This window comes from Streptomyces sp. NBC_00057, assembly GCF_045041165.1.
Taxonomy (GTDB): Bacteria; Actinomycetota; Actinomycetes; order Streptomycetales; family Streptomycetaceae; genus Streptomyces.
This window is the reverse complement of sequence record NZ_CP108256.1, coordinates 7,162,403-7,275,283: the sequence shown is the minus strand read 5'-3', so window position 1 is coordinate 7,275,283 and position 112,881 is coordinate 7,162,403. Positions and strand designations below refer to the sequence as shown.

103 protein-coding genes, 1 tRNA gene and 13 pseudogenes (2 of these 117 only partly in view) are annotated in these 112,881 nt (G+C 69.5%); 45 read left to right on the top strand and 72 right to left on the bottom strand.

The features are described from left to right. The 13 genes from OG953_RS34260 to OG953_RS34200 form a co-directional block, all read right to left on the bottom strand. A protein-coding gene (locus OG953_RS34260) for a hydantoinase/oxoprolinase family protein (RefSeq protein ID WP_405689111.1) crosses the window boundary here: on the bottom strand, positions 1–435 show its 5' portion. The gene continues 162 nt to the left of window position 1, outside the view; only the first 435 of its 597 coding nucleotides appear in the window; the start codon lies at positions 433–435; its stop codon lies beyond the left edge, outside the window. A 242-nt stretch (positions 436–677) separates the two neighbouring features. Beyond that, positions 678–3,512 (bottom strand): DEAD/DEAH box helicase, encoded by a 2,835-nt coding sequence (locus OG953_RS34255; protein ID WP_405689110.1) that lies wholly within the window; start codon positions 3,510–3,512, stop codon positions 678–680. A gap of 44 nt (positions 3,513–3,556) precedes the next feature. Then, positions 3,557–4,465: a diacylglycerol kinase gene (locus tag OG953_RS34250; protein ID WP_405689109.1), complete on the bottom strand. Its 909-nt coding sequence runs from the start codon at positions 4,463–4,465 to the stop codon at positions 3,557–3,559. An 18-nt stretch (positions 4,466–4,483) separates the two neighbouring features. Then, entirely contained in the window at positions 4,484–5,434 is a 951-nt protein-coding gene (gene tatC, locus OG953_RS34245; protein WP_405689108.1) for a twin-arginine translocase subunit TatC, read from the bottom strand. 62 nt (positions 5,435–5,496) lie between these two features. Further along, complete coding sequence (tatA, locus tag OG953_RS34240) at positions 5,497–5,787, bottom strand: Sec-independent protein translocase subunit TatA (RefSeq protein WP_351795054.1); 291 nt, start codon at positions 5,785–5,787, stop codon at positions 5,497–5,499. 262 nt (positions 5,788–6,049) lie between these two features. Further along, complete coding sequence (locus OG953_RS34235; protein WP_259933213.1) at positions 6,050–6,247, bottom strand: hypothetical protein; 198 nt, start codon at positions 6,245–6,247, stop codon at positions 6,050–6,052. 35 nt (positions 6,248–6,282) lie between these two features. Further along, on the bottom strand, positions 6,283–6,552 hold the full coding sequence (locus tag OG953_RS34230; RefSeq protein ID WP_405689106.1) for a hypothetical protein: 270 nt from the start codon (positions 6,550–6,552) through the stop codon (positions 6,283–6,285). Positions 6,553–6,571: 19 nt separating this feature from the next. Next, on the bottom strand, positions 6,572–7,528 hold the full coding sequence (locus OG953_RS34225; protein WP_351262375.1) for a WYL domain-containing protein: 957 nt from the start codon (positions 7,526–7,528) through the stop codon (positions 6,572–6,574). Between the two features lie 14 nt (positions 7,529–7,542). Further along, positions 7,543–8,496, bottom strand: coding sequence for a helix-turn-helix transcriptional regulator (locus OG953_RS34220; RefSeq protein ID WP_405689105.1), 954 nt, complete (start codon positions 8,494–8,496; stop codon positions 7,543–7,545). Between the two features lie 113 nt (positions 8,497–8,609). Then, complete coding sequence (locus tag OG953_RS34215; protein WP_405689104.1) at positions 8,610–8,984, bottom strand: FKBP-type peptidyl-prolyl cis-trans isomerase; 375 nt, start codon at positions 8,982–8,984, stop codon at positions 8,610–8,612. A 43-nt stretch (positions 8,985–9,027) separates the two neighbouring features. Beyond that, positions 9,028–9,981 carry an FKBP-type peptidyl-prolyl cis-trans isomerase gene (locus OG953_RS34210; RefSeq protein WP_405689102.1) on the bottom strand — a complete coding sequence of 318 codons (954 nt, stop codon included), beginning with the start codon at positions 9,979–9,981 and terminating at the stop codon, positions 9,028–9,030. Between the two features lie 127 nt (positions 9,982–10,108). After that, a complete protein-coding gene (pafA, locus tag OG953_RS34205) occupies positions 10,109–11,470 on the bottom strand; it encodes a Pup--protein ligase (RefSeq protein ID WP_093894153.1) in 1,362 nt (453 codons plus the stop codon). A gap of 9 nt (positions 11,471–11,479) precedes the next feature. Further along, positions 11,480–12,739, bottom strand: coding sequence for an MFS transporter (locus OG953_RS34200; protein ID WP_405689100.1), 1,260 nt, complete (start codon positions 12,737–12,739; stop codon positions 11,480–11,482). Positions 12,740–12,873: 134 nt separating this feature from the next. Here OG953_RS34200 and OG953_RS34195 point away from each other — a divergent pair, with 134 nt between their 5' ends. Further along, on the top strand, positions 12,874–13,920 hold the full coding sequence (locus OG953_RS34195) for a LacI family DNA-binding transcriptional regulator (protein WP_405689099.1): 1,047 nt from the start codon (positions 12,874–12,876) through the stop codon (positions 13,918–13,920). Positions 13,921–13,972: 52 nt separating this feature from the next. Here the strand turns inward: OG953_RS34195 and prcA are convergent, their stop codons facing one another. The 6 genes and pseudogenes from prcA to arc form a co-directional block, all read right to left on the bottom strand. Continuing rightward, positions 13,973–14,800, bottom strand: coding sequence for a proteasome subunit alpha (gene prcA, locus OG953_RS34190; RefSeq protein ID WP_405689098.1), 828 nt, complete (start codon positions 14,798–14,800; stop codon positions 13,973–13,975). A 58-nt stretch (positions 14,801–14,858) separates the two neighbouring features. Next, on the bottom strand, positions 14,859–15,704 hold the full coding sequence (prcB, locus tag OG953_RS34185) for a proteasome subunit beta (protein ID WP_405689097.1): 846 nt from the start codon (positions 15,702–15,704) through the stop codon (positions 14,859–14,861). Continuing rightward, positions 15,656–15,843: pseudogene (locus OG953_RS34180) on the bottom strand (endonuclease domain-containing protein); the annotation flags it as partial. The pseudogene OG953_RS34180 and the gene prcB, both read right to left, overlap by 49 nt. 100 nt (positions 15,844–15,943) lie before the next feature. After that, positions 15,944–16,162, bottom strand: coding sequence for a ubiquitin-like protein Pup (locus OG953_RS34175; protein ID WP_016325855.1), 219 nt, complete (start codon positions 16,160–16,162; stop codon positions 15,944–15,946). 120 nt (positions 16,163–16,282) lie between these two features. Beyond that, positions 16,283–17,794 carry a depupylase/deamidase Dop gene (gene dop, locus OG953_RS34170; RefSeq protein WP_405689096.1) on the bottom strand — a complete coding sequence of 504 codons (1,512 nt, stop codon included), beginning with the start codon at positions 17,792–17,794 and terminating at the stop codon, positions 16,283–16,285. A gap of 236 nt (positions 17,795–18,030) precedes the next feature. Next, positions 18,031–19,797, bottom strand: a complete 1,767-nt coding sequence (gene arc, locus OG953_RS34165; protein ID WP_401993666.1) for a proteasome ATPase — start codon at positions 19,795–19,797, stop codon at positions 18,031–18,033. Between the two features lie 241 nt (positions 19,798–20,038). Here arc and OG953_RS34160 point away from each other — a divergent pair, with 241 nt between their 5' ends. Then, entirely contained in the window at positions 20,039–20,350 is a 312-nt protein-coding gene (locus OG953_RS34160) for a ferredoxin (protein ID WP_351262394.1), read from the top strand. A 39-nt stretch (positions 20,351–20,389) separates the two neighbouring features. Here the strand turns inward: OG953_RS34160 and OG953_RS34155 are convergent, their stop codons facing one another. From OG953_RS34155 to OG953_RS34145, 3 genes are all read right to left on the bottom strand, one after another. Beyond that, positions 20,390–20,968 (bottom strand): hypothetical protein, encoded by a 579-nt coding sequence (locus OG953_RS34155; protein WP_405689095.1) that lies wholly within the window; start codon positions 20,966–20,968, stop codon positions 20,390–20,392. Positions 20,969–21,197: 229 nt separating this feature from the next. Beyond that, the gene (locus OG953_RS34150; RefSeq protein WP_093541283.1) at positions 21,198–22,103 is read right to left on the bottom strand and encodes a tRNA (adenine-N1)-methyltransferase; all 906 of its coding nucleotides are present in this window, start codon (positions 22,101–22,103) and stop codon (positions 21,198–21,200) included. Between the two features lie 50 nt (positions 22,104–22,153). Further along, positions 22,154–23,404: a site-2 protease family protein gene (locus OG953_RS34145; RefSeq protein ID WP_405692217.1), complete on the bottom strand. Its 1,251-nt coding sequence runs from the start codon at positions 23,402–23,404 to the stop codon at positions 22,154–22,156. Between the two features lie 171 nt (positions 23,405–23,575). Between OG953_RS34145 and OG953_RS34140 the strand changes: the two genes are divergently transcribed. Continuing rightward, positions 23,576–24,421 (top strand): RecB family exonuclease, encoded by an 846-nt coding sequence (locus OG953_RS34140; protein ID WP_404119520.1) that lies wholly within the window; start codon positions 23,576–23,578, stop codon positions 24,419–24,421. A 9-nt stretch (positions 24,422–24,430) separates the two neighbouring features. Next, entirely contained in the window at positions 24,431–25,102 is a 672-nt protein-coding gene (locus tag OG953_RS34135; protein ID WP_093894144.1) for a response regulator transcription factor, read from the top strand. A gap of 79 nt (positions 25,103–25,181) precedes the next feature. Here the strand turns inward: OG953_RS34135 and OG953_RS34130 are convergent, their stop codons facing one another. From OG953_RS34130 to metH, 3 genes are all read right to left on the bottom strand, one after another. Beyond that, positions 25,182–26,783, bottom strand: coding sequence for an ABC transporter substrate-binding protein (locus tag OG953_RS34130; protein WP_405689094.1), 1,602 nt, complete (start codon positions 26,781–26,783; stop codon positions 25,182–25,184). A gap of 366 nt (positions 26,784–27,149) precedes the next feature. Then, on the bottom strand, positions 27,150–27,851 hold the full coding sequence (locus OG953_RS34125) for an HAD family hydrolase (RefSeq protein ID WP_405689093.1): 702 nt from the start codon (positions 27,849–27,851) through the stop codon (positions 27,150–27,152). Between the two features lie 120 nt (positions 27,852–27,971). Further along, the gene (gene metH, locus OG953_RS34120; RefSeq protein ID WP_405689092.1) at positions 27,972–31,484 is read right to left on the bottom strand and encodes a methionine synthase; all 3,513 of its coding nucleotides are present in this window, start codon (positions 31,482–31,484) and stop codon (positions 27,972–27,974) included. A gap of 239 nt (positions 31,485–31,723) precedes the next feature. On the opposite strand from metH, the gene OG953_RS34115 reads away from it, so the two are divergent. The 6 genes and pseudogenes from OG953_RS34115 to OG953_RS34090 all read left to right on the top strand — a co-directional run bounded on the left by OG953_RS34115 (position 31,724) and on the right by OG953_RS34090 (position 38,577). Further along, positions 31,724–32,488 carry an IclR family transcriptional regulator gene (locus OG953_RS34115; protein ID WP_405689091.1) on the top strand — a complete coding sequence of 255 codons (765 nt, stop codon included), beginning with the start codon at positions 31,724–31,726 and terminating at the stop codon, positions 32,486–32,488. Positions 32,489–32,737: 249 nt separating this feature from the next. Continuing rightward, positions 32,738–33,529 (top strand): MIP/aquaporin family protein, encoded by a 792-nt coding sequence (locus OG953_RS34110; protein ID WP_405689090.1) that lies wholly within the window; start codon positions 32,738–32,740, stop codon positions 33,527–33,529. 56 nt (positions 33,530–33,585) lie between these two features. Continuing rightward, a complete protein-coding gene (gene glpK / locus OG953_RS34105) occupies positions 33,586–35,121 on the top strand; it encodes a glycerol kinase GlpK (protein WP_405689088.1) in 1,536 nt (511 codons plus the stop codon). Between the two features lie 5 nt (positions 35,122–35,126). Further along, entirely contained in the window at positions 35,127–36,737 is a 1,611-nt protein-coding gene (locus tag OG953_RS34100) for an FAD-dependent oxidoreductase (RefSeq protein ID WP_405689087.1), read from the top strand. A gap of 111 nt (positions 36,738–36,848) precedes the next feature. Then, a pseudogene (locus tag OG953_RS34095) lies at positions 36,849–37,763 on the top strand (LLM class flavin-dependent oxidoreductase). Between the two features lie 142 nt (positions 37,764–37,905). Beyond that, positions 37,906–38,577, top strand: coding sequence for a FadR/GntR family transcriptional regulator (locus OG953_RS34090; RefSeq protein ID WP_389800575.1), 672 nt, complete (start codon positions 37,906–37,908; stop codon positions 38,575–38,577). A gap of 96 nt (positions 38,578–38,673) precedes the next feature. Here the strand turns inward: OG953_RS34090 and OG953_RS34085 are convergent, their stop codons facing one another. From OG953_RS34085 to OG953_RS34065, 5 genes are all read right to left on the bottom strand, one after another. After that, a complete protein-coding gene (locus OG953_RS34085) occupies positions 38,674–39,726 on the bottom strand; it encodes an ABC transporter permease (RefSeq protein ID WP_405689085.1) in 1,053 nt (350 codons plus the stop codon). Next, the gene (locus OG953_RS34080; RefSeq protein WP_405689084.1) at positions 39,723–41,243 is read right to left on the bottom strand and encodes a sugar ABC transporter ATP-binding protein; all 1,521 of its coding nucleotides are present in this window, start codon (positions 41,241–41,243) and stop codon (positions 39,723–39,725) included. Before OG953_RS34080 ends, OG953_RS34085 begins: the two co-directional genes overlap by 4 nt. Before the next feature lie 133 nt (positions 41,244–41,376). Beyond that, on the bottom strand, positions 41,377–42,417 hold the full coding sequence (locus tag OG953_RS34075; RefSeq protein ID WP_405689082.1) for a sugar ABC transporter substrate-binding protein: 1,041 nt from the start codon (positions 42,415–42,417) through the stop codon (positions 41,377–41,379). A gap of 146 nt (positions 42,418–42,563) precedes the next feature. Next, entirely contained in the window at positions 42,564–43,343 is a 780-nt protein-coding gene (locus tag OG953_RS34070) for an SDR family NAD(P)-dependent oxidoreductase (protein ID WP_405689080.1), read from the bottom strand. Then, a complete protein-coding gene (locus OG953_RS34065) occupies positions 43,340–44,689 on the bottom strand; it encodes an L-fuconate dehydratase (RefSeq protein ID WP_405689078.1) in 1,350 nt (449 codons plus the stop codon). Before OG953_RS34065 ends, OG953_RS34070 begins: the two co-directional genes overlap by 4 nt. A 256-nt stretch (positions 44,690–44,945) precedes the next feature. Between OG953_RS34065 and OG953_RS34060 the strand changes: the two genes are divergently transcribed. Further along, positions 44,946–46,025 carry a PAC2 family protein gene (locus tag OG953_RS34060; protein WP_405689077.1) on the top strand — a complete coding sequence of 360 codons (1,080 nt, stop codon included), beginning with the start codon at positions 44,946–44,948 and terminating at the stop codon, positions 46,023–46,025. Between the two features lie 91 nt (positions 46,026–46,116). Here the strand turns inward: OG953_RS34060 and OG953_RS34055 are convergent. The 5 genes and pseudogenes from OG953_RS34055 to OG953_RS34035 form a co-directional block, all read right to left on the bottom strand. Continuing rightward, positions 46,117–46,415, bottom strand: a pseudogene (locus OG953_RS34055) (hypothetical protein); the annotation flags it as partial. 125 nt (positions 46,416–46,540) lie between these two features. Further along, a complete protein-coding gene (gene mshC / locus OG953_RS34050) occupies positions 46,541–47,770 on the bottom strand; it encodes a cysteine--1-D-myo-inosityl 2-amino-2-deoxy-alpha-D-glucopyranoside ligase (protein WP_405689076.1) in 1,230 nt (409 codons plus the stop codon). Positions 47,771–47,922: 152 nt separating this feature from the next. Continuing rightward, positions 47,923–48,777: an SCO1664 family protein gene (locus tag OG953_RS34045; protein ID WP_405689074.1), complete on the bottom strand. Its 855-nt coding sequence runs from the start codon at positions 48,775–48,777 to the stop codon at positions 47,923–47,925. Next, entirely contained in the window at positions 48,741–49,331 is a 591-nt protein-coding gene (locus OG953_RS34040; protein ID WP_072484378.1) for a DUF3090 domain-containing protein, read from the bottom strand. Before OG953_RS34040 ends, OG953_RS34045 begins: the two co-directional genes overlap by 37 nt. Positions 49,332–49,436: 105 nt before the next feature. Then, complete coding sequence (locus tag OG953_RS34035) at positions 49,437–50,159, bottom strand: histidine phosphatase family protein (protein ID WP_405689073.1); 723 nt, start codon at positions 50,157–50,159, stop codon at positions 49,437–49,439. A gap of 59 nt (positions 50,160–50,218) precedes the next feature. Here OG953_RS34035 and corA point away from each other — a divergent pair, with 59 nt between their 5' ends. Beyond that, entirely contained in the window at positions 50,219–51,214 is a 996-nt protein-coding gene (gene corA / locus OG953_RS34030) for a magnesium/cobalt transporter CorA (protein WP_405689071.1), read from the top strand. A gap of 25 nt (positions 51,215–51,239) precedes the next feature. Here corA and OG953_RS34025 read toward each other — a convergent pair whose 3' ends face one another. Both OG953_RS34025 and OG953_RS34020 read right to left on the bottom strand, forming a co-directional pair. Next, complete coding sequence (locus tag OG953_RS34025; protein ID WP_405689069.1) at positions 51,240–52,028, bottom strand: ferritin-like domain-containing protein; 789 nt, start codon at positions 52,026–52,028, stop codon at positions 51,240–51,242. A gap of 300 nt (positions 52,029–52,328) precedes the next feature. Continuing rightward, positions 52,329–53,378 carry an LLM class F420-dependent oxidoreductase gene (locus tag OG953_RS34020; protein WP_405689067.1) on the bottom strand — a complete coding sequence of 350 codons (1,050 nt, stop codon included), beginning with the start codon at positions 53,376–53,378 and terminating at the stop codon, positions 52,329–52,331. A gap of 140 nt (positions 53,379–53,518) precedes the next feature. Between OG953_RS34020 and OG953_RS34015 the strand changes: the two genes are divergently transcribed. Next, positions 53,519–54,502: an aldo/keto reductase gene (locus tag OG953_RS34015; RefSeq protein ID WP_405689065.1), complete on the top strand. Its 984-nt coding sequence runs from the start codon at positions 53,519–53,521 to the stop codon at positions 54,500–54,502. After that, positions 54,499–56,847, top strand: coding sequence for a helix-hairpin-helix domain-containing protein (locus OG953_RS34010; protein WP_405689063.1), 2,349 nt, complete (start codon positions 54,499–54,501; stop codon positions 56,845–56,847). Before OG953_RS34015 ends, OG953_RS34010 begins: the two co-directional genes overlap by 4 nt. A gap of 63 nt (positions 56,848–56,910) precedes the next feature. Here OG953_RS34010 and OG953_RS34005 read toward each other — a convergent pair whose 3' ends face one another. Beyond that, positions 56,911–57,570: a hypothetical protein gene (locus tag OG953_RS34005; RefSeq protein WP_405689062.1), complete on the bottom strand. Its 660-nt coding sequence runs from the start codon at positions 57,568–57,570 to the stop codon at positions 56,911–56,913. A gap of 47 nt (positions 57,571–57,617) precedes the next feature. Between OG953_RS34005 and OG953_RS34000 the strand changes: the two genes are divergently transcribed. Further along, positions 57,618–57,806, top strand: coding sequence for a DUF5703 family protein (locus tag OG953_RS34000; RefSeq protein WP_030918345.1), 189 nt, complete (start codon positions 57,618–57,620; stop codon positions 57,804–57,806). A gap of 67 nt (positions 57,807–57,873) precedes the next feature. Here the strand turns inward: OG953_RS34000 and OG953_RS33995 are convergent, their stop codons facing one another. The 3 genes from OG953_RS33995 to OG953_RS33985 all read right to left on the bottom strand — a co-directional run bounded on the left by OG953_RS33995 (position 57,874) and on the right by OG953_RS33985 (position 60,476). Beyond that, complete coding sequence (locus OG953_RS33995; protein ID WP_405689061.1) at positions 57,874–58,614, bottom strand: chaplin; 741 nt, start codon at positions 58,612–58,614, stop codon at positions 57,874–57,876. A 138-nt stretch (positions 58,615–58,752) separates the two neighbouring features. Then, on the bottom strand, positions 58,753–58,986 hold the full coding sequence (chpH, locus tag OG953_RS33990; protein WP_405689060.1) for a chaplin ChpH: 234 nt from the start codon (positions 58,984–58,986) through the stop codon (positions 58,753–58,755). A gap of 164 nt (positions 58,987–59,150) precedes the next feature. Next, positions 59,151–60,476 (bottom strand): M20/M25/M40 family metallo-hydrolase, encoded by a 1,326-nt coding sequence (locus tag OG953_RS33985; RefSeq protein WP_405689059.1) that lies wholly within the window; start codon positions 60,474–60,476, stop codon positions 59,151–59,153. Positions 60,477–60,659: 183 nt separating this feature from the next. Here OG953_RS33985 and OG953_RS33980 point away from each other — a divergent pair. From OG953_RS33980 to OG953_RS33960, 5 genes and pseudogenes are all read left to right on the top strand, one after another. After that, a tRNA-Leu gene (locus tag OG953_RS33980) sits at positions 60,660–60,744 on the top strand. 367 nt (positions 60,745–61,111) lie between these two features. Continuing rightward, positions 61,112–61,327 (top strand): annotated as a pseudogene (locus tag OG953_RS33975) (hypothetical protein); the annotation flags it as partial. A gap of 128 nt (positions 61,328–61,455) precedes the next feature. Beyond that, positions 61,456–62,523 (top strand): hypothetical protein, encoded by a 1,068-nt coding sequence (locus OG953_RS33970; RefSeq protein ID WP_405689058.1) that lies wholly within the window; start codon positions 61,456–61,458, stop codon positions 62,521–62,523. Then, on the top strand, positions 62,520–63,764 hold the full coding sequence (locus OG953_RS33965) for a hypothetical protein (protein WP_405689057.1): 1,245 nt from the start codon (positions 62,520–62,522) through the stop codon (positions 63,762–63,764). Before OG953_RS33970 ends, OG953_RS33965 begins: the two co-directional genes overlap by 4 nt. Before the next feature lie 116 nt (positions 63,765–63,880). Beyond that, complete coding sequence (locus OG953_RS33960) at positions 63,881–64,834, top strand: pseudouridine synthase (RefSeq protein WP_405689055.1); 954 nt, start codon at positions 63,881–63,883, stop codon at positions 64,832–64,834. Here OG953_RS33960 and OG953_RS33955 read toward each other — a convergent pair. Together OG953_RS33955 and OG953_RS33950 are read right to left on the bottom strand one after the other, a co-directional pair. Beyond that, positions 64,828–65,457, bottom strand: a complete 630-nt coding sequence (locus OG953_RS33955; RefSeq protein ID WP_405689054.1) for an MBL fold metallo-hydrolase — start codon at positions 65,455–65,457, stop codon at positions 64,828–64,830. The genes OG953_RS33960 and OG953_RS33955 overlap by 7 nt on opposite strands. After that, positions 65,457–66,542: an S-(hydroxymethyl)mycothiol dehydrogenase gene (locus tag OG953_RS33950; protein ID WP_405689053.1), complete on the bottom strand. Its 1,086-nt coding sequence runs from the start codon at positions 66,540–66,542 to the stop codon at positions 65,457–65,459. The genes OG953_RS33955 and OG953_RS33950 overlap by 1 nt, the downstream gene beginning before the upstream one ends. A 592-nt stretch (positions 66,543–67,134) precedes the next feature. Here OG953_RS33950 and OG953_RS33945 point away from each other — a divergent pair. After that, positions 67,135–67,869 carry a dienelactone hydrolase family protein gene (locus OG953_RS33945; RefSeq protein WP_405689052.1) on the top strand — a complete coding sequence of 245 codons (735 nt, stop codon included), beginning with the start codon at positions 67,135–67,137 and terminating at the stop codon, positions 67,867–67,869. A gap of 439 nt (positions 67,870–68,308) precedes the next feature. On the opposite strand, the pseudogene OG953_RS33940 reads toward OG953_RS33945, so the two are convergent. Then, positions 68,309–68,537: pseudogene (locus OG953_RS33940) on the bottom strand (amidohydrolase family protein); the annotation flags it as partial. A gap of 196 nt (positions 68,538–68,733) precedes the next feature. Here OG953_RS33940 and OG953_RS33935 point away from each other — a divergent pair. After that, a complete protein-coding gene (locus OG953_RS33935; protein WP_405689051.1) occupies positions 68,734–69,456 on the top strand; it encodes a TetR/AcrR family transcriptional regulator in 723 nt (240 codons plus the stop codon). A 53-nt stretch (positions 69,457–69,509) separates the two neighbouring features. On the opposite strand, the gene OG953_RS33930 is transcribed toward OG953_RS33935, so the two are convergent. After that, complete coding sequence (locus OG953_RS33930; RefSeq protein ID WP_189276251.1) at positions 69,510–70,211, bottom strand: FadR/GntR family transcriptional regulator; 702 nt, start codon at positions 70,209–70,211, stop codon at positions 69,510–69,512. A 144-nt stretch (positions 70,212–70,355) separates the two neighbouring features. Between OG953_RS33930 and OG953_RS33925 the strand changes: the two genes are divergently transcribed. After that, positions 70,356–70,865 carry a gluconokinase gene (locus OG953_RS33925; protein WP_405689050.1) on the top strand — a complete coding sequence of 170 codons (510 nt, stop codon included), beginning with the start codon at positions 70,356–70,358 and terminating at the stop codon, positions 70,863–70,865. 11 nt (positions 70,866–70,876) lie between these two features. Next, positions 70,877–72,274, top strand: coding sequence for a GntP family permease (locus tag OG953_RS33920; protein WP_405689049.1), 1,398 nt, complete (start codon positions 70,877–70,879; stop codon positions 72,272–72,274). Here the strand turns inward: OG953_RS33920 and OG953_RS33915 are convergent. Together OG953_RS33915 and OG953_RS33910 are read right to left on the bottom strand one after the other, a co-directional pair. Further along, positions 72,271–72,945, bottom strand: a complete 675-nt coding sequence (locus OG953_RS33915; RefSeq protein ID WP_405689048.1) for a cytochrome b/b6 domain-containing protein — start codon at positions 72,943–72,945, stop codon at positions 72,271–72,273. The two genes, OG953_RS33920 and OG953_RS33915, sit on opposite strands and share 4 nt — an antisense overlap. Then, positions 72,887–73,552, bottom strand: a complete 666-nt coding sequence (locus OG953_RS33910; protein WP_405692215.1) for a molybdopterin-dependent oxidoreductase — start codon at positions 73,550–73,552, stop codon at positions 72,887–72,889. Before OG953_RS33910 ends, OG953_RS33915 begins: the two co-directional genes overlap by 59 nt. A 216-nt stretch (positions 73,553–73,768) precedes the next feature. Here OG953_RS33910 and OG953_RS33905 point away from each other — a divergent pair, with 216 nt between their 5' ends. Further along, positions 73,769–74,218, top strand: a complete 450-nt coding sequence (locus OG953_RS33905) for an ASCH domain-containing protein (RefSeq protein WP_405689047.1) — start codon at positions 73,769–73,771, stop codon at positions 74,216–74,218. A gap of 513 nt (positions 74,219–74,731) precedes the next feature. Here the strand turns inward: OG953_RS33905 and OG953_RS33900 are convergent. Further along, a complete protein-coding gene (locus OG953_RS33900; RefSeq protein ID WP_405689046.1) occupies positions 74,732–76,387 on the bottom strand; it encodes an FAD-binding dehydrogenase in 1,656 nt (551 codons plus the stop codon). A 204-nt stretch (positions 76,388–76,591) separates the two neighbouring features. On the opposite strand from OG953_RS33900, the gene OG953_RS33895 reads away from it, so the two are divergent. The 6 genes from OG953_RS33895 to OG953_RS33870 all read left to right on the top strand — a co-directional run bounded on the left by OG953_RS33895 (position 76,592) and on the right by OG953_RS33870 (position 80,282). Then, on the top strand, positions 76,592–77,485 hold the full coding sequence (locus OG953_RS33895; RefSeq protein WP_405689045.1) for a DMT family transporter: 894 nt from the start codon (positions 76,592–76,594) through the stop codon (positions 77,483–77,485). A 71-nt stretch (positions 77,486–77,556) separates the two neighbouring features. Further along, positions 77,557–78,186: a TetR/AcrR family transcriptional regulator gene (locus OG953_RS33890; RefSeq protein ID WP_405689044.1), complete on the top strand. Its 630-nt coding sequence runs from the start codon at positions 77,557–77,559 to the stop codon at positions 78,184–78,186. Positions 78,187–78,215: 29 nt separating this feature from the next. Further along, positions 78,216–78,989, top strand: coding sequence for a glucose 1-dehydrogenase (locus OG953_RS33885; protein WP_405689043.1), 774 nt, complete (start codon positions 78,216–78,218; stop codon positions 78,987–78,989). 33 nt (positions 78,990–79,022) lie between these two features. Continuing rightward, positions 79,023–79,544 (top strand): NUDIX domain-containing protein, encoded by a 522-nt coding sequence (locus tag OG953_RS33880; RefSeq protein ID WP_405689041.1) that lies wholly within the window; start codon positions 79,023–79,025, stop codon positions 79,542–79,544. 34 nt (positions 79,545–79,578) lie between these two features. Continuing rightward, on the top strand, positions 79,579–79,974 hold the full coding sequence (locus OG953_RS33875; RefSeq protein ID WP_405689040.1) for a YidH family protein: 396 nt from the start codon (positions 79,579–79,581) through the stop codon (positions 79,972–79,974). Continuing rightward, positions 79,971–80,282: a DUF202 domain-containing protein gene (locus OG953_RS33870; RefSeq protein WP_405689039.1), complete on the top strand. Its 312-nt coding sequence runs from the start codon at positions 79,971–79,973 to the stop codon at positions 80,280–80,282. Before OG953_RS33875 ends, OG953_RS33870 begins: the two co-directional genes overlap by 4 nt. Positions 80,283–80,300: 18 nt before the next feature. Here OG953_RS33870 and OG953_RS33865 read toward each other — a convergent pair. Continuing rightward, positions 80,301–80,658, bottom strand: a pseudogene (locus OG953_RS33865) (zinc-binding dehydrogenase); the annotation flags it as partial. Next, positions 80,654–81,943: a glucarate dehydratase family protein gene (locus OG953_RS33860; protein WP_405689038.1), complete on the bottom strand. Its 1,290-nt coding sequence runs from the start codon at positions 81,941–81,943 to the stop codon at positions 80,654–80,656. The gene OG953_RS33860 and the pseudogene OG953_RS33865, both read right to left, overlap by 5 nt. Positions 81,944–82,095: 152 nt before the next feature. On the opposite strand from OG953_RS33860, the gene OG953_RS33855 reads away from it, so the two are divergent. Further along, positions 82,096–83,118, top strand: coding sequence for a phosphotransferase family protein (locus OG953_RS33855; protein WP_405689037.1), 1,023 nt, complete (start codon positions 82,096–82,098; stop codon positions 83,116–83,118). A 6-nt stretch (positions 83,119–83,124) separates the two neighbouring features. Continuing rightward, positions 83,125–84,351: an acyl-CoA dehydrogenase family protein gene (locus OG953_RS33850; RefSeq protein ID WP_405689036.1), complete on the top strand. Its 1,227-nt coding sequence runs from the start codon at positions 83,125–83,127 to the stop codon at positions 84,349–84,351. Positions 84,352–84,408: 57 nt separating this feature from the next. On the opposite strand, the gene OG953_RS33845 is transcribed toward OG953_RS33850, so the two are convergent. Further along, positions 84,409–88,257 carry a HEAT repeat domain-containing protein gene (locus tag OG953_RS33845; protein ID WP_405689035.1) on the bottom strand — a complete coding sequence of 1,283 codons (3,849 nt, stop codon included), beginning with the start codon at positions 88,255–88,257 and terminating at the stop codon, positions 84,409–84,411. Between the two features lie 52 nt (positions 88,258–88,309). After that, a complete protein-coding gene (locus OG953_RS33840; protein WP_405689034.1) occupies positions 88,310–88,474 on the bottom strand; it encodes a hypothetical protein in 165 nt (54 codons plus the stop codon). 72 nt (positions 88,475–88,546) lie between these two features. On the opposite strand from OG953_RS33840, the pseudogene OG953_RS33835 reads away from it, so the two are divergent. Further along, positions 88,547–89,181: pseudogene (locus OG953_RS33835) on the top strand (Tn3 family transposase); the annotation flags it as partial. 10 nt (positions 89,182–89,191) lie between these two features. On the opposite strand, the gene OG953_RS33830 reads toward OG953_RS33835, so the two are convergent. Then, the gene (locus OG953_RS33830; protein WP_405689033.1) at positions 89,192–90,160 is read right to left on the bottom strand and encodes a LysR family transcriptional regulator; all 969 of its coding nucleotides are present in this window, start codon (positions 90,158–90,160) and stop codon (positions 89,192–89,194) included. A 138-nt stretch (positions 90,161–90,298) separates the two neighbouring features. Between OG953_RS33830 and OG953_RS33825 the strand changes: the two genes are divergently transcribed. The 4 genes from OG953_RS33825 to OG953_RS33810 all read left to right on the top strand — a co-directional run bounded on the left by OG953_RS33825 (position 90,299) and on the right by OG953_RS33810 (position 93,300). After that, complete coding sequence (locus OG953_RS33825) at positions 90,299–91,549, top strand: MFS transporter (RefSeq protein WP_405689032.1); 1,251 nt, start codon at positions 90,299–90,301, stop codon at positions 91,547–91,549. A 221-nt stretch (positions 91,550–91,770) separates the two neighbouring features. Then, positions 91,771–92,370 (top strand): cysteine hydrolase family protein, encoded by a 600-nt coding sequence (locus OG953_RS33820; RefSeq protein ID WP_405689031.1) that lies wholly within the window; start codon positions 91,771–91,773, stop codon positions 92,368–92,370. 227 nt (positions 92,371–92,597) lie between these two features. After that, entirely contained in the window at positions 92,598–93,020 is a 423-nt protein-coding gene (locus OG953_RS33815; protein WP_405689030.1) for a hypothetical protein, read from the top strand. After that, positions 92,908–93,300 carry a LysR substrate-binding domain-containing protein gene (locus tag OG953_RS33810; protein WP_405692214.1) on the top strand — a complete coding sequence of 131 codons (393 nt, stop codon included), beginning with the start codon at positions 92,908–92,910 and terminating at the stop codon, positions 93,298–93,300. The genes OG953_RS33815 and OG953_RS33810 overlap by 113 nt, the downstream gene beginning before the upstream one ends. Here OG953_RS33810 and OG953_RS33805 read toward each other — a convergent pair. The 4 genes and pseudogenes from OG953_RS33805 to OG953_RS33790 all read right to left on the bottom strand — a co-directional run bounded on the left by OG953_RS33805 (position 93,239) and on the right by OG953_RS33790 (position 95,097). Beyond that, a complete protein-coding gene (locus OG953_RS33805; protein WP_405689029.1) occupies positions 93,239–93,832 on the bottom strand; it encodes a TetR/AcrR family transcriptional regulator in 594 nt (197 codons plus the stop codon). The genes OG953_RS33810 and OG953_RS33805 overlap by 62 nt on opposite strands. A gap of 54 nt (positions 93,833–93,886) precedes the next feature. Next, positions 93,887–94,012 carry an AMP-binding enzyme gene (locus OG953_RS33800; protein ID WP_405692213.1) on the bottom strand — a complete coding sequence of 42 codons (126 nt, stop codon included), beginning with the start codon at positions 94,010–94,012 and terminating at the stop codon, positions 93,887–93,889. Positions 94,013–94,018: 6 nt separating this feature from the next. Then, a pseudogene (locus OG953_RS33795) lies at positions 94,019–94,336 on the bottom strand (AMP-binding protein); the annotation flags it as partial. Further along, positions 94,333–95,097, bottom strand: coding sequence for an SDR family oxidoreductase (locus tag OG953_RS33790; RefSeq protein WP_405689028.1), 765 nt, complete (start codon positions 95,095–95,097; stop codon positions 94,333–94,335). The gene OG953_RS33790 and the pseudogene OG953_RS33795, both read right to left, overlap by 4 nt. Before the next feature lie 185 nt (positions 95,098–95,282). Between OG953_RS33790 and OG953_RS33785 the strand changes: the two genes are divergently transcribed. Next, a complete protein-coding gene (locus OG953_RS33785; RefSeq protein ID WP_405689027.1) occupies positions 95,283–96,548 on the top strand; it encodes an exo-beta-N-acetylmuramidase NamZ domain-containing protein in 1,266 nt (421 codons plus the stop codon). An 81-nt stretch (positions 96,549–96,629) separates the two neighbouring features. On the opposite strand, the pseudogene OG953_RS33780 reads toward OG953_RS33785, so the two are convergent. After that, positions 96,630–96,839: pseudogene (locus OG953_RS33780) on the bottom strand (hypothetical protein); the annotation flags it as partial. A 191-nt stretch (positions 96,840–97,030) separates the two neighbouring features. On the opposite strand from OG953_RS33780, the gene OG953_RS33775 reads away from it, so the two are divergent. Further along, a complete protein-coding gene (locus OG953_RS33775; RefSeq protein WP_405689026.1) occupies positions 97,031–97,642 on the top strand; it encodes a hypothetical protein in 612 nt (203 codons plus the stop codon). A 58-nt stretch (positions 97,643–97,700) separates the two neighbouring features. Here OG953_RS33775 and soxR read toward each other — a convergent pair whose 3' ends face one another. Beyond that, positions 97,701–98,174 (bottom strand): redox-sensitive transcriptional activator SoxR, encoded by a 474-nt coding sequence (soxR, locus tag OG953_RS33770; RefSeq protein WP_266362746.1) that lies wholly within the window; start codon positions 98,172–98,174, stop codon positions 97,701–97,703. A gap of 134 nt (positions 98,175–98,308) precedes the next feature. Between soxR and OG953_RS33765 the strand changes: the two genes are divergently transcribed. After that, entirely contained in the window at positions 98,309–98,770 is a 462-nt protein-coding gene (locus OG953_RS33765) for a MaoC family dehydratase (protein ID WP_405689025.1), read from the top strand. A 36-nt stretch (positions 98,771–98,806) separates the two neighbouring features. Here OG953_RS33765 and OG953_RS33760 read toward each other — a convergent pair whose 3' ends face one another. From OG953_RS33760 to OG953_RS33750, 3 genes are all read right to left on the bottom strand, one after another. After that, complete coding sequence (locus tag OG953_RS33760; RefSeq protein WP_405689024.1) at positions 98,807–99,430, bottom strand: TetR/AcrR family transcriptional regulator; 624 nt, start codon at positions 99,428–99,430, stop codon at positions 98,807–98,809. A gap of 82 nt (positions 99,431–99,512) precedes the next feature. Next, positions 99,513–99,803, bottom strand: a complete 291-nt coding sequence (locus OG953_RS33755; protein WP_405689023.1) for a YiaA/YiaB family inner membrane protein — start codon at positions 99,801–99,803, stop codon at positions 99,513–99,515. A gap of 91 nt (positions 99,804–99,894) precedes the next feature. Continuing rightward, positions 99,895–101,046 carry an acyl-CoA dehydrogenase family protein gene (locus tag OG953_RS33750; protein ID WP_405689022.1) on the bottom strand — a complete coding sequence of 384 codons (1,152 nt, stop codon included), beginning with the start codon at positions 101,044–101,046 and terminating at the stop codon, positions 99,895–99,897. 65 nt (positions 101,047–101,111) lie between these two features. On the opposite strand from OG953_RS33750, the gene OG953_RS33745 reads away from it, so the two are divergent. Both OG953_RS33745 and OG953_RS33740 read left to right on the top strand, forming a co-directional pair. Beyond that, the gene (locus OG953_RS33745) at positions 101,112–101,786 is read left to right on the top strand and encodes a TetR/AcrR family transcriptional regulator (protein ID WP_405689021.1); all 675 of its coding nucleotides are present in this window, start codon (positions 101,112–101,114) and stop codon (positions 101,784–101,786) included. 18 nt (positions 101,787–101,804) lie between these two features. Then, a pseudogene (locus OG953_RS33740) lies at positions 101,805–101,924 on the top strand (polyphosphate kinase 2); the annotation flags it as partial. Positions 101,925–101,928: 4 nt separating this feature from the next. Here the strand turns inward: OG953_RS33740 and OG953_RS33735 are convergent. From OG953_RS33735 to OG953_RS33720, 4 genes are read right to left on the bottom strand one after another with little or no spacing between them, the layout of a single operon-like run. Beyond that, on the bottom strand, positions 101,929–103,011 hold the full coding sequence (locus OG953_RS33735; RefSeq protein WP_405689020.1) for a Zn-dependent alcohol dehydrogenase: 1,083 nt from the start codon (positions 103,009–103,011) through the stop codon (positions 101,929–101,931). A 51-nt stretch (positions 103,012–103,062) separates the two neighbouring features. Then, complete coding sequence (locus OG953_RS33730; protein WP_405689019.1) at positions 103,063–104,451, bottom strand: aldehyde dehydrogenase family protein; 1,389 nt, start codon at positions 104,449–104,451, stop codon at positions 103,063–103,065. Positions 104,452–104,469: 18 nt separating this feature from the next. Further along, a complete protein-coding gene (locus OG953_RS33725; RefSeq protein WP_405689017.1) occupies positions 104,470–105,891 on the bottom strand; it encodes a zinc ribbon domain-containing protein in 1,422 nt (473 codons plus the stop codon). Next, positions 105,888–106,496 carry an IS607 family transposase gene (locus tag OG953_RS33720; RefSeq protein ID WP_405689015.1) on the bottom strand — a complete coding sequence of 203 codons (609 nt, stop codon included), beginning with the start codon at positions 106,494–106,496 and terminating at the stop codon, positions 105,888–105,890. The genes OG953_RS33725 and OG953_RS33720 overlap by 4 nt, the downstream gene beginning before the upstream one ends. A 327-nt stretch (positions 106,497–106,823) precedes the next feature. Between OG953_RS33720 and OG953_RS33715 the strand changes: the two are divergent. After that, a pseudogene (locus OG953_RS33715) lies at positions 106,824–107,264 on the top strand (transposase); the annotation flags it as partial. Between the two features lie 27 nt (positions 107,265–107,291). On the opposite strand, the gene OG953_RS33710 reads toward OG953_RS33715, so the two are convergent. Further along, positions 107,292–107,954 carry a M15 family metallopeptidase gene (locus OG953_RS33710; protein WP_405689013.1) on the bottom strand — a complete coding sequence of 221 codons (663 nt, stop codon included), beginning with the start codon at positions 107,952–107,954 and terminating at the stop codon, positions 107,292–107,294. Positions 107,955–108,272: 318 nt separating this feature from the next. Between OG953_RS33710 and OG953_RS33705 the strand changes: the two genes are divergently transcribed. Next, positions 108,273–108,491 carry a hypothetical protein gene (locus tag OG953_RS33705; RefSeq protein ID WP_405689012.1) on the top strand — a complete coding sequence of 73 codons (219 nt, stop codon included), beginning with the start codon at positions 108,273–108,275 and terminating at the stop codon, positions 108,489–108,491. Positions 108,492–108,514: 23 nt separating this feature from the next. On the opposite strand, the gene OG953_RS33700 is transcribed toward OG953_RS33705, so the two are convergent. From OG953_RS33700 to OG953_RS33680, 5 genes and pseudogenes are all read right to left on the bottom strand, one after another. After that, the gene (locus tag OG953_RS33700; RefSeq protein WP_405689011.1) at positions 108,515–110,401 is read right to left on the bottom strand and encodes an ABC transporter ATP-binding protein; all 1,887 of its coding nucleotides are present in this window, start codon (positions 110,399–110,401) and stop codon (positions 108,515–108,517) included. 39 nt (positions 110,402–110,440) lie between these two features. Next, positions 110,441–110,554, bottom strand: a pseudogene (locus OG953_RS33695) (sugar ABC transporter ATP-binding protein); the annotation flags it as partial. 83 nt (positions 110,555–110,637) lie between these two features. Next, positions 110,638–112,071 carry a CitMHS family transporter gene (locus OG953_RS33690; protein WP_405689009.1) on the bottom strand — a complete coding sequence of 478 codons (1,434 nt, stop codon included), beginning with the start codon at positions 112,069–112,071 and terminating at the stop codon, positions 110,638–110,640. Between the two features lie 222 nt (positions 112,072–112,293). After that, positions 112,294–112,695 (bottom strand): annotated as a pseudogene (locus OG953_RS33685) (molybdopterin oxidoreductase family protein); the annotation flags it as partial. Between the two features lie 33 nt (positions 112,696–112,728). After that, positions 112,729–112,881: the 3' portion of a TetR family transcriptional regulator gene (locus OG953_RS33680; protein WP_405689008.1), read on the bottom strand. 468 nt of this gene lie beyond the right edge of the window; only the last 153 of its 621 coding nucleotides appear in the window; its start codon lies off the right edge, out of view; the stop codon is at positions 112,729–112,731.

Below are 112,881 nucleotides of genomic sequence, written 5' to 3'. Positions count from 1 at the left end.
CTCGCGCGGGAAGCCGCCCGCCAGTACGCCGACGTCCGCGGTGGTGCCGCCGACGTCGACAACCGCGCAGTCGCCGAGACCGGACAGGAACGCGGCGCCGCGCATCGAGTTGGTGGGCCCGGAGGCGAAGGTCGCCACCGGGTAGGCGCGGGCCAAGTCCACGTCCATCAGGGTGCCGTCGTTCTGCGAAAGGAAGAACGGGGCGGTCAGCGAGACCTCGGCGAGCGACTTGGCGAACGACTCCACGATCGCGGTCGCCAGGTCGCGCAGGGCCGCGTTGATGATCGTGGCGTTCTCGCGGGCGAGCTGTCCGATCCGGCCCAGTTCGCGGGAGAGCGAGAAGTGGACGCCCGGGCCCAGCTCCGCGCCGAGGATCTCGGCGGCCCGGCGCTCGTCCTCCTCGGCGACCGGTGAGAACCCGGACGAGATGGCCACCGAGGTCAGCCCGCGCGGCGCTCGTGGCCCCGCAGGACCAGGCCGCCCGACTGGCCGCCCGCGGCCGGGCGCTCGCGCTGCCCGTCGACGGCCGGCACATCGCGCTGCGGGTGGAGGCCGGCGGCCTCGACGCCACGAACCGGCCGAAGGCACTGGACGCGGTGATGTCCCAGGCGCTGACCCTGCTCCGGACTTGGGACGGGCCGACGGCGCACCACCCCGCACCCTGCACCCCGCAAACCTCACCCCACAGAGCTGTAAGCCACAACCCCCCGCAACACCGCCTCCACCGCCTTACGCGCACTCCGCGCCACAGAGCTACCGTCCCGCGGAGCCGCAGCCGCAATCTGCCCCAGCACATCGATCACCTGCTTGCACCACCGCACGAAGTCCCCCGCCGGCATCTCCGCCTCGCGCAGCACCTCGTCCAGCGTCCGCCCCGACGCCCACATGTAGACCGCCCAGGCAAACCCCAGGTCGGGTTCACGCTGCCCGACCCCCTCCGCCTGGTTGATCTTGAATTCCTCCTCCAGGGCATCGAGCCGACCCCAGATCCGGACCATCTCGCCCATCGCGGTCTTCGCGGGCCCCGACGGCAGCTTCGGCGCCACCGCGTCATCGGCCTGCCGCGCCTCGTACACCAACGCCGAGACGCACGCCGCGAGTTCGGCAGGGTTCAGGCCCTCCCACACCCCGGCCCGCAGGCATTCGCTCGCCAGCAGATCCAGCTCGCCGTAGAGCCGCGCAAGCCGCCGCCCGTGTTCGGTGACCTCATTGCCCCGCAGATAGTCGAGCTCGGTGAGCAGCGCGACGATCCGGTCGAAGGTGCGGGCGATCGTGTTCGTCCGCCCCTCGATCCGCCGCTCCAGCTGCCTGGTGTCGCGCTGCAGCCGGTGATACCGCTCGGCCCATCGCGCATGGTCCTCACGCTCGTCGCACCCGTGGCAGGGGTGCGCGCGCAACTCCGCCCGGTAGCGGGCGATCTCCCGGTCGTCGGCTGCGGCGGACCGCCCCTTGCGGTGCCGTTCCGGCACTATGTGCCCGGCCTTGGTCCGCAGCGCGGAGGCCAGATCGCGCCGCGACTGCGGCGAGCGCGGGTTGAACGACTTCGGCACCCGCATCCGCTCCACGGCCTCCACCGGAACGGGGAAGTCGATCGAGGCGAGCCTCTTCACCTGCCGCTCGGCGGTCAGCACCAACGGCCGCGGCCCGTCGTGGTATTCGAGCCCGCGGTGCCCGTACCCATTGGTCCGTCCAGCGGGCAGCCCCGGGTCGAGGACCAGTGCAAGTCCGGCGAACTTGCCGGTGGGAACATGGATGACATCGCCGGGCTTGAGCTTCTCCAGGGACACCGCGGCCGCGGCCTGCCGCTGCGACGCGCCCTGCTTGGCGAGCTCCGTCTCCCGGTCCTTGAGTTCGCGGCGCAGTCGCGCGTACTCCTCGAAGTCACCGAGGTGGCAGGTCATGCCCTCCCGGTAGCCCTCCAGCCCTTCTTCGTTCCGCTGGACCTGCCGGGAGATCCCGACCACCGACCGGTCTGCCTGGAACTGTGCGAAGGAGGTCTCCAGCAGCTCGCGCGAGCGGTGCCGCCCGAACTGCTGCACCAAGTTCACGGCCATGTTGTACGAGGGCCGGAAGCTGGACCGCAGCGGATACGTACGCGTACCCGCGAGTCCGGCCAGCGCCCCCGGGTCCATGCCGCGCTGCCACAGCACCACCGCATGGCCTTCGACGTCGATCCCACGCCGTCCGGCCCGCCCGGTCAGCTGGGTGTACTCGCCCGGGGTGATGTCGGCGTGCTGTTCGCCGTTCCACTTGACGAGCTTCTCCAACACGACCGAGCGTGCGGGCATGTTGATGCCGAGGGCGAGGGTCTCCGTCGCGAAGACTGCCTTGACGAGCCCTCGTACGAAGAGTTCCTCGACGACTTCCTTGAACGTGGGCAGCATGCCGGCGTGGTGCGCGGCGATGCCTCGCTCCAGCCCTTCGAGCCACTCGTAGTAGCCCAGGACATGGAGGTCCTCGCCGGGGATGGATGAGGTCCGCTCCTCGACGATCTCGCGGACCAGGCGGCGCTTGTCCTCGTCGTTGAGCCGCAGTCCGGCGTGCAGACACTGCTGTACGGCGGCCTCGCAGCCGGCCCGGCTGAAGATGAACGTGATGGCGGGGAGCAGCCCTTCGGCGTCCAGCCGGTCGATGACCTCGGGCCTGGCCGGGGTCCAGATCCGGCTGCGCTGGCGCCGCTCGCGCTCACGGTCCGCCTCGCGGACCATCTTGCCGCGGCGGCGTTCACGCGGGTTGTACGCCCGCTGGTTCTCCATCCGGACGAGCCGGACCAGATCGGGGTTGACCTCGCGGCGTCCGGCGCCGCGGCCGCCGTGGTCGGTCTCCTCCTCGAAGAGGTCGTACATCCGGCGGCCTGCCAGCACGTGCTGCCAGAGCGGCACGGGGCGGTGCTCGGAGACGATGACCCGGGTGTCCCCGCGGACGGTGTCCAGCCAGTCACCGAACTCCTCGGCGTTGGACACGGTCGCCGACAGTGACACCAAGGTCACGGAGTCCGGGAGGTGAATGATCACTTCCTCCCAGACGGCGCCCCGGAAGCGGTCGGAGAGGTAATGCACCTCGTCCATCACCACATAGCCGAGGCCGCGCAGCGCCTGCGATCCCGCATACAGCATGTTCCGCAGCACTTCGGTGGTCATGACGACCACCGGGGCATCGCCATTGACGCTGTTGTCACCGGTCAGCAGGCCCACCTTGTCCGGTCCGTAGCGCTTGACCAGATCGGCGAACTTCTGGTTGGACAGGGCCTTGATCGGGGTGGTGTAGAAGCACTTGCGGCCCTGTTCGAGGGCGAGGTGCACGGCGAACTCGCCGACGATGGTCTTGCCCGAGCCGGTCGGGGCTGCGACGAGCACCCCCTTGCCGGCCTCCAGTGCCTGGCAGGCCTCGATCTGGTAGGGGTCCAGATCGAACTCGTACATCTCGCGGAAGGGCGCGAGTGCGGTGGCCAGCTCGGCGGCACGGATCCGAGAAGCCTGGTATCGCTCAGCTGGTGAGAGGTCCTCTGTCATCTTGCATACGAGCCTACCCGCCACCTCCGACAGTGACGCGATCTTTAAATCCCTGTGGGAGAACCCGGCGCGAGCACTCTCACCGCACCCGGTACACAGGTCGCGGTGAGCGGCAGCGCCCCGAGCTGTTCACCGTCCGCGTACGCGGTGACACCGGCTGCGGCCAGCTCGATCGAGGAAACCCTGTGCACGGTGACCTCGGGGTGGCTGAGGTGCGTTCCCTTGTAGACGCGGGGGAAGACCTTCAGCAGGGTGGTGCGGCTGCAGTCCCCGACGACGGTCACGTCGAAGAGCCCGTCGTCCATGACGGCGTCCGCGCAGATCCGCATACCTCCGCCGTACGTCGATCCGTTGCCGACGGCGATGAGCGTCGCCTCGATCTCCCGGACCGGTCCGCCGTCCAGCCTGATGCGGTACGGGATGGGTTTGAACGCGGCGAGTTCGGCGAGGATCGCGAGGTCGTACTTGAACCGTCCGCCGACCCAGCGCATCCGGTTGCCGCGGTCGTTGACCCGGGAGTCGAAGCCGGAGGCCAGCACGGATCCGAACCACCGCTCACCGACCCGTCCGAGGTCGATCTCGCGGACGGTAACGCCCTTGAGCGCCTCGGCGGCCAACTGTCCGGCAGCGGCCGGATCCCGTATCGGCGTCCCGAGCGCGCGGGCGAAGTCGTTCCCGGTGCCCACGGCGACAACCCCGAGCGGGGTCGTCGTCCCGGCAACGGCCTGCAGGGCGAGGGACATCATGCCGTCCCCGCCCACCGCTATCAGCGCACCGGTCCCGCCCGCGACGGCCTCGCGGGCCCGCCGCAAAGCATCGTCGGCGTCCACGCCGAGAACCGTGCGTACGGAGAATCCGGCGTCCCGCAACGCGGAAGCGGCCGGCTGCGCGGCGTGCGCGCCCCGGCCGCGTCCTGCGGTGGGATTGACGAAAAGGGTGATCTCGCTGGTCACCCGGGGGACCTTACAAGGTCAGGTGATGTCGTCGTAACCGTTGACCCGGTCAAGGTCCCCGCTCGCCTGTGCGGGCAACGACCGGCCGGACGGGACCGGTTCGATCTCACCGATGTCCTCGGGGGTGAGGTCCAGCTCCGACGCCTCGTCGTCGGCGGGTCCCGCCGCCGCGAGCTGTGCCTTGCGGCGGTCGTTGAGCAGCGAGATCGCCGTGGCCACGAAGTAGAGCACCCAGATCGGTCCGGCGAGCGCCACCATCGTCAGCGGGTCGGTACTGGGAGTGGCCAGCGCGGCGAAGACCGTGATGCCCATGATCATGCCCCGCCACCAGCCGAGCATCCGCTTACCGGTGACGATCCCGCCGAAGTTCAGCATGACGAGCAGCAGGGGCAGCTCGAAGGAGAGCCCGAAGACCACCACCATGCGCGTGATCAGATCCAGCAGATCGTCCAGCGGCAGCTGGTTGTCGAGCCCGCCCGGCGAGAATTCCAGAAGCACCCGCGCCATCGTGGGCAGGGTCTTGTACGCGAAGAAGCCACCGGCGAGGAAGAGCGGGAATCCCGTGCCCACAAAGGCGAGCGAGTACTTTTTCTCGTGCTTGTGCAGCCCCGGGGCGACAAACGCCCACAACTGGTAGAGCCAGATCGGCGAAGAAAGGACGACACCCGCCATCAAGGACACCTTGAGGGCCAGGGTGAACGGGGTGAGCAGACCGTTCAGGACGATACGCGCGCACGTACCGTCCTCCTTCTTCGCGAGTTCGGCGAAGCTGGACTCGCACCCGACCGACTTCAGTACCGGGTCGGTGAAGAACTCGATGATCCCCTTGTAGAAGAAGGCGGCCACGATCGTGACGACGACGATCCCGAGCAAGGCCTTCGCCAGCCGGTTACGCAGCTCACGCAGGTGCTCCACCAGGGGCATGCGGCCCTCTGGGTCCGTCTCCTGTTTGCGGGCAGACTTGAGCAACCCACGTCCTCATCTCGTGCAGCAGGCCGTCACCGATCACGGCGCCTGCGTCGGCCCGGTTGTCAGCGCTTGGTCGAGTCGGTCGGCTCTGCGACCGGACGCGAACTGGTCACGTCACCGGGCGCGGCCTTGATGGTGCGCGGGGCGACCTGGTCCTGGGCGGCGTCGTTCGCAGGCTCGGCCGGGGTGGCCGACGGGCTGCCCTCGGACTTCATGGCCTTGGCCTCGCTCTTGAGGATGCGGGCCGACTTACCGAGCGAGCGAGCCATGTCAGGAAGCTTCTTCGCGCCGAACAGCAGAACAATGACGACGAGGATCAGGATGATCTCGGGAGCGCCGAGCCTTCCGAACATATGCGTGTACCTTCTCACCGAGGCAGCAGGGGTGGGGCGGATCGAACGTCGGACGGACGTCCGATCGTCGTACTGTCAGCGATCGTATCCCGCAGGAGTAAACGCAGGGCAATACCCATGCATCCTTGCGATTACGGCCCATGCCTCGCTCTCAGGGCCGCTTCAGCAGCGTACCCCCCGAACCCGAGAAACTGGAGGCCGCGCCCTCCCCGATCGATCGGCGGCCCTGCTCACAGGCTCACACGATCGTGGGGCGGTACATCTAACGCAACGCTTCACCGGTGGCAGCAAGATCCGTCGCGGCCCGCTCCAGGTCCTCCGCCGCCCGGTTGATGCGCTGGGTCGTTCGTGTCACCTGACGCCCCAGACGCTGGGCCTCGATGAAGACCTTGACGGCCAGCACGCCGAGAACGGCGATCCCGAGAAACCCCAGGGCGATGGCGAGCATGGGCCAGAACATGCGCAGAGCCTCGATGTGTCTAGGTGTCCGAAGTTCTAAAGGCTGGTGTGGAGGCGCAGCGTCCGCACCCCGCCACAGGTGAGCAGCTCAACTATCCGTTCCCCGGCGGGCTTACGGACGGCCGCGCCGCACTCCGGGCAGGTGAAGGAGTAGAACGTCGTCCGGCGGCTGGCGCCCACGGCTAGGCGGATGGCGCCCGCCGCCAGCTCGAACCGCTCGCGGCAGTCCGGGCAGGCGGCCTTGAACCGTACGGAATCGGGCACCACCACGGTCGGAACACCTGACACCACAGACATATTGCTCATATCTCCCTCAGGTATCCGCTCAGGCCGGTCCGTCATAGGCAGCGAGCGCCGCACGGGCCGCCTGCTGTGCGCTCTGCGCCAGTTCCGGCGGGGAGACGATGCGGCCTTCCCGGCCCAGTCGCAGCGCGAGCCTGCGCAGTGAGGCCGGATCGGGGGTGCGCAGGGTGATCCGCAGCCCGCCGTCGGGCAGCTCCTGTGCGCTGTCGTGCGGGTAGTACTCGGCGACCCACCGGCCGCCGGGGCCCACCTCGACCACGACCTCCGGGTCCTCGGCCGCCGGCTGGACGAGCCCTTCGGACAGATCCCGCAGTTCGAGCTCGGGCGGCGCGGCCGGCTCGTCGAGCAGCCGGATCTCGGCGACCCGGTCGAGCCGGAACGTCCGCCGGTCCTCGGAGGACCTGCACCAGGCCTCCATGTACGTATGCCCCACGGCGAACAGCCGGATCGGGTCCACCTCGCGCTCGGTGAGTTCATCGCGCGCGGGCGAGTAGTAGCGCAGCCAGAGCCGGCGCCGCTCGGAGATCGCCCGGTCGACATCGGCGAAGACACCGCCCTCGGACTCGAAGGTGACCGAAAGCCGCGAGCTCGCCGCCCCCACCTCACCGGCCGCAGTCTCCAGCTTCGCGGTAGCCCGCAGCAGCGCCTGCCGGTCGCTCTCGCGCAGCCCCGGCAGCGTGGCCACGGCGCGGGCGGCGACCAGCAGCGCCGTCGCCTCGTCGGCCGCGAGCCGCAGCGGTTCCGCGACATCGTCCGGGTTGTGCCACCAGATCCGGTCGCCGTCGGTGTCGATGTCCAGCAGATCCCCGCCGCGGAAGCTCGTACCGCACATGGGCAGCACGTCGAGGTCGGAGATCAGCTCGTCCTCGGTGATCCCGAAGGCGCGGGCGACGTCCTGGACGTGGGCGCCGGGGCGCTCACGCAGATACGTCACCAGGGAGAGCATCCGGCGGGTCTGGTCGATCGCGTTCGTGGCCATGTATACGGTCCCCCTCAGTCCTTGGCCACGGCGCGCAGCCGGTCCATCACATCGGCCCGCAGATCGGCGGGTTCCTGTACGACGACGTCCGGACCGAACTCGACGAGCCAGGCGTCCAGGCCGTGTCCGTACGGAATCTCCAACTCGTCCCACCCGTCACCGAGTTCCCGGACCGATATGGCGCGCGAGCGCAGCGGGTATCCGGCACCGGCCCGCAGCCTGATCCGCGCGGTCCGGGTCGCCGTCTCCCCCGCCCAGCTCTCGACGGTCTCGCGGACGGTCACGACATCGGGCACCTCGACGGTGAAGGCCCCGGCCCGGGAGCGGACCCGGCCGGTGATCCGGGAGAGCCGGAATACCCGCTCGGCGCCACGGTCACGGTCCCAGCCGGCCAGATACCAGTGGCCGCGCCAGCACTCCAGCGTCCACGGCTCGACCTGGCGCTGCTCGGGCCGGGCGGCGTTGGCCTTGCGGTAGTCGAAGGTCACCGGGCGGCGGTCCCGGCAGGCCAGCATCAACGGCTCGAACGCGGCCTCATGAACGGGGATACGGGGTTCGAGGGCGCTGTGCACCTCGTACGCGTCCTCGGCCTCCGGCATGCCCGCGGCCCGCAGCTTCTGCAGCGCTCCGCTGGCGGCACCGGCCAGCCGCGCCTGCTGCCAGACCTTGGCGGCCAGTCCGAGTGCGGCGGCCTCCTCGGCGTCCAGCGTGATCGGGGGCAGCCGGTTACTGTCGCGGCGGGCGAGATATCCCGTGTCGCCGTCCAGGTTCTCCACGGTCTCGATGACCAGACCGAGCTCGCGCAGATCGTCCTTGTCGCGCTCGAACATCCGGTTGAAGGCGTCGTCGGAACCCGCTTCCAGGTAGGCCTCGATGGAGCCGCGCAGCTCGCGCTTGCTCAGCGGGCGCCGGGTCCCCAGCAGACACAGGGCCAGGTTCATCAGCCGCTCGGCCTTGGCAATCGCCATCGACGCCCTTTCTGTTTTGCTCTACGACCGTCGACCGTACCGCTACGCGCTGTCCGGACAAAAGCGAGGGCCCGCGCCTTGCGGCACGGGCCCTCGTATCGCACGGATGCGGATCAGACGGCGACCAGGTCGCAGACGAAGATCAGTGTCTCGCCGGGGGCGATACGGCCGCCACCGGCGCCGCGGTCGCCGTACGCGAGGTGTGCGGGGATGGTCAGCTGGCGACGGCCGCCGACCTTCATGCCCTGCACGCCCTGGTCCCAGCCGGAGATGACCTGGCCGGCACCGAGCTGGAACTGCAGCGGGGCGCCGCGGTTCCAGGAGGCGTCGAACTCCTCGCCGGTGGAGAAGGCCACGCCCACGTAGTGGACGGAGACGGTGGCGCCCGCCTCGGCCACCGCGCCGTCGCCTTCCCAGATGTCCTTGATCTCCAGGTCGGCCGGCGGCTCGCCACCCGGGAAGTCGATCTCGGGCTTCTCGATGCTCACTGACTTGCTCCTCTTAATGATGAACTGGGCAACCGGGACAGTCTTACATCTTTGCCAGGATGTCCACGGCGAACACCAGCGTGGACTTCGCGGGGATGGTCTGCTGCGCCTTGTCACCGAACCCCTGGTCCGGCGGGATGACAAGGAGCACACGGCTGCCGATCTTCTTGCCGGCCAGACCGTTCTTGAGCCCCTTCAGGGTGACCTGGGCCAGTGGGAAGGTCTGCGTCTTGCCCGCCGTGTAGGTGCTGTCGAACGTCTTGCCGTCCTTCCACAGCAGACCGACGTAGTTCACGATGACGCTGTCGGTGTCCTTCACGACGTCGCCCTTGGACTCCAGGATGTAATTGGAGACGAGCTTCGTCGGCGGGTCGGTCTTGGTGGGGATGGTGACCTTGGGGGCCTTGCCGTCGGTGTTGGTGCCGACCTTGGGCAGGTCGACATTGTCCTGGGCGACCGCGGTGCCCTTGGCGGAGGCCGGGATCGTCGTCGACTTCAGAATGTCGACGACGAAGACGAGCGTGGCATTCGGCTTGATGTCGCCCTGGCCCTGCGCTCCGTAACCGAGATCCGGCGGAATGACCAGCTCGACCCGGCTGCCGACCTTCTGGCCGACGAGGCCCTTGTCCCAGCCCTGGATGACCATGCCGGCGCCGAGGGTCAGATCGAACGGCTGCTTGCGGTCGAAGCTGTTGTCGAACGGCTTGTCGGAGTCCCAGGCCTGCCCGAGGTAGTTGACCTGGATCGCATCGCCGTTCTTGAGCGTGGCGCCGTCACCCTGGCTGACAACCCTGGTCTTCAGCTCCTTGGGCGGGTTCCCCGTGCCTTTGGACAGGGTGGGCTTCTCGCCGAACTTCGCGCCTGCGGTGATCGCGGGGAACCCGTCCTCGGAAGCGGCGGAAGCGGAAGCGGAAGCGGAAGCGGAGCCCTTTTCGTTGCCGCAGGCCGCTGTCAGCAGCAACAGGGGGACGACGAGAAGGCCGGCAAGTCGGCGCACTTGTTCCTCAGATCTCAGACGGCACAGTTGGTTGAGTCCTCGACACTCTAGGGCGTACGCAGGGCCCCGTACGAGGAACGTACGGGGCCCGCGTCGCGTCGGGAGCCGAGGTTGTCCTGTTGTCGGCTCACATACCCGCGATCAGCTTCTCCACTCGGTCGTCCACCGAACGGAACGGATCCTTGCACAACACCGTGCGCTGCGCCTGGTCGTTGAGCTTGAGATGGACCCAGTCGACGGTGAAGTCCCGCCGCTGCTCCTGGGCCCTGCGGATGAAGTCGCCTCGCAGCCGCGCCCTGGTCGTCTGCGGGGGCACGGACTTGCCCTCGAAGATCTTCAGGTCGTTGCAGACACGTGCGGCCTGTCCCTTGCGCTCCAACAGGTAGTACAGGCCGCGGCGGCGGTGGATGTCGTGGTACGCGAGGTCTATCTGGGCGACCCGCGGATGCGACATGGTCATGTTGTGCTTGGCCCGGTACCGCTCGATGAGCTTGTACTTCATCACCCAGTCGATCTCGGTCTCGATCCGGTCGAGGTCCTCTGCCTCGACCGCGTCGAGCGTACGGCCCCACAGCTCCAGGACCTGAGCGACGGTTCCGGTGCGGATGCCACGGCGGTCGACGAAGTCGACAGCCTTCTCGTAGTACTCGCGCTGCACCTCGATGGCGGACGCCTCGCGGCCACTGGCCAGGCGCACCTTGCGCTGCCCCGTGGTGTCGTGACTGACCTCGCGGATCGCCCGGATCGGGTTCTCCAGCGTCAGATCCCGCATCACGGTGCCCGCCTCGATCATGCGAAGCACCAGATCGGTCGCGCCCACCTTGAGCAGCATGGTCGTCTCGGACATGTTGGAGTCACCGACGATGACGTGGAGGCGGCGGTATCGCTCCGCGTCCGCATGCGGCTCGTCACGTGTGTTGATGATCGGGCGGGAGCGCGTCGTGGCGGAGCTGACGCCCTCCCAGATGTGCTCGGCACGCTGGCTGACGCAGTAGACGGCGCCCCGCGGTGTCTGCAGCACCTTGCCCGCGCCGCAGATCAGTTGCCTCGTGACGAGGAAGGGAATGAGGATGTCCGCGAGCCGGGAGAATTCTCCGTGCCGCGCCACGAGATAGTTCTCGTGACACCCGTAGGAGTTTCCCGCCGAGTCGGTGTTGTTCTTGAAGAGATAGACGTCGCCCGCGATTCCCTCCTCGTGCAGGCGGCGTTCGGCGTCGACGAGCAGGCCTTCGAGAATGCGCTCGCCGGCCTTGTCGTGGGTGACCAGCTCGGTCAGGTTGTCGCATTCGGGGGTTGCATATTCCGGATGCGATCCCACGTCGAGGTAGAGGCGGGCGCCGTTCCGCAGAAAGACATTGCTGCTGCGGCCCCATGACACAACACGGCGGAAGAGGTAGCGCGCCACTTCATCAGGAGACAGTCGGCGCTGTCCCCTGAACGTGCACGTGACGCCGTACTCGTTCTCCAGCCCGAAAATGCGGCGGTCCATGACTGAACATTACGCCTGATGGCCTGAGCTGAAACCGGGTTCGACAGCACCATTTCGATCATTTTCCGATCCTTGTACAGCAACGGCCGTACGCCCGGGAACTGCGAGGACCCTTCCCGTGGCCAGCAGGACCAGCAGCGCCGCCACCCCGCCGGCCCCCGCGATGGCGAAGCTCCACGTCGTGCCGCCCAGTTCGACGGCCGGACCCGCCACGGCCGTTCCCGCCGCCGCGCCCACTCCGAACGTCGTCACCAGCCAGGAGAACGCCTCAGTCACCGTGCCCTGCGGAGCATGCCGGTCGACCACGAGGAACGAGCACGCGATCGCGGGCGCCAGAAAGACTCCGGCCACTGCTGCCAGAGCGGTCATGGCGACCACCCCCGGGGTCAGCATCAGCGGCAGATAGCCCAGCGCCAGCAGCGCGACGATGACGCGCAGTCGGCGCTCCGGAGCCCCGGCCCACTGCCGCGCCCCGTACACCGCACCACCGACCAGCGCACCCAGCCCGAGCGCGGCCATCAGCCAGCCGTACACCGACTCCCGGCCGTGGCCGTCGGCGTACGCCACCCCGGCCACCGTGATCGACCCGAGCGCAAGCCCCACGAAGAAGAACGAGCCGAGCAGCGCCAGCAGTCCCGGCGAGCGCAGCGCGCCCAGCCAGTGCGCCTCACGGGGCGCGGAACGCCAGGCACGGGAGGGTTCGGAGAGGACGACGGAGAGCGCCCCCAGAACCCCTATCGCGTTGATGACGAGCAGGGCGGCGGCGGGCGACCAGAGGGAGACGAGCAGCGTCACCAGCAGCGGGCCCACGGTGAACATGACCTCCTGGGCGACGGCGTCCATCGCGTACGCCCGGTGCACCCGGTCCTCTCCGCCCAGGACGCTCGGCCACAGGGCCCGCAGACCGCCCTCCAGTGGCGGGGTGAACAGACCGGCCACCATCACCGCCCCGTAGGCCAGCGGCAGTGACTCCAGGCCCACCAGTGCCAGCAGGGCCATGCCCAGCCCGGACACCACGGAGGCCGGGAGCTGGACCCGCGGCTGGCCGTACAGGTCCACGGCACGGCCCAGCAGCGGCTGTCCGACCGCGGTGGACAGCCCGTACACGGCCGCGAGCGCACCGGCGAGGGTGTAGCTGCCGCCCTCGGCCCGGGTGAACAGCACGATCGCGATATGGGCGGTGCCACTCGGGAGCCGCCCCACCAGGGTCCCTGCCAGCAGCCGGGCGGCGTGCCGCGCCCGGAGGATGTCCAGAAATCCCGCGGCCATGTCCCGCCCCTCTCCCTCGGGCACTCTCCGTCACCCTGAGGTTTTACGTATAACTTCGAGGTTCATACGTACCATGTGCCCAGTCCGCAGGTCCACCGCACGGCGCCTGCCCCCCGACCGGACCGGAGGCCCGAGTGACCAGCGCACCACAGTCACAGCCCGCCCCGGCCCGGCCCACCAGCCGCGATGTCGCGCGGGCCGCAGGCGTCTCGCAGGCCACCGTCTCCCTCGTGCTGGGCGACAAATGGCGAGGCAGGGTCTCCGAGGCCACCGCCGAGCGTGTACGGCACGCCGCGCGCGAACTCGGCTACCAGCCCAATCTCGCCGCCCGCAACCTCCGCCTGGGCCGCACCAGGACCGCGCTGCTGGTCGTCCCCGCGCTCACCAGCGAATTCTTCGCGCGCGTCTACACCGGCGCCGCCGCGGTCGCCGCCGAACACGGCTTCGGGGTCGTCCTCTACCCGTCCCCCGAAGGCACGGGGCCGGCCAGGGATCCCTTCGCCTCGGCGCGCGCCTCCCTCGACGGGGTGATCGCCTCCTCCATGGCCGCCGGCGCACTCGACGTGCTGCGCGGCGCCGGCCTGCCGCTGGTCATGCTCGACAGCGACCCGGCGGACACCGGCGTCGCGGCACGGGTCAATCTCGACATCGCCGACGGCATGCGGCAGGTCGCGGAGCATCTGCTCGCGCTCGGCCACCGCCGCTTCGTCCACCTCGCGTCGGCGGTCGACACCTGGACCTTCGCGGTCCGTGCCCGGGCGCTCCACGACGCCCTGGGGGCGGTGCCCGGCACCTCCGTACGGACCGTCACGGCGACGCTCGACGTACAGGCAGGCCGCGAAGGAGCGGAGCACGCACTCGGCGCCTCCGGCCCCCGGCCCACCGCCATCGTCTGCGACGACGACATCCTCGCCGCGGGCGCCTGCAAGGCTGCCCGCAGGCTGGGGCTCCGCGTCCCCGACGACCTCTCCGTCACCGGTTTCGACGATCTGGCCCTGGCCAGGGCCGTCGAACCGGAGCTCACCACCGTGCAGCTGCCCGCCGAGCAGGTCGGTGAACGCGGCATGACCGCCCTGCTGGCGGTCCTGGACGGGCGCCCGGCCGAGCCCGGCAGCCTGCCCGTGCACCTGGTCGCACGGGGCTCCTCGGCGCCCCCGCCCGCGGACGGTCAGCGCTCATGACGGTGCCCCGGCCCGCCGGGAGGGCGGACCGGGGCACCGGCACAGCGGTGGACTACTCCTCGGAGGACTCCACGTCCCCACCGGAATCGGTGGACTTGGTGACATCCGTCGTGCTCGTGGGGGACTCGGTCCCCTCGCCGTCCTCGATGTCGGAGGGGGCATCCGTCGGTACGGAGCCGCCGTCCGCCTCCAGCAACCGCGCCAGCTGCCGGCCGACGATCCGCTTGAACTTCCGCTGCTGCGGCCTCGTACGGTCCAGGACCGCGACTTCCAGCCGCTCCGCCGGGATCTCCCGCTCGCTGCCGTTGGGATCGCGGGACAGCGCCTGCACCGCCAGCTTGAGCGCCTCGGCCAGCGTCATGCCGTCGCGGTGCCGCTGGTCCAGGAAGGTGCTGATCTGCTCGGCATTCCCGCCGACCGCGACCGATCCGTGCTCGTCGACGATCGAGCCGTCGTGCGGCAGTCGGTAGATCTGGTCGCCCTCCGGCTCGGCGCCGACCTCGGCGACCACCAGCTCCACCTCGTACGGCTTCTCGGCCGCACTGGAGAAGATGGTACCCAGCGTCTGCGCATAGACATTGGCCAGCCCACGGGCTGTCACATCGTCACGGTCGTAGGTGTATCCACGCAGATCGGCGTAGCGCACACCGCCGATGCGGAGATTCTCGTACTCGTTGTACTTGCCGGCGGCGGCGAAACCGATCCGGTCATAGATCTCGCTGAACTTGTGCAGCGCACGGGACGGGTTCTCGCCGACGAACACAATGCCGTCGGCGTACTGCAGCACAACAAGGCTGCGACCACGGGCGATGCCCTTCCGGGCGTATTCCGCCCGGTCGGCCATGGCCTGCTGAGGTGAGACATAGAACGGCGTCGACACCGGTTATCCGTCCCTTTCTGTCAGTGACAAGAGCATCGAAGAAGCAGCGGAACGGGGATCAGAGCAGCGCGGCGCGCGGGCCGTCGGGCTGCTCCATCCGGCGTTCCAGAATCGAGCGGGCGATCTCGGAGGATTCCGCCTCGGCCAGCTTCCGGAAGCCCTCGTCGGTGATGACGGTGACGATCGGGTAGATCCGCCGGGCCACATCGGGACCGCCGGTCGCCGAGTCGTCGTCCGCGGCGTCGTACAGCGCCTGCACGACCAGGGTGAGGGCCTGCTGCTCCGTCAGATCCTCGCGGTAGAGCTTCTTCATCGAGCCACGGGCGAAGATCGCCCCGGAGCCGGTGGCAGCGTATCCGTGTTCTTCGGAGCGGCCGCCGGTGACGTCGTACGAGAAGATCCGACCCTTCCCGCGGTCGACGTCGAAGCCGGCGAAGATCGGCACGACGGCGAGGCCCTGCATGGCCATCGCCAGATTGCTGCGGATCATCGTGGAGAGCCGGTTCGCCTTGCCCTCCAGGGAGAGCTGGGCGCCCTCGACCTTCTCGAAGTGCTCCAGCTCCAACTGGAAGAGCTTGACCATCTCCACGGCCAGTCCGGCCGTGCCGGCGATGCCCACCGCCGAATACTCGTCGGCCGGGAAGACCTTCTCGATGTCGCGCTGCGCGATCACGTTGCCCATGGTCGCCCGCCGGTCGCCGGCCAGGACCACACCGCCGGGGAACGTCGCCGCGACGATGGTCGTACCGTGCGGCGCCTCGATGGCCCCCTGCAGGGGCGGCAGGTTCCGGTTGCCCGGGAGCATCTCGGGAGAATGGTCGGACAGGAAATCCATGAACGAAGAGGATCCCGGCGTCAGGAAGGCAGCTGGTAGACGCCCGGTGCTACGAGTGTTGGCTTCCACGCGTTTCCCTCCAGGTATGCGACGGCCCTGCGCAAGGTGTCAGGATCGTCTCCCAACGTACCGATGGCCGAATTGCAGTTGATGCGCTTACGCCACGGACCCTACCCGTCCCGCGGCAGCGATCCACATGAACGCGAGGGCAGCTGCACGGCTGCGGTGCCGCTTGTGGCCGCGCGGTACGGGCCGCCCCGGCCCGCACCGCACGTACCTCTCCACTCCCCCGAGTTCACATTTGTGAACTACTGTCCACCCTTTTGAACGAAGGAACGCACGAAGTCCTCTGCGTTCTCCTCGAGTACGTCATCGATCTCGTCCAGAACCGAGTCGACATCGTCGCTCAGCTTCTCCTGGCGCTCCTTGAGGTCCTCGGACGCCTGCGCGTCCTGCGCCTGCTCCTCGACCTCCTCGGTGGAGCGCGTCGCCTTCTGCTGTCCGCCGCCGGTGTCCTTGGTCGCCATTTAGCTCACCCCGCTCGGTTCGAAGCACTTGATCAGACCCTACCTACGGGGTCCGACATTGGCCCGGTAGTTGTCTCAACGTCCGGGGGTCATCCCGATGTTTCCCCGATCGCGGCCCTTTCAGCCTCCCGACAGCACCTGGACCAGCTCTTCCGCCGTGAGGCAGCGGTCCAGGAGCTCCTTGACGTGATTACGGGTGCCGCGGAGCGGTTCCAGGGTGGGTACCCGTTGCAGTGAGTCATGGCCCGGCAGGTCGAAGATGACCGAGTCCCAGGAGGCCGCGGCCACGTCGTCCGCGTACTGTTCCAGGCAGCGGCCGCGGAAATAGGCCCTGGTGTCCTCCGGAGGCTTCGTACGGGCCTTCTCGACCGCGCCCTCGTCCAGCAGGCGCTTCATCTTCCCGCGGGCCACCAGACGGTTGTAGAGGCCCTTGTCGGCCCTCACGTCGGCGTACTGGAGATCCACCAGGTGCAGGCGCGCCGCGTCCCAGTCCAGGCTGTCCCGGCGGCGGTAGCCCTCCATGAGCTCCCGCTTGGCGATCCAGTCGAGCTCGCCGGACAGGCTCATCGGATCGTTCTCCAGCCGGTTGAGGGTGTCCTCCCAGCGGATCAGGACGTCCTTGGTCTGCTCGTCGGCGTCCACCCCGTACCGTTCCTCGACGTACTTGCGGCCCAGCTCGAAGTACTCCATCTGGAGCTGCACCGCGGTGAGCGTACGGCCGCTACGCAGCGTGATCAGATGCTTCAGTGTCGGGTCGTGGGAGACGTGGTGCAGGGTGCGCACCGGCTGGTCGACCGCGAGATCGACGTTGATGAAGCCGTCCTCGATCATGGAGAGGACCAGGGCGGTGGTGCCGAGCTTGAGATAGGTGGAGATCTCCGAGAGGTTCGCGTCGCCGATGATCACATGGAGCCGGCGGTACTTCTCGGCATCGGAGTGGGGTTCGTCGCGGGTGTTGATGATGGGGCGCTTGAGGGTGGTCTCCAGCCCGACCTCGACCTCGAAGTAGTCGGCGCGCTGACTGATCTGGAAGCCGTGCTCGTGGCCGTCCTGGCCGATTCCCACGCGTCCCGCTCCGGTGACCACCTGGCGGGAGACGAAGAACGGGGTCAGATGGCGCACGATGTCGGAGAACGGGGTTTCCCGCTTCATCAGGTAGTTCTCGTGCGTGCCGTACGAGGCGCCCTTGTTGTCGGTGTTGTTCTTGTAGAGGTGGATCGGCTGGGCGCCGGGAAGCTGGGCCGCGCGTTCGGCCGCTTCGGCCATGACGCGTTCGCCGGCCTTGTCCCAGAGGACCGCGTCCCGCGGATTGGTGACTTCCGGGGAGCTGTATTCGGGGTGCGCATGGTCGACGTAGAGGCGGGCCCCGTTGGTGAGGATGACATTGGCCAGGCCGATGTCCTCGTCGGTGAGCTGGCTGGAGTCCGCGGTCTCGCGGGCGAGGTCGAAACCTCGCGCGTCCCGCAGCGGGTTCTCCTCCTCGAAGTCCCAGCGGGCGCGGCGCGCCCGGTGCATCGCCGCTGCGTAGGCGTTGACGATCTGGGACGAGGTGAGCATGGCATTGGCGTTGGGGTGGCCGGGGACGGAGATCCCGTACTCCGTCTCGATGCCCATTACTCGCCGTACGGTCATGCGGCCCTCCTTGCCCGGCGGCGCTCCCTTGAGGGGGCGGCGCTCAAGTACCGCTGCTTGTCCGGTGCGTGTGCGGTGCCCGTCCCCGCACTGCGCGACCGGGCGGTACGCAAGAGCCTAGAGCGACTCTGCGCTGGTGGGGAGATCAATTACGTCATTGCTGCAGTGTCGCGTGAGCTGTCCGGAAAGCAACCGGCTGCGGATGCCCGGCCGGGCATCCGCAGCCGGTCTGCGTTCTACAGGTACTGCCCGGTATTCGCCACCGTGTCGATGGACCGACCGGTGTCTGCGCCCTGCTTTCCGGTGACCAGCGTACGGATGAAGACGATCCGCTCGCCCTTCTTGCCGGAGATCCTGGCCCAGTCGTCCGGGTTCGTGGTGTTCGGCAGGTCCTCGTTCTCCTTGAACTCGTCCACACACGCCTGGAGGAGATGGGAGACGCGAAGGCCCTTCTGGCCCTGGTCGAGGAAGGCCTTGATGGCCATCTTCTTGGCCCGGTCGACGATGTTCTGGATCATCGCGCCGGAATTGAAGTCCTTGAAGTAGAGGACTTCCTTGTCGCCGTTGGCGTACGTGACCTCGAGGAAGCGGTTCTCCTCGGACTCGGTGTACATCCGCTCGACGACCGACTGGATCATGGCGTGCGCAGCGGCTTCCTTGGAGCCGGTGTGCTCCGCGAGGTCGTCCGCGTGCAGGGGCAGCGAAGGCGTGAGGTACTTCGCGAAGATGTCCTTCGCGGCCTCTGCGTCGGGGCGCTCGATCTTGATCTTCACATCGAGGCGGCCGGGTCGCAGGATCGCGGGGTCGATCATGTCCTCGCGGTTGGAAGCGCCGATGACGATGACGTTCTCCAGGCCCTCGACGCCGTCGATCTCGGCGAGCAGCTGGGGGACGATGGTGTTCTCCACGTCCGAGCTGACGCCCGATCCCCGGGTGCGGAAGAGGGACTCCATCTCGTCGAAGAAGACGATGACGGGGGTGCCCTCGCTCGCCTTCTCACGGGCACGCTGGAAGACCAGGCGGATGTGCCGCTCGGTCTCGCCGACGTACTTGTTGAGGAGTTCCGGGCCCTTGATGTTGAGGAAGTAGCTCTTGCCCGCGGGCTGGCCGGTGACTTCGGCGACCTTCTTGGCAAGGGAGTTGGCCACTGCCTTGGCGATGAGAGTCTTGCCGCAGCCGGGCGGACCGTAGAGCAGGATGCCCTTCGGTGGCCGCAGTTCGTGTTCCTTGAAGAGGTCGGGGTGGAGGTAGGGGAGCTCGACCGCGTCCCGGATCAGCTCGATCTGGTCGCTCAGGCCGCCGATCTTGTCGTAGTCGATGTCCGGTACTTCTTCGAGGACGAGTTCTTCGACCTCGCTCTTGGGCACCACTTCGTAGACGTAGCCGGACCTGGGTTCGAGCAGCAGGGCGTCGCCGGGGCGGATGGTGATGTCCAGCAGCGGCTCTGCGAGCCGTACCACCCGTTCCTCGTCGGTGTGTCCGATGACCAGGGCCCGTTCGCCGTCCTCGAGGATTTCCTTGAGTGTGACGATGTCCCCGGCCCGCTCGAATTCCATGGCGTCGACCACGTTGAGCGCTTCATTGAGCATGACTTCCTGGCCGCGCCGGAGGTCGTCGAGCTCCACGCTGGGGCTGACATTCACCCGGAGCTTTCGGCCCCCGGTGAAGATGTCGCAGGTGCCGTCCTCGTTGCCCTGCAAGAACACACCGAAACCGGCCGGCGGCTGTGCGAGCCGGTCGACTTCTTCCTTGAGGGCCACGATCTGGTCGCGGGCCTCGCGGAGTGTGTTGGCGAGCCGCTCATTCTGCGCGGACACGCCTGCCAGGTTGGTCTGCAACTCGACGATCCGCTCTTCGAGAATCCTCGTATGGCGCGGAGAGTCGGCGAGCTTACGTCGCAGGACGGCGATTTCCTGCTCGAGATAGGCGACCTGGCCGGCTGGGTCTTCGGACCCCCGCCCGGGCCGGATGCCGCGGTTGATGTCGTCGTCGTGGGCTGCCACGGTCCTCACCTCCTCCAAGGGGAGCTGGACGCTTCCTGACCCTACCTGGGTGGGTGATGATTGAAACCCCTAGATCACAAAGACTGCGAGGCGTGTCCGATCTTCACCCTTGCGTTCCCCCTCGTGTCAGGGGAATACCCACCCTTCAACATCGGAAAGCGGCCGGTTGTATCGTCGAACCGTTCAACACCCGTCAGGGCTGGCTACTTTTGGTTCGGATACGCAGGAAACGGCAGGAGAAATGACCGTGCAGCAGGACGCTCCCACCGGCAGCGACACGCAGGACCTGGAGGTCTGGATCGACCAGGACCTCTGCACGGGAGACGGCATCTGCGTGCAGTACGCACCCGAGGTGTTCGAGCTGGACATCGACGGTCTGGCGTATGTGAAGAGCGGCGACGACGAGCTGCTGCAGGACAAGGGCGCGACCACACCCGTACCGCTGCCGCTTCTTCAGGATGTGGTCGATTCGGCCAAGGAGTGCCCGGGCGACTGCATCCATGTACGCCGCATTTCGGACAGAGTCGAGGTGTATGGTCCCGAGGCCGCCTGATCCGGCGGTTCCGGGCGGGCGATCACGCGCAGTGACCGATCAGGCGCTGCTCGGGGCGGCCTGGGTGGCGCGGACGAATGCGCCGCCCTGCCACTGCCAGGTGACCTCTTCCTGCTGGTCGGGACAGCAGCGCGGTACTGCGGCCGAGGAGTAGCCGAGCAGGGTGGCGGAGATGATGCCGTCACGCACCGCGAAATCGCCGACGCTCATCTTCTGGGCGGGGTCCACCAGGGTCGCCACGACCCGGGGTGTGGCCCCGCTTCCTTGCGTGAGGACGTAGACGCCGCTGGGCGGGGTGCCGGAACCGGCCGCACAGCGGACCACGGCGACGGTCTCGGGGCGGCCGTCGCCGTCGAGGTCGCCGGGTGCCTGTTTGGCCACGGTGTTCTCCAGCCCGCCGCATTCCAGGGGGAAGGTCGCCCGCTCCGGATCGGGTGCGGCGACGGATGCGGTGCCGTGCTGCGCGGTGGTGCGGTGGGGGCTCGAGGCGGAGGCCGTGGGGTCCGGCTGGAGCATGCCTGCGGCTGCGACGACAGCGGCCATGGCTGTCGCGGTGGCCAGCCAGTGCAGCGGCCTGGTGTCGGTGTGCGCGAGGTCCGGGAGCTCGGAGGGCTGCACGCGGGATGTCTCCTGTGGTTCCTGTGGTTCGAGGATGCCTGGGTGGGCGGTGCCGCCGGTAGGGCGTCCGCGGTGGCGTGGGGGTGGCCAGCATCGTGCCACACCTCACAGAGCGGGGGAACGGTGGGGTCGGCACGGACGGGCTTCCGTAGCGGCAACGAAAAGGCGCCGCCGCCGAGTTCCCGGGTCGGTCCGGGAACTCGGCGGCGGCGCCGGTACGTTGTGCGGCTCAGCCCCGGGAGGAGCCGCTCTGGCTGCCGGGACCGTCATAGTCCTCGCCGTAGGCGCCCTTGGCGGGGCGGCGGCGGCGCAGCGGGGCCTCCACACCGTCGGCCAGACGGCGGGCGGTGACGAGGAAGCCGGTGTGGCCGATCATGCGGTGGTCCGGGCGGACGGCCAGGCCCTCGACGTGCCAGTTGCGGATCATCGATTCCCAGGGCTGCGGTTCGGCGAAGCAGCCGATCTCGCGGATGGACTCGACGGTCCGCGCGAGCTGGGTCGTGGTCGCGACGTACGCGCAGAGGATGCCACCGGGCACGAGCGCCTTGGAGACGGCCTCCAGGCACTCCCAGGGGGCGAGCATGTCGAGGATGACACGGTCGACGTCGGTGTCCGAGAGGTTGTCCTGGAGATCGCCGACGGTGAGCTGCCAGGCGGGGTGCGGTTCGCCGAAGTAGCGTTCCACGTTCTGCTGGGCGATCTCGGCGAAGTCCTCGCGGCGCTCGTAGGAGTGCAGCATGCCCTGGTCGCCGATGGCGCGCAGCAGGAAGGTGGAGAGCGAGCCGGAGCCGACGCCGGCTTCCACGACGCGGGCGCCGGGGAAGATGTCGGCGAAGGCCAGGATCTGCCCCGCGTCCTTGGGGTAGACCACGGCTGCGCCGCGGGGCATGGACAGGACGTAGTCGGGGAGCAGGGGGCGCAGCGCGAGGTAGGCGACGTTTCCCGTGGTTCGGACAACACTGCCCTCGGGGGCACCGATCAGCTCGTCGTGCGGAAAAGAACCCTTGTGGGTGTGGAAATTCTTTCCGGCTTCGAGCGTGAAGGTGTAGTGGCGTCCCTTGGGATCGGTGAGCTGGACCTGGTCCCCGACCTTGAAGGGCCCGCGTCGGCGGGCGGCACCGGTCGGTTCAGACATGTGACCAGCGTACCGGTGATTCCCGGCGCGCCGACCGCGAGCCCGGGCGGTCAGGCGGCGGGCCTCGCCAGGGCGGCGACGAATGCCCGTTCGACGTCGGCGGTGGACAGCACGCCGTAGATCTCGCCGGTCTCCTCCAGGACGAGGTATTCGGTGGCGGGGTTGGCCTTGAGCCTGTCCAGGAGTGCTTCGCCGGCCAGCTCGGCGGAGATCTTCATGCCCTCGGTGAGGTCCTGGGCGAGGCTGCTGACGGCGACCCAGGGGCGGCGGTGTTCGGGGACGGAGACGATGGCCGTCTCGCGGACGACGCCCTGGGGTTCGCCGTGTCCGTCGACGACGACGAGGGCGCGGGCGCCCGCCTCGTTGGCACGGCGCAGGGCCTCGGAGAGCGGGGTGGCGGCCTCCACCGGAACGGCGCGCCGGGTGAGGGTGCGGGCACGCAGTTCGGGAAGGTGTTCGCGCAGGCGGGCCATGCGCAGGCTGTTGCCCGCACCGGTCCAGATGATGGCGGCGAGGATGGCGGCGAGCAGCGCGTCGGTGACGGTGTCCAAGCCGCTGAGGTCTCGCGGGTTGTTCCCGAAGGAGCCGGTGTGGGTGAGCAGCGGGAGGCCGATGAGGGTGACGACGGCGAGTGCGCGGCCGACCCAGGCGGCGGCGACGGTGCCGCTCATCGGCCGCCCGGTGATCTTCCAGACGACGGCACGGAGCATGCGCCCGCCGTCGAGCGGGAGGCCGGGGAGGAGGTTGAAGGCGGCCACCAGGAGGTTGGAGATCATCAGTCCGGCGAGGAGGACACCGGGCACGGTGCCGGGCGCGACGAACGTCATCCCTACGTAGAAGAGCCCGGCGAGCACCAGGGAGAGAAGGGGGCCGACGAAGGCGAGAACGAATTCGCGGCCGGGGGTCTCGGACTCCTTCTCGATCTCGGAGACGCCGCCGAAGAACTGGAGCTGAATGCGGCGCACCGGCAGCTTGTAGCGCAGCGCGACGACCGTGTGGGCGAGTTCGTGGACGAGCACGGACGCGTAGAAGGCGATCGCGAAGAAGAGGGAGACCAGATAGCGGGCCGCGCCGAGCTCGGGCAGTACCTGTTCGAGCTGACCTCCGAAGACCCAGGTGATCAGTGCGGCCACGAGGAACCAGCTGGGCGCGACGTACACGGGCACGCCGAAGGGACGGCCCATGAGCAGGCCGCCACCGGGCTCTTCGGGGCGCCGCGGTTCGCCCTTCTCGGGGCCGGCGCCGGGGTCCGTTCCCCCTGCACCGGGCTGCGGCCGCCCGCTGTCGCCGCTCTCGTCCACGAGGTCCCTTCGGTCGGTGTCGTACGGCACGATCATGCAGTGTTCGAGGGTGTGTGGTCGATGGTATGCCGCCGGCTGTCAGTGGCGGGCCGTAGGGTCTTCGACATGACCTCCCTGCCGCGGCCGCCTCAGCCGCCTTCGTCCCTGTCGCCGTCGCGGGCGAGCGATTTCATGCAGTGTCCTCTGCTGTACCGCTTCCGGGTCATCGACAAACTGCCGGAGAAACCCAGCGAAGCGGCGACCCGGGGCACGCTGGTGCATGCGGTGCTCGAGCGGCTCTTCGACAACCCGGCGGTGGAGCGCACGGCCGGCCGGGCCACGGCGCTGATCCCCGGCCAGTGGGACCGGCTGCTCGAGTCGAAGCCGGAGCTGTCGGAGCTCTTCGCGGAGGATGCCGGGGGCGAGCGGCTGGCGCGTTGGCTCTCGGAGGCGGAGAGCCTGGTGGAGCGGTGGTTCTCACTGGAGGATCCGACGCGCCTGGAGCCCGCCGAGCGGGAGCTGTTCGTCGAGACGGAGCTGGAGTCGGGGCTTCGGCTGCGCGGGGTGATCGACCGTATCGATGTGGCGCCGACGGGCGAGGTCCGGATCGTCGACTACAAGACGGGGAAGGCACCGCGCCCGGAGTACGCGGAAGGCGCGCTCTTCCAGATGAAGTTCTACGCCCTGGTGATCTGGCGGCTGAAGGGCGTGGTGCCCCGCCGGCTCCAGCTCGTCTATCTCGGCAGCGGCGACATCATGACGTACGACCCGGTGGTGGCGGATCTGGAGCGCGTCGAGCGGAAGCTGCTGGCGCTCTGGGACGCGATCCGGCAGGCGACGGAGACAGGCGAGTGGCGGCCCCGGCCGACAAAGCTCTGCGGCTGGTGCGACCACCAGTCGGTCTGCCCCGAATTCGGTGGCACTCCCCCGGTCTATCCGTTGTCAGTACGCCCGGCGGAGTCGGAGCAGGATGTCCAGGGCAGAATGGATCCGGTCCGTGCTGAGGCCGGCCGGCCTGTGGCCCTCGAAGGACCTTAAGGAGACCCTGTGGCTATCCGCGTCCTACTGGTCGATGACCAACCGCTGCTGCGTACCGGCTTCCGGATGATTCTGGAGGCGGAGGGGGATCTCGCAGTGGTGGGCGAGGCCGGTGACGGTCTCCAGGCTCTCGACCAGGTGCGGGCGCTGCAGCCCGATGTGGTGCTGATGGACATCCGTATGCCGCGGATGGACGGCGTCGAGGCGACGCGTCAGATCACCGGTCCCGGCCGGGACGGTCCGGCGAAGGTGCTGGTGCTGACCACGTTCGATCTCGACGAGTATGTGGTGGAGGCGCTGCGCGCCGGTGCCAGCGGCTTCCTGTTGAAGGACGCTCCGGCCAATGAGCTGGTGCAGGCCATCCGCGTGGTCGCCGCGGGCGAGGCGATGCTCGCTCCGAGCATCACTCGCAGGCTGCTCGACAAGTATGCGGACCATCTGCCGTCCGGCGAGGAGCCGGTGCCCGACACCCTGCACACGCTGACGGACCGTGAGCTCGAGGTGCTGAAGCTGGTGGCGCGCGGTCTGTCGAATGCGGAGATCGCCGCGGATCTGTTCGTCAGTGAGACCACGGTCAAGACGCATGTCGGCCATGTGCTGACGAAGCTCGGTCTGCGCGACCGGGTGCAGGCGGCCGTATACGCGTACGAGAGCGGCCTGGTGCGCCCCGGCGCCCAGTGAGCTGACCAGCGCGCGGACCGGAAGACGGCCCTGCAGACGGCTTCACTCCGGCCGGGTTCGGCCGGGGCGTCGTCCGTGCTCAGACGGTGCCCTTCCCCAGCTCCCAGAGCTGGAGGTCGGCGGAGGAGTTGACCGCCCACTCGACGCCGGTGAGGTCCTCGCGGGAGGCGGCGTATTGCTTGCCCTGCCAGATCGGCAGTACGGGGACGTCGTTGGCAACGATGTCCTGGAGCTGCTGGAAGGTCTTGGCCGAGGCGCTGCGGTCGGTCTCGCGGCGGGACTGGGGAATGAGCGTCTTCTGAACCAGGGTCGACTTGTAGGGCGAGTTGAGGAAGTTGTTCTTGTCGAGGAACGGCGCCGTGAAGTTGTCGGGGTCCGGGAAGTCGGGGAACCAGCCCATGCCGTAGACGGCGTAGTCGCCGCGCAGCTGTGCCGGGCGGTACTTCGCCCAGGGGGTTCCCTGGACGGTGACGTCGAACAGTCCGGTGTCGTTGAGCTGCTTCTTCAGGGTTCCGAACTCGGCGGCGGTGCCGGCGCCGACACGGTCGGTCGGGTAGTGGAGCGTGAGCTTCACCGGGGTGTCGACGCCTGCGGCGTTCAGGATCGCCGCAGCCTTGGTGGTGCTGGGTTCGCTGTACTTGTTGTAGAACGAGTTGGCGTGCGCGGTGATGCCGGACGGGATCAGCGAGTACAGCGGCTCGGCCGTGGTGCCGTACACCTTGCTCGCGATTTCACCGCGGTCGATGACCTGGGCCATGGCCTGGCGGACGGCCTTGTTCCTCACAGCCGGGTCGTTGGTGTTGAAGCCCAGGAAATGGATGGCGAGGCCGGGCATCTCGGTGAGCTTGATGCCGTCCCTGGGCTTTTCGAGCATCTGCTGGGACTGCTCGGGCGACATGGTGCGGGTCATCATGTCGATCTTCTCGTTGTCGAGGGCCTTGCCCATGGCCGTCGGGTCAGGGAAGACGTCCAGCTCGACCTTCTCGTTCCGTACCTTCAGATCCCCCTTGTAGTGGGGGTTTCTGGTGAAGTGCACCTTGACGACCTGGTTGTGCTCGACTTCCGGCTTCATGGTGTACGGGCCGGAGCCGTCCACCTGGAATCCGGTACGCGCGGACTTCGCCGCGTACTTGCTCCGCGGCACGATCCCGGCGACCGGGGTGGCGAGCTTGTACGGGAACGTGGCGTCCGGCGCGCGCAGATGGAAGATGACCTCCCGCTCGCCCTGTGTCTCGATCGTGTCGATGTTGTCGAGCAGGGCGACGGGCCCGTTGGCGGCGTCGATGCGGATGACGCGGTCGATGGAGTACTTCACGTCATCGGCGGTTACGGCCTTGCCGTCGGCGAACTTAAGACCGCTGCGCAGCTTGCAGCGGTAGCTCTCGTTCTGCGTGTCCGTAAAGGTGCAGCTCTCCGCGGCTTCGGGCACCGGCTCGCCTCCGCCGCGCGGCACATGCACCAGGGTCTGCACGGTCTGCCGGAGCACATTCCATACGCCGGCTTCGTAGCCGATGGCGGGGTCGAGCGGCGCGGGGTTGTCCTTGGAGGCGACGAACTGGTCCGTGGTGCCGACAACGATGGCGGCCTTGCCATCGCCCCCGTCGCCCGACGCGCCGCAGGCGGCGAGTGCGGGTGCGAGCAGGCCGACGACGGCCGGCAGCACCAGAGTCTTGCGGTTCATCTTGGACGCTCTCCCTCATCCGTGCATTGAGAAAGCGACATTAGTAGGCGCCGTCGGCAATGCCGGACCGGAGATGCCCCGATACGTAATCAGACGGTGCTGGGAATTAGCGGCGAGCCGTTTCCCTCGTCCGGGAAGGTTCCGTACAGGACCTCAATAATCGTGACATTTCGACACACCAAAACGGACATGTCGGTGGATCCCGAAAAGCCTTCAAAGGCCATTCAGGTGATAAAGCTCACGCCCGGGGCTCATTCTTCCCTTTGCCGTACGCCCGGCTTGAACACACTTACGTATGACAGAAAATGCACCATCCGACGCCGAGAGTTTTTCGATTTATTCACAGGAACACTCTCGGTGTGCGGATCACTGCAATCCTGTGACCAGGCCCCGGAGAAATGCGAGATCGACTTCTTCGAGCGAACGTACGACCACTCGGCCGTAGGCAGGGGCGATCGGCGCGACGGACGGTACGGCGACCACCCGGCAGCCCGCGGCCTCCGCCGCCGCGACGCCGGTCGCTGTGTCCTCGATGACCGCACAGAGCTCGGGGACCGCCCCGAAGCCGGACGCGGCGGTGAGATAGGGCTCCGGGTGCGGTTTGGTACGGGAGACCTCGTCGCCCGCGACGGTGAGGGCGAAGTGGTGGGCGCCCACCGAGTCCAGCACCCGGTCGATGATCCGCCGGTGCGAGGCGGAAACCAGGGCGGTGGGAATCTCGTGCCTGGCCAGCTCGGCCAGCAGCCGTGCCGCGCCCGGCATCAGCGGCACCCCGCGGCCGATGCGCCTCTCGAAGCGGTCGTTGAGCAGCACGGTGAGTTCGGCGAGGGTGATGTCCGCGCCGGTGACATCCATGAGGTAGCCGGCACTGCGGGTCATCGGCCCGCCGACCACCACGTCCCGCCAGGCCTCGTCGAGCTGATGCCCGAGCTCGGCGAAGACCTCCACCTCGGCGTCCCACCAGAAGCCCTCGGTGTCGACGAGCGTGCCGTCCATGTCGAGCAGGACGGCCTGCAGAGCGGCACCTTCGGCCGTGCGGGTCATGGACGCGGGAACCGTGCTGGTCATCCGGCACACCTTCCGTAAGGGACGAGAAGGCCGGCCGCCATTTCCCGTAGGGAGGGCGACCGGCCTGCACTGGACCGACCAGTGTACGACTTGTCCGGCTACCGCGCGCTGAACGGCGTCTTACCGCGCGTTGAAGTACTTCGCCTCCGGGTGGTGGATGACGATCGCGTCGGTGGACTGCTCCGGGTGCAGCTGGAACTCCTCCGAGAGATGCACACCGATCCGCTCGGGCTGGAGCAGCTCGGCGATCTTCGCCCGGTCCTCCAGGTCGGGGCAGGCGCCGTAGCCGAGCGAGAAGCGCGCGCCCCGGTACTTCAGGGCGAACATGTCCTCGACATCGGCGGGGTCCTCACTGCCGAAGCCGAGTTCGGAGCGGACCCGGGCGTGCCAGTACTCGGCGAGGGCCTCGGCCAGCTGTACGGACAGGCCGTGCAGCTCCAGGTAGTCGCGGTAGGAGTTGGCCTCGAAGAGCTTCGCGGTCTCGCCGCCGATCTTCGAGCCGACGGTGACGACCTGGAGGCCGATCACATCCGTCTCGCCGGACTCCTCGGGGCGGAAGAAGTCCGCGAGGCAGAGGCGGCGGCCGCGGCGCTGGCGCGGGAAGGTGAAGCGGGTGCGCTCGGAGCCGTCCTCGTGGAGGAGGATCAGGTCGTCGCCCTTGGAGACGCAGGGGAAGTAGCCGTAGACGACGGCGGCTTCCAGCAGGTTCTCGGTGTGGAGCTTGTCGAGCCAGCCGCGCAGGTGCGGGCGGCCCTCGGTCTCGACCAGCTCCTCGTACGTCGGTCCGTCACCGGCGCGGGCCTGCTTGAGGCCCCACTGGCCCTTGAAGAGCGCGCCCTCGTCCAGCCAGGACGCGTACTCCTTGAGCTGGATGCCCTTGACGACGCGGGTGCCCCAGAACGGCGGTGCGGGGACCGGGTTGTCGACGGCGACGTCGGAGCGGACGCCCTCCTCGGGCTCGTCGACCTCCAGGACCGCCGTGTCTCGCTTGGAGACGCGGCGCTGCTTGAGTTCGGGGAGGGTGGCGCCGGGTACGCCCCGCTTGACCGCGATGAGGGCGTCCATCAGGCGCAGCCCCTCGAACGCGTCGCGGGCGTAGCGGACCTCGCCCTCGTAGATCTCGTGGAGGTCCTGCTCGACGTAGGCCCGGGTGAGGGCCGCGCCGCCGAGGATGACCGGGAAGTCGGCCGCCAGCTTGCGCTGGTTCAGCTCCTCCAGGTTCTCCTTCATGATCACGGTGGACTTCACCAGGAGGCCGGACATGCCGATGACGTCGGCGCGGTGCTCCTCGGCGGCCTCCAGGATCGCGGAGACGGGCTGTTTGATGCCGAGGTTCACGACGTTGAAGCCGTTGTTGGACAGGATGATGTCGACGAGGTTCTTGCCGATGTCATGGACGTCGCCGCGGACCGTGGCCAGGACGATGGTGCCCTTGCCCTCTGCGTCGGACTTCTCCATGTGCGGTTCCAGATAGGCCACGGCGGACTTCATGACCTCGGCGGACTGGAGCACGAACGGCAGCTGCATCTGGCCGGAGCCGAACAGTTCGCCGACGACCTTCATGCCCTCGAGCAGCGTGTCGTTGACGATGTCGAGAGCCGGGCGGGTCTGCAGGGCCTCGTCGAGGTCGGTCTCCAGGCCGTTCTTCTCACCGTCGATGATGCGGCGCTGGAGGCGCTCGTCGAGCGGCAGGGCGAGGAGTTCCTCGGCCTTGCCCGCCTTCATGGACTTCATGTTGACGCCCTCGAAGAGCTCCATGAGCTTTTGGAGGGGGTCGTAGCCCTCTGCGCGGCGGTCGTGGATGAGGTCGAGCGCGACCTTGACCTGCTCCTCCTCGAGGCGTGCGATCGGCAGGATCTTGGAGGCGTGCACGATCGCCGAGTCGAGTCCGGCCTTGACGCACTCGTCGAGGAAGACGGAGTTCAGCACGACGCGGGCGGCCGGGTTGAGGCCGAAGGAGATGTTGGACAGGCCCAGCGTGGTCTGGACGTCGGGGTGGCGCTTCTTCAGTTCGCGGATGGCCCCGATGGTGGCGATGCCGTCGCCCCGGGACTCCTCCTGACCGGTGCAGATGGTGAAGGTCAGGGTGTCGATGAGGATGTCCGACTCCTTGATGCCCCAGTTGCCGGTCAGGTCCTCGATGAGCCGCTCGGCGACGGCGACCTTGTGCTCGACGGTACGGGCCTGGCCCTCCTCGTCGATGGTCAGGGCGATCAGCGCGGCGCCGTGCTCGGCAGCCAGCGCGGTGACCTTGGCGAAGCGTGACTCGGGTCCGTCGCCGTCCTCGTAGTTGACGGAATTCAGGACGGCACGGCCGCCGAGCTTCTCCAGACCGGCCCGCAGGACCGGCAGTTCGGTGGAGTCGAGCACGATCGGGAGGGTGGAGGCGGTGGCGAAGCGGCCGGCCAGCTCCTCCATGTCCGCCACACCGTCGCGGCCCACGTAGTCGACGCAGAGGTCGAGCATGTGGGCGCCCTCGCGGATCTGCTCACGGGCCATCTCCACGCAGTCGTCCCAGCGGGCCTCCAGCATCGCCTCGCGGAACTTCTTCGACCCGTTGGCGTTCGTACGCTCACCGATCGCGAGGTACGAGGTGTCCTGACGGAACGGGACGGTCTGGTACAGCGAGGCGGCGCCGGGCTCGGGCCGCGGGTCGCGGGGGACGAGGGCCGTGCCTCGTACACGCTCCACGACCTGCCGCAGGTGCTCCGGAGTCGTACCGCAGCAGCCGCCGACCAGCGAGAGGCCGTACTCCTGGACGAACGTCTCCTGCGCGTCGGCCAGTCCTTCGGGGCCGAGCGGGAAGTGCGCGCCGTCCTTGGTGAGCACCGGCAGTCCGGCGTTGGGCATGCAGAGCAACGGGATGCGGGAGTGTCGCGTGAGGTAGCGCAGGTGCTCGCTCATCTCCGCCGGGCCGGTCGAGCAGTTCAGCCCGATCATGTCGACGCCGAGCGGTTCGAGCGCGGTCAGCGCGGCACCGATCTCCGAGCCGAGCAGCATGGTGCCGGTCGTCTCGAACGCCAGCGAGCACAGCAGCGGAAGGTCGCTGCCCATCGCCTTGAGCGCCCGCCGCGCACCCAGTACCGCGGCCTTGGTCTGCAGGAGGTCCTGCGTCGTCTCGATGATGAGCGCGTCCGCGCCGCCGGCGATCAGGCCCTCGGCGTTCTGCTGGAAACCGTCGCGGAGCACGGTGTACGGCGCGTGGCCCAGCGTCGGCAGCTTGGTGCCGGGACCGATGGAGCCGAGCACCCAGCGCTGCTGCCCGGTGCAGGCAGTGAACTCGTCGGCCACCTCGCGGGCGATGCGCGCGCCGGACTCGGAGAGTTCGTGGATGCGCTCTGAAATGTCGTACTCGCCCAGAGCCGAGGCGTTGGCGCCGAAGGTGTTCGTCTCGACGCAGTCCACGCCGACGGCGAAATACTCCTGGTGCACGGAGCGCACGATGTCGGGGCGCGTGACATTCAGGATCTCGTTGCAGCCTTCGAGGTTCTGGAAGTCCTCGAGGGTGGGGTCCTGCGCCTGGAGCATGGTGCCCATCGCTCCGTCGGCCACCACCACCCGGGTGGCAAGTGCCTCGCGGAGGGCTTCGGCTCGGTTCCGGCTGTCGGCGGAAGGGGTCGGCGACGAGGCCATGGATGTACTCCCTGGGATGCGACGGCTGTCGGCTTTGCGTCTTCGGCGGAAGGCGCACCAGGCCAGCGTAGCCGGGCGGTGCCCGGGGCCGTCACTCCGTCCCACGGAACGGACGGCATGCTGTGCGGGGAGATGTCCGGATCGGAGTGGTGCCGCAGTTTTCCTGTGGGATCGAGCACGGGTCGACATCGACCGATAGTGTTCAGCATTGTCGAACCACAGTGGAGGAGTACGGCGCGATGGCCAAGAACATCCAGTCGCTGGAGCGGGCGGCGGCGATGCTGCGCCTGCTGGCAGGTGGCGAGCGTCGGCTGGGGCTGTCCGACATCGCCTCTTCACTGGGCCTGGCCAAGGGCACCGCGCACGGCATCCTGCGCACGCTCCAGCACGAGGGCTTCGTCGAGCAGGACGCGGCGTCCGGCCGCTATCAGCTGGGCGCCGAGCTGCTGCGTCTGGGCAACAGCTATCTGGACGTCCACGAGCTGCGGGCCCGCGCGCTCGTCTGGACGGACGACCTGGCCCGCTCCAGCGGCGAGAGCACCCATCTGGGGGTCCTGCACCAGCAGGGCGTCCTCATCGTCCACCACGTCTTCCGGCCCGACGACAGCCGGCAGGTCCTGGAGGTGGGGGCCATGCAGCCACTGCACTCCACGGCCCTGGGCAAGGTGCTCTCGGCGTACGACCCGGTGGCGCACACCGAGGCCCTGGAGGCCGAGCGGAGGTCTTTCACCCCGCGCACCGTCACCGACCCGGAGGAGTTCGAGACGATGCTCGACCTGATCCGGGCCCGCGGCTGGGCGGCCGATGTGGAGGAGACCTGGGAGGGCGTCGCCGCAGTTGCCGCCCCGATCCACGACCGGCGGCGGATGCCGGTCGGCGCGGTGGCCGTGACCGGCGCGGTGGAGCGGGTCTGCGCGGACGGGGAGCTGCGCCCCGAGCTGATCGCCGCAGTGCGGGACTGCGCCCGCGCGGTCTCCAGGGATCTGGGCGCCCGGCCCTTCTGACCACCACGGCTGGTGATCGTTGCCGACGGGCCGTCGGTAACGATCGAGTTATAGGCCACACAACCCTTGACGCCTGATTCACCTGGGGGAAGCATTGCCGTTCACCGGTCGGCATTGTCGAACAGCTAACGGAATTTCGCGTTAAGGTGTGACAGCGTCAAGGGCCGGAAAACGCCCTCACACGAGGGCGCGGACCACCGGAGGGACCCGGGGTTCGGCTTCCCTGGACGAAGGACAAAGGAGTCGCGGGTGTCCAGCTCCGACATCTTCATCGGCGAGACCATAGGTACCGCCGTACTCATCCTGCTCGGCGGCGGTGTCTGTGCCGCCGTCACTCTCAAACGCTCCAAGGCCCAGAACGCCGGCTGGCTCGCCATCACCTTCGGGTGGGGTTTCGCCGTGCTGACCAGCGCTTATCTGGCTGGTGGCGTTTCCGGCGCGCATCTCAATCCGGCGGTCACGATCGGTCTCGCGATCAAGGGCGGCACCGAGTGGAGCGACGTACCGCTGTACCTCGGCTCCCAGCTGCTCGGCGCGATGATCGGCGCGGTGCTGGTCTGGCTGACGTACTACGGGCAGTTCCGGGCGCATCTCACCGATCCGGAGATCGTGGGCGCCCAGCCGGGTGAAGAGGCCATGGTCGACCAGACATCCGCCCCGAAGGCGGGCCCGGTGCTGGGCATCTTCTCCACCGGCCCCGAGATCCGGCACGCGGTGCAGAACCTCGTCACCGAAATCATCGCCACCGTCGTGCTCGTCCTGGCGATCCTCACCCAGGGCCTCAACAACGAGGGCAACGGCCTGGGCGCGCTCGGCGCACTGGTCACCGCTCTGGTCGTCGTCGGTATCGGTCTCTCCCTCGGTGGGCCGACGGGTTACGCAATCAACCCGGTTCGCGACCTCGGTCCGCGTATCGTGCACGCGCTGCTGCCGCTGCCGAACAAGGGCGGCTCCGACTGGGGCTACGCATGGATCCCGGTCGTCGGGCCGCTCATCGGCGGCGCGATCGCGGGCGGGCTCTACAACGTCGCTTTCGCCTGAGCCGTGGCGCACAGAGCCGTAACCCTCAAGACCACACAGACTTCCGGGAGCACACCGTGACCGACGCACACACCACCGGCCCGTTCATCGCGGCCATCGACCAGGGCACCACTTCCAGCCGCTGCATCGTCTTCGACAAGGACGGCCGCATCGTCTCCGTCGACCAGAAGGAGCACGAACAGATCTTCCCGAAGCCGGGCTGGGTCGAGCACGATGCGACCGAGATCTGGGAGAACGTCCAGGAGGTCGTCGCCGGCGCCATCGTCAAGGCGGGCATCACCGCCGCCGATGTGAAGGCGATCGGCATCACCAACCAGCGCGAGACCACACTGCTGTGGGACAAGAACACCGGTGAGCCCGTCCACAACGCCCTGGTCTGGCAGGACACCCGCACCGACGCGCTCTGCAAGGAACTCGGCCGCAACGTGGGCCAGGACCGCTTCCGCCGCGAGACCGGTCTGCCGCTCGCCTCGTACTTCGCGGGCCCCAAGGTCCGCTGGCTGCTCGACAACGTCGAGGGGCTGCGCGAGCGCGCCGAGCGCGGCGACATCCTCTTCGGCACCATGGACTCCTGGGTCATCTGGAACCTGACCGGCGGCACGGACGGCGGCGTCCATGTAACCGACGTCACCAACGCCTCGCGCACCCTCCTGATGAATCTCCACACCCTGGCGTGGGACGACAAGATCCTCGCGTCCATGGAGATCCCGGCGGCCGTGCTGCCCGAGATCCGCTCCTCCGCCGAGGTGTACGGCACCGCCAAGGGCGGCGTCCTGGACGGTGTCCCGGTCGCCTCCGCGCTCGGCGACCAGCAGGCGGCCCTCTTCGGCCAGACCTGCTTCTCCAAGGGCGAGGCCAAGTCCACTTACGGCACCGGCACCTTCATGCTGATGAACACCGGTGAGACGCCCGTCAACTCGTACAACGGGCTGCTGACGACGGTCGGTTACCGGATCGGCGACCAGAAGCCCGTGTACGCCCTGGAGGGCTCCATCGCCGTCACGGGCTCGCTGGTGCAGTGGATGCGCGACCAGATGGGCCTGATCAAGTCCGCGGCCGAGATCGAGACCCTGGCCTCCTCGGTCGAGGACAACGGCGGTGCGTACTTCGTGCCCGCCTTCTCGGGACTGTTCGCCCCGTACTGGCGCTCCGACGCCCGCGGCGTCATCGCCGGTCTGACCAGGTACGTCACAAAGGCGCACATCGCCCGTGCCGTCCTGGAGGCCACCGCCTGGCAGACCCGCGAGATCACCGACGCCATGACGAAGGACTCCGGTGTCGAGCTCGCCGCCCTGAAGGTCGACGGCGGCATGACCTCCAACAACTTGCTGATGCAGACACTCGCCGACTTCCTGGACGCACCCGTGGTGCGGCCCATGGTCGCCGAGACCACCTGCCTCGGCGCCGCCTACGCCGCCGGTCTCGCCGTCGGCTTCTGGCCGGACACCGACGCGCTGCGCGCCAACTGGCGCCGGGCCGCCGAGTGGACACCCCGCATGGCCGCGGACACCCGCGACCGCGAGTACAAGAGCTGGCTCAAGGCCGTGGAACGGACCATGGGCTGGCTCGAAGACAGCACAGTCGAGGAGTAATCACAATGACCACCCCGCAGAGCGTCCCGTCGCTCGGGACGCACCCGGCCTCCGGCTCCCTTCCGAGCCGCGCCGAGACTCGGGAGCAGCTCTCCAAGGCGACGTACGACCTCCTGGTGATCGGTGGCGGCATCCTGGGCATCTCCACTGCCTGGCACGCCGCGCAGTCCGGGCTGCGGGTGGCCCTGGTGGACGCCGGCGACTTCGCCGGCGCCACCTCCTCCGCCTCCTCCAAGCTGCTCCACGGCGGTCTGCGCTACCTGCAGACCGGCGCGGTGAAGCTGGTCGCGGAAAACCACTTCGAGCGACGCGCGGTGTCCCGTCAGGTCGCCCCGCACCTGGCGAATCCGCTCACCTTCTACCTGCCGGTCTACAAGGGCGGCCCGCACGGCGCGGCCAAGCTCGGTGCGGGTGTGTTCGCGTATTCGGCGCTCTCCGCGTTCGGTGACGGGGTCGGGCATGTGATCAGCCCGGCCAGGGCTCAGCGCGATGTGCCGGAGCTGCGTACGGACAATCTGAAGGCTGTCGCGGTCTACGGCGACGACCAGATGAACGACGCCCGGATGGCGCTGATGACGGTCCGCGCGGCCGTCGACGCGGGTGCGGTCGTCCTGAACCACGCGGCGGTGACCGGGCTGCGGTTCACCAAGGGCCGGGTGACGGGCGCCGACCTTGAGGACCGTACGGACGGCACGGAGTTCGGCGTCAACGCCCGCCTCGTGCTGAACGCCACCGGACCGTGGGTCGATCACCTGCGGAAGATGGAGGATCCGAACGCGGCGCCTTCGATACGTCTGTCCAAGGGCGCGCACCTCGTGCTGAAGCGCACCCGCCCCTGGAAGGCCGCGCTGGCCACCCCGATCGACAAGTACCGCATCACGTTCGCCCTGCCGTGGGAGGACATGCTGCTGCTCGGTACGACGGACGAGGAGTACGAGGGCGATCCGGCGGACGTCGCGGTCAACGAGAAGGACACCGCGCAGATCCTCGACGAGGCGGCGTTCTCCATCAAGGACCAGCAGCTGTCGCGCGATCTGATCACGTACTCCTTCGCGGGCCTGCGGGTGCTGCCGGGCGGCCCGGGCGACACGTCCAAGGCCAAGCGCGAGACGGTCGTGACGGAGGGCCGCGGCGGGATGCTGTCGGTCGCGGGCGGCAAGTGGACGACGTTCCGCCACATCGGCCGTACGGTGATGAACAAGCTGGCCGCGCTCCCCGGGCACCCCCTCGCGGAGGACATGGAGCCGATCTCGCACCTGCCGAAGAAGCTCCCGCTGCCCGGCATCGCCAACCCGAACGCGGTGGCGCACCGGCTGCTGGTCGACGGCGGTACGCCCGGTCCGCGGATGGCGGCCGACACGGCCCGCCACCTCGCCACGCACTACGGCTCGCTCTCCTTCGACATCGCACGGCTGGCGAACGAGAACCCGGCGCTGGCCGAGCGCATCCACCCGGACGCGCCGGAGATCTGGGCGCAGGTCGCCTACGCACGTGATCACGAGTGGGCCGAGACGGCGGACGATGTGCTGCGCCGCCGCACGACACTGACGATCCGGGGTCTGGCGACGGACGAGATCCGGGCCGGCGTCGAGTCCATGCTCGGCGACCGGAACTGACGGGCTCGAACGCGTAGGTCGGGGCGGCTCCCAGGTGGGGGCCGCCCCGACCGTATGTCCGGGAGCCCTCAGCCCGGTGAACGCGCCACACGGTTTCCATACAGGTGCAATATGACGCAGGGACAGTTGAACCATGAAGTCTCCGTGCTGTCCCTCATCGGCCACGCCCCGCACCCGCTGAACGGTCAACGCCCCTCCCCCGCCGAGCGGTTCGAGGAAGTGATCGAGACCGGAGTCGTCGCGGAGCGGCTCGGCTTCGACACGTACTCGATCGGCGAGCGGCATGCCGGGCCGTTCCTCTCGTCGAGCCCGAGTGTGGTGCTCGGTGCGCTGGCGGCCCGTACCTCCACCATCCGGCTCCTGACCGGTGTCACGGTCGTCGCGATCCTGGATCCGGTGCGGGTGGCCGAGGACTTCGCGACGCTCGACCAGATATCCAGGGGCCGGATCGAACTGGTCGTCGGGAAGGGCGCGGAGGCCGGCCACTTCGACCTCTTCGGGCTCGACGAGGAGCGGCAGTGGGACCTCCAGAAGGAGAAGTACGAGCTGCTGCGGCGGCTGTGGACCGAGGAGGGCGTCGACTGGGAGGGCGAGTTCCGGCCCGCGCTGAAGAACACGACGACCCTGCCGCGCCCGTACGCCGGGGCGCCGCGCATCTGGTACGGCTCGGCGACCAGCCTCAACTCCCCCGAACTGGCGGCGCTCCACGGCGATCCGCTGTTCACCGCCAATGCTGTCCAGCCCGTGCGGCGTACGCCCGGCTGATCGACCACTACCGGGAGCGCTTCGAGGCGTACGGGCACGATCCGGCCCGCGCGCATGGACGGGCCCCAGCCGATCGGCAGCCCGCAACAGATCATCGACAAGATCCTCGGCTGGCACGAGGTGTACGGACACGACCTCCAGTCGATCACCGTGGACGGCTTCGGGCTCGGCCACCCCGAGCAGATCGAGACGCTGCGGCGGTTCGCCGAGGACATCGCTCCGGTGGTACGGCGTGAGGCACCGTCCGCGCTCTGGGACTGACCCCCTCCGGTCCCGATGGCCCGTGCGGCAGCCGCACACCTGGGACGACCTGCGGCAGAACTGGTTCATCCGCCTCTTCCGACCCGCATAATGAAGAGAGACATCGGATGTCTGATTCCAGTCCGGATCCAGGAGGACCGTCATGGCTGTCACCGACGAGGCGATCGAGAAGATCAAGGGAATGATCGTCTCGGGTGCGCTACGGCCCGGCGACCGGCTCCCCAAGGAGAGCGAACTCGCGGCGGAGCTGGGGCTCTCCCGCAACTCTCTGAGGGAGGCGGTGCGCGCCCTGTCGCTGATCCGCATTCTCGATGTGCGACAGGGCGACGGCACCTATGTGACCAGCCTCGATCCCCAGTTGCTGCTGGAGGCGCTGAGCTTCGTGGTGGACTTCCACCGCGACGACACGGTGCTCGAATTCCTCGCGGTCCGCCGGATTCTGGAACCGGCCGCGACGGCGATGGCCGCGACCCGGATCAGCGAGACCCAACTGGACGCACTGAGCTCACAGTTGGATGCCCTGGGTGCGCAGCCCTCGGTGGAGGAGCTGGTCGCCTGCGATCTGGAGTTCCACCGCGGCATCGTGCAGTCGTCCGGGAACTCGGTGCTCTGCTCGCTGCTCGACGGGCTGTCGGGGCCGACGACCCGGGCGCGGGTCTGGCGCGGTCTGACGCAGGAGGACGCGGTCAGCCGCACGCTCCATGAGCACCGGGCGATCGTGTCGGCGCTGCGGGACCGGGATGCGGAGGCTGCGCGGGCCTGGGCGACGGTGCATGTGGCGAGCGTCGAGCAGTGGCTGCGGTCGACTCTGTAGCGCGCGGGTGGGTGACCGGGGCTCCGCGCCGGGCCCCGCGCCTCAGACGCCGGCGGGGCTGAGGAATCAGCCCCGCCGGCGTCTGCGAGAACAGGTTCAGTCCTGCTTCTCGCCGCTCGCGAAGCGGGAGATGACCAGGGCGACGATGATGATGGCGCCGTTGAGGAACTGGTTCCAGAGCGCCGGGACACCGCCGAGGGTCATCACATTGACCACCAGCTGGAGCGTCAGTACGCCGGTCAGCGCGCCGAACAGGGTGCCTCGGCCGCCCTTGAGGCTGATGCCGCCGATGACCGCGGCGGCGAACACCTGGAAGATCCAGCCGTTGCCCTGGGTCGCCGCGACCGATCCGTAGTGGCCGGTGTAGAGGATGCCCGCGAAGGCCGCCAGCAGACCGCCGATGGCGAGCACGATCCAGGTGACCCGGTCCACCCGGATGCCCGCGGCTCGCGCCGCTTCCGGGTTGCCGCCGATGGCGTACAGCGAGCGTCCGTGGCGCAGCCAGGCCAGTGCGGCGCCACCGACGGCGAACAGCGCCAGGCAGATCCAGACGGCGGCCGGTGCACCGAGCCATTCGCTCTTGCCGAGGTAGCGGAAGGACTCCGGGACGTCGGTGATGGACTTGCCCTCGGTGATGCCGATGTGGAGGCCGCGCAGCATGGTGAGCATGCCGAGCGTGGCGATGAAGCCGTTGACCCTCAGCTTCAGCATCAGGAAGCCGTTGATCGCACCGATCGCGAGGCCCACCAGCAGACAGAGCGGGATCGCCGACCAGGTGGGCAGCAGGCCGAGGCCCGCGAAGCGGCCGCCCTCCGAGGGCAGGACCAGCCACATCGCGACGACCGGCGCGATGCCGATCGTCGACTCCAGTGACAGGTCCATCCGTCCGCAGATCAGGATCAGCGCCTGGCCCAGGACCAACAGGCTCAGCTCGGAGGACTGCTGGACGACGCTGATCAGGTTCTCGGAGGTCAGGAACACCGGCGAGACGATGAACCCGATCACCATCAGCACCAGAATCACCGGTACCAGGGAGAAGTCGCTCCACCGAATCAGCTTCAGCCGGTCCAGCGGGCTCTCGCCCGTCAGGGAGCCCTTCAGCTCGCTGTCGATGCCGTCGGCCGCCGGAGGCCGTACCGTTCCGGTCATTCCCTTTCCCCCACACCTTCCATGGCGGCGACGAGTTCCCCGTCGGTCCACCCGCTTGCGAATGCCTCGACCACGCGCCCGTGGAACAGGGCGAGCACTCGGTCACAGACCCGCAGATCGTCCAGCTCGTCCGAGATGATCACTGCGGCGTTCCCCTCGTCGGCGACCCGCCGCACGACTCCGAGCAGCGAATCCTTGGACTTGATGTCCACACCCGCGGTGGGCCGCACGGCCACCAGTACGCTCGGCTTGCGGGCCAGCGCGCGGGCGACGACCACCTTCTGCTGGTTGCCGCCGGAGAGCCCGGAGACGGGCTGCTCGGGCCCCTGTGTCTTGATGTCCAGCGAGGCGATCATCGACCGTGCGAACTCCCTGGTGCGGGAGGGCAGTACGGTCCCCCACGGGCCGAGCTGGTCGGTGACCGTGAGGGTGGCGTTCTCGGCGACGCTGCGTTCCAGGACGAGGCCCTGGTCGTGCCGGTCCTCGGGGATGTAGCCGATCCCGGCGTCCAGCGCGTGCGGCACACTGCCGGGGCGCACGGTCCTTCCGTGTACGGAGACCGTGCCGCCGCCCGCCTTTCGCATACCGGCCAGGGCCTCGCCCAGGGCTGTGTTACCGCTGGCCGCGGAGCCGGCGAGGCCGAGCACCTCGCCGGGGCGGACCTCCAGGTCCAGCGGTTCGAACTGGCCCTCCAGAGTGAGCCCTTCGGTACGCAGGACGGGGGCAGCCGACTGATCCCGTACCGCCGCACCGTCACCGCCCGCGTGCCAGGCGGTCGCGCCGGCGGACTGCTCCCCGGTCATCGCCGCCACCAGTTCCGCCTTGGCGATGTCGGCGACCGGGGCGCTCAGCACATGGCGGGCGTCGCGGTAGACGGTGACCGCCGTGCACAGTTCGTACACCTCCTGCAGATGGTGGGAGATGAAGAGGAACGCCACTCCCTGGCTCTGCAGTTCCCTGAGCTTGTCGAAGAGCCGCCCGATGCCGCGGGCATCGAGCTGGGCGGTCGGCTCGTCCAGGATGATCAGCCGGGCGCCGAAGGACAGCGCCCGGGCTATCTCGACGAACTGCCGCTGCTCGACGGCGAGATCGCGCGCCCGGGTGCTGGGGTCGACCTGGACCCCGTAGTCGGCGAGGAGCCGCTCGGCGCGTCTGCGGAGCTTCCCCCAGCTGATCCAGCGGGCGTTTTCGTCGAAACGGTTGAGGAAGAGGTTCTCGGCGACGGTCAGGTCGGGGACGACCATGGACTTCTGGTAGACGCAGGCGACCTTCGACTGCCAGGCCGCGGTGTCCCCGAAGGCGGGCGCGGGCTCCCCGCCGAACGTGACCGTGCCCGCGTCCGGCTTGTGGAGTCCGGTCAGGACGCTGACCAGCGTCGACTTGCCCGCACCGTTGCGACCGACGAGGGCATGGGACTCACCGGGCTGCACGGTGAGCCGGACCCCGTCGAGCGCCACGGTGGGCCCGAAGCGTTTGACAACGCCTTCCGCCTGTACGGCAGGTGGTGCCTTTTCCATCAGAACCCTTCTCAGCGAAGCGCTGTAGCAATGTTGGTGGCCTGTCCCCGGGCAGCGGTAAGGGCTTGGCCGCGTCTCGGTTCCTCGGAGCCGAGAGGGAAGCCCCCTCGGCAACGAGAGGGAGGAGCCACGGCTAGCTCTTCTTCTCCAGCTGATTGGCCCACAGTTTCGGGTCGTCCACGTTGTCCTTGGTCACCAGGGGCGCGGGAAGTTGGTCCTCGAAGCCGTTCGGGATCTTGATGATGTTCGAGTCGTGGTCGGTGGGGCCTTCCTTGAAGGTCTTACCGTCCAGGGCCGCCTTCGCGTAGTAAAGCGCGTACTTCGCGTAGAGGTCGGCGGGCTGGGAGATCGTCGCGTCGATCTTCCCGGCCTTGATGGCGTCGAACTCCTCCGGGATGCCGTCGTTGGAGATGATCGTGATGTGGCCCGGCGTGCCGGCCGGCTTCAGCAGCTTCTTCTGCTCCAGGAGCGCGAGGGTGGGCTGCAGGAAGACACCGCCGGCCTGCATGTAGATGCCGTTGATGTCGGGGTTGGCCGCCAGGGTGGCCTGGAGCTTGGCGGAGGCGACATCGCCCTTCCAGTCGGTGGCCAGCTCGAAGACCTTGATGCCGGGGAATTCCTTGTCCATGCAGGACTTGAACGCCTCGGACCGGTCGCGGCCATTGATCGAGGCGAGGTCGCCCTGGAACTCGACGACCTTGCCCTTGCCCTTCAGCTGCTCGCCGAGGTACTTGCAGGCATTGGTCCCGTACGCCTTGTTGTCGGCCCGCACCACCATGTAGATGTTGCCCTTGTCGGGGCGGGTGTCGACGCTGACGACCGGGATCTTCTTCTCGTTCAGCGTGTTGAGCGACTCGGCTATCGCACCGGTGTCCTGGGGTGCCATCACGACGGCCTTGGCGCCCTGGTCCGTGAAGGTCTGGACGTTGGCGACCAGTTTGCCGATGTCGTTCTGCGAGTTGGTCAGCGGCAGCGCCTTGACCTCGCCTGCCTTGACCCCCTTCTCCACATAGTTCTGGTACGAGTTCCAGAAGTCGCTGTCGCTGCGCGGCAGGTCGATGCCGACCTTCCCGCTGCCCGCACCGTCAGCGGTGGACTCGCGGTTGCAGCCCGCGAGGGCAGTGACTGCCAGCAGTACGGCGCAGGCTGCCGCACTCGTCGTACGCACGCTCATTGGTGTCCCGTCCTTCGTGGAGTACCGGCTCGGAGCTCTGTTGGCAAAGCGGCGGTGCATGGCGCACAGGGGTGCGGCCCGTTTGTGCGGCTCGGGCCTGTCCGGCCCTGATCGGCCGGACAGGCCCGAGGGCCGCGCACCCCTGATCAGTTCTCGGTGGGTCGCAGGCGCAGGCCCTGCATCCCGCCGTCGACGGCCAGTGCCGTACCGGTGACCGAGGCGGCGGCGGGGCTGGCCAGGTAGACGATCGCGGCGGCCACCTCGTCGGCCGAGACCAGCCGTCCCAGCGGCTGCCGGGCGCCCAGCGCGGCTCGCTCGGCGGCCGGGTCGTCGGCCTGGCCCAGGAGCCGCCCTATCCACGGGGTGTCCGCGGTGCCCGGATTGACGCAGTTGACCCGGATGCCCTCGCGGACATGGTCGGCGGCCATCGCAAGGGTCAGCGAGAGGACCGCGCCCTTGCTCGCGCTGTACAGGGCGCGTTGCGGCAGTCCGGCGGTCGCGGCGATCGAGCAGGTCTGGGTGATCGAGACGACACCGGGGCGGTCGGCCGCCGCGCGCCGCAGATGGGGCAGGGCGTGCCGGGCGGTGCGGACCATGCCGAGGACATTGATGTCCAGAACGCGGGTCCACTCGTCGTCGGCGTTGTCCTCGACCGTGCCGATGGAACCGATGCCCGCGTTGGACACGACGGAGTGCAGGCCGCCCAGTTCACCGGCGGCCAGGTCGACCGCCTCGCGCACGGCCGCTTCGTCGGTGACGTCCGCCTTGAGGGCGAGCGTGCCGTCCGGGGCGCCTGCGGTCTCGCGGTCGAGTACGGCCACGCGCGCACCGCGCGCCAGCAGCATGGTCGCCACGGCGGCCCCGATGCCTGAGGCACCTCCCGTCACCAGGGCGTTCATGCCCTCGAAGTCGCTTGTGCCGGTCATCGGTCATCCTCCTCGGTGGTGCGGCGGGCCTGCCATACGGGGCCCTCCGGATAGCGGTGTGCGGCGATCGATTCGGGGAGCATCCGGGCGGAGAAGCCCGGGGAACTCGGGGCGGCGTAACGGCCGGACTCGATCACGGTGGGGTCGGCGAAGTGTTCGTGGAGATGGTCGACGTACTCGATCACACGGTTCTCCCAACTACCGGAGACCGCCACATAGTCGAACATCGAGAGGTGCTGCACCAGCTCGCACAGTCCGACACCGCCCGCGTGCGGGCAGACCGGTACGCCGTACTTGGCGGCGAGCAGCAGGATCGCCAGGTTCTCGTTGACTCCCGCGACACGGGCCGCGTCGATCTGGACGAAGTCGACGGCTCCGGCCTGCAGCAGCTGTTTGAACACGACCCGGTTGGCAACATGTTCGCCGGTGGCGACCTTGACCGGCTGCCCGGCGCGGACTGCGGCGTGGCCGAGGATGTCGTCGGGGCTGGTCGGCTCCTCGATCCAGTGCGGGTCGTACGGCGCGAGCGCGGTCATCCACTTCACCGCGTCGGCGACGTCCCAGCGCTGGTTGGCGTCGACGGCGATCCGGACGTCCGGCCCGACAGCCTCGCGGGCCAGGGCGAGTCTGCGGACGTCGTCGCCGAGATTGCCGCCGACCTTCAGCTTGATCTGCGTGAACCCGTCGGCGACGGCCTCCTTCGCCAGCCTGACCAGCTTGTCGTCGGTGTATCCCAGCCAGCCGGGCGAGGTGGTGTACGCCGGGTAGCCCTCGGCGCGCAGCCGCTCGGCGCGCTCGGCCCGGCCCGGTTCGGCGGCCCGCAGGATCGCGAGGGCCTCATCGGGGGTGAGGGCATCGGTGAGATAGCGGAAGTCGACGAGGGAGACGAGCTCCTCGGGCGTCATCTCGGCGAGGAACTGCCAGACGGGCCTGCCGGCCTGCTTCGCCGCCAGGTCCCAGGCGGCGTTGACGACCGCGCCGGCCGCCATGTGCATCACGCCCTTCTCGGGGCCGAGCCAGCGCAGTTGGGAGTCATGGGTGAGCTCACGGTGCAGCGCGGCGAGGTCGGCCGCGGTGCGGGGCACCGGGCGCCCCACCACGTACGGGCGCAACGCTTCGATGGCGGCGGCCATCACCTCGTTGCCGCGCCCGATGGTGAAGCAGAAGCCATGCCCCTCGATGCCGGTGCCGTCAGTGCCGTCAATGCCGTCAATGGGGGCAGTGCTCAGTACGACATAGGCAGCCGAGTAGTCGGGGTCGGGGTTCATGGCGTCCGAGCCGTCCAGTTGTTCCGAGGTCGGAAAACGGATGTCGTGGACCTCGAAGTCCGTGACGGTCTGACTCATGTGCGCCCCCAGGGGAATAACATCGGACCTCTGCTCTGGTCATCCGATGTATAGCGTCACGAAGGCCCCAACGTCCAGGGTTGGGGCGAAATTGACTGGACACAGCTCGGATGTATTCAGAGACTGATGCCCTGATTCGACCGGTGATGCACCCTCGCGGGTCGGGTTCACCCGGCCGTGCACAGGGGCTGCGGCGAGAGCGGCCGGAAGCCGTAAGGTTGGTGGGTACGCAAGGGAACTTCGGAAGGAGGCCTGGGTGATCGAGCTCGAGGGGGTTCCCGAGCTGATCGACCCGGTCATGGTGGCCGCGTTCGAGGGATGGAACGACGCAGGTGACGCCGCATCCACGGCGGTCGCGCACCTGGACCGGGAGTGGAAGGGCGAGGTGTTCGCGGCGCTGGACGCCGAGGACTACTACGACTTCCAGGTCAACCGGCCGACGGTCTGGCTGGACGGCGGGGTGCGCAAGATCACCTGGCCGACCACCCGGCTCTCCGTGGTCCGCATCGGCGGGGACAAGCCCCGCGATCTCGTCCTGGTCCGGGGTATCGAGCCGTCCATGCGCTGGCGCTCGTTCTGCAACGAGATCCTGGCCTTCGCCCATGAGCTGGGCGTGGAGATGGTGGTTGTCCTGGGCGCACTGCTCGGCGACACCCCGCACACCCGCCCGGTACCGGTCAGCGGAGTCACCTCCGACCCGGATCTGGCGCGGACCATGAACCTGGAGGAGACCAGGTACGAGGGTCCGACGGGCATCGTCGGCATCCTCCAGGAGGCGTGTACGCACGCGGGCGTGCCCGCGGTGAGCCTGTGGGCGGCGGTGCCGCACTACGTGTCGCAGCCGCCCAACCCGAAGGCCACGCTCGCGCTGCTGAACCGCCTGGAGGATCTCCTCGGTCTGCGCATCCCGCTGGGCGAGCTGCCCGAGGACGCACGTGCCTGGCAGCTCGGAGTCGACCAACTGGCCGCCGAGGACAGCGAAGTGGCGGAGTACGTGCAGACGCTGGAGGAGGCCCGGGACACCGCGGAGCTTCCCGAGGCGAGCGGCGAGGCCATCGCCCGGGAGTTCGAGCGCTATCTGCGCCGCCGGGACGTCGGTCCGGGCCAGGCGCCCGGCGGGCATGCGACGGAGAGCGGCGACGCCTCGTATCTGCGCGACGCCTCCAGCGGCCGCACCCGTCCACCGAAGGCGGTCCGGCCGGACACCGGGGGCGAGACGGGACCCGGCTCGCCACCCACGAGCGGGCCCGGCCGGCAGCCATCGGCCGACCAGGAGAACGAGGACGGCGACGGCGACGACCCACAGGGTTCGTCGGAGGAATCCTCGGAGGACTGATGAGACCGGCGGAGCGCCGGGCGGGTACATCCCCGCCCGGCGCTCCGTCGTTCAGAAGCAGGTGAACCGCGCCGCGGCCCAGTCCCCGTGGTCGGGTGTGCGGCGGGGTGCCCTGCGGCATGACTATGTCGTCGCCGGTCGGGTCGGAGAACGTACCGCCCGGGGTTCGATACGGAAGGTCTCGGCGGAGACGAAGCTGACACGGGCCTCGGCGGCGCCGGCCCTCAAGTGGTAGACGGATCCGTCGGCGGAGAATCCGGTGAGGTCGCCGACCGTGGTGGTGTCCGGTTCGGCGGCGCCGGCCCGGGCTGCGCCGGGCCCCGCGAAGACGGCCATCAGCCCCAGCAAGGCTGCAAGTGCCGCCGTTCTGATGCGCGTTGATGATTGCATAGAGCGCTTTTAGCGCAGCATCGAGCACTTCACCATGAGCAAAACGGAACCGGCCCTGAACTTCGTCGAGAAGTCCAAGGCCGGCTCGTCGGATGGCGATCAGCGGGTTGTCACCGTGCGCGGCACTACAGTGCGACACCCAGCAGCGCGTCGACGGTGCGCGAGACAAGGCCCGGTGCGCCCTCGTCCGTACCACCCTCGGCGTTCTGGCGCTCGGCCCAGCGGTCCACGGCCGCCAGGGCGGCCGGTGCGTCCAGGTCGTCGGCAAGGGCCTCGCGGACCTCCTCGACCAGGGCCTCGGCAGGCAGTCCGTCGGGCCGGGAGACGGCGGCACGCCACCGCCCGAGCCGCTCGACGGCATCGGCGAGCACCTGGTCGGTCCACTCCCAGTCGGACCGGTAGTGGTGCGACAGCAGGGCGAGCCGGATCGCCGCCGGGTCCACGCCGTCATGACGCAGTTTCGAGACGAAGACCAGGTTGCCCTTGGACTTGGACATCTTCTCGCCGTCCAGGGCGACCATTCCGGCGTGCACATACGCCTGGGCGAACGGGTACTCGCCGGTCAGCACCTGGGCGTGCGAGGCGCCCATCTCGTGGTGAGGGAAGGCGAGGTCGGACCCGCCTCCCTGGACGTCGAAGCCCATGCCGAGGTGGTCCAGGGCGATGGCGACGCACTCGATGTGCCAGCCGGGCCGGCCGGGGCCGAGCGAGGCGCCGTCCCAGCTCGGCTCGCCCTCACGGGCGGCCATCCAGAGCATCGGGTCGAGCGGGTTCTTCTTGTCGGGACGCTCCGGGTCGCCACCACGCTCGGCAGAGAGCAGCCGCATCGCCTCGGCGTCGAGGTTCGAGACCCCGCCGAAGTGCGGGTCGGTCTCGACGGAGAAGTACACATCCCCGTCGAGTTCGTAGGCGGCGCCGGCGTCCCGGAGCCGCTCGACGAGCGGGACGATGCCCGGTATCGCCTCCACGGCACCGATGTAGTGCTTCGGCGGGAGCATGCGCAGGGCAGTCATGTCCTCGCGGAACAGGGCCGTCTCGCGCTCGGCGAGCTCGGTCCAGTCCTGACCGTCGCGCACGGCCCGCTCCAGCAGCGGGTCGTCCACGTCGGTCACGTTCTGGACATAGTGAACCTGCCGCTTGGTGTCGAGCCACACGCGCTGAACGAGGTCGAACGCGTTGTAGGTCGCCGCATGACCCATGTGGGTCGCGTCGTACGGCGTGATGCCGCAGACGTAGATACGGGCGACGGGACCGGGGTCAAGAGTGATCCGTCCGCCGGTCGCGGTGTCGTGGATCCGAAGGTCGCGGCCCTTGCCAGGCAGGGCGGGGACCTCAGAAGCGGGCCAGGCATGCATGCCACGAGCGTAGCCGGATGCATGTTCCGGATACGAACCGGATGCCGGATCTTGACCGAAGAGGCGGTCTTGCGCGGCGTGGGTTCATCTGCTCCGGTACGGGCCCCGCCCGTATACCCGCTCTCCCCGACCGCCGGAGTGGCTTGATCTCGTCACACCGGCGGCCAGGGGATCGACGGCCACTCACCGCTCGGCTCCGGGTGCTTCCCCGACGTCCTCAGCCCCTCCACACGTCCCCGCAAGGCCTCGATCTCGACCGCGGTGATCAGCCCGGCCAGCCGGGTGACGAGCGAGCTCCCGGGCGCCAGCTCCGCACCGAGCCGGTCCACGACCTCGACGGCCTCGGCCGTCAACGGCTCCCCCGCCCACCCCCAGAGCAGGGTGCGCAGCTTGTCGTCGGTGTTGAAGGTCACTCCGTGGTCGATGCCGTAGAGCCGGCCGTCGGGTGCGGGCAGCAGATGGCCGCCCTTGCGGTCACCGTTGTTGATCACGGCATCGAGGACCGCCAGCCGCCGCAGCCGAGGATCGTCCGCGTGGACCAGCAGTGCCGTCTTCCCCTCCCCGGCCTCGGCGAGGGCGACGGCCTTCCAGCCCTCGCCCGGCTCCTCGTCCTCGACGAGTGCCAGGAGCGGGGGCTGACCGTCCACGGAGGACTCGTCGCTGTCCGGCGCCGCTTCGATCCACAGCTGGCACATGCCCTCGCCGTATGGCCCGTCCCGCAGCACGGTGGGCGGTATGAGCCCCCATCCGGTCGCCTCGGAGATCTCGTACGCGGCCACCTCACGCTGGGCGAGCGTGCCGTCCGGGAAGTCCCACAGGGGCTGTTCCCCGGCCACTGGCTTGTAGACGCACGTAACCTCGTCGCCCTCGTGGGCGACCGTGCAGTAGAGCACCGCGTTGGACGCCCCGCGGATCTGGCCGCGGACGGTGAGCCGGCCCTCGGTGAGGAGGGTGACCAGCTCGGTGTCGGTCAGGCTCCGCGACGGTATCCGTTCTGGCGCGGGCATACGTGTCCTTCCGGGTCGAGCGGCAGGCTGCACAGCGGGCACGGCGGGCGCCCGGCGTTCACGACATCCAGGGCGCGCTTGGCGAAGGCGCGGGCCTGCGCGCCGCTGAGGCGGACCCGGAGCATCGGCGGACCGTTCTCCTCGTCCTGGAGCAACCGCTCCTCGGCCTCCGCGAGATCCTCGTCGGAGTCCACGTCGAGCTCGACCAGCGCCTGCGCCTCGACGATCATGCGCTGCTCCTCGCCGTCCCAGGCGAGCGCCATCGTGCCGACCCGGAACTCCTCCTCGACGGGCACGTCGAGCGGCGCGGTGTCGGTGACATCCATCGGCGCCACGGCGGGCACCGGAGAATTCCCGCCGGTCCGCCGCACCACTTCGTCGAGCAGTTCGTCGATGCGCTCGGCGAGCGCGGCGACCTGAGTCTTCTCCAGGGCCACGCTGGTGACACGTCCGCCTGAGGATGCCTGCAGGAAGAACGTACGACGTCCAGGCAACCCGACCGTACCGGCCACGAAGCGGTCCGGGGGGTCGTAGAGGAACACCTGACGGGACACGTCCTGTCTCCCTTGAAAATTGACGGCAGATGAGGGGCGGCCGGGGTCCGGGGGATTCCCCCGGGAAGGGCGCCTACGGCGCGTCCACCCTACTGCGCAAAGCGATCACGGCGACCCAGCGCCGCCCCCGATCGCCGCGTCCGCATCGGCGTCCGCCGCCGGTCGCCGGCCCTGGTCCGTTCCGGCTGTGTGCTCACGGGGCGCCAATGGGGCGAGGTCCCCCGTGTCACCGAGCCGCAGCAGAAAGGGCCGCAGCCTGGTGTAGCGGATCGCGGTGACCGAACAGGGGTCGGCGTGGATCCGCTGGAAGAGGTCGAGATGCATGCCGAGCGCGTCGGCGACGAGGGCCTTGATGACGTCGCCGTGCGAGCACATCACATAGGCGGCGTCTTCACCGTGCTCGGCCTCGATCCGCGCGTTCCAGTCGCGTACTGCGTCGACGGCGCGTGCCTGCATGGCGCGCATGGACTCGCCGCCGGGGAACGCCGCGGCCGACGGATGCTGCTGCACGACGCTCATCAGCGGTTCGTCGGTGAGTTCCGCCAGCTTGCGCCCCGACCAGTCGCCGTAGTCGCACTCGCTGATCCGCTCCTCGGTGTGCAGCACCAGTCCCGGCCGGGCTTCGAGCAGCGGCTGCAGGGTTTCCCGGCAGCGCTGCAGGGGGCTGCTGACGGCGGCGGCGAGGGGCAGGGCGGCCAGCCGTCCGGGCAGCGCCGCGGCCTGGGCGGCACCGCGCTCGTCGAGCGCGACACCCGGGGTGCGGCCCGCGAGCACCCCGGCCGTGTTGGCGGTGGAGCGTCCATGGCGTACGAGGATCAGGGTGGGCATACGGGCCAGCGTAGGCCGCTGCCGCCGGTGAGGTGCGCCGGGGACCGGAGCAGGGAAGAATGCGCGCCGTGATTGTGGACAGTGCGATCTACCGGGGCGGGCGTCGTACCGAAGGCCCCGCCGATCTCTCCGATGCCCTCGCGGAGGCACGGGCCACCGGGGACGCGTTTCTCTGGATCGGTCTGCACGAGCCGACGGAGGAGGAATTCGAGCTCGTCAGCAGTGAGTTCGGACTCCATCCGCTGGCCGTGGAGGACGCCCTGAGTGCGCACCAACGGCCCAAGCTGGAGGTGTACGACGACTCGCTCTTCGCGGTCATCAAGCCGGTGGTGTACGAGCACCTGAGCGACACGGTCACCACCGACGAGCTGATGGCCTTCATCGGCGATTCGTTCGTCGTGACGGTCCGGCACGGGGAGGGCGCCCCGCTCGCCGCGGTACGCCGCCGTCTGGAGTCAGAGCCGGAGGTTCTCAGGCACGGGCCGACCGCGGTGCTGTACGCGATCAGCGACGCCGTCGTCGACCACTACATCGAGGTGGCGGGCGAGCTCCAGGTCGACCTGGAGGAGCTGGAGACCGAGGTTTTCGCGCCGACCGGCGCCGTGGACACCAAGAACACCGCGTCCCGCATCTACACCTTCAAGCGGCAGATCATGGAGTTCCGCCGTGCCACTGGTCCGCTGAGCGCCCCCATGGCCCGACTGGCGAGCGCGGAGGTGCCGTTCGTCCACGAACGCTCGCAGCCGTTCTTCCGCGACGTGAGCGACCATCTGACGCGCGCCAACGAGTACGTGGAGGGGCTGGACCGGCTGCTCTCCGACATCCTCTCGGCGCAGCTGGCCCAGGTGGGCGTGCGGCAGAACGACGACATGCGCAAGATCTCGGCCTGGGCGGCGATGGCCGCCGTACCGACCATGGTGGCGGGAATCTACGGCATGAACTTCGAGCACATGCCGGAGCTCCGCTGGGAGTGGGCCTATCCGGCGGTGATCGTGCTGATGGGCTCCGTGGTCTTCGGCCTCTACCGGCAGTTCAAGCGCCGCGGCTGGCTCTGACGGGCGGCCGGGCGCGGCGCCCGGATCAGGCGAACTCGGGCGCCTGCGTCGCGGGACCGCCCAGCGCGTCGCGCCGCTCGGGCGGCGCCAGGCTCACCATGCGCCGCCACCCCACGAGCCGTTCGTACGCGTAGACCCCGTGGATCCCCGCGGCCAGCACCGCCGCCTTGGCCCGGGGCCAGTGCAGGATGCGGCCCATGTGATCCATCACGGCGAGACTGACATCGCGGTACACCCGGATCTCGGTGAGCGCGCACTCGCGCAGAATGCGCTGGATCGTGCGGCCGTGTCCGAAGCGGGCGAAGCGGAGCAACTCCTCATGGCAGTAGGCCAGGTGGTTGTCCTCGTCGTTCGAGATCATCTTCACGGCGCGGCCGAGGTCGGGGTGGTCGGCGAAGTGCTTGCGCAGCAGCGTCATCTGCTCGGAGGCGCGCTGTTCGGTGACCCGGCTGTGGGCGAGGTAGGTGATGATGTCCCTCTCGGAGAGCGGCTCCTGGCGCCCCAGCTGCTCATGGGCGAGGCCGATGCCGTGCTTCTCCAGCAGCATCGTGTAGTCGGTCTCGCGCGGAACCTCGACCGGCTGCAGCCCGCGCTTCTTCAGCAGCGCGTTGAAGATCCGGCCGTGCTTGTCCTCGTCGGCGCCGTGCCGCGCGATCTTGGGCGCCAGGGCCCGCTGGCTCTCGGGCACGAGGGCCGCGATGCGGCCGTTCTCCCAGCCGCCCTGGGACTCCCCGCTGGCCGCGATGGAGCAGAACAGCCGGAACGACTCGTCTTCGTCCAGAATCTCCTGGAACAGGTTCCTCGCCGAGAGCATCACTGCCACCTCCGTACCGGCATCCGCCCATCGCCAGTCAAATGCGACACGACCACCCGGGCAACAGGAACGCCCCCCGGCTACGCCGGACGGGCTGCAACGCTCCAGCCCGCCCGGCGATTGAGGACGGAACCGTCAGCCCGGTGCCCCCGCACCGAACCGCACGCCGTTCGGCGTAACCACACGCCCCCGAACGCGTTGTTCCGCGTAACGGCCGTGGCGGGGAGGACCCCCGAGCCCCCACCACGGCCGTAGCGCTGTCCCGGAGCCCCGGGAGCCCCCGGAAGTGCGGAGCCCGCGCTACGCGAGCCCGGACCGCTCCAGCGCATCCGTACCGGCCCGCAAAGCCGTGATCCGCTCATCGAGCGTGAACCCTGCCGGTGCCAGAGTCAGCGTCGTGACACCCGCCGCGGCGTACGCCTGCATCCGCTCGGCGATGCGCTCGACCGAACCGAGCAGCGTGGTCTGGTCGATCAGCTGGTGCGGCACAGCTGCAGCGGCGCCGTTCTTGTCTCCGGACAGGTACTTGTCCTGAATCTCGGCGGCTTCCTTCTCGTACCCCATGCGCTGCGCGAGTTGGTTGTAGAAGTTCTGCTTGCGGCTGCCCATACCGCCCACGTACAGCGCGGTGTACGGACGGAACATGTCCGCGAGGCCATTGATGTCGTCACCGACGGCCAGCGGCAGCGTCGGGCAGACGTCAAAGCCCTCCATGGCCCTGCCGGCCTTCTCGCGGCCCGCCCGCAGGTACTTCACCGCGGTGTCCTCAAGGTGCTCCGCGGACGGGAAGATCAGCAGCGCGCCGTCGGCGATCTCCCCGGTCTGCTCCAGGTTCTTCGGGCCGATCGCGGCGATGTAGAGCGGAATGTGGTCGCGCTGCGGATGGACGGTGAGCTTGATCGGCTTGCCCGGACCGTCCGGCAGCGGAAGCGTCCAGTGCTGCCCCTCGTACGACAGCCGCTCACGGGACATCGCCTTGCGGACGATCTCGACGTACTCCCGGGTGCGGGCCAGCGGCTTGTCGAACTTGACGCCGTACCAGCCCTCGGAGACCTGCGGTCCCGACACGCCGAGGCCGAGCCGGAAACGGCCGCCGGAGAGCGAGTCGAGGGTCGCGGCGGTCATCGCCGTCATCGCGGGCTGGCGGGCCGGGATCTGCATGATCGCGGAGCCGACGTCGATCGATTCGGTCTGGGCGGCGACCCAGGAGAGCACGGTCGGCGCGTCGGAACCGTACGCTTCGGCCGCCCAGCAGACGTCGTAACCGAGCCGGTCGGCCTCCTGGGCGACAGCGAGGTTGTCGCCGTCCATTCCCGCGCCCCAGTAACCGAGATTGATGCCGAGCCGCATAGCCGCTCCCCTTACTGATCAGTAACGTCCCTGAGCATCGGACTCTAGCGTGCGGCAACGGGTTCCGGCAGGGGCGACTTGATGCCGGGTTGTCCACAGGCTTCCGCCCAGTGGGGCTCTGGCCAGTAATCTCAGCGCACATGGAGCAGAGGCATCTCGGCCGCACCGGCCTTCGAGTGTCCCGGATCGGGCTCGGCACCCTGACCTGGGGCCGGGACACCGACGAGCACGACGCTGCCGAACAGCTGAAAGCCTTCTGGGAGGCGGGCGGCACGCTGGTCGACACGGCTGATGTGTACGGCGGCGGGGAGGCCGAATATCTGCTCGGGCGGCTCACCGAGGGCCTGGTGCCACGGCACGATCTGGTCATCGCGACGAAGGCGGGCAGCGTGGCCGACCCGTACCGCCGGTTCAACGGATCCCGCGGCCATCTGCTGGCCGCGCTGGACGCCTCCCTGGAACGGCTCGGTACGGATTACGTGGATCTGTGGCAGATCCACGCCTTCGACCCGGTGACTCCGCTGGAGGAGACCCTTCAGGCGGTTGACCTGGCCGTGTCCACCGGCCGCGCCAGGTACGCGGGGGTGTCGAATTTCTGCGGCTGGCAGCTGGCCAAGGCGGCGACCTGGCAGCTCGCGTCGCCCGGGGTGCGCACCCGGCTGGCGAGCACCCAGATGGAGTACTCCCTGTTGCAGCGGGGTGTGGAACGCGAGGTGCTGCCGGCCGCGCTCGATCTGGGCCTGGGGCTGCTGCCTTCCTCCCCGCTGGGCCGGGGTGTCCTGACCGGCAAGTACCGAACGGGCACTCCGGCGGACTCACGCGGCGCCTCGGAGCTGCTGGCCCCGTTCGTCGAGCCGTATCTCGACGACCCGGCCGGCCGCATCGTGGACGCGGTGGCGACAGCGGCCGACGGCCTGGCCACGACGGCGCTCCAGGTAGCTCTCGCCTGGGTGCGGGACCGGCCGGGAGTGGTGGCCCCGATCGTCGGTGCACGCAACGCGCGGCAGCTCACGGAGGCATTGTCAGTGGAGGCGCTTAGTCTTCCTGACGAGATCTGCCAGGCGCTCGACGATGTGTCGGCGCCCGTGCACCGCTATCCCGACCAGGACTGGAGCACGCTGTGACTGCGCTTCCCCGGGGGGAAACCCCCGGCTCCCCGGCCGCCGACGGCGACAGCGTCGTCGCGGACCCCTCCGCCGCCGTGCCCGGTCCGTCCCCGGAGGACGAGGGTCACGACGGCGGCGAGGGATCGACGGCGGCCGATGACGCCGCCGACGCCGCGGAGACGGAGGACGACGGCTCCGGGACCTCCGGGACCGAGGAGGCAGCCGACACCGGGTCCGACGGCATGACGTACACCGATGAAGCGGCCGACGAGACCGGCGGCACGACCGACACCGACGGGACGACCGCGGCCGACGGCGCCGTGGACGGGTCGGCTGCCGCCCCCGCACCGCTCTCCGAGGCCGAGGCCGAGCTCGCCGCCCAGCGTGAGCTGAGGGAGCGGATCGAGAAGCGCAAGGCCGAGAAGGAAGGCCCCATCGCCGCCGGTGCGAAGCTGAGCGGCCAGGCGGCCGATCTGCTGGCGGCCGTGCGTGCCGTGGAGAGCGGTGAGAGGCCCGCCGCCGCGTTCTTCGACTCGCCCGCACCCGCCGCCCCTCGCCGGGCCGCTCCCACTCCCGCTCCGGTACGCCCCCGCGCGCCCGAGCAGGTCCCGGCTCCGCAGGGCGCCTCACCGGAGGCCGTCGCCGCGGTGGCCGCCGTACTGGCCGAGGGCGGGGCGCCCAGAGCACTGGCGGGCCCGGCGGCCGAGGCCCTCGGTGCGCAGGCCGCCGATGCCCTGCGCGAGGACCCGTGGCAGTTGCTGGCAGTGCCGGGAGTCAGGCCCGAGCAGGCCGACGGTTTCGCACGGGCCATGCTGGGCACCGAGTGCGGTCCGGACGACGAGCGGCGCACCGCGGCCCTGGTCGGCTGGCTGCTGGAGCGGGCCGCGCTCCAGGGCCATACAGCACTGGACGCGACGGCCGTACGCGCCGCGCTCACCGAGCGCTCGGTGACCGACCCCGAATCAGCCGTACAGCATGCCGTCGCCGAGGGCGTCGTCCTGGTCTTCCAGGACAGGCAGGACGACCAGGAGTCCGAGGCACCCGCGGAACCCGGCGAGGACGCCGAAGGAAGCGCGGAGGACCGGGCCGGGCAGGAACCGGTGCAGGTGCTGCTCGGTCTCGACCGGTACGCACTCGCCGAGGAGAGCCTCGCCGACGGTCTGGCCCGGCTGGTCAACGCCTGTGAGAAGGACGCCGACTGGACGGAGCCGGCCTCGGCCGCGGGCTCCCCGTCGGCGGCCGAGCTGATCCGTGCGGTCGCGGCCCATGGCCTGGTGGCGCACACCGGCGGCGAGGCGGCCAGGGCCGAACCCGCCGCGCTGATCACCGCGGCCCGCGGCCTCGGACTGCGCGCTTTGGGTGCCGTGCACAGCGTCGACGGCAGGCGTCGACTGGCCGAGGCGACCGGCGATCCGTCGGCAGCCGTCACACTCGCCGGGCTGCTCTCCGGCGCGGAGGGCCCCGGGCGGGACGAGGAGGGGGCGATCGCCGTCGACCTGCTCGTCGTGCTGGACGCCCCTCAGCTGGACGTCGAAACCGCCGCGATCCTCGTGGAGTCGCTGGCCGACGGCACCCGGCTGGTACTCAGCGGCGACCTGGGAGTGCTGGGCTCGGCCGGTGCGGGGCGGGTGTTCGCCGATGTACTGGCTGCCCATACCTGCCCGCAGATCGTGTCCCGTACGCCGGATTCGGGACCGATCGGCGAACTGGTCTCAGGCATCGGCATCGGCGAGCTGAACCAGGTCGCGGCGCCCGGCAGGGAGGTGGTGATCGTCCCCGTGCGCGACGCGGGCGAGGCGGTGCACCGCACCGTGCAACTGGTCGCCGACTCGGTGCCGCGTGCCATCGGCGTACCGTCGGCCGACACCCAGGTGATCACCGTCGGCCACGGCGGCTCGGCGGGCACCCGGGCATTGAACGCGGCACTGAAGCTGCGGCTCAACCCCGGTCCGGGGCGGTTCGGCGGCTTCGACCCGGGCGACCGTGTCGTCCATGTCCCGACGCCCGGCAGGACCGTGCCCGGGGTGGTCGTCTCGGCCGACGCCAAGGGCCTGCACCTGGACTGCGCGGGTACGAAGGTCGTCGTACCGCAGGAGCGGGTGGAGTCGTCCGTACGCCACGGCTGGGCCCTCAGCGCCCACCAGGCGGCCGGAATGCGGTGGCCCGCAGTGGTCGTCGTGCTGCCGGGTGACGCCGCCCAGGGGCTGAGTCGCTCCTGGGTGTACACCGCATTCAGCCGCGGGGAGCGGCATCTGTCCGTCGTGCACGGGGTGGATCAGGCGCTCCAGCGCGCGGTCGCCCAGTCCCCGGCCCAGAACCGCACGACGCGACTGCGCACCCTGCTGGAGGCTCCGGCCGGATGACCGGGTCACGCCCTGTCCCCCGACGCAGGACGGGCTCGGTTTCGAGCCCGCCCTGGGGACGGATCAGGAGCTGTCCACCACCAGACCGGCCGGCTCCTCGTCCGGTTCGTCCTCGTCGAAGACGGCGCTGACGTCGAAGCGGCAGACCACCAGTTGCGGGTCCGCTTCGTCGAACGGTGCGCCGAGCCACTCCCCCGCCTCGGGCAGCTCCTCCGCAGCCGTGACCCAGAGCGTGGAGTCGCCCTCCTCCAGACCGAACTCCGTATGCCGGGAAGCGATCTCGTCCGGTTCGTACTCACCGAAGAGCACTCCGAGCGCGGCATGGACGCTGGAGCCCACCACCGCGGCGCTCCCGCTGGTGCGGTCGTCCGGATCGAGGTCGGCGATCCGCTGAGCCTGTGCGAGCAGCCGTGGCGGCTCCACCACCGCATAGTCGCGCCGGATCAGCACACTCAGCGCGTTCGGCTCCTCGGGACCGGCGTACGGCGGCAGGGAGTCCTCCGCACCCGGGATCTCGAAAGGGGTGACCTCGTCGTAGCGGTCGTAGAGCAGTTCGTCGTAGAACTCGGCGGCAGCGGCCAGTGCATTGAACGCGTCATAGACAGCTGGATCATCGTCCCCTGTCCGGCGTTCGACCGCCTCGAGGTGATGGTCGAGCGCGGCTTTGATCGCTTCGGCGGCGGCGCGTACCTCGGCAGCGGTGGGCTGCGCAGCATCAGACATAGTGCAGACGCTATCCGTACACGGGCTCTGCCCGCACAATAGATGCGATGCCGGAATACGAATTTGTCGATGTGTACGTACCGCGCGGGGTGTCCCGGAAGGAGACGGCCCGCCTGCTGACCGACCATGCCGAGTACGGGCACTGGGAGTTGGACCGACTGACGCTGCGCCGTGACGGCAGCCGCAGGGTGCGGCTGCGCCGACGGATCATCCGCCAGCTCCGGGCCACCTGGTGAGAAGGAGCGGGCCCCGCAGTCGCGGGGCCCGCTCCCTTCACCGTGCTTACGTCGCCGCCTCGGTCCGCTATGCGGACATCCGGGCGCGGCGGTACAACACTGTGCCCGCACCCGCCAGGAGCAGGCCCACGCTCGCCGGGACCAGCAGGTCGAGCCCGCCCGCTCCAGTGTGTGCGAGCTGCGCGACGTTCTGTGTCTCGTGCGCATTCGACACGTTGCGCGGTGGGGGTGCCGGGGGCTGGTGCTCGGTGACCGGGGTGACCGGGGTGCCGACCGGCGGCGTGACGACGTCCGGAACATTTCCGCAGTCGTTGCCGGAGGCGGGATTGAGCAGTCCGCCGATGATGACACTGTTCCCGCAGGCGTTCACGGGGATGTCGATGGGCACCGCGATATTGTTGCCCGAAAGCACACCGGGCGAGCCGCTCGTAACCCCCTCGGCCGTTGCCCCGCTCCCGGTGCCGCTCGTGACGGCCCGGTGCCTGCCGGTCCCCGCCCGGTGCGCCTGGGTCCGGTCGCCGGACTCCTGACTGTCCGAGGCGTGGAGGCCCGAGGCAGCGCTTTGCGAACCGTTTCCGCAGGTGTTTCCTGCGGCCGGGTTGAGCAGTCCCACGACGCTCACGGAGTTACCGCATACGTTGACCGGTACGTCGACCGGGATCTGGACCGAATTCCCTGAAAGCACCCCCGGGGAATTCGATGCGCCGCCGGCCGCTCCCGCGTCGGCGTGCGCGTAACCGCCACTCAGCGCGAGCACGCCGCCCGCAGCCGCCATGGTGATCAGGCCTTTACGCGTGACCTGTCGCATACGTTGTTTCCTGCCTTCTACCTTCCGGAATACCCCCGGACTTGACCGTGCGGGGGCCGATTACCCAGCGGCCCCGGAGTGCATGGCGTGCACTCCGGGGCCGACCGGATTCAAACCCTTACGGGTTGACGCACAACGTCAGGAATTGGCGCAGGTGTTGCCGAAGGTGGGGTTCAGCAGCCCGATCACGGAGATCGTGTTGCCACACACGTTCACCGGCACATGCACGGGCACCTGGATGACGTTGCCCGAGACCACACCGGGGCTGTTGACAGCGGTGCCCTGGGCACCGGAGTCCGCGACGGCCATGCCCGCACCCGCGAGCACCAGACCACCGGTGACAGCCGCAGCAGCGACGACCTTCTTGATCATTATTCCTCCTAGTTGGCAATGCGGTCCCAGCCGCGGACCGCATCACTTGTAACGAGGAAGAGGTAATTGGGCTACGAGCGTATGGTTCCTTTCACTCGTTCCGGTCAAATACGCACACGCTGACGAATGTTGACGCGGAGAATCAGCGGAAAAGCGGCAGAGACTCAGCAGTTGTCGATGAAACGGTCGAGCACCCGCACACCGAACTGCAGACCGTCCACGGGTACACGCTCGTCCACGCCGTGGAACATGCCTGCGAAGTCGAGCTCCGGCGGCAGCTTCAGCGGGGCGAACCCGAAGCAGCGGATACCGAGGTCGTCGAAGGACTTGGCGTCGGTACCGCCGGAAAGCATGTAAGGGACGGCGCGCGCGATCGGGTCCTCCGCCTTCAGGGCGATCTGCATCGCGTCCACGAGCGAACCGTCGAAACTGGTCTCCAGCGCCTTGTCCCCGTGCACGTCCTCGCGCTTCACCCGCGGGCCGAGGATCCGGTCCAGATCGGCCAGGAACTCGTCCTCGAAGCCGGGCAGGAAACGGCCGTCGACATGGGCGGTGGCCTGGCCGGGAATCACGTTCACCTTGTAGCCGGCGCCGAGCATGGTGGGAGCGGCGGAGTTGCGGAGCGTGGCGCCGATCATCTTGGCGATGCCGCCCAGCTTGGCAAGCGTGGCGTCCATGTCCTCCGGGTCGAGCGGGGTGCCGAGCGCATCGGACAGCTCGTCGAGGAAGGACCGTACGGTCTTGGTCACCCGGACCGGCCACTTGTGCCGCCCGAGCCGTCCGACCGCCTCGCAGAGCTCGGTGATCGCATTGTCGCCGTTGGTCATCGAGCCGTGGCCGGCGGTGCCGTCCACGGTGAGACGCATCCAGTGCATGCCCTTCTCGGCTGTCTCGACGAGGTAGAGCCGCAGCTTCTCGTTCACCGTGAAGGAGAAGCCGCCTACCTCGCCGATCGCCTCGGTGACGCCCTCGAAGAGGCCGGGGTGCTTGTCCACGAGATACCGGGCACCGTACGTACCGCCCGCCTCCTCGTCCGCGAGGAAGGCCAGCACGATGTCGCGCGGGGGCTTGCGGCCGCTGCGCATCCGATCGCGGACGACCGCGAGAGTCATCGCGTCCATGTCCTTCATGTCGACCGCGCCACGGCCCCACACACAGCCGTCCGCGACCTCGCCCGAGAACGGGTGGTGCGTCCAGTCGTGAGCATTGGCCGGAACCACATCGGTGTGCCCGTGGATCAGCAGCGCGGGCCTGGACGGGTCCTCGCCCTCGATCCGCGCCACGGTCGAGGCCCGGCCCTTGTGGGACTCGAAGATCTGCGGCTCCAGCCCGACCTCGGCGAGCTTCTCCGCGACGTACTCGGCGGCGACCCGCTCTCCCGGACCCGAGTGGTCCCCGTAGTTACTGGTGTCGATCCGGATCAGCTCACGACAGAGGTCCACGACCTCGTCCTCGCCCGAGACGGTCCGGGCCGTGTTGGTCTCGCTCACACTGCTTCCTTCCACTGTCGCCGTGGTGCTCCCCCTCATCCTCCCGTGCCCGGCCCGCACACCCAAGGCCCCCACCCCCCCGTCATGCGCCCTTCACACTTCCCCTGGCGTGATCGAGCACCCCCGAATGTTTGCTATTGTTTTCCACGTCGGAACGGGCCGGGCCCGCGAGACAGACACCTTGTCCGGGTGGCGGAATGGCAGACGCGCTAGCTTGAGGTGCTAGTGCCCTTTATCGGGCGTGGGGGTTCAAGTCCCCCCTCGGACACATGAAGAATGCCGATCAGGAGCGATCCTGGTCGGCATTCTGCGTTGTGCCCGCACGGTCGCACATGGGCCGGAGCAGGGTGCAACCCTGGTTGAAACGGTTCATTCCTCGCTAGCGTCCAGCAGCACGGAGACCATCGCCGAGCGAGGAGTCCCATGAACCGCACACACACGCCCGCCTTGCCCTGGTACGAGGATATGGGTCCCGGTTCGGGCGGGCTGGAGCCACGAGCCTGGTACGCGAGATCGGATTCCGGGCGGATGTCGCTGAACGGGGAGTGGCGCTTCCGGCTCTCGCCGGACGCCGCCGCGCAGCAGAACGCAGCAGCGGGTCCAGGACTCCCTCATGCGCACTGGTTAGGAACGGTGCACCGTTCTGGTTCACCGCGCGGCGGTGGACGAGCGAGCAGCTGGATGCGGCGGAGCACGCACCGGAGTTGCGGGCCGGCGAGACCGTCTGGGTCAATCTGGACGATGCGGTGCAGGGGATCGGTTCGCAGTCGTGCGGGCCGGGCGTGCTGCCGGAGTACCGGCTCCATGCGGAGGCCGCGGAGTTCTCGTTCGTGTTCTCGGCGACCGGCTGATCTGCGGCGACAGTCGGGAAGGGGCTTCCTCAGGGCGTGGTGCGGTACGGCGTGCTGCACGCCTGCCCCGGGCGACGACGTAGCATCGAGACTTTGCGCGATCTTCGTACTTCGCAAGGGGGAATGTGATGGACAGCAGACGCAGGCGGCGGGGCGCGCTCCTCGCCGGAACGGTCGCCGGGGCGGTGCTCGTATCCGCCATCGGGCTGTGGGCGAAGGACAGTTGGCCGTTCCGGGACAGCTACTGCTGGGGGGCGTGGGAGCAGAACAGCGGTGCGGCCTTCCTCGGTGACGACGGGCTCGACAAGTCCGGCTCCGAGCGGCGCGCCACCGAGTCCGCGCCGCCCTCGGCCGGCCGTCACCACGCCAGTTGCACGGTCGCGGTGACCTCGACGGTTCCGGACGACGACTCGGACGAGCCGCTCACGTTCAAGGAGCAGGTCACCGTCGAGTACGGTCCGGTTCCCACCGGGGTCGAGAAACACCGTGCCTGGATAGCCCGGTACTTCGACGGGTCGGCCTCCCAACTGCCCGACGGGCTGGACGGGCTGGTCGCCGGTGACCGGGCGATGCTGGTCCTGCCCGACACCTGTGATGTGGACGGCAGGCCGTCCGCGGTGACGATCCGGAGCGAGAGCACCGGCGACGGCCATCTGGGCAAGGTGGCCATGCCGTTCACGATCGGCAGCCGGTCCGACGTCACCCGGCTGCTGCTGGATGCCGCCAACACGGGTATGCGGAAGGCCGGTTGCGCACCGGACAAGCCCCTGCGCATGACGTCGCCCATCGTGACGGTCGCCGAGGACGACGAGTCCGCCCGGAGCCCGCTGTGCCGGATACCCGGTGTGACGCTCGAACTCGGCCGGAGTTCCCAGTACCAGGAACAGGTGGGGGTGGTCGGCGAGCAGCTCCAGACCTGTTCGGTGGTGTGGCGCGCGCTGCGGATGCCCGACGAGCCGGCGGCGCAGTACGTGATGGCGGGCGAGCCACGCCTGGTCGCGCTGTTCAAGGGGCTTCCCGAAGGTGCCGGCAACGGGCTCGTACGCACCGAGTGCAACGGGCGGCAGACAGTGTTCTACGGAAACGTCCAGTCCGGTCTGAAGGGTGCGGGCCGGCCCGACGACCGGCAGGTGTTCACGAACTTCACCAAGTCCGTGAGCAAGCGCATCGGGTGCGGTGCCGGTGAGGTCGCGTGAACGGCGAAGAGACCGAAGAGAACGAAGAGAACGGGGCAGCGGCGGTGGACGGCGAGAAGACCACAGTTCCTCAGGAGCAGGAGCAGGAGCAGGAACAGGCGCACGAGCCACAGCCGGGCCCGTCCCCGGACCAGGAGCCCGCCCCCGCGCACACCCCCGTTCTGCGCCGCCTGTTCCGCAGCCGTACCGCTCGCGCCGTCACTGCCGCCGGGCTGGTCGGTGCTCTCCTCGGCGCCGGTGCGGTGGCCTGGCGGACGGACACGCTTCCGCTGCTCGGTCCCGCCCCCTGCTGGGACTCGCTCGGCGACTCGACCATGTCGGACCTCTTCGGTGACCGCAGGACCGAGGTCGAGGAGCAGTCCCTGCAGGCCAATCCGCGCGATCGCGAACCGTCGTACGGACAGTGCCGCATCACCAGCTACAAGGACGACAATCCCCGCCGCCAAGTGACCCTGCGGGTGCACCAGCTGGACGGTCTCCGGGGCACCGACGCACACGCCTGGCCGCAGGAGTTCCTCGCGGCCGGCATGGTGTCGCTCGGCGACGGGCTGCCCGGGATGACCTCGTCGTCGCGCGCCTGGCTGGCGCTGCCGCAGAGCTGCACGGGACGGGACGAGTTCACCGGTCCCACCGTGGTGGACATCGGCATGGGACAGGCCGGACTCGACATCGGGTCGGAGTACGACCGGGAGAACCGCGCCGCCCTGACCCGCGCGCTGGTGGAGGCGACCAATGGCGTCATCCGCGAATTCGGCTGCTCCGGCACCTATCGGATTCCTCGCACCCTGCCCGCCCTCGTGGACCGGCAGGACACGAAGACCAACGCCTTCTGCGGGGTCAAGGGCCTCACCGTCCCCGCGGCGTACCGCAAGGCTCTGGAGCAGACTCGCGTCAGCGACGACGGCGGGCCCGCCCGGGTCTGCGAGTCCGGTGACGGCTACTCCCCCGTCGTGCGGATGACCACGGTGACGGACCCGGCGCTGACCGAGATCTTCTCCGGGGACACACGCAAGGCCGGTCTGCCTCTCAAGGGCTCCAAGGGGTTCGGTCGGCTCGACGGATCGCGGGGCGTCTACCGGGCGAGCTGCCAGACCGGGCCCGTGATCTTCATGGTGGAGCAGCTGGATCAGCCGACGGACGGGGGCGTCGACCTCACGCGTGAGCTGCTGCCCGGCTATGTCGCCGCCGAGGCCGAGCGTATCGGGTGCGGCCCGGAGAAGGTGACACTGCCGAACGCCTGAGTGCGGGGGGCAGGGCCCCGGCGGGCGGGCGGAACGGGCGATACTGTGCGGACACCCCGGCAGAAGATACGAGGAGCCCGCACCATGCTCACCGCTGTACCGGTCGGCGCACCCCGATGAGGGGGCGTGCGAAGCCCCCGTCGGCACCGTTGCCGCAGCGGGACGGGATCGATCCGGTCCGGCTGCGGCTCCCCGAGGATCCGGACGGCCGTTGGGCGACGGTACGCGATCACCTGCTGGCGCGGTTCGCGGGTGCGATCGGGGCGACGCGGGTGGACGCCATGCTCGCCGAGGGCCGGTTCGTCTCCGTACAGGGCCCGGTGCCCACCGACGAGCCGTACACCGCCGGCCGGTACATCTGGTTCCACCGGGATTTCGCGCCGGAGGAGCCGGTGCCGTTCCCGGTCCGTGTTGTCCACCGCGACGAGCACATCGTGATCGCGGACAAGCCGCACTTCCTGGCGACGACACCGCGCGGCCGGCACATCACCGAGACCGCGGTGGCCCGGCTGCGCCGCGAGCTGGACCTGCCCGAGCTGCAGCCCGCGCACCGGCTGGACCGGCTGACCGCGGGCCTCGTCCTCTTCGTCGTGCGGCCCGAGGAGCGGGGCGCGTACCAGACGATGTTCCGGGACCGCTCGGTGCTCAAGGAGTACGAGGCGGTGGCACCGTACGCCCCCGAGCCGGCCTTCCCGCGGACCCTACGCAGCCGCATCGTCAAGGAGCGCGGGGTCATCGCCGCCCGAGAGGAGCCGGGCGAGCCGAACAGCGAGAGCCGGATCGAGTTGCTGGAGCACAGGGAGGGTCTCGGCCGGTACCGGCTGCTGCCCGCCACCGGACGCACCCATCAGCTGCGGGTCCATATGAACAGCCTGGGGCTGCCACTCGTCCACGACCCGGTCTACCCGGTGGTCCGGCCGGAGGGTGCGACCGACGACTGGTCGCACCCGCTCCAACTCCTGGCCCGGGTGCTGGAGTTCACCGACCCGGTCACGGGCGGGCCGCGCCGCTTCGAGAGCGGGCTGCGGCTCTGCGCATGGCCCGGACCGGTGAGCCGCGGTTCTCAGTGACCGCGGGCGATCCACTCGTCCAGATGCGGGGCCTCCGCGCCGATGGTCGTGGAATCGCCGTGTCCGGTGCGGACGGTGGTCTCCGGCGGCAGGGCGAGCAGCCGGTCCCTGATCGACGCGACGATCGTCGGGAAGTGGGAGAAGGAACGCCCGGTGGCGCCGGGGCCGCCCTGGAAGAGCGTGTCACCCGTGAAGACGGTGGACAGCTCGGGGGCGTACAGGCAGACGGCGCCCGGGGCATGACCGGGGGTGTGCAGGACCTGGAGCGTCGTTCCGGCGATCTCCAGCTCCTGGCCGGCGGCCAGTTCGCCGTCCGGGGCGCGGTCCGGGTGGGTCTGCTTCCACAGCGGCAGGTCGTCGGGGTGCAGCAGGACCGGTGCACCGGTGGCGTCGGCGAGGGCCGGGGCCGCGTCGATGTGGTCGTTGTGCGCGTGCGTGCAGACGATGGCGCGCAGCGTACGGCCGTTCAGCGCGGCCTCGATGGCGGCGGCGTCATGGGCGGCGTCGATGACGATCGCCTCGGTGTCGTCGCCGACGATCCAGACGTTGTTGTCGACGTCCCACTCCCCGCCGTCGAGGGCGAAGGTGCCGGAGGTGACGAGGTGGTCGATGCGGACGGCCATCAGAAGACCACCACCGAACGCAGCACGTCGCCTTCGTGCATCCGGGCGAAGGCCTGCTCGATGTCGCCGAGCCCGATGGTCTCGGTGACGAACGCGCCGAGGTCGATCCGGCCCTGCTGGTGCAGATCGATGAGCATCGGGAAGTCGCGCGAGGGCAGGCAGTCGCCGTACCAGGAGGACTTGAGCGAGCCGCCGCGGCCGAAGACGTCGATGAGCGGCAGTTCCAGCTGCATCTCCGGGGTCGGGACGCCGACCAGGACGACCGTGCCTGCGAGGTCGCGGGCGTAGAAGGCCTGCTTGTACGTCTCCGGGCGGCCGACCGCCTCGATGACGACGTCCGCGCCGTTGCCGTCGGTCAGGGAGCGGATCGCCTCGACCGGATCGGTGGAGCGGGAGTTGACGGTGTGCGTGGCACCCATCGTCTTCGCCGTCTCCAGCTTGCGGTCGTCGATGTCCACGGCGATGATCTTCGCCGCGCCGGCCAGGCGCGCGCCCGCGATCGCCGCGTCGCCGACACCGCCGCAGCCGATCACGGCGACCGAATCGCCACGGCCGACCTGCCCGGTGTTGATGGCGGCGCCGATGCCCGCCATCACGCCACAGCCGAGCAGCCCGGCGACGGCCGGAGAGACCTCCGGGTCGACCTTGGTGCACTGACCGGCGGCGACCAGGGTCTTCTCGGCGAACGCGCCGATACCGAGCGCCGGTGACAGCTCCGTGCCGTCGAGCAGCGTCATCTTCTGCTCGGCGTTGTGGGTGTTGAAGCAGTACCAGGGGCGGCCGCGCAGGCACGCACGACACTGCCCGCACACGGCACGCCAGTTGAGGATGACGAAGTCGCCGGGCTCGACGTCCGTGACCCCCTCGCCGACGGACTCCACCACGCCCGAGGCCTCGTGGCCGAGCAGGAAGGGGAAGTCGTCGTTGATGCCGCCCTGCTTGTAGTGGAGATCGGTGTGGCAGACACCGCACGCCTGGATCTTCACCACGGCCTCGCCGGGGCCCGGGTCCGGGATCACGATCGTCTCGACCCGTACCGGCTCGTTCTTCCCCGGTGCGATGACTCCTTGCACCTGCTGCGACATACCGTGGTCTCCCTGTTTCCGTCATTTCGTGAAGATCGAACACGAACAACCGTACGCCCCGTGAGGGTGTCACGACGGCGCGCCGCGTTGGCGGGAAGCGGCTGCCGTCCACCCGGTGATTATCTAGAGTTGTTAAGGATCCTGGCAGGTCAAGGCGCCGTATCGGCGGTAGGCACGTAAGTCACGTAGCGCTGTGGTCCCGGAGTGGGGTTAGCACGAGGCTGGCGGCGGAGTCGGGCAGGGGCACGGGGCTGGGCACGTTTCCGTGTACGCCGACGTGGCGAGGTACCAGATCGCGTGGACGACGGCCGATGGGGAGGAGAGACGCCGGCTCATGGCCGAGGCCAGGGATGTCGCGCCGCGCTGTGGACTGGGGTGCTGGCGTCGCCTTTTGCCCGGTGGGCTACGCTGTGCGGCCATGAATACCGGGACGGCATTGCGCCACACACGGATTGGTGACCCGGTGCTCTTCTGAGCGCCGTACGGGCCGGTGCGGGCCCGCTGTTCGATCGAGGATCTTGCGCTGCTGCGCGGGCTCCGCCTCCGTCGTGTTGATCACAGGCTCGACACATCAACCACGACAGGAGAATTCATGCCCACCAAGACGCTGCAGATTCCCACCACGGACGGCCAGGCCGACGCCTTCGCCGCCTTCCCCGACCACGGCGAGCGGCACACAGGGGTGCTGATGTACGCGGACGGCTTCGGCATCCGGCCCGTGCTGCGGGAGATGGCCCGCGAACTGGCCGGGCACGGGTACTACGTGCTCGTCCCCAACCTCTTCTACCGGCACGGCCCGGCACCGGTGATCGACCTTCCCGAGCACATCGGAGAAGAGGTCCGGCCCGCACTCATGGCCCAGTTGATGCCCTTGATCGAGGCGCACACCGCCGAACGTGTCCTGAGCGACGCCGACGCCTACCTCAGGTTCCTCACCACCCGGCCCGAGGTCGGCGCCGGACCGGTCGCGGTGACCGGCTACTGCATAGGCGGCCTCCTGGCGATGCGCACCGCCGCGGCCCACCCCGACCAGGTGGCCGCCCTCGCCGCATTCCACGGCCCCGTGGGCGTGGACGGGCCGGGTGCCTTCGCCGAGATCACCGCCCAGGTCCACTTCGGCCATGCCGAAAGCGACCTGACGCCCGAAACCCTGGGCGAGCTCAACCGGGCCCTGGACGCCGCGAAAATCGACTACACCTCCGAGATCTACCCTGGCACCGTCCACGGGTTCACCATGTCCGACACCGACGCCTTCGACCCCGCCGGACTACAGCGCCACTGGGACCGCCTGGTCCCCCTCCTCGACCGCACACTGTCCAACAGCTGAGGCTCCGGACCGGAACCAAACCTGAAGTACACGGCTGCGACCAGCAGACAGCGCGGTGGGCCACACCGATGTCGGCATGGCCGTGGCCCACCTGGCCACCGAACGCTGGATGGCCGACGAGCAGGCCGACTTCGTGGCGCGGCGGAATTACCCGCCGTCGCCGCCGGGGCGTTCGCGGCAAGCGGGGCATCCCAGGCCGTGACGGCTGTCTCAGCCAATCCAGTCCACCCAGGTCAGCGGTATCCGCGGCAACTAACTTCGCTGAGAAGGGACATGGTCCACGGCACCTGACCGAGTAGGGGCCTGCCCAGCGTAGAAGGCTGCTGATCAGGCCCCCGTCGCAGAGCCGGAGTGCGACTTGGCGAGTGCCCCGTTGACGTTGTCGCGGCGTCGATGGACATGTTCCGTCAGCTGGCCTGGTCGGTCCGCCGCAGCTTCGCTCGGCCTCGTGGACCCGCCTGCCGCCCACGTACGTCTGAAGGACGCGGGTGTGACCTATCTCCTCGGGCGGGCCCGTGTACGGGTCCCGGTCCAGGACCACCAGGTCGGCGAGGGATCCGGGACGGATGCTTCCGGTGTCGTCCAGATGGTTCGCATAAGCCGAGCCCGCCGTGTACGCGGCGATGGCTGCGGTCAGGGGAGATGCGCTGCTCCGGGAGGAAGGCCGGCCCCTCGCTCTCGGGGGTTGTGAGCTGCTGCGCCCAGCACGCACCAGTGGGTCCAGGACCCACTCATGCGCACTGGCTAGGAACGGTGGGTGAGTCCGTCACGGTGACCGCCGAGGGGCGCTCTTCGGCCCCGATGGCGGCACATCGAACTCTCCGACGGGTTCACACGTCAACACTGTTGTCATAAGGTGCCGCCATGAGCGCGAGCGAGCGGGTGGTACCGGAGGGGGCGCGGCGCCGCAGGCGCCCCACCAAACAGGGCACGGTGCTGTCCGAGCAGCTGATCGTGGAGACGGCGTTGCGGCTGATCGGGGAGCACGGGGCGGCGGCGCTCACCGTGCGCCGGCTCGGTGCGGCTCTCGGCTGCGATCCCAGCGCCCTCTACCGGTACTTCCGGGACACGGACGAACTACTGCTCGCGGTGGCCGACGAGTTGATCGGCCGTACGTTGCGCACCTGGCGGCCGACGGGTGACTGGCGGGCCGATCTGCGCACCCTCGGCCTGCGGATGTACGCGGACTATCTGGCGCACCCTCAGGCGGCGACGCTGACCTGCACCCGGGTGACCGGCCGGGCGCATGAGATCCGGTCGGTGGAGGCGATTCTCGGGGTGTTGCGCGGTGCGGGATTCCCGGATGCCGAGGCGGCGCGGATCTACCACGTCTTCGTGGACCAGACGCTGTCGTTCGCGGCGCTGGACGCGTCCACGCTGGTGCTGTCGGAGCAGGCCCGCGCGCAGGAGGTGCAGACCTGGCCGGAGACGTACGCCCGGCTTCCGGCCGATACCCATCCGAACATCGCGGCGACTGCGGGGGTGCTGGTCACGGAGATGGAACGCAGCGGCTATCCCGCGGCGCTGGAGATGGTGCTGGCCGCGGCCGCGGCCCGGCTGCAGCACCTGCGTGCGTCGGCACCATAGGGACGGAGCTCAGGGAGCGAGTACGTACGCGCGACGGCGCCGCGGTACGGGTCTCAGGGTGCGAGCACGTCCAGCTCGTGCAGGGCGCCCACCGCGATCTCCTTCGTCAGCCGCTCCGCCGCCACCGTGTCGCCCTCGCGCACCGCTTCGGCGAGCCGGACGTGGAGGGTGACCGCGGCCGGGTCGGGGTCCTCGAACATCACCTGGTGGTGGGTGCGGCCCGCCAGGACCTCGGCGACGACATCGCCGAGCCGCGCGAACATCTCGTTGCCGGAAGCGTTGAGCACGATCCGGTGGAACGCGATGTCGTGCTCCAGATAGCCCTCCAGCTGCTGGCCGCGCGAGGTGGCGACCATGCCGAGCGCGCACTCGGTGAGGGCCGCGCACTGCTCCGGGGTGGCGTTACGGGCGGCGAGGCCGGCCGCGACCGGTTCGATCGCTGAGCGGAGCACGGTCAGGGAGCGCAGCTGGCGCGGGCGGTCGGCGCCGGCCAGCCGCCACCGGATGACCTGCGGATCGTAGACATTCCACGCCTCGGTCGGCTGTACGGTCACGCCGACCCGGCGCCGGGACTCGACCAGGTGCATGGATTCGAGGACGCGGACCACTTCGCGTACGACCGTGCGCGAGACGTCGAAGCGCTGGGCCAGCTCGTCGGTACGCAGTACCTGTCCCGGCCGGTGCTCCCCCGCGGCGATCTCCAGACCCAGGGTGTCCAGCACATGTGTATGCAGCCCAGGGCCCTGTGTGGTCATGGGCACAGCCTACGGGGCACCCCTTGGCAACAAAAAGTACGACGTTTACGTCACAACATCTTGAATAAGTCGTACGTATGGGTTTCAGTAGCGCGACGGACCGATGTCGAGGAAGACGTCGAAGAAGACAGCGAGGCACCACCAATGAGCACCCCCCACGTCGTCGTGGTGATGGGCGTTGCAGGGACCGGCAAGACCACGATCGGTCCCCTGCTCGCCGCCGAACTCGGCGTTCCGTACGCCGAGGGCGATGACTTCCATCCCGCGGCGAACATCGCCAAGATGTCGGCCGGTACCCCACTGGACGACTCCGACCGGTGGCCCTGGCTCGATGCGATCGGTCAGTGGGCGCACGGCCGGGCGGGGCTCGGCGGGGTGGTGAGCAGCTCGGCGCTCAAGCGGGTCTACCGGGACCGGCTACGGGCCGAGGCCCCCGGTGCCGTCTTCCTCCATCTGACCGGCGACCGGACTCTGATCGAGGAGCGCATGGCGGAGCGCAAGGGCCACTTCATGCCCACCGCACTGCTCGACTCGCAGTTCGCCACCCTGCAGCCGCTGCAGGAGGACGAGGCCGGCGCCTCGGTCGATGTGTCCGGCACTCCCGAAGAAATCACCCAGCGAGCCGTCGCCGCGTTGCGCCGGCTCGATAGCTAAGGATCACCACCGTGACCAGTCTCAGCGTCGAGACGCTGGCAGCGGATGCCGTCGAACCGATCACTTCGGCAGGCAACGCGCAGTTGGGCATCGCAGTACTGGCGGGCATCGCCGTCATCGTTCTGCTCATCACCAAGTTCAAGATGCACGCGTTTCTCGCGTTGACCATCGGCTCGCTGGCTCTCGGCTCGTTCGCCGGCGCCGCACCGGCCAAGACGATCGCCAGCTTCACCGCAGGCCTCGGCTCGACCGTCGCGGGTGTCGGTGTCCTCATCGCGCTCGGCGCGATTCTGGGCAAGCTGCTCGCCGACTCCGGCGGCGCGGACCAGATCGTCGACACGATCCTCGCGAAGACGAGCGGGCGGGCCATGCCGTGGGCGATGGTCCTGATCGCCTCGATCATCGGTCTGCCGCTGTTCTTCGAGGTCGGGATCGTGCTGATGATCCCGGTGGTGCTGCTCGTCGCCAAGCGCGGCAACTACTCCCTGATGCGGATCGGTATCCCGGCGCTGGCCGGTCTCTCCGTGATGCACGGGCTGATTCCGCCGCACCCCGGCCCGCTGGTCGCGATCGACGCCCTCGGCGCCAACCTCGGTGTCACGCTCGCCCTGGGTGTGCTGGTCGCGATCCCGACCGTGATCATCGCGGGGCCGATCTTCTCCCGCTACGCCGCGCGCTGGGTGGACATCAAGGCGCCGGAGAAGATGATTCCGCAGCGTCCTTCGGAGGAGCTGGACCGTCGTCCCAGCTTCGGCGCCACCCTGGCGACGATTCTGCTGCCCGTCGTGCTGATGCTGGTCAAGGCCCTGGTCGACATCGTCGTGGACGACCCGGAGCAGGGTGTCCAGCGGGTCACCGATGTGATCGGCTCGCCGCTGATCGCGCTGCTCGCGGCCGTCATAGTCGGCATGTTCACACTGGGCCGGGCGGCCGGTTTCACCAAGGGCCGGCTCTCCACCACCGTCGAGAAGTCCCTCGCCCCGATCGCGGGTGTGCTGCTGATCGTGGGTGCGGGCGGCGGTTTCAAGCAGACCCTCATCGACGCCGGTGTGGGCCAGATGATCCTGGACTTCTCCAAGGACTGGTCGATCCCGGCCCTGCTGCTGGGCTGGCTGATCGCCGTCGGGATCCGGCTCGCGACGGGTTCGGCGACCGTGGCCACCATCTCCGCGGCCGGTCTGGTCGCCCCGCTGGCCGCCGACATGTCGACGACGCACGCCGCCCTGCTGGTCCTCGCCGTCGGCGCGGGCTCGCTCTTCTTCAGCCATGTCAATGACGCCGGGTTCTGGCTGGTGAAGGAGTACTTCGGCATGGACGTCGGCCAGACGGTGAAGACCTGGTCGGTGATGGAGACCATCATCTCCGTGGTCTCGCTGGCCTTCATCCTGCTGCTGTCGCTAGTCCTTTAGGGACTGTCCGCACGGTCCTCCCCCCACAGCGCATGCTGTGACCGTGCCCAATGGCGCTCGACCGACCCGGTGCGCATGCCACGGCGTGCTTCCGGGTCGGCGAGCGCCATTGCCATGTGCCCGGCCAGCACGATCCCGATCGCGAGCGCCAGCCAGTCGTGGACGAAGGTCGCGCTCGTGCGCCACATCAGCGGTGCGAGGCCGGTGGACCACATCAGCGCGCCGGTGCCGGTCATCACCAGCACCGCGCCCGCGATCCAGGCCGCGTACAGCTTCTGCCCGGCGTTGAACTTTCCGGCCGGACGCGCCTCGGGCCGGTGGTCGCGGCGCCATACGGCCCGCAGCCACTGACGGTCGTGCGGCCCGAAGCGGTTGAGCCGGGACAGGTCGGCCCGCAACGCCCGTGACAGCAGACCGGCCAGGAACGGTACGGGGGTCAGCGCCCCGGACCACTCGTGCGCGGTGACCACCAAATGGCGACGGCCGACGAGCTCGGCGAGCTGGGGTACGTACAGACACGCCGCACTCGCCACGCACAGCAGCATCAGCATGGCCGTGATGCGGTGCACCCAGCGCTCCGCACCGCTGAAACGCCGCACACGCTCCGCGGGGTCAGGTGGTGGGGGCGTCGTCGCGGCCGTTGGACCGGCCGACCCAGGCGTCGACGTCATAGCCGAGCTCCTCCCAGTAGCCGGGCCGTACGGAGTCGGTGACGGTGATCCCGGAGAGCCATTTCGCCGACTTGTAGAAGTACATCGGGGCCACATAGAGCCGGACCGGACCGCCGTGGGAGTGGGCCAGTGGCCGGTCCTGCATGCGCAGCGCGACCAGCACATCGGCGCGGTGGGCCTGTGCAAGGGTGAGGCTCTCGCTGTAGGTGCCGTCGAAGCAGGTGAAGCGGACGGCCTTCGCCCCGGGCCGTACCGCCGCCGCGTCGAGCAGCGCCGAGAGGCGTACCCCCTCGAAGGGGGTCTCGGGCACTCGCCATCCGGTGACGCACTGGACATCGCGGACCATACGGGTCTGCGGCAGCGCCTTCAGGGCGTCCAGGCTGTATGTGGCCGGGTGGTCGACCAGCCCGTCGACGGTCAGCCGATAGTCGTCCGTACCTTTCTCCGGTACGGACGAGGCGACGGAGTAGTAGCGGAAGCCGCCGCCGTTGGGGAGCAGGCCGGTGAGCCCGGTGGGGTCCTTGTCGGCGACCGCGCCCAGCCCGGATTCCAGCGTGCGTTGCAGCACGGGCGCAGCGACGACTCCGGCGGCGCCGAGACCGAGCATGGCCAGGACGACACGGCGGCCCAGGGGTGTGCCTTCGGCGTCGGGAGGGCGGCTGTTCACCCGACCATTCGAGCATCTGCGGCCACAGGTCACCAGGGGTCGCGGGCACCTGCCCGCAACCGATGTCAACTCTGTCCATTCCCGGCACAGTTGACGCCCCCAGATCGGGTACCCGTCCCGGCGCCGCGCCCGGCCGAACATGTCAGACTTGGCGCCATGTCGAACCGTGAACCTCTCAAGCCCTTTCTGCTCACCTTCCCCGGGCCGCTGCGCGACCGGCTGGTGGGGGCGGTGCTCGCCGGTGAGAAGGTGTCGACGACCGGGCTGCTCGCGGAGTACGAGGCGGAGAAGGAGGAGCTGCCTCCGGTGGGTGAGCGGTCCGCGCTGATCGACTCGGACGGCCGGGAGGTCGCGGTGCTGGAGGTGACGGAGGTGCGGGTACTGCGCCTCGGCGACGTCGATCTTCAGCATGCGATCGACGAGGGCGAGGGCGACACCTCGGTGGCCGAGTGGCGTGCTGGTCACGAGAAGTTCTGGCACAGCCAGGAGATGCGGGAGGCGCTCGGCGACCCGGAGTTCACGGTCGACGACGACACCATGGTCGTCGCCGAACGGTTCCGGGTCGTCGAGCTGCTGGATCCCGTCGTGGGCGCGGCGGAACGGTAGGGAGGGCCCGCCGGTTTCCCACACATGCGGGGCTGGGATCTCGCGGGAATGTTCATGCCGTTCGCATATGCGCCGAAGGAGATACCGCCCGTCCCGACGGGGCCGAACAGTGGTTCCAGGGCCAAGGTTCAGGCAGCCCTCGCCCTACGGGCACCGGTCGAGCGGCGGTCCCATCACCGCGTCGAGCCCGGACGGCAGTTGCGGACGGATCTCGCCGCTCGACAAGCGGGCGTGGCGGACGCCGCGGGCCGGGCAGGACTTCGCGGGCATCCCTCAGCTCAGAGCCTGTCGGGTGACCTTCGGCCGGAGAGCGGACGCGGCATGGTGCGTGCGATTCCAAGGCGCCGGGACGGCCTCGGACGGGGCCTCCCCTGCTCGAACGAAGTTGAGCGTTCGGGGAAGGAGCTACTAGGGCATTTCGGCAACGCCGGAGGGGGTCCCCCTGGCCCTTAAGGCCTTGGGGGAGTGCGTGCCAGGCCGTGGCCGCCCGATCAGAGGTCACCCGACAGGCTCTCAGGACGTGGCCTCCGCCGCCGCCCGCCCCGCCGCCCGGCCGGAGAAGATGCAGCCGCCGAGGAAGGTCCCTTCGAGGGAGCGGTACCCGTGCACCCCGCCGCCGCCGAAGCCTGCCGCCTCCCCCGCCGCGTACACAGCGGGCAGGGGCATGCCGTCCTCGGTCAGCACCCGGGAGGACAGGTCCGTCTCCAGTCCACCGAGCGACTTGCGGGTCAGGATGTTGAGCCGTACCGCGATCAGCGGGCCGGCCTTGGGGTCGAGGATGCGGTGCGGTGCCGCCGTACGGATCAGCTTGTCGCCGAGATAGGTGCGGGCCCCGCGGATCGCGGTGATCTGGAGGTCCTTGGTGAAGGGGTTGGCGATCTCGCGGTCGCGTGCGGTGATCTCGCGGCGCAGTTCGGCCTCGTCGATCAGCGGCTCGTCGGTGAGCGCGTTCATCCCGCGGACCAGTGCGCCGAGGTCCTTCTCGACCACGAAGTCCACCCCGTGGTCCATGAAAGCCTTCACCGGGGCCGGTACGTCCGCGCGGGCCCGGCCGATCACGTCACGGATCGACTTTCCGGTCAGGTCGGGGTTCTGCTCGGAGCCCGAGAGCGCGAACTCCTTGCCGATGATCTTCTGGTCGAGGACGAACCAGGTGTAGTCGTGGCCGGACTTCATGATGTGTTCGAGGGTGCCGAGGGTGTCGAAGCCCGGGAAGAGCGGGACCGGCAGCCGCTTGCCGCGGGCGTCCAGCCAGAGGGAGGACGGTCCCGGCAGGATCCGGATGCCGTGCTCGGCCCAGATCGGGTTCCAGTTCTCGATGCCCTCGGTGTAGTGCCACATCCGGTCGCGGTTGATGTGGTGGGCGCCCGCCTCCTCGGTGATGCCGAGCATGAGTCCGTCGACATGGGCGGGGACGCCGGAGAGCATCTTCGCGGGCGGGGTGCCGAGCCGCGGCGGCCACTGCTTGCGTACGAGGTCGTGATTGCCGCCGATGCCGCCGGAGGTGACGATCACCGCCTGGGCCTTCAGCTCGAACGTGCCGGTCGTCACCCGGCTGCTCGCGGTGCCCCGGGCGGCAGCGCTCGGCTCCAGGATCTCGCCGCTCACCGTGTCGACGGCGCCCGCGGTGCGGCCGAGACCGGTGACCCGGTGGCGGAACCCGAACTTTACGAGGCCCTTGGCGACGCCCGCGCGGACCCGGCGCTCGAAGGGGGCGACGACGCCGGGGCCGGTGCCCCAGGTGATGTGGAAGCGGGGTACGGAGTTGCCGTGGCCGGTCGCGTCGTAGCCGCCGCGCTCCGCCCAGCCGACGACGGGGAAGAGCCGCAGCCCCTGGGCGTGCAGCCAGGAGCGCTTCTCACCGGCCGCGAAGTCGACGTACGCCTCGGCCCACTTCCGTGGCCAGTGGTCCTCCTTGCGGTCGAACCCCGCCGTGCCGAGCCAGTCCTGGAGGGCCAGCTCATGGCTGTCCTTGATCCGCATCCGGCGCTGCTCGGGCGAGTCGACGAGGAAGAGACCGCCGAAGGACCAGTGTGCCTGGCCGCCGATCGACTGTTCGGGCTCCTGGTCGAGCAGGATCACCGAGCGGCCCGCGTCGACCAGCTCGGCGGTGGCCACCAGACCCGCGAGCCCCGCCCCGATAACGATCACATCAGCGTCGTACGCCATGGGTTCCATCCTTGTCGGGGCGATCCGGTCACGGCCACGGTGACGGTCCGGCTCGGACGCCGGAAGTTACTCGTGCGTCAGATCCTCTGCATCGGCCGCCGCGGCGTCAACCGCCCGGTCGGCGGCGCTCCGACCGCACCCGTAGGGCACAGGCGCTATCGTCGAAACAAATCACCCACTTCTGGCCTGACTTGAGGTAGAAGCGTGTCGGTGCTGGTCCTCGTGCTCGCCGTGAGTGCCGCCTGCTGTCTGGGGTTCGGTTTCGTCCTGCAGCAGGCCGCCGCTTCGCACGCCCCGAGGAGCGACTATCTCTCCTTCCGGCTGCTGCTGGACCTGATGCGGGTGCCGAGCTGGCTGGCCGGGATCGGGCTGATGGTCTGCGGCATGGCGCTGGGGGCCCTGGCCCTGGGCAAGGGCGAGGTGTCCGTCGTCGAACCCCTGCTGGCGACCAATCTGCTCTTCGCGATGGCCCTGTCGCGCCATCGCACCGGGCAGCGGCTCGGCCGGCAGGGCTGGGCCGGGCTCTGGCTGCTGGCGGGTGGAGTCGCCGCCTTTCTGCTGGCGGGCCGGCCGCAGGGCGGTGAGGCGGTGACCAGTCCGCTGCGGCACTGGATGGTCATCGGCGTAGTCGTGGGAATCGCCCTGCTGCTCACCACCATCGCCAAACGCTCGGTGTCCGGGGTCGCCCCGGCGCTGCTCGCGGTGGCGGCGGGGTTGCTGTACGGACTCCAGGACGCCCTCACCCGGGTCACCGGCCAGCGGCTGTCCACCGAGGGCTGGTCGGCGCTGGTGACGGCGTGGCAGCCGTACGCGGTGGCGGCGCTGGGGGTGACGGGTCTGCTTCTGGTGCAGAGCGCGTTCGAGACGGGCCCGCTGCGGGTCTCACTGCCTCCGCTGACCGCGTCCCAGCCGCTGGCCGGGATCGCCTGCGGGATCGGCTTCCTCGGCGATCAGCTGCGCACCGACACCGGCGCACTGGCCTGGCAGGCGGCTGGTCTCGCGGCGATCGTCGTCGGGATCGTGCTGCTGGGACTGCATCCGGCGATGCCGGAGGGGCCCGTGGGCGGGCGCCGGGAGAAGAGCCTCCAGCCGAACTGACCGGCGTCTGTCCGGTCACAGGGGGCCGTCCGCCCTGGCTATTAATAATGGCCAGCATTAGAGTGGCTGTCATGGCGAGAACGTCTGGGCAAGAGACCAGGGACAAGCTGATCCGCGCGGCCGAGGAGATCTTCGCCGCGCAGGGCACGGACGGCGCCCAGCTGCGGGACATCATCCGGCTGGCCGGGCAGAGCAACCCCTCCGCGGTCCAGTACCACTTCGGCTCCCGGGCCGGGCTGCTCGACGCGGTGATGGAAGGCCGCCAGACCCGTACCGAACAGGTGATCGCACCGCTGCTCGACGAGCTGGCCGGAGACTGTGGCGTACGGGAACTGCTCACCGCGCTGGTGACGGCCGAGGCGAGCTTGCTCGCCGACGACCGGGGCCGCCGCTGCCTGCGGATCTCGGCCCAGCTCAGCCATGAGACCGGACTGCGGACCGGCCGGTTGCACCCCGCCCTGGACGGCACCGCCTACGGGCGGCTGATCGGCCGCATCGGGGACTGCCTGGGCGCACTGCCCGGGCCCGTGCGCCTGGAGCGCCTGGACCTGGCGCTCACCCTGATCGGCGCGGCGCTGGCCGACCGCGCCCGCCAGCGTCTCGACGGCACCCGGCCGCTGACCGGCGAGGAGTTCTTCCTCGCCGATCTCGTCGAGACCACCACCGCGTTCCTGCACGCGCCCGTGCCGGGCGGCGCGTGAACCACCCGCACCATATGAAGGACTGTGTCATGACCGACAAGAACAAGCTCAGCGACAAGACCGTCATCATCACAGGCGGCGCCCGGGGCCTGGGCGCCGAGGCCGCCCGCCTCGCCGTTGCGGGCGGCGCCCATGTGGTGATCACCGATGTGCTCGACGACGAGGGCGCCGCCACCGCCGCCGCTCTCGGGGCGCAGGCCCGCTTCCTGCACCACGACGTGACCTCCGAGAAGGACTGGCAGCGCGTCGCCGAATTCGCCGTCGCCGAGTTCGGGCGGATCGACGGCCTGGTCAACAACGCAGGCGTATCGACCGGTCAGCCGCTGGAGACCGAGACGGTCGAGCACTTCCGCAAAGTCATCGACATCAACCTGACGGCCGTCTTCATCGGCATGAAGACGGTGATCCCGGTGATGAAGGAGAACGGCGGCGGTTCGATCGTCAACATCTCCTCGGCCGCCGGTCTGATGGGCCTCGCCATGACGTCCAGCTACGGCGCCTCCAAGTGGGGGGTCCGCGGTCTGACGAAGGTCGGCGCGGTGGAGCTCGGCACGGCGAAGATACGGGTGAACTCCGTGCACCCGGGCATGGTCTACACGCCGATGACCGCGTCCGTCGGCATTCAGCAGGGCGACGGCAACTACCCGAACACCCCGATGGGCCGGGTCGGCGAGGCCCCGGAGATCGCGGAGGCGGTCACCTTCCTGCTCTCGGACGCCGCCTCGTACATCACCGGCGCCGAACTGGCCGTGGACGGCGGCTGGACCACGGGCCCGACCGTCAAGTACGTCATGGGCGAGTGATCACTGTCAGTGGCCTGATGTTGGATGAGGGGCATGACTCCTTCTGACGAGATCCTGGACATCGTCGACGAGAACGACGTGGTCGTGGGGCAGGCCCCGCGCGGTGAGGCGACCGCGCGGGGCCTGCGCCATCGCTGCGTCTTCATCGAGGCCAGGGATGCCGAGGGCCGGCTCTTCGTGCACCGCAGGACCCCGGCCAAACTGGTCTTCCCGTCCCACTACGACATGTTCGTCGGCGGGGTGGTCGGGGCGGGCGAGTCGTACGACGAGGCGGCGCTGCGGGAGGCCGAGGAGGAGCTGGGGGTCTCCCGGCTCCCCCGACCCGAGCCGCTGTTCAAGTTCCTCTACGAGAGCGCGGAGCACTCCTGGTGGAGCCACGTCTACCAGGTTCGGTGCGAGCTGCCGGTGAACCCGCAGGTGGAGGAGGTCGCCTGGCACACGTTCCTCACCGATGCGGAGCTGGAGCAGCGGCTCGACGACTGGGAGTGGGTGCCGGACGGCCTGGAGACGTACCGCCGGCTGCGCGCCTTCCGGGCGGGCGGGACAGCCTCCTGAGCCGGGGCTCGATTGCCGGTCGTAAGGTTCACGCGTGATCGAATTCGTACAGAGTCTGCGGCTGTGGTTCGCGCCGCAGCGAATCCGCGAAGAGGGCGACACCCCCGACTACCGGTTCTCGCTCGCCAACGAGCGCACCTTCCTCGCCTGGATCCGGACGGCTCTCGCGCTGATCGGCGGTGGTTTCGCGGTCGACCAGTTCCTCCCGGAGCTGGCGTGGGGCATCCGCACGGGACTGGCGCTCGCGCTGCTCGCGGCCGGTGTGCTGTGTGCGCTGCGGGCGGTCAATCACTGGGTGCGGTGCGAGCGGGCGATGCGGCGCGGGGAGGACCTGCCGGTCTCCCGGTTCCCGACGCTGCTCGGTCTCGCGGTCGCCGTCGTCGCCGTGGCGATGGTGGTGGTGGTCCTCTTCGGCTGGGAGGGCCGGTGACGGCCGACGGGCGCGACCCCGGACTTCAGCCCGAGCGGACCAGGCTGGCATGGCGGCGTACGACCCTGTCCTGCACGGTGGTGGCGCTGCTGGCGGTCAAGCAGGCGCTGCACAGCGGGTTGAGCCCGGCCGGGATCGTCGCCGTGGCGCTGAGCGCGCTGGCCTGGCTGGGCTTCCTGCTCGTGGCGCACCGGCGGGTGCTCATGATGGGGACCGCGCGGCCGCAGCCGCTCTCGGCGCGCTGTGCGCTGACCGCGGGGGCGTGCACGGTCGCGCTCGCGGTGTTCGCCGCGGCCATGCTGTTCTGAGGTCCGGCACCGGGCGTGTCAGACGTCCGGGGCGTCCCAGGGGACGGTGACGACGATCTTTCCGCGGGTGTGTCCCTGCTCGTTCAGCCGGTAGGCGTCCGCCGCCCGTTCCAGCAGGAAGACCCGGCCCACATGGACGGTGACGATGCCCTGCTCGGCCAGTTCTGTCAGATGGGCGAGGTCCTTGACGTCCGGGCGCACGAAGGCGTAGCGGCCGCCGTACGAGAAGACCTCGCCGTCCGCGATGGAGGCCGGCCGGCCCTCGGGCTTCAGTACTTCGGCGGCGGCCCGGAGCGCCTCGCCTCCGACGGTGTCGAACGCGGCGTCGACCCCGTCCGGGGCCGGCGCCCGCAGCGCGGTCAGCGGGTCCGTCACCAGCGCGGGATCGAGGGGGTCTGCCATCCGGGCTCGGCCTTGCGCATCGCGGCCGCGTCGTCGCGCTCGCGCATCGTGCCGTCGTCGTCGAGCCAGCGCCGGTGCAGCACGGCCAGGCGTTCGCGGTCGAGCTCGACGCCGAGCCCGGGTGCGTCGGAGACGGTGAGCCGGCCGCCTCGGAAGACATGGCGGGTGGTGATGACGTCCTCGGTCTGCCAGGGGTAGTGGCTGTCGCAGGCGTAGTCGAGGTTGGGGACGGTGGCCGCGACGTGGGTCATCGCGGCGAGGCTGATGCCGAGGTGGGTGTTGGAGTGCATGGAGAGTCCGATGCCGAAGGTACGGCAGATCCCGGCCAGCTCACGGGTGCGGTGCAGGCCGCCCCAGTAGTGGTGGTCGGAGAGCACGACCTGGACGGCGCCGCGGGCGAAGGCCTCCGGGACCTCGGCGAGGGTCGTGACGCACATGTTGGTGGCGAGCGGTACGTCGGTGCCCGCGGCGACGGCGGCCATCAGGTCCGTGCCGCTCGCCGGGTCCTCCAGATATTCGAGTACGTCCTTCAGCTGCTCGGCGACGTACAGCGAGGTCTCGACGGACCAGGCGCCGTTGGGGTCGAGGCGCAGCGGCTGCCCGGGGAACTCCTCGGCCAGGGCACGGATCGCGGCGATCTCCTGGTCGGGTTCGAAGACGCCACCCTTGAGCTTGAAGGACGAGAAGCCGTGCTCGTGGGCGAAGCGCCGGGCCTGGGCGACGACTCCGGCCGGGTCGACGGCGGCGCCCCAGTCGTCCTGTTCACCGCCCTCGGGGTGGGTGGCCCAGCGGTAGAAGAGGTACGCGCTGTACTCGACGCTGTCGCGGACCTTGCCGCCGAGCAGAGCGTGCACGGGGAGGCCGAGGGACTTGCCGAGCGCGTCCAGGCAGGCGACCTCGAAACCGGAGACGACCGAGAGCCGGAGCTTGTCGGCGGTCTGGACGCCGCGCAGCCCACCGGCGTCGACACGCTCGTCGGCCGCGCGTGAATCACCGCACACCTCGTCGGCCAGTGCGAACAGGCCGTTCAGATCGCTGACCGGGCGTCCGACGAGGGCGGTGGCGAGCGGCTGGGCGAGTTCGAGGTACTTGCCGTCCCCGTAGGTCTCCCCGATGCCGGTCACACCGCCGCGTGTGACGACTTCCACGATGAGCCGCGGGGTGTACGGCTGGTGGACGCCCTGGGTGTTGAGCAGGGGCGGGTCGGCTATCAGGATCGGGGTCAGCCGGACTTCGTCGATCAGCAGCTCGGTATTCATACGTGAACCTTATTCAGGAATGCGACTGAACGCCAGACTCCGGCCCGAGTCGGAGCGGAGTCCACGCACCGGATTCCGGGAGTTCGCTGGACGGCATACCGACTGGTCGGCATCATGAACTCCGACCGTCTTTCACCCCGGAGGTGCGCACGATGAGCCCAGTCCACCCGCCAGGTCTCGACGTCGACCGGCTGCGCGGACATCTCGACCGCGAGCGGCCGGGTCTGGTGAACGGACCGCTCGAAGCCCGGCTCATCGAGGGCGGCCGCTCCAATCTGACGTACATCGTCACGGACGGCACCGGCCGCTGGGTCGTGCGCAGACCTCCGCTGGGTCATGTGCTGGCCACCGCACACGACATGAAGCGCGAGCACCGGGTGATCAGTGCCCTGCACCCCACGGCCGTTCCGGTGCCCGAGCCGGTGCTGCTCTGCGAGGACGACTCGGTGATCGGGTCGCCCTTCTACGTCATGGCGTACGTCGAGGGCACCCCGTACCGCACGGCCGAGCAGCTGGCCCCACTGGGCGCCGAACGCACCCGGGAGGCCGTCCTCGGTCTCGTCGACACCCTCGTCGAACTGCACGCCGTGGACCCCGAGTCCGTCGGGCTCGGCGACTTCGGGCGCCCCGAGGGCTTCCTCGACCGGCAGCTGCGCCGCTGGGGCAAGCAGCTGGACGCCTCCCGCAACCGCGAACTGCCCGGCATCGACGAACTGCACGCCGCGCTCGGCCGAGAGCTTCCCGTCTCCCCCGCGCCCACCGTCGTACACGGCGACTACCGCCTGGACAACGTCCTGATCGGCTCCGACGACCGGATCAAGGCCGTTCTCGACTGGGAGATGTCGACGCTCGGCGACCCGCTGACCGACCTCGGCCTGCTGGTGATGTACAGCTCCGACCTCGGTCCGACGAAGTCCCCGGTCTCCACCACCAGCGGCGCGGCCGGCCATCCCACCCCCGCCGAGCTGATCGAGCGCTACGCCGCACGCTCCGGCCGGAACACCTCCGCCATCTCCTGGTACACGGCGTTCGCGTGGTTCAAGCTCGCCGTGATCCTGGAGGGCATCCACTACCGCTACACCCTCGGCCAGACCGTCGGCGCCGGCTTCGACCGCATCGGCGATCTCGTCCCCGTCTTCATCGAGCACGGCCTCACGACCCTCCAGGAAGGCTGATCCCCCATGGACTTCGCATTCGACGCCCGTACGGAAGAGTTGCGCACCAAGCTGCTCACCTTCATGGACGAGCACGTGTACCCGGCCGAGACGATCGCGCACGAGCAGCGCGCACTGCTCGCCTCCCCGTGGGACACCCCGCAGATCGTCGAGGACCTCAAGGCCGAGGCGCGCAGGCAGGGCCTGTGGAACCTCTTCCTGCCCGACGCGGAGTACGGTGCCGGGCTGACCAACCTCCAGTACGCCCCGCTCGCCGAAATCACCGGCCGTTCCCCGCAGTTGGCGCCGACCGCGCTCAACTGCGCGGCGCCGGACACGGGCAACATGGAGGTGCTCTTCCAGTTCGCCACGGACAACCAGAAGAAGCAGTGGCTGGAGCCGCTGCTCGCAGGGGAGATCCGGTCGGCGTTCGCCATGACGGAGCCCGAGGTGGCCTCGTCGGACGCGACCAACATCGAGACACGCATCACGCGGGACGGTGACAACTACGTCATCAACGGCCGCAAGTGGTACATCTCCGGGGCGATGAATCCGGACTGCCAGATCTTCATCGTGATGGGCAGGACCGCGACTGCCGATGGCCCGGACAGCACCGACATCCGCCGCCAGCAGTCGATGATCCTCGTCCCGCGCGACACGCCCGGCCTCGAAGTGCGGCGCGCCATGCAGGTGTACGGCTACGAGGACCACTACCACGGCGGCCACGCGGAGGTCGTGTTCACCGATGTGCGGGTGCCCGCCGCGAACCTGATCGGCGAAGAGGGCGGCGGCTTCGCGATCGCCCAGGCCCGTCTCGGCCCGGGTCGCATCCACCACTGCATGCGGCTGATCGGCATGGCCGAGCGGGCCATCGAGCTGATGTGCAAGCGGGCGGTGTCCCGTACGGCCTTCGGCAAGCCGCTCGCCCAGCAGGGCGTCGTACAGAACTGGATCGCGGACGCGAGGGTCACGGTGGAGCAGCTGCGGCTGCTGGTACTGAAGACGGCATGGCTGATGGACACGGTCGGCAACCGGGGTGCGCACACGGAGATCCAGTCCATCAAGATCGCCACCCCGCGTGCGGTGGTCGACATCCTCGACCGGGCGGTGCAACTGCACGGCGCGGGCGGCGTCAGCCAGGACTTCCCGCTGGCGGAACTGTGGGCGGCGGCGCGGACGTTGCGGCTGGCGGACGGGCCGGACGAGGTGCATCAGCGGTCGTTGGCCCGGCGGGAGATCAAGCGGTACGTGTAGGCGGTGGCCCGGGCGGGGTCGGTGGGTGCGAGGGCCCGCCCGGTTGCCGTTTTGTCCTCAATCGCCGGACGGGTTCGGAATGTTGCCGGACGGGCTTGAATTTCTGAGCCGGTCGAGGACGTCCGTGTAGAGGGAGCGTTTGTCGGGACGGGCGTGGGCGGCGGCCTGGCGGAGGGCGGGGATCGCTGCCTCGCTCATCCCGACGAGCCCCTCGGCCGCCGTCCTGCGCACGACGGGATGCGGGTGCGCGAGCTCCGTCTCGTCGAGGGTGTGCAGTGCACGGGCCAGGTCCACGCCGATGGGTATGTCGACGTGCCCGCGGAGGTACGCGCGAAGAACCGGCAGCCGGGCCTCGGGCTCGGGCCACTTCGCCAGTGCCAGGGCGGCGGTCTCCCTGCGGCCTGCGTGAGTTGACCCCAGCATGTCGAGCAGGCGCTCCCTCAGGGCCGCAGAACGGGGCTGGTCGAGGTCGTCGATGTGTACGTGCCGGGGCAGCGGCGTCGCGGCCCGGGCGGTCTCGGCGATGGTCCAGGGCGGTGCGTCGAGGGGCTGAAGAAGCGTCATCCAGTCGAGCAGGGCGGCCCGGACTTCGGGGTCCGCGCGGTGGTGGACCTCGATCAGTGCGGTCAGCCGGTCCCGCGAGCCGACCCTGCCGTCGTCCTGTCGGCGGAACTCCTCCAGAGTGTCCGGTGCGCGCACCGCGTCGTCCAGCGCCGCCCGCCATGCCCGGGTCCCGGCGGGCACGGGTGCCGCGGTGCTCTCCGGGGCTGCGAACGCCTCCCTCAGCACGGCGGCCTGGGCCTGCCAGGGGTCGGCGCCGAGCCGGGCCGACGCGAGTGCCTGATCGAGGTCGGCGCGGACCAGCACCGCGCCGAGGCGGCGCAGCAGCGTCAGCGTGGACCGGCTCGGCGCCGTGGGTGCGGGACGCAGTGCCCGTACCGCAGCGGCGACGGCCGGTCTGCCGGTCGCCGTCAGCATCGGCGCGACCGCTTCGAGTACCGCGATCAGGTCGTGCCGGACCTCCTCCCGGGCGTCCACGAGCGCGTCGAGCAGGACCCGTGCGGACCGGGCGAATGCCGTCAGCTCCCCGGCCGCCCGGGGTGCGGGGCAGATGCGCAGCGCGAACCGCACCAGCCTGTCCCGGGCCGCGGGCCGGGAGCCGGCCAGCCGGAGCCAGTCCGTGAGCATCGGCCGCAGCTCGTTCAGCCGGTCGGGGTGGAGCGGCGCGTCCCTCTCGGCGACGCGCAGCGCGACCGAGGGATTCCAGCCCCCGGCCACCAGCGACCTGATGTCACGGTCCGCCGCGCTGTCCACCGATGACCGCTGTGCGACGGCCGATGCGGTGATGCCATGCCTGGCCAGCGGTATCGCCAGATCCTTCACGTCCCCGGAGGCAAGACCGACCCGGCCGTCCGCCACCAGGGAGAGCAGGGTGGCCGCCACCGGTGACGCCTGGTCGTCCAGCGCGAGGACCGAGCGGGCGCCGAGGACGCCGTCGAGGCCCGCCAGCAGCAGTTCGCGGGTACGGCCGTCCCGGCTGTGCTCGGCGGCGGCGAGAAGTGTCGCCGCGTAGGCGTCGCCGAGGACGGCGCGCAGGGCCGCGACGAGCGTGCCGCGCAGCCCGGGGTTGTCGTGGCGCCCGAGCCAGAAGAGCAGCTTGGGCAGCGCCGCCGGTGTGCCCGCGCGGACCAGCACCTCGGCGGCGGTCTTCTTGATGTTCATGTTCGGATGGTCGAGACATGCGGCGATCGCGGTGCACGCCCAGTGGGCCTGTGCGTGACCCAGTGCGAGCAGGGCCTGCCGGACGGTCTGGATGTCCTGGGCGGTGGTCAGCGAGATCAGGGTCGCCGACAGCGCCTGTGCGTCCTCGCCCGTGGCGTCGCGGGCGAGCAGGGCGATGACGTGTTTGCGTACGTGCCGGTCGCGGTGGCGCAGCAGCCGGTGCACCCGGGCGCGGGTGCCCGCCCAGGGGGCCCTGAGCAGCAGTTCGAGCAGGATCGCCCGCTCACGGTCGGACAGTCCGGGCCGGTCCAGCAGATCCAGTGCCATGGTCGCGACGAGCGCGTGGCCGGCCTCTTGCGTATCTGCCGTGTCGAGCAGGCAGACCGGCCGGATCGCGCCCCGCTCGTGGAGACGGCGGCCCAGGGCGTGCACGGCGTCCAGGACCTCTTGGGGCACCACGGGCTCACCGCCCGGCTGTCCGTGTTCCCACTCCTGCAACGCCGCCTGCTCGGCCACGATGCGCAGCAGCAGGTCCGCGATGGCCGGCAGTGTGCCGGCGTTGCCGTGGTCCGCAAGACGGCACAACGCCGCCACCGGCTCGTCCGGGTTCAGATGGGAACTCAGCAGGGCCAGTTCCCGCTCGTCCGGGCCACCCAGGTCCGCCGCGATGCGCGCCGGCAGGTCGACGGGATCCAGCCGTACGAGGAGGGCGCGCCGGTGGGCCGGATCGCGGGTCAGCTGCCACAGCAGTTCGAGGGCGCGGTCCCGTACGGCGTACAGGTGAGGCGCGATCGCGTCACCGGCCAGGCCCAGCCCTTCTCGCAGGGCCAGTACCGTCCGCTGCCCTCCGATGGCCTCCAGAGCGTCCAGGGCCGCGGCGGGTGCCGAGGGCAGCAGAGCGATCACGGCGTCTTCGGCATCCGCATGGCGCAGCTCCCGGATCGCGTCGAGGAACGGACCGGGGGCGGGGGCCGAAGGAAGTACGCGTGCGATCGCGTCCCCGATCGGAAGCTCGCCCGTTCCCTGCCTGGCCAGGGCCACCAGCAGGGCGAGCCGTCGCGGCCTGCTCGGATCATCGGCGGCCGCCTCCGTCAGTACCCCGAACGCCTCCTTCCGGCAGGTGAACAGGATCGTCGCGATCTCACGGGGCGGGATCGAGTGATCGGCCAGGGCCAGGCCGATCACGGCCGGAACTTCCGGACCGTCCACGAAGTGCCCGCGCCGGTGGAGACCGCGCAGACACGTCACCGTCGGCCCGCCGAACAGCAGCGGATCGCGTGCGGCGACGGCCGTGAGTTCAGCGATGTCGTCGCGGTCCGCCAGATCGCCGAGCAGTTCCATTCCCCGTCGGCGAAGGCCCGGCGGAAGATCCGGATCGTCGATGATCTGCCGCAGCAGGGCGTCGTGGCCATGGCGGGCGGTGGCCGCGAGGGCAGCATCGGCCACCGCGGGCCTGTCCCCCGCCGAACCGGCGGCGAGAAACGGAGAGAGGCGCCCCTGCGGCAGCGGCTCCATCGCCGCCCACGGCTCGGTGAGTTCGCCCAGCGCGCCGGCGACGACCCGGTCGCTGTCGGCGTCGAGCAGGCCGATCAGGTCTTCGCGGACCAGCGCGGGAGCCAGCAGTCCGGCGTGCAGCCCCTGCCGCGCGAGCCGCAGCGCCTCGGCCTGCAGCACGGGGTCGCCGCTGTCCGCCAGCACGTCCACAAGTTGAGCCGGCCGATGCGCCGCGGTGATGCCCGTCTCCCGTACGGCCTGGTAGAGGAGTTCGCCCGGGACCTCGTCACGGATCACCGCCGGCTCGTCGAGGAGTTCGGAGCGCAGCCACGCGATCCTCACCCGTACCGGCAGCCCGGCCGTGCGCCATGGCGGGCGGGGGCAACCCCAAAGACGGTGGCCGAGTCGCTCGTAGAGCCCCGCCAGGAGGAGATCCGCCTCCGGCGGCCCCATCAGCGATACGGGCAGCAGCCCGGCGAGTTCGGCCGTCTCCCCGTCGTCGGACGGGCGGCCCGCTGTCACTCGCTCGGTGAGCAGGACCAGCCCCAGATGACGCAGGGCGGGGTCATCGTGCCGGATCAGACGTCCGAGGACTGCCGGTGGGCAGTCCTGCCCGTCCAGGAGCCTCGACAGCCGTCCGGCGTCGGCCCGGCGTACGGCATCTTGGAACTGTTCGTCGGCCGGCTTCACCGTCGGATGCTAACCGGGGCACTCCCGGCTCCACCAGCGGATTTCGCCCCCGTCAGTAGCCGCCGAACGGCACATGGTCCGCCAGTGCCAGTTCGCGGGCGAAGGCCCTCACACGCAGCAGGCACCGGGCGACGAGGCGGACGGCCGGTGTGTGGCGCGGGCCGTATGCCGCGGCCCAGAGCGCGGGGACGTGTGCGGATGGCTGGATATGAGTCATATATCCAGCTTCGACCCGTACCGGCGGTCGGTCCAACAGATGGTTCAGCTGGCTGCGATGCGATCCGATTGCCTGGAGGAGGCTGGCACGGACGCGAAGATCAGTATCGAGGTGCCGCCTTACGGCCGGGCGAAGCTGAACGTGGAGAAGCTCCACGCGCTCGGCGAGCCGAAGTCGCTGGCGTGGCTGCGTGGCCGGGTCGAGAAGATGCTGCCGAAGATCGACCTGCCGGACCTGTTGTTCGAGGTGCACGCCTGGACCGGGTTCCTGGACGCCTTCGTGCACCTGGGCGACGGCCGGACCCGCACGGGTGCCGATCGTGCAGTACTGGGGCAAGGGCCTGCTCGCCTCGGTCGACGGCCTGCGTTTCGTCGTTCCCGGCGCCGAGTCGGCGGGCGGGTACGGGCCGCTGGAGGCGCTGGCCCGCAACAAGGGGAGGACCAGCTCGGCTCACTCGGCCTGGTCCTGAACGCCGTGGTGCTCTGGACGACCCGCTACATCGACGCCGCCGTCGCCCAGCTCCGCGCCGAGGGACACGAGATCCGCGACGAGGACATCGCCCGGCTGTCCCCGCTCAAGCACAAGAACCTCAACGTCCTGGCCGCTATGGCTTCACCGCCTCCATCCCGGTCGTCGGCGGCCTGCGTCCGTTGCGCGACCCGGACGCGGTCGAACTCGACGATAACAACGAGGGGACGGAGGACTGACTGTTGCGGTTCACAAGGTCGTTGCCGATGGTTGACGCGGTGCTGCCCACCGCTGCGTCCATGCGGGTGTCCAAGCCTCGCTGCCGGAGCGGTCGGGCTGTGTGGAGCCGAGGTAGTTGCGGAGTGTGGTGAGTGCGGGGTGTGGGTTGTCGCGGCGCCAGATCAGTGAGTGCGGGTAGACGGGCGTCGGGTCGGTCACCGGGATGCGGCGCAGGCCGTGGTCGGCGGGCCAGATGAGGCGGGTGTGCTCGCCCATGAAGGTGGCCAGGGCCGGGGTGTCGGCGATGGTGTCGAGGAGCGCGTCGGAGCCGAAGTTGGGGCCGGTCGCCTCGATGGTGAGGCCGAACTCGGCGACGAGGCCGTCGTAGTAGGCGGCCCACTCGGTACCGGGGGCGATGCCGGGCATCCAGATCCGGTGCCCGGCGAGCTGGGCGACGGTCACCGACCGGGCGCGCGCCAGTGCGTGGGCGGGGCCGGTGAGGAGCTGGAGTGGCTCGTCGAGCACCCGGACGGACTCGATGTCCTCGGGAAGGGGCCGACCGGGCGCGGCGACGGCGCGGAAGGACGCGTCGATCGCACCGGACCGGATGGCGGCGACAGCCGTCTCGATGTCGAACAGCCACACCACGTCGAGCTCGATCTCGGGGTGCGCGCGGTGGAAGCCGCGCATCAGGCCCGACGCCGCGCTGCGCGAGGCGAGCACGTCGACGCGCAGCGGACGGCTGCCGGTCCGTACGGACGCGACCGCGCGCTCGGCGACGCGCAGCAGCTCGCGCGCGTGGGGCAGGAGCGCCTGCCCGTCGATGGTGAGCTCGGCGCCGCGCGCGGTGCGGGTGAACAGCCGCACACCGAGGTTGCGCTCCAGCGCCGCGATGCGCTTGGAGACAGCCTGCTGGGTGACCGCCAGCTCGGCGGCGGCTTCCTGGAACTGCCCCGCGTCGGCGGCGGCGACGAAGGTCCGGGCGGTGTCGAGGTCCACGCCAATGCACCCTAGTGCACAACGTTCGGTTGTGACTCCCCGGCATATTGGTTGTTTGACCCGCTGTTGTGCCGCCAGCTTTGCTCTTACCGGTCAACGTCGGTTTGTTCGGGTGGGACATCAAGGGGTGCGCTGAGCGTGGTGGGCAGGAGACGGTTGGGCCGGCAGTTCGGGTGGCTGTGGGCGGCCTACGCGGTCAGCACGTTCGGCACGCGGCTCGCGTTCGACGCGTTCGCTCTGATCGCGATCCTTGTGCTGCACGCCGGGCCGACCGAGGTGTCGGTGCTGGCGGCAACAGGGCTGGCGGTGGGGGCCGCGGTGGCGGTGCCGCTCGGGCCGTGGGTGGAGTATCGCCGCAAGCGGCCGGTGATGGTCACGATGGACCTGACCCGGTTCGTGGCACTGATGAGTGTCCCCGCCGCGTACGCACTCGGCCTGCTCAGTTTCGTCCAACTCCTGGTTGTGTCCGTCGTCGTCGGTGCGGCCGACATCGCCTTCAACGCGGCCAGTGGCGCGTATCTGAAGGCGCTCGTGCGGCCGGAGGACCTGCTCGTCGCGAGCGGGCGATTCGAGTCCACGACCTGGACCGCCACCGTGCTCGGACCGCCGGTCGGCACAGCCTCGATCGGGTTGTTCGGCCCGGTGATGACCGTGGTCGCCGATGCGGTCAGCTATCTGCTCTCGGCCGCGGGGATTCGTGCGATCGGCGGCAGCGAGCCGCGCCCCGTGCGCACCGGTACGCAGGGGGCGCGGCTCCGGTTCGGCGACCTGCTCGAAGGGTGGCGGTACATCCTGACCCACCCGGCCCTGCGCCCCCTGTTCTTCAACACGGTTCTGGTCAGCGGCCTGATCATGGCGACCTCGCCGCTGCTCGCCGTCCTCATGCTCGGCGACCTCGGGTTCGCCCCCTGGCAGTACGGCCTCGCGTTCGGCCTGCCCTGCGTCGGGGGCATCATCGGCTCACGGCTGGCCCCCCGACTCGTCGCACGGTTCGGACGGCACAAGGTCATGCTCACCGCCGGGACGCTGCGCGCGTGCTGGTCGCTCGGGCTGGCCTTCATCCGGCCCGGCGTGGTCGGGCTCGTGCTCGTCATCGCAGTCGAGTTCGGACTGATCACCTGCATGGGCGTATTCAACCCGGTGTTCGCCACATACCGGCTCGACCAGACAGCGACGGACCGGATCGCCCGAACCCTGTCGGCCTGGTCGGTCTCCAGCAAGGCGACTGTCGCGGCCATGACCGGGCTGTGGGGCCTGCTGGCCGGCATCACCGGCCCCCGCACCGCAATCGCCGTCGCCGGTCTTCTCATGCTGATCACCCCCTTCCTACTTCCCCGGCATGACCACACGCCGCACCACGAGCGAGATCTGGCCCGGAGCCCGACGTGACACACCGCAACTCGCCACCTGCCCGAAAGCATGCTGCGGCTGGTCCGCCGATGCGCGTCCCGCCCAATCACTGGCTGCCCACGAGTAACTCGGTGGCGCGCCAGCTGCACTGCCGGACGTTCTGGTCACAGCCGCAGCCGCAATGCCCCTGCTCGACCTCCGTCTGAAGCCACTGGCCGGCATGGGCGTCGACCAGCATCACCAGCAAGGAGAACACTCGCGTGAGCACTGCCCCCGCGCTCGACCCCGCGCGCACCGCCCTTCTCGTCATGGACTACCAGCCCGCGGCCCTGGCCCTTCTGCCCGAACGCTGGGACTGCGAAGCCCTGCTGGCCCGCATGGAAGGTGCCATCGCCGACATCCGCGCCAGTGGCGGCACCATCGCCTACGTCCGCGTCGGCTTCACCGAGGCCGACTGGGACGCGATCCCGGCCGCCAACAAGTCGTTTGCCCCGCTGGCCCAGCACCGCCTCATGCACCACGAGGACCCTGCCACCGCCATCCACGAGCGCCTGACGCCCCAGCACGGCGACATCATCGTGCGCAAGATCCGCTACGGCGGCATGTCCACCACCGACCTCGACGAGCAGCTACGCGAGCGCGAGATCACCACTCTGGTCGTCTCCGGCTTCAGTACCAGCGGCGTCGTCCTGTCTACCGTCATCGACGCGGCCGACCGCGACTACCAGCTCTACGTCCTGTCCGACGGCGTCGCCGACCCTGACACCGAAGTCCACAACATCCTGCTGCATCGCGTCTTCCCCCCACGGGCCCACATCATCGACACCGCCGAGTTGCGCACCCTGCTCCGGGCTGACTGACTCGAACCGCCGAGCCAATCCCACCCACGGCCGCCGCACCCGCACTGTGCTGGCGGCCGCCCGCACCCCCGGGCACCCGGCCCAGCAGCACCCCAGAACTCTCATAAATGGTCATCTGTGAGAGTTCCGCGAGAGGCCCGGAGGCGCTCACGTTTCCCAAGGCGCCGTTCGCAAAAGTCCTCTCGAAACCCGCATGTTGTGCGAGGCACTTCTGAGAGGCTGCCGTCATGGATTTGACGCCCGATCAGGCAGCATTTGCGGTAGAACATCACGACTGCCCGAAGCTCACCATCAAGGTCGGGAAGAACGCGGGCAAGTCCCCATCGGTCGCCTCGCTCTACCGGGCCCTGGCCGAAGCTGAGGCCGCCACGGTGGACGACGGCCTGCCGCTCAGGCCCAAGCCCGTACGCATCCGCCGCCCCGAGGACCCGCTCACCCACGAAGAGATCGACCTCCGCGAACGCCTCCAGGCCCAGCCCCGCCCGAACGCGGAGCAACGCGCCGGGCCATCGGCTGGCGACGGCCGGGCGCACCCCGATCAAGGATCTCGCCGACGAGCCGTTCGTGGACTTCCGCGCGGGCACCGGTCTGGAGACCGCGGTGCGGAGGCCGGCCGCGCACTGCGGTCCGGAGCGCTGGATCACCTGTGACGTCACTCGGATCCGGCTGCTCGTCGATCTCGTGCGGGCCGGGATCGGCGTGGCGATCGTGCCGCGGCGGATCGGTGAGGCAGCGGGGCTGCCGTGTGTGAGCATCCGCCGGCCGGAGCCCGGCCGGACGGTGGTCCTTGCAGGGCGGGCGCCTCGCCCCGGCAACCCGGCGGCTCAGGCGCTCCTGGACCGGCTGACCGGCGGCGCTCCCCAGGTGGCTAGGGACGCAGGGCACGCAGCAGCAGGTCGGCCAGGTGGTCGGCGACCTCCTGCTGGCTGAGCGGGCCGTCGGGCCGGTACCAGGTGGACAGATGGTGGACCGAGCCGAAGTGGTAGTCGACGATCAGGTCCGCCGGGGTGGCCGTGGAGAACACTCCGCTCTGCTGCCCCTCTTCCACCAGGGCCCGGAAGCGCTCGTGGTAGCGGCGCCGCTCCACCCGTACTTGCTTGTTCTTCTCCGGGCTGAGGTGGTGCATGGACCGGAAGAAGATCGAGGCGTCGTCGAGGTTCTCGATGGTCGTGACGACCACGTCCGCGGCGGCGTCGCGCAGCCTTTGTTCGACCGGGGCGTCGGCGTCCGCGAAGGCGTCGAGGCGCTCCTGCTGAAGCCGGAGCACCCGGGCGTAGACCTCCTGGAGGAGGTCCTCCTTGGAGCCGAAGTAGTGGTAGAGCGCACCCTTGGTGACGCCTGCCGCCTCGACGATCTCCTGGACCGAGGTGCGGTCGTACCCCTGCTCGGCGAAGAGCCGGGTGGCGGCGGCCAGCAGCCGCTGAGGGACGGGGGCCGTGTCCTCGTCCGTCGCCTTGGCCATTGCCGCCACCTTCCTTCCGTACCGTGCGTGAACCCGTGCTGTGCGTGAAACGGTCTACCGGGGGGAACGCAGTTCCCGCCTGAGGATCTTCCCACTCGCCGTCTTCGGGAGTTCGGCCAGGATCTCGACCTCGCGCGGGTACGTGTACGCGGCAAGCCGTTCCTTGCAGTACGCACCCAGTTCCTCGGGGTCGACCGTGGCACCGGCCTTCCGGGCGCCGAGGGGTGCGAGCACGAACTGCGGGGTGTTCTGCAGCATGATCGCGACACGGTCGCCGCGCTCCAGGCCCTCGGCGGCGAGGTGGCCGGCCACGGAGTCGGAGAGCGCGTCGGTCTCGCGGTAGCTCAGACGTCCGTCGAAGTAGGCGAGCGCCGGATGCCCGGGGCTGCGGGCGACGGAGGAGCGGAAGGCGTGGACCAGGGTCTCGGCCGGGCCGACGGGGGCCCGCTGGGCCTCGCTGAGCAGGGAGATCCAGGGCTTTGCCGCATAGATGGACTCGGTCATGCGCCGGTCTCCTCCCACTTCTGCTGGAGGTGGTTCATATTGCCGAGCCAGTGGTCGGTGTCCTTGGTGCGGGCTCGGTAGAAACCGGCGACCTCTGGGTGCGGCAGGACGAGGAAGCGATCCTCGGCCATGGCGTCGAAGAGCGCGTCGGCGACCGCCTCGGGCTCGATGGCGCTGGGGGCGAGGACGAGCTCGCCGGCCGATCCGGCGGCGGTGAGCATGTCCGTACGCACGCCCTGCGGGCAGATCGCGTGGACCTTGATGCCGCAGTGGCGGTAGGTCAGCGAGAGCCATTCGGCGAAGGCGACGGCACCGTGCTTGGTGACGCTGTACGGTGCGGCGCCGATCATCGTCAGCAGTCCGGCGGCGGAGGCGGTCGAGACGAAGCGGCCGCTGCCGCGCTCCAGCCAGTCCGGCAGCAGCGCCCTCGCCGCGCGGACATGGGCCATCACATTGACGTCCCAGGCGGCGGCCCAGACCTCCTCGTCGGCGAAGACGTCGCCGGGCGAGGCGAGGCCCGCGTTGGCGCAGTAGATGTCGACGGTGCCGTCCAGCGCGTCGCGGGCGGCGTCCACGATCTGCGAGGCGTCACCGGTCACGGCGGTGCCGCCGATCTCCTCGGCCAGCGGCTTGATCCGGGCTTCGTCGAGGTCGTTGACCACGACCCGCGCGCCTTCCGCGGCGAATCGGCGGGCCAGAGCGGCTCCGATGCCTCCTCCGGCCCCTGTGACCACTACGCCCGCGCCCTGCACCGTACTCATCCGGTCCCGCCTCTCTCAGCCGACTGCCTCAGCAGACTAACCAGTCGGTATGTCGTAGTGGAAGGGGTTGACACCGCTCGGGCGGCACTCCTGTCACAACCGACTCGTCCGGCTCATTCCGTATGACCCGAACGCGCGCTAGCGTGCGTGACCATGACAGACGTCGCGATCATGGAGGTAGCTGAATGAGCCTGTCCAGACGTGGTTTGCTGGCCGCCGGCGGTGCGGTGGGAGCCTTCGCGGCGACGGCGGCCGGTACCGGGGTCGCGACCGCCGCTTTTACGCCCGGCAAGGGGCACGGCCGGGTCCGCACCGGCTTTGACCGGCTGGCCGCGGACGGCTACGCGCTGCTGAAGGGACAGAAGGTCGGGGTCGTCACCAACCCGACCGGGATCACCTCCGATGTGCGCCACATCGTCGATGTGATGCACCCGGACGAGCGGGTGAACCTGGTCGCGGTCTTCGGACCCGAGCACGGCTTCCGCGGCACCGCTCAGGCGGGCGGCTCCGAGGGGCGGTACGACGACCCGGCGACCGGACTCCCCGTCTACGACACGTACTTGAAGAGCGGGCAGCCGCTCGCCGATGTCTTCACCGCGTCCGGCGTGGACACGATCGTCTTCGACATCCAGGACGCGGGCGCCCGCTTCTACACATACATCTGGACGCTGTACGACTGCATGGAGGCGGCGGCTCTCGCGGGCAAGCGGTTCGTCGTCCTGGACCGGCCGAACCCGGTGACCGGGCGGGCGGCGCTCGGGCCGGTGCTCGACCCGGCGTTCTCCACGTTCGTGGGCCGCCGGGAGATCTCGCAGGCGCACGGCATGACGGTCACCGAGCTGGCGCTGCTCTTCAACGCGGAGTTCCTGGCCCAGCGGCCGGTGGACCTGCACATCGTGAAGATGTCGGGGTGGAAGCGCTCGGACTTCTTCGATGCGACCGGGTTGCCTTGGGTTCCGCCGAGCCCCAATATGCCGACGCCGGACACGGCGCTGGTCTACTCGGGGACCTGCCTGTTCGAGGGCACGAACCTCTCCGAAGGACGCGGCACCACCCGGCCGTTCGAACTGCTCGGCGCGGAAGGCATCGACCACCGGTGGGCAGCGGCCGCGAACGCGCTCGATCTGCCCGGAGTCGCTTTCCGCGAGGCGTACTTCGCGCCGACGTTCTCCAAGTTCCAGGGCAAGACGGTCGGCGGGGTGCAGCTGCATGTCCAGGACCGCGAGGTCTTCGATCCGGTACGCACGGGGATCGCGCTGCTGGTGACGGCGAAGCGGACGTGGGGCGGATTCGCGTGGCGCTCCGACAACTGGATCGACAAGCTCACCGGCAACACGCGGGTCCGCACGATGATCGATGCGGGGGCGGACACCGATGAGGTGGTAGGGGCGTGGGCGGAGGGTCTCGCCGCGTTCCGGGCCGCGCGGAAGAGGTATCTCCAGTACCGGTGAGACGGGCCGGGCGGGTCCGAGGGTTCGGGCCCGCCCGGCGCACCGGTTCCGTCCCCAAACGCCGGACGGGCCGGAAATGCCCTACCGGTGGGCGGGGAACTCCACCACCTGCTGGTACGTCGGGCGGTTCTGCCAGTGGATGGACTTCTGGGCGATCCCACCGAGCGGCCGGTGGGCGATCGAGTCCGTGCACCACTGCTCGCCGGCCTTGCAGCTGTCGTCACCCGGGTAGACCTCCGTGGCCGGCTCCGCCGCAGCCGCCTTCAGGGACCCCAGCAGCGCGTCACGGCAACCGGCGGTATGACCCGCCGATAAGGTGAACACCAGTCACCTTTTCCGAATCACCACATGCCGCCGGATGAGGCCCCATGACGATGAGTCATCTCGCATGGTGGACGTCACCCTATTTCGATGGATCCGAATCGGGCAGCCGTACGTCCATTCCTTGACGCCGAAGCACGAGCGACGGAGGTGGCAGTGCAGTGGCCGGATTCCGGAGTCTTGCAAGACAGGTCCGCGATCCGCGGGGCGACCTGGCGCTGCGGCGGTATTCGCTGCGCAAGTGCCTGGAGAGGTTCGCTCCTTACGGGCATCGGGCGACCTGGGATCATCTGTGCGCCCGGCATGGGATCGAGCCCGAGGACCGGTCCCCCGATCCGGTGCGGCTGATGCGCGCACTGGACGAACTGGAGGCGGCGAGGGCCGTCTGGCTCGGATACGAGGCAGGGTTCGCCGAGCGCCGCAGGCGGGAGAAGCGCGACGGGCTGCGCAGGCCCGGCGCGTTCGACGACTGGCACCGGCGCACCTGGGGCGGCCACGGCGTCGCCCGCTGCGAGGACCCGACGGTTCACCCCTCGGCGCCGCTCGCCGAGGTTCTCGGCCGGCTGATCGCCGCACTGGAGGCGGAACCGGGCGCGTCCTGCCCGGTGTGCGCGAGCGCCGAGATCGTCTGGCGGCCGGATCTGGAGTGCGAGCCGTGGTCGGGGGCGGTCTGCACGGGGTGCGGGATCGTGGTGCCGCAGCCGGTGCTCACACCGGGGGCGCTGGCGAAGGCTCGGAACACACGGCGCCGGGATCTGGCGTCGGCGGCGTGACGGACAGCGAGAGCACCCGGCGCGCCCGCCAGGCACCTGAGCGGCCGGGCCCCCGCTGCTACGGACAGTCGGCCGACCGGCGCTCCGGCATCAGGCGCGAGCCACTGATCCGCTGACCGGAGATGTCGTCCGGATTGGAGAGCACACAGTTCTCCAGCGACAGACAGCCGCAGCCGATGCAGTCGGTGAGATGGTCCCGCAGCCGGCCCAACTGCTCGATGCGCTCGTCCAGTTCGGAGCGCCACGCCGCGGAGAGCCGCGCCCAGTCGTCACGGTTCGGGGTGCGCTCCTCGGGGAGTTCGGCGAGGGCGTCCCGGATGGTGGCGAGCGGGATTCCGACCCGCTGCGCCGCACGGACGAACGCGACCCTGCGCAGCGCATCCCTGGTGTAGCGACGCTGGTTGCCGCTGGTGCGGCGGCTGCTGATCAGGCCCTTGGCCTCGTAGAAGTGCAGGGCCGAAACAGCGGCGCCGCTGCGTGCGGAGAGCTGGCCGACCGTGAGTTCATGGAGTGTCTGTGGGATCTGGGGCACCCCTCCAACCCTACTTGTCCGCCCCCGGCCGGTCCGTCGTTGACAGGAACGCACCCGCCAACCATGCTGAGCAAGCGCTTAGACAGGAGCGCGACGCCGGATGGCCGAGAGCTGGAAGGGCAGGGACCAGGGACATGGCAGAGCCGAGGATCTTCACGTCCGCGCAGGAGCTGCGCGACGGGGTGGGCGAGCAGCTGGGTCACAGCGAGTGGCTGGAGATCGAGCAGAAGAGGATCGACCTCTTCGCCGAGGCCACCGGTGACCACCAGTGGATCCATGTGGACCCGGAGCGGGCCGCGACCGGGCCGTTCGGCACGACGATCGCGCACGGCTACCTCACGCTCTCGCTGCTGCCGGCCCTCGTACCCCAGATCATGCGGGTCGAGGGCATGAAGATGGGCATCAACTACGGGACGAACAAGGTCCGCTTCCCGTCCACCGTGCCCGTGGGCTCACGACTGCGCGCCACGGGCGTCCTGAAGAACGTCGAGGAAGCCGGGGGCGGCGTGCAGGTCACCGCCCTCGTCACGATCGAGCGCGAGGGCGGCGACAAGCCTGTATGCGTGGCCGAGTCGGTGTCGCGCTACTACTTCTGACAGTGCGGCTGCTCCTGACTGCGTGGCCCGCCACCGCTACCGCTTGCCGGCGACCATGCGCAGCACGAGGTCGGCGTACAGCTCGCCGACCTCGTGCGGCGTCCGGCTGCCCTGCGCGTTGAACCAGCGCGCCACGTCGATGCAGAGCGAGAGCACCGCGAGCGTGGTGCCCGGGATGTCGGGGACGTCGAATTCCCCGGCCTGCACGCCCTCGCTGATGATCCGGCGCACCACCGCGTCGCTCTTGCGGCGCAGCTCGACGATCTCGGTGCGGTGCTCCTCACCGAGAGCGTCCAGTTCGTACTGGACGACGCGGGCCGTGGTGTGCCGTTCGGCGTGCCAGCGGACGAAGGACCGTACAGCCTCGGCCAGCCGCTCGGCGGCCGTGCCCCCGCCGTCGGCGGCTGCCTCCAGGACGAACAGGGCGCGGTCGTGACCGATCCTGCTGATCCGGTGGAGCAGCTCTTCCTTCGTCTTGTAGTGGATGTAGAGCGCGGCGGGGCTCATCCCCGCCCGGCCGGCGATGTCGCGGGTGGTGGTGGCGTGGTACCCGCGCTCGGCGAAGGCTTCGACGGCGGCGACGAGGAGCCGCCTGGCCGCCTCGGGCGTCACCTCGGCCCACGGCGCACTGTCGCCGTCGGTCTCCTCCGCCGTGCTCATCGTCACTCGCCCCTCTCGTCAGCAGGACGAACACCATACCCCGAACCTGAGCAAGCGCTTAGGGTCCGTCCGGGCGGGATCGTCAGCGCTCCCGGAAGGGGTCGTGCTCCGCGAGGATCTTCTCCAGCCGGGCCTGGTCGACCCGGCTGACGATCTGCCCCGCTTCCTGACGGTCACGGATGACCTTGGCCAGGGTGAAGCAGGAGGTGACGAGGTAGAGGACGCCGATCGCAAGGAATCCGCGGACCCAGGCGTCGGCGTCCAGGAAGTAGATACCGAGGGTCACCGCGGCCATCGCCACCCCGAAGGACGCGACGGCCTGGCTGTAGAAGGCCGAGGTGCTCTGCTGCTTGACCGATGCTGTGTCACTCATGCCGCCCAGCATCGGCCGGCGTGCTGTGCGCCACATCCGTCCCCGTACTCAGTCCGGTACTCAGACTCCCGTTCGATCGGTGGCGAAGGGGTCAGAAGGCGGAGACCCCCGTCAGCGCGCGGCCGATGATGAGCTTCTGGATCTGACTGGTGCCCTCGTACAGCGTCATCACACGGGCGTCGCGCAGCAGCCTGCCGACCGGGTACTCGTCGATGCAGCCGTAGCCGCCGAAGACCTGGAGGGCGTTGTTGGCGGCGCGGACGGCGGCCTCGGAGGCGAAGAGCTTCGCCGTGGAGGCGGCGGTGGCGAAGTCCTCGCCGCGGTCGATGAGGTCGGCCACCCGCCAGGTCAGCAGCCGGGCGGCGTCGACGTCGACGGCGATGTCGCTGATGAGTTCCTGGACGAGCTGGTAGCTCGCGATGGACTTGCCGAACTGCTCGCGCTCGCCCGCGTAACCCACGGCGGCGTCGAGGGCGGCCTGCGCGATACCGACACAGCCGGCCGCGACCGACATCCGCCCCTTGGCCAGGGCGGACATCGCGATGGAGAAGCCCTTGCCCTCCGGGCCCATGAGCGTCGAGGCGGGCACGCGGACGTCATCCAGGACCACCTCGGCGGTGGCCTGGCCGCGCAGGCCGAGCTTGCCGTGGATGGTGCGGCGGCCGAGGCCGGGGGTGTCGGTGGGGACCAGGAAGGCGGATATGCCCTTGTGACCCGGGGTGTCGTTGGTGCGGGCGAAGAGCAGCACCACATCGGCCCAGGTTCCGTTGGTGATGAACATCTTGCTGCCGTTGATGACATACGAGTCGCCGTCCCGGACGGCCTTCGTCGTCAGGTTCCCGGCGTCCGAGCCGGTGCCGGGCTCGGTGAGGCCGAAGCAGCCGATCGCCTCGCCCGCGGCGAGCTTCGGCAGCCAGTGCCGCTTCTGCGCCTCGTCACCCCAGGCCGCGATCGTCTTGGCGACCAGGCCGAGGGATACGGAGACGATGCCGCGGACCGAGGAGTCGCCGCGGCCGAGCTCCTCGGTGACCAGGCAGTACGCGAGGTGGTCGCCGCCCGAGCCGCCGTACTCCTCGGGGACGGTGAGGCCGAGAAAGCCGACGGAGCCCAGCTTCTTCACGATCGACTTGTCGACGTTCTCGACTCGGTCCCACTCCACGGCATGGGGTGCGATCTCGCGGGCGACGAAGTCCTTGGCGAGCTGCCGGACGGCTTCCTGCTCCTCACTGAGCTCCAGATTCATCCTTCGACTCCCCACTTTTAATTAGCACTGCTAGTTTTTCGCTTGCAGGCCCTACTATGTGCCGCATGGCCCGACCGCGCAAGCCCCTCCTCAGCAGAGACCGCATCGTCGAGACGGCGAGCGCACTCGTGGACTCCGAGGGGCTCGACGCCGTCTCCACCCGCCGGCTCGCAGCCGAACTCGGGGTCAGCGGACCCTCGCTCTACAACCACTTCCGCAACAAGGACGAGATCCTGGACGCGGTCGCGGACGCCGTGTCCGCCCAGGTCGATCTGTCGATGTTCGACGAGTCGGACACCCGCGACTGGCGCGCCGCCCTGCACGACTGGGCCGTCTCCTATCGTGCGGCGCTCACCGAGCACCCGCACATCGTTCCGGTACTCGCCCAGGGCCCGGGACGCCGCCCCGCCGGTCTGCGGGTGGCCGACGCGGTCTTCGGCGCGATGGTCAGGGCCGGCTGGCCGCCCGCCCAGGCGACGTACATCGGGGCCCTGATGCGCTACTTCATCACCGGCTCGGCCCTCGGTTCGTTCGCCCGCGGCTTCGTCGACGACGAGACGGCGTACGACCCCGCGGACTATCCGCACCTCGGCCAGGCCCATCTACTGGCCGACCGCCGCCAGAAGGTCGACGAGGGCGCGTTCGAGACCGGACTGCGAGCGCTGGTCGACGGCCTTTCCCTCCAGTACGAGCAACTGGCGTCCGCCGGGACTGTTCGGCCGGCACCGAAGCGTTCCTGACGCATCCTGGAACACATGGACGTGGCAGGCGAGCCGGACCCGCTGATCGTCGGCCCGGCCTCCCAGCTCTTCGAGCGCGGCGAGATGGAGGCCCGGCTGCTCGCCACGGGGCGGGCGGAGGGCGGGCCGACGACGTAACGGACTACTGGAACACCACGAGTGCCCGTCCGCCCTTGCCCGCGATCATGTTGTCGAAGGCCGCCGGGATGCCGTCCAGCGCGATCCGTTCGGTCACCATCATGGAGAGGTCGAACCTGCTCGCCAAAATGTGCTCGGCGAGGACCGGCAGGTCGCGGGCCGGGTCGCTGTTCCCGTACACACATCCCGTCAGCGAGCGGCCCCAGTGGAAGATCTCCAGGGCGTTGAAGGACACCAGTTGGTCCTTGCCGCCGATGCCGACGACCGTGGTGCGGCCGCCGCGGCGAGTGGAGTCCCAGGCGCCCCGGATGCTGGCGGGCCGTCCGACGCACTCGATCGCGACGTCGGCACCCTGGCCGCCCGTGAGCCCCCGGACCGCGCGCGGGGTGATGTCGGAGGCGATCACGTAGTCGGTGGCGCCTGCCCGCCGGGCCAGTTCCTCTTTCTCGGGGGACACCTCGACGGCGATGATTTTCGAGGCGCCCGCGATCCGGGCGGACTGGAGCACGGCGAGGCCGACACCGCCGATGCCGAACACGACTACGGACTCGCCGGGGCGGACCCGGGCGCTGTGGTGGACCGCGCCGTATCCGGTGAGGACAGCGCAGCCGAGCAGGGCGGCGTCGGTGAGCGGGATGCCGTCGGGGGCGGGCAGGACGCAGTTCGCGGCGACGACGGTCTCCTGCGCGAACGCCGCCACATTGAGGCCGGGGTGGAGTTCGGTGCCGTCGGCGGTACGGGCATGGATACCGGCCGCACCGGACAGCGCATGGGCGCAGAGCCAGACCTCGCCGATCCCACAGTGGTGACAACTGCCGCAGTAAGGAGCCCAGTTGAGAACGACACCGTCGCCGGGCGCGACATGGGTGACGCCCTCGCCGACCGCGACGACGGTGCCCGCACCCTCATGGCCGAGGACGGCGGGGACGGGCACCCGCATGGTGCCGTTGGACAGGGAGAGGTCGGAGTGGCAGACGCCGGCGGCGGCGAGACGGACTCGCACCCGGCCGGGGCCGGGCTCCGGGAGTTCGATGTCGGTGATCTCCAGGGGAGCTCCGACGGCAGGCAGTACGGCGGCGCGGACCACGAACAGGCTCCTTGACGGTCGGCAGCGGGGATCGGGGCAGGGGCGGAAAGGTCAGAACTGCAGCGACTTCGTCTGGAGGTACTCGGCGAGCCCGTGCGAACCGAGCTCGCGGCCGACGCCGGACTGCTTGTAACCGCCGAACGGGGCGAGCGGGTTGAACCGGCCCCCGTTGATGTCGACCTGCCCGGTGTCCATCCGGCGGGCGAAGGCCACCGCCTCGGCGTCGTCGCCCGCCCAGACCGCTCCCGCGAGCCCGTACACGGTGCCGTTGGCGATGCGCAGGGCGTCGTCCTCGTCCTCGTAACGGATGATCGAGACGACCGGGCCGAAGATCTCCTCCTGGGCGATGGTCATCTCCGGGGTGACGTCGGCGAACACGGTGGGGCTGACGAAGTACCCCTGCTCGCACGGGGCTTCGGGGCCGCCCGCGACGAGGCGCGCACCCTCCGCCACACCCTTCTCGATGTATCCGCGCACCCGTGCGTGCTGCTTGGCGTTGACGAGGGGGCCGATGCGGTCGCCGTACTTGGTGGCGGCTTCGGCGGCGAGCGCCACCGCCTCGTCGTACTGGGAGGTGTGCACGAGCATGCGGGTCCAGGCGCTGCACGTCTGGCCGGAGTTGCCCATGACGTTCGCGATGCCGACGCCGACGGCCTTGGCGAGGTCCGCGCTCGGCAGGATGACATTGGCGGACTTGCCGCCCAGTTCGAGGGCGACGCGCTTGACGGCCGCGCCGGCCGTGGCGCCGATCTGCTTGCCGACGGCGGTGGAGCCGGTGAAGGAGACCAGGTCGACGCCCCCGTGCTCGGCCAGCGCCTGTCCCGCGACCGGGCCGAGGCCGGTGACCAGGTTGAACACGCCTGCGGGGATGCCCGCTTCATGGACGGCCTCGGCGAAGAGCTGGGCGGTCAGCGGGGTGTCCTCGGCAGGCTTGAGGACCACCGTGCAGCCCGCCGCGAGCGCGGGGGCGACCTTGGCGACGATCTGGTGCAGCGGGTAGTTCCATGGCGTGATCGCGCCGACGACGCCGACCGGCTCGGCGTACACGGTGGAGTTGCCGACCTTCTCCTCGAAGGCGTACGAGGCGGCGAGCTCGGCGTACGAACCGGCCACCAGGATCGGCACGCCCGCGTGCACCGCCTGCGAGAACGGCAGCGGGGCGCCGAGTTCGGCGGTGACCGTCTCCGCGATCTCGTCCTTGCGGGCGACGAGGACGTCGCGCAGGGCGGCGATCTTCGCGGCGCGCTCGGCGGGCGGGGTCGCGGCCCACACGGGCAAGGCCTCACGCGCGGCGGACACGGCGGCGTCGACGTCCTCGGCGGTGCCTGCCGGGACATGGGCGATGACCTGCTCGTCCGCCGGATCGACCACCGCGATCAGGTCCGTGCCTGCGGCGGCCCGCCACTCGCCGCCGATGTACATCCCGTCGTGGGCCTTCATCGCATTCCTGCTTCCTACTTATTGCTCGTTGTTGAGCATTCGGATATTTCGCTCTCCGCACGAGCACAGTTGTGCTGACGTGCTGGAGTCCTGGTCCATCGGCAGTCGGGACCGTTGGCGGTCGGTACGTTCCTGCAAGAGCTGTTTCACCCGCGTGTGCGGGGTGAACAGGGTGATGTCGGGATCACCGTCTCTGTGCAGGATGTTGACCGCTCCGGCGTGGTCGGCTTGCCACACAGCCCCGCACTCGGTGCAGTGAAGCCGGTCCCCTTTGCGGACACCAAGGATGTTCGTAAAGGGGACGACTTGTGATGTGTAGGCAGCGTTGACCAGCCGCACCGCAGAACCTCTGCGGTCCGACACGGCATTGAGCGCTTCCGCGGTGACACCCTTGGTCCACGCGGCGAGGCGTCGGTTCGTGTTCTTCCCCAGCTTCTTGACGCCGGCGAAAGTCTTGGTGAGGTCTTCGGCCACGATCACGGCCGCCTTGTCGGCAACCGCGTGCACGGCCTTGAAAGTGAGGTCGCGGACTCGGCACTGCCACGCGGCTGAGCGCCGGTCACGCTTGAGGGCGCCGAGGTTGTTGTCACGGATACGCCGGGCTTTAGCCAGGTCGCCGCGCTGTTCGGCCTTCTCCGCGATGCTGCGGAGTCTGGCCCGTCGGGCGTTCTTGACCTTCCGGTGATCGGACTCGGAGGTCAGCAGGTCGCCGAGCCGGGTTCCGTGGTGCCGGCCGTCGGAGTCGGTGAGGACCTCGGTGTATCCCTTGTCCACGCCGATCGTGCGGGTGCCGACGGGACGTTCGGAGGACTTCATGTCCTTCGCGTCGATGGCGTAGTGCACCTCGACCCGGTTGCTGCGCAGGACAAGCCGCAGCGTGCCGGTCGGGGCAACCGTGGTGTTCAGCGGGATACGTACGAGCTGGCGGCGCTCCAGACCGGGCACGGCGAGCCAGACGTTTCCGCCCTCGGTGAGGGTGAAGGTCTGGTACTGGTCGGCGCGGACCACGATCTGGTTGTGGGTGCGGTTGCGTCCGCGTTTCCAGTGCCGGCGCATCTGCCGGGCAAGGAACGGGTCATCGGACCAGGTGTCCCGCTTCAGCAGCTTGAACAGTCGCTTCCGCTCGGCCTCTTCCCTGGTGCGCCGGTTGATCGCACGGCGGACCTCGACCTTGGCCGCTTCCCGGTTGGCGGCGATGTCGGCGACCGCGTCCCGCACGGTCTCCTTCCACGCGTTCGCCAGGACACCGAAGGTCTGCGCGGTGCCGTCGACGATCCACACATCACGGATCTGCCGGTCCGACCACGCGAGGCCGCCCACCGAGCCGAACTGCCGCCACACCAGCGAACGAACCACACCAAGCCGGCGAGCCTGCTCCTCGAGCCGGCTGTACTTCCCGTCGTTGAGGTTCTTCGAGTAGGCGACGCGAGTGACTTTCACCGGCCACCGCCGGCCAACTCGTCCTTCAGCGTCTTCTCGTAGCGTCGCAGACCATGCAGGCGGCCAGAGAAGGTGTGCACGATTGCCAACAGGTCCTGCACCATCTCTTCCTGCGGCGACAGTGACTCCTGATTCGCCACCACGATGGTGCAGCCGTTCTTCGTTGCGACGTGCTCCAAGTAGTCGAACCCGAACCGGGCCAGCCGGTCCTTGTGCGCTATCACCAGCGTGCCGACCTCGCCCCGCTCGATCGCATCCATCAGGGCGAGGAACTTCTTCCGCTGGAGGTTCATCCCTCCGCCGACCTCGCGAATCCACTGATCGACAGCGAGACCGCGGCCCCGGCAGAACTCCTCCATCGCCTGCACCTGCGAGGCCAGATCGTCCTTCTGGCCGGGCGAGGACACCCGGCAGTACACGATGGTCTGACGTGCGGATTCGTCGAAACCAGGCTGGAGCACCTGCCGCACGTCCGCATCGGTGAAGTACCGCTGACCGGACACGCGTTGCGGCGCGATACGACCCTCGCGCTCCCACCTGCGAATGGTGGAAGCGGAGCGGCCAACACGCTGCGCGAACTCGCTGATCCGGTACATGCTGCTCACCGTACGCAACTCTGCACATGAGTAGGCAAGAAACAGGCACTAGATGTCAGCTCCCGGGTTGCCGTGGCTATGGCGTAGTCGCCCACGCCCCAAACTAGCGCTGTTAGTTTTTGGGCGCCAGGGGCCATTCCCATGGCTCCCGTCACGGTGTCACGCCATGCGCCGGAAGTCCGCCCGCCCTGGCCGGCAATGCGCCAGTAACGGCCTCCTCCCCGTGCTCTGACCGGAAACGATCAACGGGCGGGTGTCAACCGGGCTCGAGTCGGTTGGATGTGACGATACGTCCGATTGACGCGAGGAGACGGGATGGCGGTGCCGGTCAGGGTCCACGGCTGCCACTCGGTCGGCGACGACACCCCGTGGGGCGTCAACCGGCGCCGCAAGGGCATCGCCCCCACCTGGGCCGCGCCCAAGTCGATCCGAGCGGCGCGTCCCGACGGCGCGCCGATCTACGTGATCCTGGACAACCTGTCCGCCCACAAGAACTGGCGCATCCTGGGCTGGGCAGCCAGAAACAAGGTCCGACTGTGCTTCACCCCGATGAACGCGTCCTGGGCGAACCCCATCGAGGCACACTTCGGGCCGCTACGGCAATTCACCCTGGCCAACTCGAACCGCCCCAACCACACACGGGAGTTGCACCGCTATCTGCGCTGGCGCAATCAGAACGCCCGGCACCCCGACGTACTGGCCGCACAACGACGTGGACGCGCCTGCATCCGCAGCGAGAAGGGCATTCGTTGGGGGCGCCCTGCCGTCGTCACCTAACCGGTCACTCCGGCAAGGTCGGCCCGGTCAGCCACGCCGGGTGATCTCCTTCGGGCCGTAGAGAGCTGCGGCTTCCCCGGTGATCAGCGCCCAGTAGCGGTCGCCAAAGGACCAGTGCCACCATTCCGTGGGGTAGTTCACCAGGCCCGCAGCCACGAGCACATCATCCAGCATCTTCCGGTTGGCACGGGCCTCCTCGCTGATGTTGACGGCGTGGGTGTAGCAGGCACCTTCGCTCTTCTCCGGGTCCGCATTCATCCGCGTGCCCAGGTCCAGCTCGTGCCCACTGGTGTCGGCCAAGGTGAGGTCGACGGCCGCGCCGGCACTGTGCGGGGCGATGTCGGGCGGGGACACATACCGGCTCGCCGCCGCACGGATCTGCTCATCGGACCATTCCGAGTGGCTGGCTCGCAGCCCGTTGGCGTACTCCTCGAAGTACTCCCGCTGAAGTGAGGGCGGCCGGTACCCCTCGACGAACAGCAGTCGCAGGCCCTGCGGAAGCATCGCCTGGGCCTTGAGTAACCGCTCCAGCACCCCCTCCCGCAGGTACGCGAAGGCGTCTGCCGGGTCCTGATTGCGTACGTCGACGAGCAACGAGCCGCCGCGGCGGACGTCCACGAGACGTTCACCGCATTCCTCAACGGGTATAACAGCGACCTGCGGGTCCGACATCAAGACGATCTCACTCATGACGCAATCATCCCGCACAGGTCAACCCGGCGACCCTTTCCGGTCACAGCACTGGCGTCAGGCACCAGCCCGCCCCATCCCGTACTTCCCCTCATAGGTCCGGGTACGGGACCGGCTCCCCCGTACCAGTCCAGGAGGAGCAATCCATGCACCTGCCCCGATCTCCCGGCGCAGATCCGCCGCGTGGGCGGCGGCCGTGCTGATCGGCCCGGCCCCCGCCTTCGCGCAGTCCGACATTGCCGTTACCGGTACAGCCGCGAAGAGGAACTGCTGTCGGGTCACCCGGAGCGGGCGGCGCGGCGGGCGGCGGGCGAGACGGTGCGTGCGCAGCGGGTCGGCGAGCGGCTGTCGGAGACCGATGCCCGCACGGTGCATGCGGCCGCGCTCGCGGCGCTGGGCCGGGAGGCGGCGGCACACGAGGAGTTCGGGCGGGCTGCGGCCCTGGCCAGGGGACTCCCCTATCCCGCAGGGGCGTTCGCGGTGGATGAGGCCGGCGGGACGGACTGGACCGCCGCCCGTACCGGATTCCCCGGCTGACCGGGCGGTCCGGGCGGCCGTTGTCAGCCGAGCTCCGCGGCCTCCGTGCCGGGGCTCTCGAACTGGGTGCGGTACAGCTCCTCGTACCGGCCGCCGGCCGCGAGGAGTTCTTCGTGGGTGCCCCGCTCCACGATCTGCCCGTTCTCCACGACAAGGATGAGGTCGGCCGCCCGTACGGTGGAGAGCCGGTGGGCGATCACGACTACCGTGCGTCCGGCGAGCGCTTCGGTGAGCGCCTCCTGGACAGCCGCCTCGGAAGTGTTGTCCAGGTGGGCGGTGGCCTCGTCGAGGATGACGACGCGCTGGCGGGCCAGGAGCAGCCGGGCGATGGTCAGCCGCTGGCGTTCGCCGCCGGAGAGGCGGTAGCCGCGTTCGCCGACGACTGTGTCGAGCCCGTCGGGCAGCGAGGCGACCAGACCGTCCAGGCGTGAGCGGCGCAGCGCGTCCCAGAGGTCCTCCTCGGTGGATTCCGGCCGGGCGAGCAGGAGGTTGGCGCGGACCGACTCGTGGAAGAGGTGGCCGTCCTGGGTGACCATGCCGAGGGTGTCGCGCAGGGTGTCGGCGGACAGGTCGCGTACGTCGATGCCGCCGATGCGTACCGAACCCTCGTCCGTGTCGTACAGGCGCGGCAGCAGTTGCGCGATGGTCGACTTGCCCGCGCCGGACGAGCCGACGAGTGCCACGGTCCGGCCGGGCTCGGCGCGGAAGGAGACCCCGCGCAGCACTTCGCTGCCGCCGCGGGTGTCGAGGGCCGCGACGTCTTCGAGCGAGGCGAGGGAGATCTTGTCGGCGGACGGGTAGCCGAAGCGTACGTCGTCGAACTCCACGGACACCGGCCCTTCCGGGACCGTCCGTGCGTCCGGCTTCTCCTCGATGAGCGGCTTGAGGTCGAGGACCTCGAAGACCCGCTCGAAGCTGACGAGGGCGCTCATCACCTCGACCCGCGCCCCGGCAAGGGCGGTGAGCGGCGCGTACAGCCGGGTCAGCAGCAGTGCCAGGGAGACGACCGCGCCCGCGTCCAGCTGCCCGCGCAGGGCGTAGAACCCGCCGAGCCCGTAGACCAGGGCGAGCGCCAGCGCGGACACGAGGGTGAGGGCGGTGATGAACACGGACTGGGCCATGGCCGTGCGCACCCCGATGTCGCGCACCCGGCCCGCTCTGGCGGCGAATTCGGCGGACTCGTCGCCGGGCCGGCCGAAGAGCTTGATCAGTGTGGCGCCGGGTGCGGAGAAGCGCTCGGTCATCCGGGTCCCCATCGCGGCGTTGTGGGCTGCGGCTTCCCGCTGGAGCCTCGCCATCCGCGTACCCATGCGGCGCGCGGGCAGCACGAACACCGGCAGCAGCACCAGTGCGAGCGCGGTGATCTGCCAGGAGATGGAGAGCATGACGCCAAGGGTGAGGAGCAGCGTCACGACATTGCTGACGACGCCGGAGAGTGTGTTGCTGAAGGCGCGCTGGGCGCCGATGACGTCGTTGTTGAGGCGGCTGACGAGCGCGCCGGTGCGGGTGCGGGTGAAGAACGCGATCGGCATGCGCTGCACATGGTCGAAGACGGCGGTGCGCAGATCGAGGATCAGCCCTTCGCCGAGGTTCGCCGAGAGCCATCGGCCGACCAGGCCGAGTGCCGCCTCCGCGACGGCGATCACGGCGATGAGCAGGGACAGCCGTGTGACGGTGCCCCCGTCGTCGCCGGTCACGATCGCGTTGACGACGCGGCCGGCGAGGACGGGGGTGGCGACCGCGAGCAGCGCCGTCGCCACGCTCAGGATCAGGAACAGGGCGACCCGGCGCCGGTGGGGACGGGCGAACGCGGCAATGCGCCGCAAGGTGGCTCGGTCGAAGGGGCGTCGGTCGGCTTGCGCGTTCATGACGTTGTGGAGCTGCGTCCACGCGGTGGCTTCCATGCTCATGGAAGGAACGTACGACCTCCAGTGGGCTTGAGGTCAACCGCCCGGATTGGTGACGGCGACCCGGTCGCCCAGCGACATCACCTCGGCCTGATCGTGCGTCACATGGACGGTGGTGACGCCTGACTCGTTGGTGAGCTGCGCTATTTCTGAGCGCGGCCCCGCCGCGAGCAGGAGCGCGCCGAGCATGACGGGGCGCAGCAGCCAGCTCCTGCCGGGCTCTTGTGTGCGGGGCACGGTCAGATGATTCCGAAGAGGAGTCCGGCGCCGAGCACCACGAGTGAGGTGAGCGCGGCCCACTTGACGGTGAACCTGGTGTGGTCGCCGAACTCGACCTTCGCCATGCCGACGAGGACATAGACGGCCGGGACCAGCGGGGACGACATGTGCAGGGGCTGTCCGACCAGGGAGGCGCGGGCGATCTCCAGCGGGGAGACACCGTGGGCGGCACCGGCCTCGGCGAGCACGGGGACAACGCCGAAGTAGAAGCCGTCGTTGGACATGAAGTACGTCAGAGGGATGCTCAGGATGCCGGTGACGATCGCCATGTGCGGGCCCATGCCGTCGGGGATCGCGCCGACGAGCCAGTCGGCCATGTGGTCGACCATGCCGGTGCCGGAGAGGACGCCGGTGAAGACGGCGGCTGCGAAGACCATGCCGGAGACATTGAGGACGTTGTCGGCGTGGGCGGCGATACGGGCCCGCTGGTCGGGCATATGGGGGAAGTTGACGGTGAGGGCGAGGGCCGCGCCGAGCAGGAAGAGCACCGGGATCGGCATCAGTTCCGTGATCATCGCGGTGAGCAGCGCGACGGTGAGGCCCGCGTTGAACCAGTAGAGCTTGGGGCGCAGGGTGGCTCGACCCGGGTCCAGGCCCTTGAAGCCGTCGTCCGCGTTCGCTTCGGCGTCTTCGGCTTCGTCGCCGTCCGCGCCCGTGCCCGCACCGCTTCCGCTTTCGCCGGAGCTCTTGCGGGTACGGTCGCTGCCGCCGCCCGCCCCGACGAGAACCGTCTCCGACTCCGTGACCGTCTCGGTGGCCAGCACCTCGTCGAGGGTGAGCGTGCCGAGCCGCTTGCGCTCGCGCCGGCCCAGCACGACGGCCAGGAGCAGGACGGCGACCAGTCCGACGCCGAGCGCGGGAATCATCGGGACGAAGATGTCGCCCGCGTCCAGCTTGAGCGCGGTGGCGGCGCGGGCGGTGGGGCCGCCCCAGGGAAGGGTGTTCATGACGCCGTTCGCCGTGGCGGCGACACCGGTCATCACGACCAGGCTCATCTTGAGGCGCTTGTAGAGCGGGTACATCGCCGAGACGGTGATCATGAAGGTGGTGGAGCCGTCACCGTCGAGCGAGACGATCGCGGCGAGCACCGCCGTACCGACCACGATCCGCATCGGGTCGGCCTTGCAGAAGCGCAGGATGCCCCGCACGATCGGGTCGAAGAGGCCGACGTCGATCATCACGCCGAAGTAGACGATGGCGAACATCAGCATCGCGGCGGTCGGGGCCAGATTGCCGACGCCCTCGATGACGTAGTCGCCGAGCTTCGCGCCCTTCCCTGCGGCGACGCAGAAAAGCGCGGGGATCAGGACCAGCGCCGCGATCGGCGACATCTTCTTCATCATGATCAGGACCAGGAAGGTCGCAATCATGGCAAAGCCGAGGATTGTCAGCATGTGGGATACCTATCGCTCACCCTTGAACTCCCGCCGGAGTCGGCGGTGCGGATGACGTTAGGGCGCGCCTCGCAGCGTTAACAAGATGTTGACATGCGAGCAATACGAGCAAAACCCCAGGTCAACGCGGTGATCACGTGATGGGCACAACCGGCGGCACCCCTGGGTCACGGCGTCCGGTGTCGCGGCGGGCGCCACCGCCACCGGGATGCCGTTGAGCACGGCGGCGCCGGAGAGCGGGAAGAGCGCACCGCCGGGGCGGTCGAGGTTGCCGGTGAGGATGTTGAGGACGTCGACGAGCCGGCCGGCGAGGGTGCCGTGCGCCACGGTGCAGCTGCCGATGCGCCCGTAGACGGCGGCGGTGGGGGCGGCGGCCGGCTCCCGGGCGATCGTACGGATGGTCGCGGCGTTCATGTCGCACGCCTCGGCGACCGCCTCGGGGGTGAACTCCCGGACTGCTTCGGCCACTTCGCCGATTCCTTCGACATGCTCGGCGAGTACGCCGGGGTCGGTGAGCTTCTCCTCGAAGAGTATGCGGGTGAGTGCGGCAAGGAGGAGGGCTTCGGTGCCGGGGCGGATGGTGACGTGCCGGTCGGCGAGGCGGGCGGTGCGGGTCGGGTCGGGTCAGGGGACGGGCCGTGGGACGAGGGCTCGCGGTCAGTCCAGGACTTGTGCGAGGTAGGCCCGGAGCAGGACACGGGTCTCGCCGACGATGGCCCGGTCGCCCGACGGGTCGGTGCGGAAGGCGAGTTGGAGGAGGGCGTCGGCGGCCTCGACGCAGACCAGGATCGTCCGGAGCAGCTCCTCGTC

Bases quoted from the DNA above. Each gene is read 5' to 3' on its own strand.
- OG953_RS34005 (WP_405689062.1), bottom strand. From the start codon at position 57,570: ATGTCTGATGCTGCGCAGCCCACCGCTGCCGAGGTACGCGCCGCCGCC.
- OG953_RS34225 (WP_351262375.1), bottom strand. From the start codon at position 7,528: ATGGCCACGAACGCGATCGACCAGACCCGCCGGATGCTCTCCCTGGTG.
- OG953_RS33970 (WP_405689058.1), top strand. From the start codon at position 61,456: ATGGACAGCAGACGCAGGCGGCGGGGCGCGCTCCTCGCCGGAACGGTC.
- OG953_RS33955 (WP_405689054.1), bottom strand. From the start codon at position 65,457: ATGGCCGTCCGCATCGACCACCTCGTCACCTCCGGCACCTTCGCCCTC.
- OG953_RS33805 (WP_405689029.1), bottom strand. From the start codon at position 93,832: ATGGCCAAGGCGACGGACGAGGACACGGCCCCCGTCCCTCAGCGGCTG.
- OG953_RS34100 (WP_405689087.1), top strand. From the start codon at position 35,127: ATGACCACCCCGCAGAGCGTCCCGTCGCTCGGGACGCACCCGGCCTCC.
- OG953_RS34085 (WP_405689085.1), bottom strand. From the start codon at position 39,726: ATGACCGGAACGGTACGGCCTCCGGCGGCCGACGGCATCGACAGCGAG.
- OG953_RS33935 (WP_405689051.1), top strand. From the start codon at position 68,734: ATGAGCGCGAGCGAGCGGGTGGTACCGGAGGGGGCGCGGCGCCGCAGG.
- OG953_RS33750 (WP_405689022.1), bottom strand. From the start codon at position 101,046: ATGAATCTGGAGCTCAGTGAGGAGCAGGAAGCCGTCCGGCAGCTCGCC.
- OG953_RS33815 (WP_405689030.1), top strand. From the start codon at position 92,598: ATGGATTTGACGCCCGATCAGGCAGCATTTGCGGTAGAACATCACGAC.
- OG953_RS34255 (WP_405689110.1), bottom strand. From the start codon at position 3,512: ATGACAGAGGACCTCTCACCAGCTGAGCGATACCAGGCTTCTCGGATC.
- OG953_RS33905 (WP_405689047.1), top strand. From the start codon at position 73,769: ATGTCGAACCGTGAACCTCTCAAGCCCTTTCTGCTCACCTTCCCCGGG.
- OG953_RS34075 (WP_405689082.1), bottom strand. From the start codon at position 42,417: ATGAGCGTGCGTACGACGAGTGCGGCAGCCTGCGCCGTACTGCTGGCA.
- OG953_RS33930 (WP_189276251.1), bottom strand. From the start codon at position 70,211: ATGACCACACAGGGCCCTGGGCTGCATACACATGTGCTGGACACCCTG.
- pafA (WP_093894153.1), bottom strand. From the start codon at position 11,470: ATGGACCGCCGCATTTTCGGGCTGGAGAACGAGTACGGCGTCACGTGC.
- OG953_RS34200 (WP_405689100.1), bottom strand. From the start codon at position 12,739: ATGGCCGCGGGATTTCTGGACATCCTCCGGGCGCGGCACGCCGCCCGG.
- OG953_RS34235 (WP_259933213.1), bottom strand. From the start codon at position 6,247: ATGTTCTGGCCCATGCTCGCCATCGCCCTGGGGTTTCTCGGGATCGCC.
- OG953_RS34020 (WP_405689067.1), bottom strand. From the start codon at position 53,378: ATGCGGCTCGGCATCAATCTCGGTTACTGGGGCGCGGGAATGGACGGC.
- OG953_RS34125 (WP_405689093.1), bottom strand. From the start codon at position 27,851: ATGACCAGCACGGTTCCCGCGTCCATGACCCGCACGGCCGAAGGTGCC.
- OG953_RS34000 (WP_030918345.1), top strand. From the start codon at position 57,618: ATGCCGGAATACGAATTTGTCGATGTGTACGTACCGCGCGGGGTGTCC.
- corA (WP_405689071.1), top strand. From the start codon at position 50,219: ATGCGCGCCGTGATTGTGGACAGTGCGATCTACCGGGGCGGGCGTCGT.
- OG953_RS34045 (WP_405689074.1), bottom strand. From the start codon at position 48,777: ATGCCCGCGCCAGAACGGATACCGTCGCGGAGCCTGACCGACACCGAG.
- OG953_RS33840 (WP_405689034.1), bottom strand. From the start codon at position 88,474: ATGACTCATATCCAGCCATCCGCACACGTCCCCGCGCTCTGGGCCGCG.
- OG953_RS33950 (WP_405689053.1), bottom strand. From the start codon at position 66,542: ATGTCGCAGCAGGTGCAAGGAGTCATCGCACCGGGGAAGAACGAGCCG.
- OG953_RS34070 (WP_405689080.1), bottom strand. From the start codon at position 43,343: ATGACCGGCACAAGCGACTTCGAGGGCATGAACGCCCTGGTGACGGGA.
- OG953_RS34230 (WP_405689106.1), bottom strand. From the start codon at position 6,552: ATGAGCAATATGTCTGTGGTGTCAGGTGTTCCGACCGTGGTGGTGCCC.
- metH (WP_405689092.1), bottom strand. From the start codon at position 31,484: ATGGCCTCGTCGCCGACCCCTTCCGCCGACAGCCGGAACCGAGCCGAA.
- OG953_RS33755 (WP_405689023.1), bottom strand. From the start codon at position 99,803: ATGAGTGACACAGCATCGGTCAAGCAGCAGAGCACCTCGGCCTTCTAC.
- OG953_RS33700 (WP_405689011.1), bottom strand. From the start codon at position 110,401: ATGAGCATGGAAGCCACCGCGTGGACGCAGCTCCACAACGTCATGAAC.
- OG953_RS34175 (WP_016325855.1), bottom strand. From the start codon at position 16,162: ATGGCGACCAAGGACACCGGCGGCGGACAGCAGAAGGCGACGCGCTCC.
- OG953_RS33900 (WP_405689046.1), bottom strand. From the start codon at position 76,387: ATGGCGTACGACGCTGATGTGATCGTTATCGGGGCGGGGCTCGCGGGT.
- OG953_RS34130 (WP_405689094.1), bottom strand. From the start codon at position 26,783: ATGAACCGCAAGACTCTGGTGCTGCCGGCCGTCGTCGGCCTGCTCGCA.
- OG953_RS34150 (WP_093541283.1), bottom strand. From the start codon at position 22,103: ATGTCTGAACCGACCGGTGCCGCCCGCCGACGCGGGCCCTTCAAGGTC.
- OG953_RS33760 (WP_405689024.1), bottom strand. From the start codon at position 99,430: ATGAGCACGGCGGAGGAGACCGACGGCGACAGTGCGCCGTGGGCCGAG.
- OG953_RS33785 (WP_405689027.1), top strand. From the start codon at position 95,283: ATGAGCCTGTCCAGACGTGGTTTGCTGGCCGCCGGCGGTGCGGTGGGA.
- OG953_RS33850 (WP_405689036.1), top strand. From the start codon at position 83,125: ATGGACTTCGCATTCGACGCCCGTACGGAAGAGTTGCGCACCAAGCTG.
- dop (WP_405689096.1), bottom strand. From the start codon at position 17,794: ATGACCGTACGGCGAGTAATGGGCATCGAGACGGAGTACGGGATCTCC.
- OG953_RS34065 (WP_405689078.1), bottom strand. From the start codon at position 44,689: ATGAGTCAGACCGTCACGGACTTCGAGGTCCACGACATCCGTTTTCCG.
- OG953_RS34035 (WP_405689073.1), bottom strand. From the start codon at position 50,159: ATGCCCACCCTGATCCTCGTACGCCATGGACGCTCCACCGCCAACACG.
- OG953_RS33710 (WP_405689013.1), bottom strand. From the start codon at position 107,954: ATGAGTGAGATCGTCTTGATGTCGGACCCGCAGGTCGCTGTTATACCC.
- OG953_RS34015 (WP_405689065.1), top strand. From the start codon at position 53,519: ATGGAGCAGAGGCATCTCGGCCGCACCGGCCTTCGAGTGTCCCGGATC.
- OG953_RS33890 (WP_405689044.1), top strand. From the start codon at position 77,557: ATGGCGAGAACGTCTGGGCAAGAGACCAGGGACAAGCTGATCCGCGCG.
- OG953_RS33860 (WP_405689038.1), bottom strand. From the start codon at position 81,943: ATGAATACCGAGCTGCTGATCGACGAAGTCCGGCTGACCCCGATCCTG.
- OG953_RS33790 (WP_405689028.1), bottom strand. From the start codon at position 95,097: ATGAGTACGGTGCAGGGCGCGGGCGTAGTGGTCACAGGGGCCGGAGGA.
- OG953_RS34025 (WP_405689069.1), bottom strand. From the start codon at position 52,028: ATGCTCTCGGCGAGGAACCTGTTCCAGGAGATTCTGGACGAAGACGAG.
- OG953_RS33765 (WP_405689025.1), top strand. From the start codon at position 98,309: ATGGCAGAGCCGAGGATCTTCACGTCCGCGCAGGAGCTGCGCGACGGG.
- tatA (WP_351795054.1), bottom strand. From the start codon at position 5,787: ATGTTCGGAAGGCTCGGCGCTCCCGAGATCATCCTGATCCTCGTCGTC.
- chpH (WP_405689060.1), bottom strand. From the start codon at position 58,986: ATGATCAAGAAGGTCGTCGCTGCTGCGGCTGTCACCGGTGGTCTGGTG.
- mshC (WP_405689076.1), bottom strand. From the start codon at position 47,770: ATGCATGCCTGGCCCGCTTCTGAGGTCCCCGCCCTGCCTGGCAAGGGC.
- OG953_RS33730 (WP_405689019.1), bottom strand. From the start codon at position 104,451: ATGAAGGCCCACGACGGGATGTACATCGGCGGCGAGTGGCGGGCCGCC.
- OG953_RS34090 (WP_389800575.1), top strand. From the start codon at position 37,906: ATGGCTGTCACCGACGAGGCGATCGAGAAGATCAAGGGAATGATCGTC.
- OG953_RS33690 (WP_405689009.1), bottom strand. From the start codon at position 112,071: ATGCTGACAATCCTCGGCTTTGCCATGATTGCGACCTTCCTGGTCCTG.
- OG953_RS33910 (WP_405692215.1), bottom strand. From the start codon at position 73,552: ATGCTCGGTCTCGGCGCCGCCGGAGTCGTCGCTGCGCCCGTGCTGCAA.
- OG953_RS34220 (WP_405689105.1), bottom strand. From the start codon at position 8,496: ATGGCGATTGCCAAGGCCGAGCGGCTGATGAACCTGGCCCTGTGTCTG.
- OG953_RS33925 (WP_405689050.1), top strand. From the start codon at position 70,356: ATGAGCACCCCCCACGTCGTCGTGGTGATGGGCGTTGCAGGGACCGGC.
- OG953_RS34115 (WP_405689091.1), top strand. From the start codon at position 31,724: ATGGCCAAGAACATCCAGTCGCTGGAGCGGGCGGCGGCGATGCTGCGC.
- OG953_RS33995 (WP_405689061.1), bottom strand. From the start codon at position 58,614: ATGCGACAGGTCACGCGTAAAGGCCTGATCACCATGGCGGCTGCGGGC.
- OG953_RS34160 (WP_351262394.1), top strand. From the start codon at position 20,039: ATGACCGTGCAGCAGGACGCTCCCACCGGCAGCGACACGCAGGACCTG.
- OG953_RS33915 (WP_405689048.1), bottom strand. From the start codon at position 72,945: ATGACGTCGACGCCTGGGTCGGCCGGTCCAACGGCCGCGACGACGCCC.
- OG953_RS33880 (WP_405689041.1), top strand. From the start codon at position 79,023: ATGACTCCTTCTGACGAGATCCTGGACATCGTCGACGAGAACGACGTG.
- OG953_RS33745 (WP_405689021.1), top strand. From the start codon at position 101,112: ATGGCCCGACCGCGCAAGCCCCTCCTCAGCAGAGACCGCATCGTCGAG.
- OG953_RS34080 (WP_405689084.1), bottom strand. From the start codon at position 41,243: ATGGAAAAGGCACCACCTGCCGTACAGGCGGAAGGCGTTGTCAAACGC.
- OG953_RS33945 (WP_405689052.1), top strand. From the start codon at position 67,135: ATGCCCACCAAGACGCTGCAGATTCCCACCACGGACGGCCAGGCCGAC.
- OG953_RS33855 (WP_405689037.1), top strand. From the start codon at position 82,096: ATGAGCCCAGTCCACCCGCCAGGTCTCGACGTCGACCGGCTGCGCGGA.
- OG953_RS33960 (WP_405689055.1), top strand. From the start codon at position 63,881: ATGAGGGGGCGTGCGAAGCCCCCGTCGGCACCGTTGCCGCAGCGGGAC.
- OG953_RS33885 (WP_405689043.1), top strand. From the start codon at position 78,216: ATGACCGACAAGAACAAGCTCAGCGACAAGACCGTCATCATCACAGGC.
- OG953_RS34140 (WP_404119520.1), top strand. From the start codon at position 23,576: ATGCAGTGTCCTCTGCTGTACCGCTTCCGGGTCATCGACAAACTGCCG.